The 115343-nt window shown below is 29.1% G+C and carries 120 protein-coding genes, 1 tRNA gene, 2 pseudogenes, 1 riboswitch and 1 other annotated feature (1 of these 125 running past the window's edge); of the genes and pseudogenes, 115 read left to right on the forward strand and 8 right to left on the reverse strand.

The window, feature by feature from the left end; genetic code table 11:
* Positions 1-358: 358 nt before the first annotated feature.
* The 15 genes and pseudogenes from AB4Y15_RS03360 to AB4Y15_RS03430 all read left to right on the forward strand — a co-directional run bounded on the left by AB4Y15_RS03360 (position 359) and on the right by AB4Y15_RS03430 (position 13654).
* Positions 359-1219, forward strand: a complete 861-nt coding sequence (locus AB4Y15_RS03360) for a DNRLRE domain-containing protein (RefSeq protein ID WP_427338457.1) — start codon at positions 359-361, stop codon at positions 1217-1219.
* Between the two features lie 225 nt (positions 1220-1444).
* Positions 1445-2323, forward strand: a complete 879-nt coding sequence (locus AB4Y15_RS03365; RefSeq protein ID WP_427338458.1) for a glycosyltransferase family 2 protein — start codon at positions 1445-1447, stop codon at positions 2321-2323.
* A gap of 828 nt (positions 2324-3151) precedes the next feature.
* Positions 3152-4420, forward strand: a complete 1269-nt coding sequence (locus tag AB4Y15_RS03370; RefSeq protein ID WP_427338459.1) for an amidohydrolase family protein — start codon at positions 3152-3154, stop codon at positions 4418-4420.
* Between the two features lie 216 nt (positions 4421-4636).
* Positions 4637-5104 (forward strand): NUDIX domain-containing protein, encoded by a 468-nt coding sequence (locus AB4Y15_RS03375; protein WP_427338758.1) that lies wholly within the window; start codon positions 4637-4639, stop codon positions 5102-5104.
* Between the two features lie 100 nt (positions 5105-5204).
* Positions 5205-5942: a class I SAM-dependent DNA methyltransferase gene (locus AB4Y15_RS03380; protein WP_427338460.1), complete on the forward strand. Its 738-nt coding sequence runs from the start codon at positions 5205-5207 to the stop codon at positions 5940-5942.
* Between the two features lie 103 nt (positions 5943-6045).
* Positions 6046-6837, forward strand: coding sequence for a nucleotidyltransferase domain-containing protein (locus tag AB4Y15_RS03385; protein ID WP_427338461.1), 792 nt, complete (start codon positions 6046-6048; stop codon positions 6835-6837).
* A gap of 163 nt (positions 6838-7000) precedes the next feature.
* Positions 7001-7108: pseudogene (locus AB4Y15_RS03390) on the forward strand (4Fe-4S binding protein); the annotation flags it as partial.
* A gap of 124 nt (positions 7109-7232) precedes the next feature.
* Positions 7233-7565: a cupin domain-containing protein gene (locus AB4Y15_RS03395; RefSeq protein ID WP_427338462.1), complete on the forward strand. Its 333-nt coding sequence runs from the start codon at positions 7233-7235 to the stop codon at positions 7563-7565.
* 208 nt (positions 7566-7773) lie between these two features.
* Positions 7774-8676, forward strand: coding sequence for a gluzincin family metallopeptidase (locus tag AB4Y15_RS03400; RefSeq protein ID WP_427338463.1), 903 nt, complete (start codon positions 7774-7776; stop codon positions 8674-8676).
* Between the two features lie 453 nt (positions 8677-9129).
* Complete coding sequence (locus tag AB4Y15_RS03405; protein ID WP_427338465.1) at positions 9130-9780, forward strand: histidine phosphatase family protein; 651 nt, start codon at positions 9130-9132, stop codon at positions 9778-9780.
* Positions 9781-9823: 43 nt separating this feature from the next.
* Entirely contained in the window at positions 9824-10816 is a 993-nt protein-coding gene (locus AB4Y15_RS03410; protein WP_427338466.1) for an alpha/beta hydrolase family protein, read from the forward strand.
* Between the two features lie 17 nt (positions 10817-10833).
* Positions 10834-11673, forward strand: a complete 840-nt coding sequence (locus AB4Y15_RS03415; RefSeq protein WP_427338468.1) for an EFR1 family ferrodoxin — start codon at positions 10834-10836, stop codon at positions 11671-11673.
* An 8-nt stretch (positions 11674-11681) separates the two neighbouring features.
* Complete coding sequence (gene cobO, locus AB4Y15_RS03420; RefSeq protein WP_427338469.1) at positions 11682-12197, forward strand: cob(I)yrinic acid a,c-diamide adenosyltransferase; 516 nt, start codon at positions 11682-11684, stop codon at positions 12195-12197.
* Between the two features lie 15 nt (positions 12198-12212).
* Entirely contained in the window at positions 12213-13004 is a 792-nt protein-coding gene (locus tag AB4Y15_RS03425; protein WP_427338470.1) for an APH(3') family aminoglycoside O-phosphotransferase, read from the forward strand.
* Between the two features lie 173 nt (positions 13005-13177).
* Positions 13178-13654, forward strand: coding sequence for a GNAT family N-acetyltransferase (locus tag AB4Y15_RS03430; RefSeq protein ID WP_427338471.1), 477 nt, complete (start codon positions 13178-13180; stop codon positions 13652-13654).
* Between the two features lie 60 nt (positions 13655-13714).
* On the opposite strand, the gene ychF is transcribed toward AB4Y15_RS03430, so the two are convergent.
* Positions 13715-14806 (reverse strand): redox-regulated ATPase YchF, encoded by a 1092-nt coding sequence (gene ychF / locus AB4Y15_RS03435; protein WP_427338472.1) that lies wholly within the window; start codon positions 14804-14806, stop codon positions 13715-13717.
* Positions 14807-14909: 103 nt separating this feature from the next.
* Here ychF and AB4Y15_RS03440 point away from each other — a divergent pair, with 103 nt between their 5' ends.
* The 7 genes from AB4Y15_RS03440 (at position 14910) to AB4Y15_RS03470 (ending at position 20294) form a co-directional block, all read left to right on the forward strand.
* Positions 14910-15110 carry a hypothetical protein gene (locus AB4Y15_RS03440; protein ID WP_427338473.1) on the forward strand — a complete coding sequence of 67 codons (201 nt, stop codon included), beginning with the start codon at positions 14910-14912 and terminating at the stop codon, positions 15108-15110.
* Positions 15111-15233: 123 nt separating this feature from the next.
* Positions 15234-16199: a PstS family phosphate ABC transporter substrate-binding protein gene (locus AB4Y15_RS03445; protein ID WP_427338474.1), complete on the forward strand. Its 966-nt coding sequence runs from the start codon at positions 15234-15236 to the stop codon at positions 16197-16199.
* A 209-nt stretch (positions 16200-16408) separates the two neighbouring features.
* The gene (gene pstC / locus AB4Y15_RS03450; protein ID WP_427338475.1) at positions 16409-17329 is read left to right on the forward strand and encodes a phosphate ABC transporter permease subunit PstC; all 921 of its coding nucleotides are present in this window, start codon (positions 16409-16411) and stop codon (positions 17327-17329) included.
* A complete protein-coding gene (pstA, locus tag AB4Y15_RS03455) occupies positions 17329-18186 on the forward strand; it encodes a phosphate ABC transporter permease PstA (RefSeq protein WP_427338476.1) in 858 nt (285 codons plus the stop codon). Before pstC ends, pstA begins: the two co-directional genes overlap by 1 nt.
* 18 nt (positions 18187-18204) lie before the next feature.
* Positions 18205-18960: a phosphate ABC transporter ATP-binding protein PstB gene (gene pstB / locus AB4Y15_RS03460; protein WP_427338477.1), complete on the forward strand. Its 756-nt coding sequence runs from the start codon at positions 18205-18207 to the stop codon at positions 18958-18960.
* A gap of 11 nt (positions 18961-18971) precedes the next feature.
* Entirely contained in the window at positions 18972-19619 is a 648-nt protein-coding gene (phoU, locus tag AB4Y15_RS03465; protein WP_427338478.1) for a phosphate signaling complex protein PhoU, read from the forward strand.
* A 156-nt stretch (positions 19620-19775) separates the two neighbouring features.
* A complete protein-coding gene (locus AB4Y15_RS03470; RefSeq protein WP_427338479.1) occupies positions 19776-20294 on the forward strand; it encodes a YhcN/YlaJ family sporulation lipoprotein in 519 nt (172 codons plus the stop codon).
* A gap of 144 nt (positions 20295-20438) precedes the next feature.
* Here the strand turns inward: AB4Y15_RS03470 and AB4Y15_RS03475 are convergent, their stop codons facing one another.
* On the reverse strand, positions 20439-20981 hold the full coding sequence (locus AB4Y15_RS03475; RefSeq protein ID WP_427338480.1) for a hypothetical protein: 543 nt from the start codon (positions 20979-20981) through the stop codon (positions 20439-20441).
* 341 nt (positions 20982-21322) lie between these two features.
* Here AB4Y15_RS03475 and AB4Y15_RS03480 point away from each other — a divergent pair, with 341 nt between their 5' ends.
* From AB4Y15_RS03480 to spoIVA, 36 genes are all read left to right on the forward strand, one after another.
* The gene (locus tag AB4Y15_RS03480; protein WP_427338481.1) at positions 21323-22510 is read left to right on the forward strand and encodes a hypothetical protein; all 1188 of its coding nucleotides are present in this window, start codon (positions 21323-21325) and stop codon (positions 22508-22510) included.
* A 22-nt stretch (positions 22511-22532) separates the two neighbouring features.
* Positions 22533-23807, forward strand: coding sequence for an EF-P 5-aminopentanol modification-associated protein YfmF (gene yfmF, locus AB4Y15_RS03485; RefSeq protein WP_427338483.1), 1275 nt, complete (start codon positions 22533-22535; stop codon positions 23805-23807).
* Between the two features lie 12 nt (positions 23808-23819).
* Positions 23820-25106: an EF-P 5-aminopentanol modification-associated protein YfmH gene (yfmH, locus tag AB4Y15_RS03490; RefSeq protein ID WP_427338484.1), complete on the forward strand. Its 1287-nt coding sequence runs from the start codon at positions 23820-23822 to the stop codon at positions 25104-25106.
* Positions 25107-25202: 96 nt separating this feature from the next.
* Positions 25203-25937: a prolipoprotein diacylglyceryl transferase gene (lgt, locus tag AB4Y15_RS03495; protein ID WP_427338485.1), complete on the forward strand. Its 735-nt coding sequence runs from the start codon at positions 25203-25205 to the stop codon at positions 25935-25937.
* Between the two features lie 186 nt (positions 25938-26123).
* Positions 26124-26282, forward strand: a complete 159-nt coding sequence (locus AB4Y15_RS03500) for a Spo0E family sporulation regulatory protein-aspartic acid phosphatase (protein WP_427338486.1) — start codon at positions 26124-26126, stop codon at positions 26280-26282.
* A 331-nt stretch (positions 26283-26613) separates the two neighbouring features.
* Complete coding sequence (mraZ, locus tag AB4Y15_RS03505) at positions 26614-27045, forward strand: division/cell wall cluster transcriptional repressor MraZ (RefSeq protein ID WP_427338488.1); 432 nt, start codon at positions 26614-26616, stop codon at positions 27043-27045.
* 88 nt (positions 27046-27133) lie between these two features.
* Positions 27134-28066, forward strand: coding sequence for a 16S rRNA (cytosine(1402)-N(4))-methyltransferase RsmH (gene rsmH, locus AB4Y15_RS03510; protein WP_427338490.1), 933 nt, complete (start codon positions 27134-27136; stop codon positions 28064-28066).
* Between the two features lie 30 nt (positions 28067-28096).
* A complete protein-coding gene (locus tag AB4Y15_RS03515; RefSeq protein WP_427338491.1) occupies positions 28097-28567 on the forward strand; it encodes a hypothetical protein in 471 nt (156 codons plus the stop codon).
* A gap of 17 nt (positions 28568-28584) precedes the next feature.
* Positions 28585-30759 carry a stage V sporulation protein D gene (locus AB4Y15_RS03520; protein WP_427338492.1) on the forward strand — a complete coding sequence of 725 codons (2175 nt, stop codon included), beginning with the start codon at positions 28585-28587 and terminating at the stop codon, positions 30757-30759.
* Positions 30760-30888: 129 nt separating this feature from the next.
* Complete coding sequence (locus AB4Y15_RS03525) at positions 30889-32349, forward strand: UDP-N-acetylmuramoyl-L-alanyl-D-glutamate--2,6-diaminopimelate ligase (RefSeq protein WP_427338494.1); 1461 nt, start codon at positions 30889-30891, stop codon at positions 32347-32349.
* A 43-nt stretch (positions 32350-32392) separates the two neighbouring features.
* The gene (gene mraY, locus AB4Y15_RS03530; protein ID WP_427338495.1) at positions 32393-33352 is read left to right on the forward strand and encodes a phospho-N-acetylmuramoyl-pentapeptide-transferase; all 960 of its coding nucleotides are present in this window, start codon (positions 32393-32395) and stop codon (positions 33350-33352) included.
* 27 nt (positions 33353-33379) lie between these two features.
* Positions 33380-34762 carry a UDP-N-acetylmuramoyl-L-alanine--D-glutamate ligase gene (murD, locus tag AB4Y15_RS03535; RefSeq protein WP_427338496.1) on the forward strand — a complete coding sequence of 461 codons (1383 nt, stop codon included), beginning with the start codon at positions 33380-33382 and terminating at the stop codon, positions 34760-34762.
* Complete coding sequence (gene spoVE / locus AB4Y15_RS03540; RefSeq protein ID WP_427338497.1) at positions 34740-35843, forward strand: stage V sporulation protein E; 1104 nt, start codon at positions 34740-34742, stop codon at positions 35841-35843. The genes murD and spoVE overlap by 23 nt, the downstream gene beginning before the upstream one ends.
* A 5-nt stretch (positions 35844-35848) precedes the next feature.
* On the forward strand, positions 35849-36955 hold the full coding sequence (murG, locus tag AB4Y15_RS03545) for an undecaprenyldiphospho-muramoylpentapeptide beta-N-acetylglucosaminyltransferase (RefSeq protein WP_427338498.1): 1107 nt from the start codon (positions 35849-35851) through the stop codon (positions 36953-36955).
* Positions 36956-37054: 99 nt separating this feature from the next.
* Entirely contained in the window at positions 37055-38308 is a 1254-nt protein-coding gene (murA, locus tag AB4Y15_RS03550) for a UDP-N-acetylglucosamine 1-carboxyvinyltransferase (RefSeq protein ID WP_427338499.1), read from the forward strand.
* A 51-nt stretch (positions 38309-38359) separates the two neighbouring features.
* Positions 38360-39112: a cell division protein FtsQ/DivIB gene (locus AB4Y15_RS03555; RefSeq protein WP_427338500.1), complete on the forward strand. Its 753-nt coding sequence runs from the start codon at positions 38360-38362 to the stop codon at positions 39110-39112.
* A gap of 14 nt (positions 39113-39126) precedes the next feature.
* On the forward strand, positions 39127-39861 hold the full coding sequence (locus AB4Y15_RS03560) for a DUF881 domain-containing protein (RefSeq protein WP_427338501.1): 735 nt from the start codon (positions 39127-39129) through the stop codon (positions 39859-39861).
* A gap of 17 nt (positions 39862-39878) precedes the next feature.
* Complete coding sequence (locus AB4Y15_RS03565) at positions 39879-40607, forward strand: DUF881 domain-containing protein (RefSeq protein ID WP_427338502.1); 729 nt, start codon at positions 39879-39881, stop codon at positions 40605-40607.
* A gap of 1 nt (position 40608) precedes the next feature.
* Positions 40609-40938, forward strand: a complete 330-nt coding sequence (locus AB4Y15_RS03570) for a small basic family protein (protein WP_427338760.1) — start codon at positions 40609-40611, stop codon at positions 40936-40938.
* 34 nt (positions 40939-40972) lie between these two features.
* Positions 40973-42220, forward strand: coding sequence for a cell division protein FtsA (gene ftsA, locus AB4Y15_RS03575; protein WP_427338503.1), 1248 nt, complete (start codon positions 40973-40975; stop codon positions 42218-42220).
* A 25-nt stretch (positions 42221-42245) separates the two neighbouring features.
* Complete coding sequence (gene ftsZ / locus AB4Y15_RS03580) at positions 42246-43334, forward strand: cell division protein FtsZ (protein WP_427338504.1); 1089 nt, start codon at positions 42246-42248, stop codon at positions 43332-43334.
* A gap of 143 nt (positions 43335-43477) precedes the next feature.
* The gene (gene spoIIGA / locus AB4Y15_RS03585; protein WP_427338505.1) at positions 43478-44365 is read left to right on the forward strand and encodes a sigma-E processing peptidase SpoIIGA; all 888 of its coding nucleotides are present in this window, start codon (positions 43478-43480) and stop codon (positions 44363-44365) included.
* A 16-nt stretch (positions 44366-44381) separates the two neighbouring features.
* Positions 44382-45110, forward strand: coding sequence for an RNA polymerase sporulation sigma factor SigE (sigE, locus tag AB4Y15_RS03590; RefSeq protein WP_427338506.1), 729 nt, complete (start codon positions 44382-44384; stop codon positions 45108-45110).
* A gap of 112 nt (positions 45111-45222) precedes the next feature.
* Positions 45223-46005 carry an RNA polymerase sporulation sigma factor SigG gene (sigG, locus tag AB4Y15_RS03595; protein WP_427338508.1) on the forward strand — a complete coding sequence of 261 codons (783 nt, stop codon included), beginning with the start codon at positions 45223-45225 and terminating at the stop codon, positions 46003-46005.
* 155 nt (positions 46006-46160) lie between these two features.
* Positions 46161-46436 carry a YlmC/YmxH family sporulation protein gene (locus tag AB4Y15_RS03600; RefSeq protein WP_427338509.1) on the forward strand — a complete coding sequence of 92 codons (276 nt, stop codon included), beginning with the start codon at positions 46161-46163 and terminating at the stop codon, positions 46434-46436.
* Between the two features lie 69 nt (positions 46437-46505).
* A complete protein-coding gene (gene nrdR / locus AB4Y15_RS03605) occupies positions 46506-46988 on the forward strand; it encodes a transcriptional regulator NrdR (RefSeq protein ID WP_427338511.1) in 483 nt (160 codons plus the stop codon).
* 90 nt (positions 46989-47078) lie between these two features.
* A complete protein-coding gene (locus AB4Y15_RS03610; protein WP_427338512.1) occupies positions 47079-47774 on the forward strand; it encodes a response regulator in 696 nt (231 codons plus the stop codon).
* Positions 47775-47785: 11 nt separating this feature from the next.
* Positions 47786-49549: a two-component system histidine kinase PnpS gene (gene pnpS / locus AB4Y15_RS03615; protein WP_427338513.1), complete on the forward strand. Its 1764-nt coding sequence runs from the start codon at positions 47786-47788 to the stop codon at positions 49547-49549.
* A 1183-nt stretch (positions 49550-50732) separates the two neighbouring features.
* Positions 50733-51113, forward strand: coding sequence for a hypothetical protein (locus tag AB4Y15_RS03620; protein WP_427338515.1), 381 nt, complete (start codon positions 50733-50735; stop codon positions 51111-51113).
* Positions 51114-51355: 242 nt separating this feature from the next.
* Positions 51356-52273, forward strand: coding sequence for a YIEGIA family protein (locus AB4Y15_RS03625; protein WP_427338516.1), 918 nt, complete (start codon positions 51356-51358; stop codon positions 52271-52273).
* A 13-nt stretch (positions 52274-52286) separates the two neighbouring features.
* Entirely contained in the window at positions 52287-52481 is a 195-nt protein-coding gene (locus AB4Y15_RS03630; protein ID WP_427338517.1) for a capping complex subunit for YIEGIA, read from the forward strand.
* A gap of 168 nt (positions 52482-52649) precedes the next feature.
* Entirely contained in the window at positions 52650-53987 is a 1338-nt protein-coding gene (locus AB4Y15_RS03635; RefSeq protein WP_427338518.1) for a DUF512 domain-containing protein, read from the forward strand.
* Between the two features lie 5 nt (positions 53988-53992).
* Positions 53993-55309 carry a ribosome biogenesis GTPase Der gene (der, locus tag AB4Y15_RS03640; protein WP_427338519.1) on the forward strand — a complete coding sequence of 439 codons (1317 nt, stop codon included), beginning with the start codon at positions 53993-53995 and terminating at the stop codon, positions 55307-55309.
* Complete coding sequence (plsY, locus tag AB4Y15_RS03645; protein ID WP_427338520.1) at positions 55310-55906, forward strand: glycerol-3-phosphate 1-O-acyltransferase PlsY; 597 nt, start codon at positions 55310-55312, stop codon at positions 55904-55906.
* 16 nt (positions 55907-55922) lie between these two features.
* Positions 55923-56951, forward strand: a complete 1029-nt coding sequence (locus AB4Y15_RS03650; protein ID WP_427338521.1) for an NAD(P)H-dependent glycerol-3-phosphate dehydrogenase — start codon at positions 55923-55925, stop codon at positions 56949-56951.
* A 163-nt stretch (positions 56952-57114) separates the two neighbouring features.
* A complete protein-coding gene (gene spoIVA, locus AB4Y15_RS03655; protein WP_427338522.1) occupies positions 57115-58593 on the forward strand; it encodes a stage IV sporulation protein A in 1479 nt (492 codons plus the stop codon).
* Between the two features lie 155 nt (positions 58594-58748).
* Here spoIVA and AB4Y15_RS03660 read toward each other — a convergent pair.
* A tRNA-Pro gene (locus AB4Y15_RS03660) sits at positions 58749-58826 on the reverse strand.
* A 151-nt stretch (positions 58827-58977) separates the two neighbouring features.
* Here AB4Y15_RS03660 and AB4Y15_RS03665 point away from each other — a divergent pair.
* The 17 genes from AB4Y15_RS03665 (at position 58978) to AB4Y15_RS03745 (ending at position 73992) form a co-directional block, all read left to right on the forward strand.
* Positions 58978-60327: a biotin/lipoyl attachment domain-containing protein gene (locus AB4Y15_RS03665; RefSeq protein ID WP_427338523.1), complete on the forward strand. Its 1350-nt coding sequence runs from the start codon at positions 58978-58980 to the stop codon at positions 60325-60327.
* Between the two features lie 24 nt (positions 60328-60351).
* Positions 60352-61035 carry a YggS family pyridoxal phosphate-dependent enzyme gene (locus tag AB4Y15_RS03670; RefSeq protein WP_427338761.1) on the forward strand — a complete coding sequence of 228 codons (684 nt, stop codon included), beginning with the start codon at positions 60352-60354 and terminating at the stop codon, positions 61033-61035.
* Positions 61036-61049: 14 nt separating this feature from the next.
* The gene (locus tag AB4Y15_RS03675) at positions 61050-61499 is read left to right on the forward strand and encodes a cell division protein SepF (RefSeq protein WP_427338525.1); all 450 of its coding nucleotides are present in this window, start codon (positions 61050-61052) and stop codon (positions 61497-61499) included.
* Positions 61500-61517: 18 nt separating this feature from the next.
* A complete protein-coding gene (locus AB4Y15_RS03680) occupies positions 61518-61781 on the forward strand; it encodes a YggT family protein (RefSeq protein ID WP_427338526.1) in 264 nt (87 codons plus the stop codon).
* A gap of 16 nt (positions 61782-61797) precedes the next feature.
* Entirely contained in the window at positions 61798-62586 is a 789-nt protein-coding gene (locus tag AB4Y15_RS03685; RefSeq protein ID WP_427338527.1) for a YlmH family RNA-binding protein, read from the forward strand.
* Positions 62587-62600: 14 nt separating this feature from the next.
* Positions 62601-63059: a DivIVA domain-containing protein gene (locus tag AB4Y15_RS03690; RefSeq protein WP_427338528.1), complete on the forward strand. Its 459-nt coding sequence runs from the start codon at positions 62601-62603 to the stop codon at positions 63057-63059.
* A gap of 68 nt (positions 63060-63127) precedes the next feature.
* Positions 63128-63329, forward strand: a binding site (T-box leader).
* Positions 63330-63406: 77 nt separating this feature from the next.
* Positions 63407-66181 (forward strand): isoleucine--tRNA ligase, encoded by a 2775-nt coding sequence (ileS, locus tag AB4Y15_RS03695; RefSeq protein ID WP_427338529.1) that lies wholly within the window; start codon positions 63407-63409, stop codon positions 66179-66181.
* Between the two features lie 146 nt (positions 66182-66327).
* Positions 66328-67023: a 5'-methylthioadenosine/adenosylhomocysteine nucleosidase gene (locus AB4Y15_RS03700; protein ID WP_427338530.1), complete on the forward strand. Its 696-nt coding sequence runs from the start codon at positions 66328-66330 to the stop codon at positions 67021-67023.
* Positions 67024-67042: 19 nt separating this feature from the next.
* The gene (locus tag AB4Y15_RS03705; RefSeq protein WP_427338531.1) at positions 67043-67855 is read left to right on the forward strand and encodes a bifunctional 3-deoxy-7-phosphoheptulonate synthase/chorismate mutase; all 813 of its coding nucleotides are present in this window, start codon (positions 67043-67045) and stop codon (positions 67853-67855) included.
* Positions 67856-67974: 119 nt separating this feature from the next.
* Positions 67975-68157: a hypothetical protein gene (locus tag AB4Y15_RS03710; RefSeq protein WP_427338532.1), complete on the forward strand. Its 183-nt coding sequence runs from the start codon at positions 67975-67977 to the stop codon at positions 68155-68157.
* A gap of 116 nt (positions 68158-68273) precedes the next feature.
* On the forward strand, positions 68274-68549 hold the full coding sequence (locus AB4Y15_RS03715; protein WP_035163730.1) for a DUF5665 domain-containing protein: 276 nt from the start codon (positions 68274-68276) through the stop codon (positions 68547-68549).
* Positions 68550-68559: 10 nt separating this feature from the next.
* Positions 68560-69237, forward strand: coding sequence for a TraR/DksA C4-type zinc finger protein (locus AB4Y15_RS03720; RefSeq protein WP_427338533.1), 678 nt, complete (start codon positions 68560-68562; stop codon positions 69235-69237).
* A 92-nt stretch (positions 69238-69329) separates the two neighbouring features.
* Complete coding sequence (lspA, locus tag AB4Y15_RS03725) at positions 69330-69794, forward strand: signal peptidase II (protein ID WP_427338534.1); 465 nt, start codon at positions 69330-69332, stop codon at positions 69792-69794.
* Positions 69795-69798: 4 nt separating this feature from the next.
* Entirely contained in the window at positions 69799-70725 is a 927-nt protein-coding gene (locus tag AB4Y15_RS03730; RefSeq protein WP_427338535.1) for an RluA family pseudouridine synthase, read from the forward strand.
* Between the two features lie 139 nt (positions 70726-70864).
* Positions 70865-71404, forward strand: a complete 540-nt coding sequence (gene pyrR / locus AB4Y15_RS03735) for a bifunctional pyr operon transcriptional regulator/uracil phosphoribosyltransferase PyrR (protein ID WP_427338536.1) — start codon at positions 70865-70867, stop codon at positions 71402-71404.
* A gap of 94 nt (positions 71405-71498) precedes the next feature.
* Entirely contained in the window at positions 71499-72764 is a 1266-nt protein-coding gene (locus AB4Y15_RS03740; RefSeq protein ID WP_427338537.1) for a uracil-xanthine permease family protein, read from the forward strand.
* 376 nt (positions 72765-73140) lie between these two features.
* Positions 73141-73992, forward strand: coding sequence for a phosphatase PAP2 family protein (locus AB4Y15_RS03745; protein WP_427338538.1), 852 nt, complete (start codon positions 73141-73143; stop codon positions 73990-73992).
* 4 nt (positions 73993-73996) lie between these two features.
* On the opposite strand, the gene AB4Y15_RS03750 is transcribed toward AB4Y15_RS03745, so the two are convergent.
* The gene (locus AB4Y15_RS03750; protein ID WP_427338539.1) at positions 73997-75766 is read right to left on the reverse strand and encodes an Rqc2 family fibronectin-binding protein; all 1770 of its coding nucleotides are present in this window, start codon (positions 75764-75766) and stop codon (positions 73997-73999) included.
* Positions 75767-76051: 285 nt separating this feature from the next.
* Here AB4Y15_RS03750 and dapF point away from each other — a divergent pair, with 285 nt between their 5' ends.
* The 20 genes from dapF to AB4Y15_RS03850 all read left to right on the forward strand — a co-directional run bounded on the left by dapF (position 76052) and on the right by AB4Y15_RS03850 (position 94319).
* A complete protein-coding gene (gene dapF / locus AB4Y15_RS03755) occupies positions 76052-76885 on the forward strand; it encodes a diaminopimelate epimerase (protein WP_427338540.1) in 834 nt (277 codons plus the stop codon).
* A gap of 70 nt (positions 76886-76955) precedes the next feature.
* Positions 76956-77837, forward strand: coding sequence for a YicC/YloC family endoribonuclease (locus tag AB4Y15_RS03760; protein ID WP_427338541.1), 882 nt, complete (start codon positions 76956-76958; stop codon positions 77835-77837).
* 12 nt (positions 77838-77849) lie between these two features.
* Positions 77850-78122, forward strand: a complete 273-nt coding sequence (remA, locus tag AB4Y15_RS03765; protein WP_054870349.1) for an extracellular matrix/biofilm regulator RemA — start codon at positions 77850-77852, stop codon at positions 78120-78122.
* A gap of 14 nt (positions 78123-78136) precedes the next feature.
* Positions 78137-78742 carry a guanylate kinase gene (gene gmk / locus AB4Y15_RS03770; protein WP_427338542.1) on the forward strand — a complete coding sequence of 202 codons (606 nt, stop codon included), beginning with the start codon at positions 78137-78139 and terminating at the stop codon, positions 78740-78742.
* A gap of 2 nt (positions 78743-78744) precedes the next feature.
* Entirely contained in the window at positions 78745-78954 is a 210-nt protein-coding gene (gene rpoZ / locus AB4Y15_RS03775) for a DNA-directed RNA polymerase subunit omega (protein WP_427338543.1), read from the forward strand.
* Positions 78955-78967: 13 nt separating this feature from the next.
* Positions 78968-80161, forward strand: coding sequence for a bifunctional phosphopantothenoylcysteine decarboxylase/phosphopantothenate--cysteine ligase CoaBC (coaBC, locus tag AB4Y15_RS03780; protein ID WP_427338544.1), 1194 nt, complete (start codon positions 78968-78970; stop codon positions 80159-80161).
* Positions 80162-80258: 97 nt separating this feature from the next.
* Positions 80259-82742 carry a primosomal protein N' gene (priA, locus tag AB4Y15_RS03785; protein WP_427338545.1) on the forward strand — a complete coding sequence of 828 codons (2484 nt, stop codon included), beginning with the start codon at positions 80259-80261 and terminating at the stop codon, positions 82740-82742.
* 12 nt (positions 82743-82754) lie between these two features.
* Positions 82755-83201, forward strand: coding sequence for a peptide deformylase (def, locus tag AB4Y15_RS03790; RefSeq protein ID WP_427338546.1), 447 nt, complete (start codon positions 82755-82757; stop codon positions 83199-83201).
* Between the two features lie 192 nt (positions 83202-83393).
* Entirely contained in the window at positions 83394-84323 is a 930-nt protein-coding gene (fmt, locus tag AB4Y15_RS03795; RefSeq protein ID WP_427338547.1) for a methionyl-tRNA formyltransferase, read from the forward strand.
* A 16-nt stretch (positions 84324-84339) separates the two neighbouring features.
* A complete protein-coding gene (locus AB4Y15_RS03800; RefSeq protein WP_427338548.1) occupies positions 84340-85092 on the forward strand; it encodes a DUF116 domain-containing protein in 753 nt (250 codons plus the stop codon).
* 2 nt (positions 85093-85094) lie between these two features.
* Positions 85095-85787, forward strand: coding sequence for a zinc metallopeptidase (locus AB4Y15_RS03805; protein ID WP_427338550.1), 693 nt, complete (start codon positions 85095-85097; stop codon positions 85785-85787).
* Between the two features lie 43 nt (positions 85788-85830).
* The gene (rsmB, locus tag AB4Y15_RS03810) at positions 85831-87171 is read left to right on the forward strand and encodes a 16S rRNA (cytosine(967)-C(5))-methyltransferase RsmB (protein WP_427338551.1); all 1341 of its coding nucleotides are present in this window, start codon (positions 85831-85833) and stop codon (positions 87169-87171) included.
* A 64-nt stretch (positions 87172-87235) separates the two neighbouring features.
* Entirely contained in the window at positions 87236-88279 is a 1044-nt protein-coding gene (gene rlmN / locus AB4Y15_RS03815) for a dual-specificity RNA methyltransferase RlmN (protein ID WP_427338552.1), read from the forward strand.
* Between the two features lie 51 nt (positions 88280-88330).
* Positions 88331-89065 carry a Stp1/IreP family PP2C-type Ser/Thr phosphatase gene (locus tag AB4Y15_RS03820; RefSeq protein ID WP_427338553.1) on the forward strand — a complete coding sequence of 245 codons (735 nt, stop codon included), beginning with the start codon at positions 88331-88333 and terminating at the stop codon, positions 89063-89065.
* A gap of 16 nt (positions 89066-89081) precedes the next feature.
* Positions 89082-91061, forward strand: a complete 1980-nt coding sequence (gene pknB, locus AB4Y15_RS03825) for a Stk1 family PASTA domain-containing Ser/Thr kinase (protein WP_427338554.1) — start codon at positions 89082-89084, stop codon at positions 91059-91061.
* A gap of 12 nt (positions 91062-91073) precedes the next feature.
* Positions 91074-91949 (forward strand): ribosome small subunit-dependent GTPase A, encoded by an 876-nt coding sequence (rsgA, locus tag AB4Y15_RS03830; protein WP_427338555.1) that lies wholly within the window; start codon positions 91074-91076, stop codon positions 91947-91949.
* Between the two features lie 2 nt (positions 91950-91951).
* The gene (gene rpe / locus AB4Y15_RS03835; protein WP_427338557.1) at positions 91952-92614 is read left to right on the forward strand and encodes a ribulose-phosphate 3-epimerase; all 663 of its coding nucleotides are present in this window, start codon (positions 91952-91954) and stop codon (positions 92612-92614) included.
* A gap of 32 nt (positions 92615-92646) precedes the next feature.
* Positions 92647-92750, forward strand: a riboswitch (TPP riboswitch).
* Between the two features lie 105 nt (positions 92751-92855).
* Positions 92856-93398, forward strand: a complete 543-nt coding sequence (gene thiT, locus AB4Y15_RS03840) for an energy-coupled thiamine transporter ThiT (RefSeq protein ID WP_427338558.1) — start codon at positions 92856-92858, stop codon at positions 93396-93398.
* A gap of 13 nt (positions 93399-93411) precedes the next feature.
* Positions 93412-94047, forward strand: coding sequence for a thiamine diphosphokinase (locus tag AB4Y15_RS03845; RefSeq protein ID WP_427338559.1), 636 nt, complete (start codon positions 93412-93414; stop codon positions 94045-94047).
* Positions 94048-94154: 107 nt separating this feature from the next.
* Positions 94155-94319 carry a hypothetical protein gene (locus tag AB4Y15_RS03850; protein WP_427338561.1) on the forward strand — a complete coding sequence of 55 codons (165 nt, stop codon included), beginning with the start codon at positions 94155-94157 and terminating at the stop codon, positions 94317-94319.
* 195 nt (positions 94320-94514) lie between these two features.
* On the opposite strand, the gene rpmB is transcribed toward AB4Y15_RS03850, so the two are convergent.
* Positions 94515-94706 (reverse strand): 50S ribosomal protein L28, encoded by a 192-nt coding sequence (rpmB, locus tag AB4Y15_RS03855; RefSeq protein WP_069650220.1) that lies wholly within the window; start codon positions 94704-94706, stop codon positions 94515-94517.
* A gap of 231 nt (positions 94707-94937) precedes the next feature.
* On the opposite strand from rpmB, the gene AB4Y15_RS03860 reads away from it, so the two are divergent.
* The 6 genes from AB4Y15_RS03860 to AB4Y15_RS03885 all read left to right on the forward strand — a co-directional run bounded on the left by AB4Y15_RS03860 (position 94938) and on the right by AB4Y15_RS03885 (position 100890).
* A complete protein-coding gene (locus tag AB4Y15_RS03860) occupies positions 94938-95294 on the forward strand; it encodes an Asp23/Gls24 family envelope stress response protein (RefSeq protein ID WP_427338562.1) in 357 nt (118 codons plus the stop codon).
* An 18-nt stretch (positions 95295-95312) separates the two neighbouring features.
* On the forward strand, positions 95313-96932 hold the full coding sequence (locus tag AB4Y15_RS03865) for a DAK2 domain-containing protein (RefSeq protein ID WP_427338563.1): 1620 nt from the start codon (positions 95313-95315) through the stop codon (positions 96930-96932).
* A gap of 107 nt (positions 96933-97039) precedes the next feature.
* Positions 97040-99136, forward strand: a complete 2097-nt coding sequence (gene recG / locus AB4Y15_RS03870; RefSeq protein WP_427338565.1) for an ATP-dependent DNA helicase RecG — start codon at positions 97040-97042, stop codon at positions 99134-99136.
* 265 nt (positions 99137-99401) lie between these two features.
* Positions 99402-99956, forward strand: a complete 555-nt coding sequence (rsmD, locus tag AB4Y15_RS03875; RefSeq protein WP_427338566.1) for a 16S rRNA (guanine(966)-N(2))-methyltransferase RsmD — start codon at positions 99402-99404, stop codon at positions 99954-99956.
* Positions 99957-99960: 4 nt separating this feature from the next.
* Positions 99961-100440: a pantetheine-phosphate adenylyltransferase gene (gene coaD / locus AB4Y15_RS03880; protein WP_427338567.1), complete on the forward strand. Its 480-nt coding sequence runs from the start codon at positions 99961-99963 to the stop codon at positions 100438-100440.
* Between the two features lie 3 nt (positions 100441-100443).
* Positions 100444-100890, forward strand: a complete 447-nt coding sequence (locus AB4Y15_RS03885; protein ID WP_427338569.1) for a V-type ATP synthase subunit E family protein — start codon at positions 100444-100446, stop codon at positions 100888-100890.
* 154 nt (positions 100891-101044) lie between these two features.
* Here AB4Y15_RS03885 and AB4Y15_RS03890 read toward each other — a convergent pair.
* Positions 101045-101463: pseudogene (locus AB4Y15_RS03890) on the reverse strand (IS256 family transposase); the annotation flags it as partial.
* A 253-nt stretch (positions 101464-101716) separates the two neighbouring features.
* Here AB4Y15_RS03890 and AB4Y15_RS03895 point away from each other — a divergent pair.
* Together AB4Y15_RS03895 and AB4Y15_RS03900 are read left to right on the forward strand one after the other, a co-directional pair.
* Positions 101717-103057: a CoA-disulfide reductase gene (locus AB4Y15_RS03895; protein ID WP_427338570.1), complete on the forward strand. Its 1341-nt coding sequence runs from the start codon at positions 101717-101719 to the stop codon at positions 103055-103057.
* Positions 103058-103213: 156 nt separating this feature from the next.
* Complete coding sequence (locus AB4Y15_RS03900; RefSeq protein WP_427338571.1) at positions 103214-103366, forward strand: hypothetical protein; 153 nt, start codon at positions 103214-103216, stop codon at positions 103364-103366.
* 81 nt (positions 103367-103447) lie between these two features.
* Here AB4Y15_RS03900 and ylbJ read toward each other — a convergent pair whose 3' ends face one another.
* A complete protein-coding gene (gene ylbJ, locus AB4Y15_RS03905) occupies positions 103448-104710 on the reverse strand; it encodes a sporulation integral membrane protein YlbJ (protein WP_427338572.1) in 1263 nt (420 codons plus the stop codon).
* An 81-nt stretch (positions 104711-104791) separates the two neighbouring features.
* Here ylbJ and AB4Y15_RS03910 point away from each other — a divergent pair, with 81 nt between their 5' ends.
* Positions 104792-105577: a patatin-like phospholipase family protein gene (locus AB4Y15_RS03910; RefSeq protein WP_427338573.1), complete on the forward strand. Its 786-nt coding sequence runs from the start codon at positions 104792-104794 to the stop codon at positions 105575-105577.
* 7 nt (positions 105578-105584) lie between these two features.
* On the opposite strand, the gene AB4Y15_RS03915 is transcribed toward AB4Y15_RS03910, so the two are convergent.
* Positions 105585-106844 (reverse strand): nucleotidyltransferase, encoded by a 1260-nt coding sequence (locus AB4Y15_RS03915; RefSeq protein WP_427338574.1) that lies wholly within the window; start codon positions 106842-106844, stop codon positions 105585-105587.
* 311 nt (positions 106845-107155) lie between these two features.
* On the opposite strand from AB4Y15_RS03915, the gene AB4Y15_RS03920 reads away from it, so the two are divergent.
* The 11 genes from AB4Y15_RS03920 to fabF all read left to right on the forward strand — a co-directional run.
* Entirely contained in the window at positions 107156-108346 is a 1191-nt protein-coding gene (locus AB4Y15_RS03920) for an acetate/propionate family kinase (RefSeq protein ID WP_427338575.1), read from the forward strand.
* Between the two features lie 109 nt (positions 108347-108455).
* Positions 108456-108965: a YceD family protein gene (locus AB4Y15_RS03925; RefSeq protein WP_427338576.1), complete on the forward strand. Its 510-nt coding sequence runs from the start codon at positions 108456-108458 to the stop codon at positions 108963-108965.
* Between the two features lie 18 nt (positions 108966-108983).
* Entirely contained in the window at positions 108984-109163 is a 180-nt protein-coding gene (gene rpmF / locus AB4Y15_RS03930) for a 50S ribosomal protein L32 (RefSeq protein ID WP_054870322.1), read from the forward strand.
* A 343-nt stretch (positions 109164-109506) separates the two neighbouring features.
* Positions 109507-110067 carry a transcription factor FapR gene (gene fapR, locus AB4Y15_RS03935; RefSeq protein ID WP_427338578.1) on the forward strand — a complete coding sequence of 187 codons (561 nt, stop codon included), beginning with the start codon at positions 109507-109509 and terminating at the stop codon, positions 110065-110067.
* A gap of 15 nt (positions 110068-110082) precedes the next feature.
* Positions 110083-111096 carry a phosphate acyltransferase PlsX gene (plsX, locus tag AB4Y15_RS03940; RefSeq protein WP_427338580.1) on the forward strand — a complete coding sequence of 338 codons (1014 nt, stop codon included), beginning with the start codon at positions 110083-110085 and terminating at the stop codon, positions 111094-111096.
* A complete protein-coding gene (locus AB4Y15_RS03945) occupies positions 111083-112096 on the forward strand; it encodes a beta-ketoacyl-ACP synthase III (RefSeq protein WP_427338581.1) in 1014 nt (337 codons plus the stop codon). Before plsX ends, AB4Y15_RS03945 begins: the two co-directional genes overlap by 14 nt.
* Position 112097: 1 nt before the next feature.
* Positions 112098-113027: an enoyl-[acyl-carrier-protein] reductase FabK gene (gene fabK, locus AB4Y15_RS03950; RefSeq protein WP_427338582.1), complete on the forward strand. Its 930-nt coding sequence runs from the start codon at positions 112098-112100 to the stop codon at positions 113025-113027.
* Positions 113028-113037: 10 nt separating this feature from the next.
* On the forward strand, positions 113038-113982 hold the full coding sequence (fabD, locus tag AB4Y15_RS03955) for an ACP S-malonyltransferase (protein ID WP_427338583.1): 945 nt from the start codon (positions 113038-113040) through the stop codon (positions 113980-113982).
* A gap of 12 nt (positions 113983-113994) precedes the next feature.
* Complete coding sequence (fabG, locus tag AB4Y15_RS03960; protein WP_427338585.1) at positions 113995-114738, forward strand: 3-oxoacyl-[acyl-carrier-protein] reductase; 744 nt, start codon at positions 113995-113997, stop codon at positions 114736-114738.
* Positions 114739-114771: 33 nt separating this feature from the next.
* Entirely contained in the window at positions 114772-115002 is a 231-nt protein-coding gene (gene acpP / locus AB4Y15_RS03965) for an acyl carrier protein (RefSeq protein ID WP_035162057.1), read from the forward strand.
* A 78-nt stretch (positions 115003-115080) separates the two neighbouring features.
* Positions 115081-115343, forward strand: partial view of a beta-ketoacyl-ACP synthase II gene (fabF, locus tag AB4Y15_RS03970; protein ID WP_427338586.1) — the 5' portion only. 976 nt of this gene lie beyond the right edge of the window; the window shows 263 of its 1239 coding nt (coding positions 1-263); its start codon is at positions 115081-115083; its stop codon lies off the right edge, out of view.

Genomic DNA, 115343 nt, shown 5'->3' on the forward strand with positions numbered 1-115343 from the left:
ATAGTTATAACTTGAGGAAGAAATTGTTTGATAATTTTGTATTAGTGAGAGGTAATGATATTAAAAACGAACCATAAAAAAAAAGCAAAATATTTTGCGAAATAACGTGCGAAATTTTGCAAAATATTTTGCGAAGCTACATCATACGTGGAAAGTAGAAGAAAAAGTTTTGTTGAAAAACTGTAAATTCATAGCACGGACAAATGACTATAAAAGTTATGTAACAGTTTGATTCCATTTATAAATTCATCTGATAAAGATTAAAAAATAATTAAAAATTTTAAACATGCTGTAACCAATTTTGGACTTAGCAATATTATATACTGAAAAGAAAATAATATCTAAGGAGATGATTAAAGTGGCAACAAAAATTCTCTATCCTTCTAGTGATGTGTATATTGCTGAATACTATCCTGACACTAATTTCGCTAACAGTGTCGCTTTATTTGTAGGCCAATTTGCATCTGCTGGTGATGATTATAGATCCTTAATAAAATTCGACTTAAATCAACTAGAACCTACTTCTACTATCAGTTCTGCAAAACTTAAACTATATGTTTATACAACTAATCTAACTTCTAGTCCTACTCAAGTGAGCATATATAGATTAATAGAAGACTTTGATGAACAAACAGTTACTTGGAATACAAAGCCAGCATATGATGCTGCAGTAGTTGCAGTTGATGCTACTACAATCACATCTGGGTATACAGGTTGGGTAACATTTGATATAACAAGTTTAGTTCAAGATTGGCATAGCGGAGCTAAAGCAAACAATGGTTTATTAATTAGAGGTGTTGAAACTGCAAATAATCTTGTAGGCTTTAGAAGTAATCAATATACTGATAGTGATTTTTGGGCTAAATTAGAAATTGTTTATAATGATGGAATACTAGATCAAACTACAGAAACTATTACTCTTCCTGGTACTCTAGTAGATCAGTTTACTACCCCTAAGAAACTAGGTGTAAACAGAACTGCTAGTTTCATTATCACTAACACAGGTGCAGTTAATCCAATTACTCTTGCTACAATTCAGTATAGTAACGATGGAGGACTTACTTGGTTTGATACAACAACTACTGCTGCAGCAATCGCTACAGGTGCTACAACTATATTAACTACAGATATAGCAGTGGAGCAAGTACGTCTAAAACTCACAGATGCAGCAGGTGCTCCTACAACTGCAACTGTAATAACATCTATTAGAGAAGCATAATATACAATTTAATCGTATTTTAGATTAAACAAATCAGATAGATTTTTTGCATCTTTATTAACAAACAAACCCATTCAAAATTTGCTAGATGAATGGGTTTGTTTGAATTTGTATGAAATTTTCCACTTTTAACAAAAGTTTTTACAAAAAAGATATTGTTAATAGTTAATTTAAATGCAAAATCAGTTTCTTTTGATTAAATTCTATTGAGAAAGGGGTTATTGTATGCCTAATAATGATATAAAAATAGTTATTAATAAAGAAAGTGTTAAATATAAAAACAAATTAATTATCTTTAATGATAAACTAAAACCACTTAATAAACCTGTAAACAAATCCATTAAGAAAATAGCAATGAAAAAAGCTTTTAAAGAAAAGAAAAATAATTTATCTGTTAAATCAGAAAGTGTTATTTCATCTGGAGTAACTATTATTACTTGTACAAATAAAACTCAATATTTAGATAATATATTTGAAAATTATGAAAGACAAGACTACGAAAAGAAAGAATTAATCATTATATTAAACAAAAACAATATAGATGTTAATATTTGGAGAAAGAGAGCTGAACAAAGCAATAATGTTAGAGTTTTCCATATTGATGAAAAGATAACTTTGGGACAATGTTTAAACTTTGGCGTAAAACAAGCTAAATATGAGATTATTGCAAAATTTGATGATGACGACTATTATGCCCCTAGATATATTACAGATTCAATAAGAGCGTTTGAATATACTGATGCTGACTTAATTGGCAAAGGTAGTACCTATGTTTATTTGGAAAGCATTAAAACATTAGCTATTAGAGACCCTCAATCAGAAAATCGTTATGTAAGATTTGTAAATGGCTCTACAATGATTTTTAAAAAGAAAATATTCAATAAAGTAAGATTTGCAAATGTTTCGGTTGGAGAAGATGTTATTTTCTGTAGGGATTGCTATAGAAAAGGAATAAAGATATATTCTACTAGTAAATCTAATCATGTTTATATTAGGCATGCATCTAAAAATAACCATACATGGAAAATTAACGACAAAAATTTCTTAAAATATTGCAAAGTAATTGGAAAGGTAGATGATTACATTGCTTATGCAACTATGTAAATTTGCAACTCATTAAGTTCTTTAGTGATTATAAACACTTTTTCAATTGTGTCACTATCTTTACTTCTGAATATTATTTTTCTATGTAATAAATTAACATATCTTCAGATTAAGATTAATTTAAAAGGAATAACAGAAACAATAGAGAATTATTTTTAAAAGTAAAATAAGGAGATGATAAAATGATTTAAATACATGATAAATATATACAGGGCTATTGAAAAAGTTTTTATATAGAAAAGTTACGTTTATATTATTGGAGTTATTTGCATCTTTAGGAGTAATAACTTTGTCCTATGGGATATACAAGTTGATTAAAAAGAATTGAATCCTAAAGAGAAACTTATTCAAATAAATTTGTACTATATAATTTAAAAACTGGTGATAGAGATATTATGCCGACTGGGATTGAGTTTGTGAAATTAGAACAAAGTAGAGAATGAGAATCATATTGTTTTCTTATCAAATGGTATAAATAGTGAATGTGCTTTCAGAAAGTTTCCATGTTATATAAGATACATTAGGGTAAAAAATGATATAGAGAGCACTAATGATTTTATAGCATATAGAAGATGATAAATACTTTAAGATAAATGAAACTATTTCAGCTGTACAGATATTTCTAAAACAATATATTATAATGAGGATAAAAAATAAATGTTGATTGAAATGTTCAATTAATAGTAAATATTGAAGATTTTGCAGAGGAATATATAGCAAAGATTAAGAAGATACCTGATTGATTACCGTTTTTTGAAATTAGGTTTAAAAGTAAAAGGGGATAGTTGTTATTGATTTTATCTATTGCTTAATGAATGGAGGAAAAACATGTTACTAAAGAATGCTACTTTTATAAATAAGAATATGGAAGTGATTACAGCTGATATATATATTAAAGAAAATAAGATATATAAAATTGGTTATGAATTGGTGAAAGGTTCTTTCTCAGGAATAATGGATTGTAGTAATTACTTAATTATACCTGGATTGGTAAATGGTCATTTCCATAATAGTTCAACTATTGGAAATGGTTTGTTCAAAGATATGAGAATAGAAAACTGGTTTGATAACAGTATACAAGGCAAATTGCAGAGTGATTTATTTGATTATATTGAAACTGAATTAAGAGAAGAAGAAATTAAACTATTATTTTTAAAAGGATATATTGATCTTATAAAAAATGGTGTTACATTTGTTTGTGAATCAGGGACTATAGATTGTTCGCCTAAAATATTATCTGATACAATAAATGATTTAGGAATTAGAGGTGTAGTTGATACTTATGATGAGATTTTTACATATTATGATAAAGTAGACGGTAATGTTAAATATGCTGGGCATTTACTTGAGGAAGAAGATATTACAGAAGAAGGATTATTAGTTTGCAAGCAGCTGAAAGAAAAATATGACAATATTTTTATGACGCATTGTTTAGAAAATGAATGGAGGAAAAATATTGTTTTTAGTAAATTTAATAAATCAACCATAAAGCTGTTTGATGAATATAATCTTTTAGATAATAATACAGTTTTATTTCATGCTGTTTGTATGCAAAAAGAGGATATAGACTTGCTTGCCGAGAAAGGTTCTTCTATAGTCCACTGTCCTATTTCAAATTTAGAAACAGGAGCAGGAATTGCAAATATTAAATATTGTTTAAGTAAGGGAGTTAATGTGTGTATAGGAACAGATTGGGGACATACTGATATTTGGGAAGTAATGAGGGTTGCTTATTATTTATTAAAACTAGATACTGAAATAGAAAGCTTTACAGCAGAAGATATATTTAAGATGGCAACAATAAATGGAGCCAAAGCTTTTGGAGAAGAAAAAAGAATTGGAATAATAGAAGAAGGCTATAATGCGGATTTAGTGTTTATTAATAAAAATAATATAAAGTTATTTCCATTTTTAAATAGAAACGGCTTTTCAACAGTGATTCATAATTTAATTATGGCAGGTAGTGAAAACTTAATTGAACATGTAATGGTTGATGGAGATTTTATTATGAAAGACAGACGTATTGTAAACATAAATGAAGAAGAGATTAATAGGGCTTATATAGAAATTTTAAATAAGATTGTAAAGGGAATTTAAGGATATTGAAATAAAGGGTATATTGAATAACGCTATTTAGATAACTAATGTTTGATTGGATAAAAAAGGAGGGAGTCTAATGAAAGAATTAAAGATATATTACCAGAGGATGTAGAGATAGGCGTTGGTTTAGCAATAAAATACAAAGATAGATATTTATTTTTTTTAGCTGGAAGCAGACATGTTTGTTTTTCAGGAGAGATTTTTTATGCAGGGATTGGAGGACATTTAGAAGAAGGGGAAAGTTTTCTAGAATGCGCTTATAGAGAAGCAAAAGAAGAAATTGGAGTAGATATAGAGATAATATCTTCAGATATTACTTATTATATTTCGGAAAGTAGAATACTACATAAGCTAAATGTTAAAGATTATCCACGACCATTAGCAATATTTAAAATGATACACCCAAAAGGAACTCCAAGAGAAGGGCAAATTTATTATATTTTAATATACAATGCAAAATTAAAAAATGAACCAACTAAATTAAAACGTGATGAAGTTCAAGGACTAATTGCATTAACGGAAAAACAGGTTATATTGGGTTTGGAGAGGAAACCAACATTACGTGAATTAAAAGAAGAAGGAGCAATTATTGTACTAGGTGTTGAATCTATAAATGATGATACTATTTTATATCCAATTGGTACAGCTAAAGCATTAGCTTATATTTTGTCAGTCACATAAACTTTTAGATTTAATATTCTTAATAGAAGTATTATTGGAAGTATTTTTGTAGAAAAACAACATTTATGTCAGCAAAATTAAGTTTTAGGGGGTAGTGAGGATGTACGACAAGATAGCAAAGTTTTATGATAGATTGGGATGGAAGAATTATTCAGAAAGATTATGGAAATATATGTTGAGCTATTTTAAGGAAATAAATTTTAATCCTAAAACTCATTTAGATATTGCGTGTGGTACAGGAATATTGTGCATTAATGCAATGGAAGCCGGTATTAAATCAGAAGGATTAGATATATCAATACATATGGTTAGAAAAGCTATTGAAAATGCAAAAGATAAAAATAAGGATATTAATTTTATCCAAGAGGATATGAGAAGTTTTGAAATGAATAAAAAGTATGACCTAATTACTTGTACATATGATGCAATAAACCATTTGCTTACATTAGACGAGTGGTTAATGACATTTTCAAATGTTAAAAAACATCTTAATTATGGAGGTATTTTCATATTTGACTGTAATACATTGAAGGCTTTAAGAGAAAGATGGAACGGATTTCATATGCAGAAAGATAGTAATGGCAACTATATTATACAAAAGGCGATATTTTATGAAGATAAAGGACAAGCAAGTGCAACATTTACCGTATTTACAAAGGAAGATAGGGGTTTATATGATGGGTTTGAAGAGACATTTACCGAAGCTGCTTTTTATTCTAAAGATATAATTGATGCATTAAATAAAGCTGGTTTTACTGAAGTTAGTATTACAAATATGGAATTTAAAATGTTAGACGAACCAGATGCAGAATATAGAAATGTGTATGTATGTAGATAAAACTAAGGTCAAAACAAAGTCAGTGAGAATTATGTGTAAGATTAAATAATTGATTGAGAGAAAAACATATAGTACTGTATTGTTTTTAGAAAGGATGAAATAAATGTTTACTGAATCAATAACTGAGAGGATAAAAAAGATAGATAGAGAAGAATTGGAAGCAATTGCATTAATGGGTAGTTATGCACGAGGAGAAGCTCGTAAATATAGTGACATTGATATAGTATGTTTTTTAAAAGAAGGAAATGAAGGTAGATTACCTGATATAGAGATAGTTGATAGTAAATATCTTGTAATAAGTTATGTTACTAGAGAAGAAACAGATAAATGGTTTTGTGATCCTGAAAAAGCAACAGAATGCATTTCTGGACTAAGACAGTCAAAGGTAATATGGGACCCAAATGGATATCTTAGTTCATTGAAGAAAAGAGCAGAAGAATTTAAGTGGGACAGTTCACTTCAGGAAAAGGCAAATAATTATGCCAGTAGAGAACTTGTTTCATGGGTTGAAGAAGTGCATAAAGCACTTCAAGGTTTACTGTCTAACGATATAGGCAGGATTTTGAATGGTTTGTACGGGTTAACTTATGGACTATTTAAAGTTGTTCGAGTTCAAAAAGGTATATTATTAACAAGTGACAATTCTTTTTTTAAACAAGTTATCGACTATTTTGGAGAAGAATCTGAATTTGCTATTTTAAGTAAAGAAGCTTTTGGGATTGATAATACATTAGGAGTTCGGGAACGAGTAATATCAGGATTAAAACTATTTGATCTTATAACAGATATGCTTGTTGATATTTTGAATGATGATGCTAAAGAGGCAATTTTACTTGTAAAGGATGAAATTGGGAGAGAACTAGACAATAATCTAGAAAAATTAAAGAATCAGTAAACAAGATTTTTGGTGTTGTTAGAAACAATAATTTATTAGATAAATTACAAGAAAAAATGTAGTAATACCAAGGCTTAAAATAAGTAGATTAATTTTAGATATTTTTGTGGGATTAATTTTTAATTATATCGAAAAAAAGATGAAAGGTAAATTTTAGGTTGATGATAAATGCATAAAATGTGGAGTATGTAAAGAAATTTGCCCAGCAAAGAATATAAAAATAATTGATAGCAGAGTTGAATTTTTGTATAAATGCTACTTATATTATTAAACAGAATCATTATCGTATATAAGTTTGTATTACGTAATACTGAATAATAAGGGTTAAATTAATGGGGTTGGGAATTAAATGAATTTGAAATTTTACAGATGATAAATAAGAAGGAGGAAGAGTAATGTTTGATGTATTTCCAAAGGAAATTTTGAATTTACCAGAAGCAGATATTCCTATAAAAGGTGTTAAAGCATATTTATTTCAAGGAGACAGTTATCAGATATTATTTATGAAGTTTAGTGAAGATGTTGAATTACCAGAGCATTCACATGGAAGCCAGTGGGGAATAGTTTTAGAAGGTAAAATTGAATTAGATATAAATGGAGAAAGAAAAACGTATGTAAAAGGAGATAGATATTATATTCCTAGTGGAGTAAAGCATTCAGGGAAAATATACGCTGGATATGCTGATATTACTTTTTTCGGCGAGAAGGATAGGTATAAGAAAAAGTAGAGTAAGATTGAGACTAAAGTATAATGAGTTAGTTACAAAGTTTAGCGAGGTTATCTATTTTATATCTAATTGGTATAGCTAAAGCATTAGCTTGTATTTTGTAATTCCCAACTCCAATATTTAAATCTTACTATTCAGTATTATATAATATAAATTTATATACACTTCGTCTAAGAGGATGGGGGATGATGTTTTAAATTTGATGATTATGAGAAATAGAATAGCAAAAGAAATAGGCTTTTCTTCTTATCCTGACTTAGTATTAGAAACAGATGAGATAGAAAAGAAAAGCTTGATTAAGCTATTAAATCAATATTTGAACAAAAATCTACCTAAAGCTAAAGAAATAATAAAAAAATATAATATTAGTTGGGAAAATTGGTTTGTAGATTTAGAAAAGATTGGGTTTATTAATACAACATATAGTCCAATTGAATTTATTGATAGATTATTTAAAATACTAGGGTTAGAAGATTTAAAGAATACAATAAAAGTAACTATTAAAGAAGAATGGTATGCAGGATTTGCAGCTGCACTTTCACCAACTGATGTAAGAATAGTTGTAAAACCTATAAAATCTTTGAGGAATCTAAAAGTTTTATTCCATGAAATTGGACATGCAATTATGTATAGTTTAAATGAGCAAGAAGGATTGTATAGAGTTTTGCCGGCTAGTTTAGATGAAGCAATGGCTGTCGTTATGGAGTGCATAGCTTCTGAGTTACTTTTAAGTGAATTAGAGCGAGAAAAAGTTTATGAAATAATAGTACTAGAATATACACTTTTTGCTATAAGTGCACTTTTCGAATTTGAGTTATGGGATAACCCGTATAAAGCAGAAGAACTTTATATTAAGCATTATAGTAAATTGGGGATTAAAATAGATGATCCGTGCATTTGGGCTTTTGACTCATTTAGAAGCATAGATCCAGTGTATATACAAAATTATGTCATTGGAGCAGTATTAGCAGAAAAGTTAATGGAATATTTTTATGATAAATATTCAAATAAATATAAAGAATGGGGCAATTGGTTATATAAGAATATATATTTGGATGGAAGAAAGAGAAGTTTTAAAGAAAAGGTTAAAGCGTTAGACAATTTTATTTAATATTTTGTTAGTATACTCTGGTATTATTAATGTTATTTTGGGATTTGAATTAGTGAAAGTTTCAAAAATGCAGAAAAACTTATTGATTTACAAGAAATAAATGAGCAAGATTTTTTTGAGCTATTTGATAATTTAACTACGTATTTTAATATACAGACGGCTTTAGTGATTATAGGTATTTGTGCTGTATTTTAAGCACGTGTTAGAGATTAAAGACAATTAGTTTAAATTTTATAAAACTACTGTGTATGAAATTAAATTAAATTAAATTTTAGCTATGTTCTAAAAGAAAGTAACTTATTTTTTTAGAATGAAATAAGGAAAGAACTAGGTAATAATCTAGGAAACTACAATCAGTAGAGAAAAGCTAAATAAAAATCTTTAGCAATAAATATAGAAAAACAAGAAATAATTTAAAAGATAGTTAGAATAAATAATTATGGAGGAGATAAAATGTTGAGAATTATACTTGCAAGACATGGAGAATCTCAAGCAGATGTAGAAGGCCGTCATGAAGGAAGAGCAGATTTTCAATTAACAGAAAAAGGTGAGTTACAAGCAAGTTTATTAGCCAAGTATTTAAAAAATAATTACAAAATTGATGAGATTTATTGTAGTCCCTTAAAGAGAGCGTATTCAACTGCTGAAAAAATAGCAAAAGAATGTGGAGTAAAAATAATAGTCAAAGATGAGTTGATGGAAATAGATAATGGATTATTAGCAGGTTTAACTTTCGAAGAAGCTCAACAAAAATATCCTTTGCCTCCTGAGGGTAGAAAAATATACGATCCATTACCAGGTGGTGAATCTATAATAGATTTTAGAATAAGAATTGAGAAGTTTTGGATTAGATTTTTAGATGAAAAATATAATCCTAATGAAGAAAAAACAGTTTGTATCGTAGCACATGGAGGAACAATTTCAATGCTACACAAATCAATATTAAGACTAACGTTAGATACAGATATTAAGTTCCCAACAGGAGATACAGGTTTTCATGAGTGGATTATAAAAGATAAAGAAAAAGTCATTTTAAGAATGAATTGTCAAGAACATTTGATTGATTATGCATATTTGCAATTTGATAGCGAATGTGCTGTGTAATATAATTTGAAATTCAAAAATTCAGTATTTAAAGGGGGATTATATGGATAGCAGAAAAAGAGAGCTAATGAAAATTTTAAAAATTCCAAAAGAAAGAAGATATACTGAATATGAAGTACTAGAAGAAAAAAAGTATGAAACTTATATCATAAAAAAAGTTAAGTATAAAGTATATGGTGAATATATTGAAGCATATATTTTAATTCCAAACAAAGGTGGTGTATTTCCTGGTATACTAGCAATACATCAAGATGGTGAAAGAAGGCCTTATGAGTTTGGAAAAAGCGAAGTCGCTGGATTAGGGGGAGATAAAGAATTAGCGTATGGTTTAGAGCTCTGTTTGAGAGGATATGTTGTAATTTGTCCTGACAGATTTGGGTTTGAAAGTAGAAGCTTAGCCAATTCAAAATATGTTGACATGTTTAAACATATGAAATTAGTAATCAAGATAGATTACAATGGAAAAGAAAGAGAAATAGATTTATCTGAAGATTTATATAGAGGATATAAAGCAAACTATTATTTAACACGAGGTAAGACTCAAATGGGGGTAGAATTGACTGAGCTTATGATAGCAATAGATATTTTAGCAGGAATGCCTGAGGTAGATAGTGAAAGGATTGGAGTTATAGGTCATTCAGCAGGGGGTTTACTTGCAGCCTATTTAATGTATATTGATGAAAGAGTTAAAGTAGGATGCTCTTCTTCAGGAATAGCTTCTATAAAAAAGGATTTTTATCCAGATGAAGGTTTAAGAGCACTACAAGGGTTTGGTAGTATTGCAGTCATTCCTGGGATATTAGAATGGGGTGATATTGAAGATATATTGGAAGGATTAGCACCTAGACCTTTTATTGAATTATCATCTGATGCAGATAAAAAAGAGTATTTTAATAAGGCAATAAAAAAATATGAAGAAATGGGATGTAAAGAGTGTTTAGAATATGATTGGTATAATGCTGGAGTACATATTTTTAGAAAAGATAAAAGAGAAAAGTGCTACAAATTTATTGATAAATGGTTAAAGCAACAATAATCTGGGGGGAGTAAAGTTTGAAAGTATTAATACTATATTTTAGTGCTACAGGTAATACATATTTTATTGCGAATCTAATATATGAGAAACTTAAAATAAATGGTTTTAAGGTTGAATTAGAATCAGTAGAAACTTTTTCTCCAGGTGATGTAGAAAAATATGATATTCTTATATTCGGTTTTCCTGTTTATGCTTTTGATATGCCATTATTTTTGCAGAATTATATAAATAATCTCTCACTTCCAAAGACTCGGGGTGTTATTTTATTTTCTACGATGGGATTATATGGAGGAAATTCTTCAAGAAAAGCATCTAATAGATTTATTAAAAAAGGATTTATTCCATTAGGCTGTGAAGAATTTAAAATGCCAGGATCAGATGGGTTGGCTTTCATGAAGAAAGATTCAAAATTTGTTAAAAAATTATTATCAAAAAATTATTCTGAATCTAGAAAAATCAAAGACTCGGTAAACAGGATTTTGGATATTGTTCGAAACAATCGTTTGTCAGATAAATTACAAGAGAAAAATGCAGTAATACCAAGGCTTAAAATAAGTGGATTAATTTTAGATGTTTTTATGGGATTAATTTTTAATCATGTTGAAAAAAAGATGAAAGGTAAATTCTGGGTTGATGATAAATGCACAAAATGTGGACTATGCAAAGAAATTTGTCCAGCAAAGAACATAAAAATAAGTGATGGCAGAGTTGAATTTTTGGATAAATGTTACTTATGTATGAGATGTGTCCATCAATGCCCAATTGAGGCTATTCAGATTGGAAAATCGACAGTAGATAAATTCAGATGGAAAGGTCCAGATATGCAATATAATCCGTATAAAATATTAAAGAGGTGAAAAGGTTTATGGAAAAAGGATATATACATATTTATACTGGAAATGGAAAGGGAAAAACTACTGCAGCGCTAGGGTTGGCTTTAAGAGCAATATGTGCAGGTAAAAAAGTTTTTTTTGGTCAATTTGTTAAAGGTATGAAGTATAGTGAAGTAAAAGCAGAGGAGTATTTACCGAATTTTGAAATACATCAGTTTGGGGAAAATTGTTTTATTTATAATGATCCAACAGAAGAAGACATTGAATTAGCAAAAAAAGGACTCGAAATATGCGAAAGAGTTTTAAATAGTGGAGAGTATGATGTAGTTGTTTTAGATGAATTGAATATTGCTCTATACTATAATTTACTTTCTATAGAAAGAGTATTAGAAATCCTAGAAAATAGAGCAGAACATGTCGAAGTTATAATAACAGGAAGATATGCCCCAAAGGAATTAATAGATATTGCTGATTTGGTTACTGAAATGAATGAAATAAAGCATTATTATACAAAAGGTGTTATGGCAAGAGAGGGAATAGAATGTTGATGGGATGGTGGTGTTATGGATTATGATATTATTAAACATATGCCAGAACAATTGAAAGACATTATTAAAGGAAGTAAGTGGGTAAAAGATACTATTGGACGTTCTGATGCTCATATTTATTATCTAAAAGGAATTTCAAATGATGCATATTTGAAGGTTGTATTACAAAACTCTTTATTAACTTTATTACCAGAAAAAAGAGTTATAGAATGGTTGCAAGGGAAATTACCAGTTCCCAAAATATTATATTATGGAATACATAAAGACATTGAATATTTGTTAATTTCAGAAATTGAAGGTGAAGATGCCAGCAGTAAAGTTTTTAAAACAGAGCCACATAATTTAATTCGTATTTTAGCAAGAAGTTTAAGAATGATACATACTATACCTATCGAGAATTGTCCATTTGATCAGAGACTAGATACTAAACTAAAAATGGCTAAAATTAGAGTAGAGAAAGGATTAGTTGATGAAAATGATTTTGAACCAGCATATCTTGGAAAGACTGCAAAATATATTTATCAGGAAGTATTTAAAATAAGGCCGAAAGATGAGGACTTAGTTTTTACTCATGGAGACTATTGCTTACCAAATATAATAATAAAAGACGGTAAATTAAGTAGATTTATTGATTTGGGAAGAGCTGGGGTAGCTGATAAATATCAAGATTTAGCTTTAGTAGTAAGAAGTATTGAACATAATTTAGGTTCAAAAAAATGGAGTGATATGTTTTTAAAAGAATACGGGTTAGACAATATTGATGTTTCAAAGCTAAAATACTATATTTTATTAGATGAGTTATTTTAGTTTGAAATTGTACTTGTTGATGGAAATGAAGAATTAATGGTTAAATCTTATAGGTTTAGTTTGTCTGTATGGATGATATGGTTAATACTATTTATTATAAGAACAGTGATAAATATGATATAAGTGTTTAGTTTTAATTATATTTTTAATATGGAAAACTAGAGGTGAAAATAATGTTTGAATTTAGAGAAATAGACGAAAAAATACGAAAAAAGGTATGTAATTTTATTGCAGAAAATTGGGGTTCACCAATTATGGTTTCAAGAGATAAAAAACATTTTATTGATAAACTACCAGGATATCTAGCAATGAGAGAAAATGATATTATTGGACTTATTACTTATAATATAATAGATGATGAATGTGAAATTGTTTCTTTAGATAGTAAGCAGGAAAATTTGGGTATAGGTACTAAATTAATTAATTTAGTAATAGATAAAGCCAAAAAGAGTAATTGCAGACGAGTATGGCTAATAACAACAAATGATAATACTAAAGCGATAAGATTTTATCAAAAGAGAGGTTTTAACATGAAAGCACTTCATTTAAATGCGGTAGTTAAGGCAAGAAGAATAAAGCCCGAAATACCATTGTATGGCTTTGATAATATACCAATATTACATGAAATTGAATTTGAAAAGATATTATAGCTGTTATTTAAACATAAAAATGGCAGAATCGTCATTTTAGATCCTGCCATTTTATACCTATTACACATTAAATCTAAATACTACTACATCTCCATCTTGCATTACATAATCTTTACCTTCTAATCTTATCAAACCTTTTTCTCTAGCTTGACTATATCCACCTGCACTTATTAAGTCATCGTAGCTTACAACTTCTGCTCTGATAAATCCTCTTTCCATATCAGAGTGTATTTTTCCCGCTGCTTGTGGGGCTTTAGTTCCTCTTTTAATAGTCCAGGCTCTAACTTCTTTTTCTCCCGCTGTTAAGAAAGAAATCAAACCTAAAAGTTTATAACTTGCTTTAATGAGTTTATCTAATCCAGATTCTTTTAATCCAAGTTCTTGTAAGAATTCTTTTTTCTCTTCATCATCTAGTTCAGAAATTTCTGCTTCAATTTTTCCACAGATAGTTACTACTTCAGAATTTTCCTTTTTTGCATATTCTTTAACTTTTTTAACATATTCATTTTCATCTTCTGATGCGATGTCATCTTCTGAAATATTAGCTGCATATAATACAGGTTTGTATGATAGCAAATTTAATCCTTTAACAAATTTCTCTTCTTCTTCATCAAAATCAAGAACTCTTACGGATTTTCCTTCTTCTAGAACTTCACGAATTCTGATTAAAATATCAAGTTCTTTTTGATAGGATTTATCACCTTTTAATAATTTTTCTGTTTTAGCTATTCTTTTATTAATTAATTCAAGATCGGAAAGAATAAGTTCTAAATTGATAATTTCAATATCGCGTATAGGGTCTATATTTCCTTCAACATGAGTAATATTTTCATCTTCGAAACATCTTACTACATGAACAATAGCCGCTACTTCTCTTATGTGAGATAGAAATTTGTTTCCTAGACCTTCGCCTTTACTTGCACCTTTAACAAGACCTGCGATATCATAAAATTCGATTGCAGTTGGAGTTACTTTTTTAGGATTTATCATTTCTGCTAATTTTTCAAGTCTTTCGTCAGGCACAGCAACTACACCAACATTTGGTTCTATTGTGCAGAAAGGATAATTAGCCGATTCTGCTCCAGCAGATGTAATTGCATTAAAAAGAGTACTTTTTCCCACATTTGGCAAACCTACAATTCCTAATTTCATTAATATCTTCCTTTCAATCGATAGTAATAAAATATAACTAATTTTAACAGACTAAATTATACAATAACTTTAAGAATACATCAACTACAAGGGAGGAAAAAGTATGGATAGAGATATGCAAATAAGTTCAATTATTTCTTTTGTAGACAATAATAGAGAATCAATGGCTAGTAGAATGGTTTGTGCTAAAGTATTAGGTCAAAAAAATGGGAGAATAAATGATGAAATTGTAAAAGAACTTCATGCTAGGCTTCCTAGAGCTAAACAAGAAGTAATCGATGATTGTTTTGAAATAATTAAGTAAGTGATGTTTGGCGATTAACAATTCTTTAACATTAATTTAACTTCATATCAACATAAGCAGAAAAGTATTTAGCTATAATTAAGACGTAGAAAAAAACGTATAAAAAATAGGAGGAGTGCAGATATGTTAAGTAAAAAAGCTAAAAAGTTTTTAGTTTTAACTTTAAGTTTAGCAATGGCTATTTTTGTGTTTGTAGGCTGTGGTAGCGAAATACAAAAACAAAAAACAAATGATCAGGGAAAAGTTAATACAAGTAAATTATCTGGAAAGATAGAAATAGATGGTTCTAGTACAGTTTTCCCTATAACTGAAGCTATGGCTGAAGAATTTCAGAAGATGCATAAAGATGTTAAAATAACAATTGGAGTATCGGGAACAGGTGGAGGGTTTAAAAGATTTACAAAGGGAGAAACGGATATAAGTGATGCTTCAAGGCCTATAAAAGATAAAGAAGCGAAAATAGCACAAGAAAATGGTATTAAATATAAGCAAGTTAAGGTTGCATATGATGGAATTTCAGTGTTAGTTAATCCACAGAATGATTGGGTTGATAATTTAACAGTTGAAGAATTAAAGAAAATTTGGGAACCAAATAGTACAGTGAAAACATGGAAAGATATAAGACCTGAATGGCCAGATAAAGAGATAAAACTTTATGGCCCAGGAACTGACTCTGGTACTTTTGATTATTTTACAGAAGAGATTATTGGGGAAAGTGGCAAAATTAGAACAGATTTTACAGCTTCAGAGGATGACAATGTATTAGTTCAAGGTATAGCGGGAGATAAGTATGCACTAGGTTATTTTGGATATGCTTATTATGTTGAAAATAAGGATGTATTAAAGGTTGTACCTATAAATGGTGTAAAACCTACTACAGAGACAATTGAAAACGGTGAATATACACCACTTTCAAGACCGTTATTCATATATGTATCACAAGATTCATTTAATAACAAAGAACAAGTTAGAGAATTTGTTAAGTTCTATTTAAAAAATGCAAGAGATATTGTTCCAGAAACAGGTTATGTTCCATTAAAACAAGAAGTTTATGACAAACAATTAGAGGAATTATTGTCAGGGCAGTAAAGATGCCTCAATAAATTCGAGTTTTTTATAAAAATATTATTGATGGCTAATAGCTATTGGTTATCAACTGTTGGCTGTTAGCCTGTTTTTTATGCAATAGTATACTATTTAACAAATACTTAACATTAGATTAACACAAAATAAACTAAAGTATTAAATTCTTAAATTATAATTATTATATGATTTAGCAAAAGACTGGAGGTTTATTTATGAGCAAAATTACTAGTAGCGATAAAAAAAATAATCCGTTAAAAAAGGTATACATGGTCGAAACAGTTATATCAAAGATTTTATTTATTTTTGTTATGGTTTCTATTGCAACTACAATTGGTATAGTATGGATATTATCTTATGAAACAGTTCAGTTCTTTCGTGAAGTATCAATAGTTGAATTCTTAACTGGAACAGAATGGACAGCTTTATTTAGTCCACCTAAATATGGTGTTTTACCTTTAGTAGGTGGAACATTGATGATAGCTTTTTTCTCAAGCATTATTTCAATACCTATAGGATTAGGAAGTGCTATTTATTTAAGCGAATATGCTTCAAAAAAAACTAGGAAAATACTTAAACCAGTATTAGAAATACTTGCTGGTATTCCAACGATAGTTTATGGTTATTTTGCATTAACTTTTATAACACCAGCAATCAGAAACATTTTTCCAGAAGCTAATATTTTTAATGCTTTAAGTGCAAGTATAGCAGTTGGTATAATGATAATTCCTATGGTTTCATCATTAAGCGAAGATGCGATGAATGCAGTACCTAATTCATTACGTGAAGGTGCTTATGCATTAGGATGTACTAGGTTTGAAGTAGCAACTAAAGTCGTTATTCCTGCAGCGTTATCTAGTATAATTGCTTCATTTGTTTTGGCTATATCGAGAGCTATTGGAGAAACTATGATTGTAACACTAGCTGCTGGTTCAACTCCTAAATTGACTTTAAATCCATTAGAGAGTATACAGACAATGACAGCTTTTATAGTTCAGGTAGCTTCTGGCGATATAGTTCATGGTAGTGTGATGTATAAGACAATATTTGCTGTTGGAATGTTACTTTTCATAATAACTCTATTAATGAATGTAATATCTAAAATTATCATTAAGAAATACAGGGAGGAGTATTAATGACTAATCTTCAGAAAAGGAAGTTGCAGGATAAAATTTTTCATATGCTTGTTTTATTAGCAACTTTATTTGGTTTAGTCGTTTTAGTAATTCTATTAAAAGAGATACTAAGTGATGGATTAAAATGGATAAATATAGATTTTTTTAGAAATTTCGCTTCTAGATTTCCAAAGAAATCGGGGATTAAAGCTCCATTATTTGGGAGTTTGTGGATTATTGCATTGACTGCTCTATTTGCTTTTCCAATAGGGGTAGGTTCAGCTTTATATTTAGAAGAATATCTACCAAAGAACTGGTTAACTAATTTAATTCAAGTAAATATATCGAATCTAGCAGGAGTACCTTCTATAGTTTTCGGTATACTTGGATTAGGTATTTTTGTAAACACTTTGGGTTTTGGAAGAAGTATTTTATCAGGTGCATTAACATTAGCGTTATTGATATTACCTGTAATTATAGTTTCAGCTCAAGAAGCAATAAAAAGTGTACCAAAAGAACTTAAACATGGAGCTTATGCTCTAGGATGTACTAAGTGGCAGATGATTACTGGTGTATTACTGCCTTATGCTATGCCTGGAATTTTAACAGGTACTATTTTAGCAATTGCAAGAGCATTAGGTGAGACTGCACCATTACTTATGGTAGGAGCAGTAACTTTTATAGCTTATACTCCTGAAGGGATATTTGATTCATTTACTACATTACCGATGCAAATATATAGCTGGACTTCAAAGCCAAAGGTTGATTTCCATCATATAGCAGCAGCGGCTATTATAGTATTACTAGTATTGTTATTAGGTATAAATTCATTGGCTATATATTTGCGTAACAGGTACCAAAGTAGGGTGTCAAGGTAAAATTTAAGGAGGGTTATAATGAATAAAAAAATTCAAGTAAAAAATTTGAACTTCTATTATGGGAATTTCCATGCATTAAAGAATATAAATTTAGATATAGAAGAAAATAAGGTAACAGCCTTAATAGGACCTTCAGGTTGTGGGAAATCTACTTTTTTAAGAACGATAAACAGAATGAACGATTTAATTGAGGGTACAAGACATGATGGGGAAATAATATACGAAGGAAAAGATATATATGATCCTGATGTAGATGTTGTAGAATTAAGAAGAAAAATAGGAATGGTATTTCAAAAACCGAACCCGTTTCCTAAATCAATTTATGAGAATATAGTATTCGGGCCAAAGAGACATGGCATAAAAAATAAATCAAGGTTGGATGAGATAGTAGAGAAGAGTTTAAAAGCTGCAGCACTTTGGGATGAAGTAAAAGATAGGTTGAATAGTTCGGCTTGGTCTTTATCAGGTGGGCAACAACAGAGACTATGTATTGCAAGAGCTTTAGCTATGGAACCTGATGTACTTTTGATGGATGAACCTACTTCTGCATTAGATCCTGTAGCTACTTTGAGAATAGAAGAGCTAATAGAGGATCTTAAAAAGAGATATACTATAATTATAGTAACACATTCTATGCAACAGGCTGGTAGGATATCAGATAATACTGCATTTTTTTTAATGGGTGAGCTTATTGAATATGGTAGTACTAAGAAGATATTTACAAAGCCTGAGGATAAAAGGACAGAAGACTATATTACAGGTAGATTTGGTTAAGGAGTGGGATTATGAGAAAACATTTTGACCTGCAATTAAAAGAATTACATGATTCTCTCTTAACAATGGGAGCTATGGTAGAAGAAGCAATAGATATAGCAGCCCAATCTCTAATAGAACAAGATGTTGAGAAAGCTAAAAAAGTTATAGAAAATGATGATAACATTGATGCTCTAGAAGTACAAATAGAAGAAAAATGTTTAGACTTGATAGCCCTCCAACAGCCCATTGCAAGAGATTTGAGAAGAATAATTACAATTTTAAAAATAATAACGGATTTAGAAAGAATAGGCGATCATGCAGTAAATATTGCTGAAGTTGTAATAAAAATAGGTAAAGAAAAGTTTATAAAACCACTAATAGATATTCCTAAAATGGCTGATATAGTGAAGAAAATGGTAAAAAGCAGTTTAAATAGTTATATTAAAGAAGATTTAAAGCTAGCTAAAGAAGTAGCTCAAATGGATGAAATCGTAGATAACATATATAAAGATATTTATATTGAACTGTTAGAGCTTTTAACCGAAAATGGGGAAAATATATCTCAAACAATTAATTTATTGTTAATAGGTAGATATCTTGAAAGAGTAGCAGACCATACTACTAATATTTGTGAAAGAATTATATATATGATTAATGGAGAAAGGGTATCATATTAAAGTTATTATATAACGATTACGGCAGAAAATTTTACCTCTTTAGAGGTTGAATTTTCTGCCGTTTTAGTATTTGTACAAGCATAACAATTGAAGATTTTGTTCTTTTTTTGTTTAAAATTTTTGAATATGTAAATCCTATATTTAGGAGGTGGCAAAATGGTAAGAAAAAATAAATTATTAATTGCATTATTTACATTCACTATGATTATAACAATATTTACCTATGGTTGTAGAAAAGCGGAAAAACCAAATTTACCAAGTCCTAATCAAGAAGATAGAAATATAATAGATAATGAAATTGAAAGAAAAGATTTAGATGTTGTTGAAGAAAAATCAGATAAGGCTTTATCTACAAGAGCAGAAAAAATTGCAGATAGTATTGTAGACTTGCCAGGTGTAGATGATGCAACAGTAGTAATAACTGGAAATACTGCATTGGTAGGAGTTGATATTGAAGAAGAGTTGGAAGGAAAAGTTGTTACAGATTTGAAAAAACAAATAGTAACAAGGGTAAAACAAATTGATAAAAATATTAAAAATGTAACTGTAACTGCTGACCCTGATTTATTTGAAAGAATAGACGATATTGCTCAGGAAATAAATAGAGGTAGAGGTATGAGTGAATTTACAGATGAAGTGAAAGAGATTATACGTAGAATAACACCTAGTATGTAGAAATCCGGTCAATTGACCGGGTTTTATATTTTTTAAAATAATGTCGATTTTATTGAAATTTTATCTAGCATGTTTACATGATAGAATCGTTAAAAACCTTAGGATAATTTCAAAGGATAATTTCAAATGAAATTTCTGTAAATCCTATTTTATTTTATAGGCTAAAGAGTTAAATATACTATCGATGTATTTTAGATCTATATTCTTATCTGATGTTCTATATCTGTTGTAGTTATGAATAGTTTTATAAATTGTAAGGTTTGGCTTTTTCTTTTCTTTTACAATGGTTTCAAGAGAAATTGTTAAAAACTCACTATTTAATATTCTAATGGTTAAACTTTCGTAAGTTTTACTGTTTTCAAGCTGAATGGTATAGGAAGTATCACTGTAATTATCAGAAATTCTTTCATTACAATTTAAAAGTTTAAAATTATCAAAATAAGCAATTATTTTATCTATTTTTTTTATGTCATTATCTTTTCTTACTGAAACTATACGATAACCAGATTCTTTCATTATTAATAATTTATCAAATTGTTTATCCGCGCAATTTTTCAATATTAAATTACTTAATACATTAGAATGTTTGTTTGGGAATAAATAATTTTTGTTAATAATAACTAAGGCTGCAACAATCAAAAAAATTTCTAGCCAGATTATTATTTTTTTGCTCCCAGCTGGTTCCACATAATCACCTTCTTTAAAATATTACAATTTCATTATACAAAAAATATGCAAACCTGTAAATTATTATCGTTTTATAAGTTTGTAATTTGCACTAAATTTTATTTTAAAGAATTATTTAACCACAAAATTATTTTAATTGGCAAAACATATTTTGTTGACTTTAATTTGATCTGCCTTGCATTTAAAAGGCTTAGTTCTAAACAAGACGTAAATATACATAAATTTATAAAAAAGCCTTCTATTATTTGCAGCTAATAGCAATTAGTTATTAATTGACTATATGCTATTAACAGTTAAATAACGGAATTTGCAAATAAATTCTGAATAAAGTAGGTGACGTTATGTCAGGTATTAATAGTTTAAATAAATTATTATTTTACATTATTATGTTCATTTTTTTTAGTGTATTATTTTTTGTATATGATAATACTTTAGAAAATATCTTTTTGCTTCTTTCATTCATTGGTTTTATTAATATGTTAGAACAGAGAAAAATTTTTAGGGCTAAAAAGAATATCTTTTTACTTATTGGTATAATTTTAATAACTTATATATTGTCTATATCATTTTTATTTACTCAGAAATATAATATGAAAATTGGTAGTTTGAATACTTATCGACGAAAAGAGGATAAAGCTGTGTTATTAGTTGTCGAAGGCGAAAGCCCTGTATATATACCTTCAAAAGCTATAACTAATATCTGGTTAAACGAAAGTTTTTTAAGCAAAATAAGTATGCCCTATCAATTATATAATATTAAGAAAAATTATCATATGATTGGAAAGAGTGACTATAACAAAAATATACAAAAATTAGTTAATAAGCTAAGAAATGGACTTTCAGAAGAGTATTATATAAATATTGCATATTTAAAAGATACAGAATATGTAGAAGAAAAAATATTTGATTTAGTAACTAAAGGGTATTATAAAATAATAATAGTACCTGTAATTGTTTCTGAAGGGAGTGAATTTGCTGGATTAAAAAAGAGAATTGAAAAACTTAGATTATATAATTACAATGTGCAAATTAGATGGACTGAGCCTTTCTGGAACAGTGAATATTTAGTTATATCATATATAAACAAAATTTCAAGTAATGTAAATGCAAAAAAAATAAAAGATACGGGAATAGTATTAATAGGTCAGGGAGAGTCTAATAAAAGTAATTTGATTAAATCTATAAAACAGCAGATAATGTTTTCTAAAAAAGTAAAAACATATCTAGTTGAAGAATTAGGGATTGATGAATCTAAAATAAAAATAGCATGGTTTGATAAGTTAAAACCGGACTATGTTCAAGCGGTTAAAGAAGTGCTAGAGTATGGAGTCGGTGAAGTACTTTGTATATATTTAAAACCTACAACTACGAATATAGATAACAATATTATAGCTAATAAAATAAAAAGGCAAATAGACTTTCCAGAAGGTATTAAGATTAAAGTTATAGATGGTTTTTGTAATGATGATAATATTATTAAAGAAATAAGAAATAGGATTAGATTAGCAGATATGAAAGTCTGGAACTAACAATGTATGGGAGGGTTGCATATTGGCACTAAAAAATATAAGAAAGAAAATTGATGAAGGAGTAAATTTGAATCTAATTGTTACAGATAAATTTAAATCTAATTTAATCAGTATTTATATTGTTAGACCATTGTTGCGTAGTGAAGTAACTAAAAATGCACTATTACCAATGGTTTTAAAAAGGGGTACAAAAAATTATAATACTTTTGCAGATATACAGAAAAAATTAGAAGATTTATTTGGTGCAAATTTGAGTGTAGATGTTACAAAGAAGGGTGAAAGACAAGTAATTAGATTTACATTAGAAGGTCCAAATGATAAATATGTTTTAGTTAATAATTTAATTGAAGAAATGATTAAAATTCTAAATGAAATAATTAATAATCCTTTGTTAGAAAATGGAAGTTTTCTAAATGAATATGTAAATCAAGAAAAAGAAAATTTAAGAAAGAAAATTGAAAGTAGAATAAATGATAAGAAGATTTATTCAGTAGATAGATGTATTGAAGAAATGTGTAAGAATGAAAAGTATAGTCTTTATAAATATGGTTATGTAGAAGATTTAAAAGATATAGACAGCCAGACGCTATATAAGCACTATTTAACAGTTTTGAAATCAAGTCCTATAGAGATATGTGTTGTTGGAGACATAAATACTGATGTAGTTACTAAAACTTTTATAGAAAACTTTGAAATAAAAAGAGATAAAGTTATTGACATACAGAGAGAAAGTGTAATAAAAGAAGTTCATACTAAGAATTTAGTTCGTGAAGAGATGGATGTTAATCAAGGAAAGTTAACATTAGGCTTTAGAACTAATATACCGTATGAAGATAAGTTATACGAACCATTATTAGTCATGAACAATATACTTGGCGGTGGTCCTAATTCAAAATTGTTTATAAATGTGAGAGAAAAAGAAAGTTTAGCTTATTATATTTATTCAAGAGTACTAAAGTATAAGTCGTTGCTTATAATATCTTCAGGAATAGAATTTGCCAATTATCAGAAAACATTAGATATAATAAAAGAGCAAGTAGAAGATATGAAATTAGGTAAATTTTCAGAGATTGAAATTAAGCAGGCAAAGAAATCTTTAATAACTTCGATAAAGTCTATAAAAGATAATAATTTTTCTCTTTCTGATTATTACTTAAGTAATATACTTGCAAATGATAATAGAAATATTGATGAAATAGTCGAAAGAATACAAAATGTATCTAAAGATGAAATAGTGGAATCTGCTAAGAAATTAAGTTTAGATACAATATATTTTTTAACTAAAAGGGAAAAGTAGGGAGGAATACTTTTGAAAACAGAAGTATTTAAACATGATAAATTAAATGAGAAACTTAATTTTGCAAAGTTAGATAGTGGTTTAAGCATTTTTCATATACCTAAAAAGGGTTATATAGAGAAGTATGCAATGTTTTCCACTAATTATGGTTCAAATGATAATAAGTTTATTCCTGTCGGAGAGACTGAAGTTATAGAAGTACCTGAGGGTATAGCACATTTTTTAGAACATAAACTATTTGAAGAACCAACAGGCAATATATTTGCAAAGTTTTCAGAGTTAGGCTCATATGTAAATGCATTTACTAATTTTAACCAAACGTCATATTTATTTACTTGTACAGATCGATTTTATGAAAATCTAGAGCTTTTAGTGAAATTTGTACAGAATCCATATTTTACAGATGAAAATGTTGAAAAAGAGAAAGGGATTATTGAGCAAGAGATTAGGATGTATGATGATTCACCTAATTGGAAGGTATTTTTTAATTGTTTAAAAGGTATGTATCACTATCATCCAGTTAAAATTGATATTGCAGGAACAGTTGAAAGCATAAAGAAAATCAATAAGGAGTTTTTATATAAATGTTATAATACGTTTTACAGTTTAGAAAATATGGTACTTGTTATGGTAGGGGATTTTGATTTTGAAAAAGCTTTAGAAGTTGTGGAAAATACTTTGAAGAATAGTAAGTCAAAAGGGGATTTAAATATAAAAAGATTTTATCCAAAAGAGCCTAAAAATATCAAGGAAAGTATTTTAGAAGAGAGTTTACAAGTTTCATCTCCACTATTTAATATTGGATTTAAAGATATAGATTTAGGGTATGACGGCGATATGCTATTAAAAAAAGAAATTGAAACTAACATATTGTTAGACTTATTGTTTGGAAGAAGTTCTGAGTTATATCAAAAATTATATGAAAATGGTTTAATAAATAATACTTTTGGAAGTCAGTATATTGGGTATAAGGATTATGGACATTCTATAATAGGTGGAGAGTCTATTAAACCTAAAGAAGTTCTAGAAATCATACTTAAATATTTGGAAAAAACTAAAATAAATGGCTTAAACAAAACAGATTTTATGAGAATTAAGAAAAAATTCTTAGGTTATCACATAATGGATTTTGATTCAATAGAATTTATTGCTAATTCTTTTACATCTTATTATTTTAAAAATACATCTTTATTTAAATATATGAATATACTTGAAAATATAAGTTTAGAAGATTTGCAGAAAAGATTAGAAAAACATTTTAGAGAGGATAATTTTGTAATTTCAATAGTAAATCCTTAAGATTTTATTGACTAATTATATTTAGAAAAATATAATAGAGATGTATGTTAGCTACTAGATTTCTAGTAGCTTCAATTTTATTTGAGGAGTGATTGTATGAATCCAGTTGCTTTTGAGATTTTTGGAATATCTATTAGATGGTATGGTATTTTGATTTCTTTAGGAATGCTATTAGGTACAATAATAGCAGTTAAAGAATGTAGAAGAATTGGTTTTGATGAAGAAAAGCTTATAGATTTGCTTATTTTTGCTATTCCTTTAGCTATTATTGGAGCAAGAATGTATTATGTAATTTTTAATTGGGAGTACTATAAAGGTGATATTTTAAAGATAATAAATATTAGAGGTGGAGGATTAGCTATTCATGGAGGTATAATTGCAGCTGTTATAGTTGCTTTAGTGTATTGTAAAGTTAAAAGGGTAAATTTTTGGGAAATAGCGGATATAGTTGCTCCTAGTATTATTTTAGGTCAGGCTATTGGAAGGTGGGGCAATTTTATTAATCAGGAAGCTTATGGGACTCCTACTGACTTACCGTGGGGGATTATAGTTAATGGACAAAAAGTTCATCCTACTTTTTTATATGAGTCAATATGGGATTTTGCAGTATTTTTATTCTTATTATGGTATAGAAAAAATAAAGTGAAAGTTAAAGGAGAAGTTTTTCTATTGTATTTAATGTTATATTCATTTGCTAGGTTCTTTATAGAAGGATTACGAATTGATAGTTTAATGCTAGGGAAATTTAGAGTAGCACAGTTGATAAGCGTTATAATTATAGCAATTTCAATTGTATTATTTTATAAAAGGAGAAAAGAAATTTCAGAATAATATACAAAATAATAGAAATTTATTCTAAAAATATAGAAAATAGACGTAAAAAGATAATAAAAGTAGATAATTGGTGTCTAATTTAAAATTTCTTTGTAATTTTGGATAAAATTGTATTGACATTTGAACGAATAATGTAATAAAATGACATTATCCAATATTTTTCTTATGGTAGGAGTTGGTATTATGAATTTAAAAGAGCAGATTGCTTATCTAAGGGAAGAACTTAATAAATCAATAAATGAAGAACAAAATTATGAGATTATATATGAGTTAAGTATCAAGTTGGATAAACTGATAACTCTTTTCTATTTGGATAAAGAAGGTAGTTTAAAAGACAATTAGCTTGTTAGCGCTCCTACCACTTTAAACCACATTTGTTTAAACTATATAGTTAAATTTAAATAAATAAGTAAATAGTTTAAGAACAGTAATGCGGCTTTTAGCCGCTTTTTTTGTCTAAAAAATAACAAAGTATAAAAAGAGTTAATTGCAAATAATACCCTTGATATATAAAATTAAAAATGTTGCTCATTTTAAATAGGTCCTATGTACTAGCATATTTTCAAAAAAATTTCAATTTGATAGCAGGAATTCAAAAAACATTATAGAAGATATAAATGTGGTTTAAAGTGGTAGGAAGTGGGGGCTTGTTCCCTATAATGGGGTGTAGTGTATGTTTATTGGAGAATATCAGCATTCAATTGATAAAAAAGGCAGATTAATAATACCAGCCAAATTCAGAGAGGACTTAGGAGATTCTTTTATCCTAACTAAAGGTTTAGATAACTGTCTTTTTGTGTATCCAAAAAGTGAGTGGAAGGTGTTAGAAGAAAAATTAAAATCACTACCACTGACTAGAAAAGATGCAAGAGCTTTTGTAAGGTTTTTCTTTGCGGGAGCAACAGAGTGCGAATTAGACAAGCAAGGTAGAATTTTAATACCTAGCAATTTAAGGCAGCATTGTAAACTTGTAAAAGATGCTATAATAATAGGAGTATCAAATAGAGTGGAAATTTGGAGTAAAGAAGAGTGGATTTTATATAATGAAGATGAAGATTTGAGCTATGAAAATATTGCTGAAAAAATGGCTGAATTAGGTATTTAGTAAATATTGATTTTTTAAAAACTAATACTAATGTTTAGAAGTTATTTTATTTCTACAAAAGAAAAATAATAGTAAAGAGGTGGATAAATTGGATTTTAAACATGTATCAGTTTTGTTAAATGAGGTTATAGAGGGACTTAATATTCGTGAAAATGGAATTTATGTTGATGGTACTATAGGAGGGGCTGGACATTCAAAGGAAATAGTAAAGAAACTAAAAAATGGACGTTTAATTGGAATTGATCAAGATATAAATGCTATATACAAAGCAGAAGAAGAATTAGAACAATATATTGAAAAAGTTACTTTAGTACATGATAATTTCAGCAATATTAGTAACATACTTAGTAGATTGAATATTAATGCAATAGATGGTGTACTGTTAGATTTAGGTGTATCTTCACATCAATTAGATGTAGCCGAAAGAGGATTTTCATATAAAAAAGATGCTTTCTTAGATATGAGAATGGATAGGAGTAAAGATTTTAGTGCATGGGATGTTGTAAATAAATATTCTGAAGATGAACTTGCAAAAATAATAAGAGAATATGGCGAAGAAAGATGGGCTAGTAGAATAGCAAAATTTATAGTTGAATATAGAAAAAATAATACTATAGATACTACTGGGCAGTTAGTAGAAATTATTAAGAAAGCTATTCCAAAAGGAGCAAGAAAAGATGGTCCTCATCCAGCTAAGAGGACTTTTCAGGCAATAAGAATTGAAGTAAATAATGAACTAGGTATCTTGAAACAGACCATCAAGGATATAGTTAAGGTGTTAAACAAAGGTGGAAGAATTTGTATAATAACGTTTCATTCATTAGAAGATAGAATTGTTAAAGAGACTTTTAAGGAATTGAGTTTAGATTGTATTTGTCCACCAGAATTACCTGTATGTATGTGTGATAAAAAGAGAGAGTTAAAGATAATAACTAAGAAACCTATTTTGCCTTCTGATGAAGAGATTTCAGGAAACCCTAGAGCTAGGAGCGCTAAACTGAGAATAGCAGAGAAAGTTTAGTGTTCTAAACTGAAAAAGGGGTGAATAAATTTGTTAGTAGCAAAAAAAGAAAATAGATTTTTAAAAGATGAAAATAGAATAAAAATAATTAACGAGAGAGAAAAAAGAAAATCAAAAAAATTAGTTTTAATGAAAATTAAAATGATTATGTTTTCTTTTTTAATTTTGGCTGTATCTTTAATTGTTTTATTAAGATATGCTCATATTACTAAACTGAGATACGATATAACTATGCTTGATAAAGAAATAGAGAAATTAAGCAATCAAAAACAATATTTAATTATAGAATTAGAGAAAATAAAGGAATCTAAATGGATAGAAAAAGAAGCAGAGGAAAGACTAGGTTTAAGATATCCTACAAATGACCAAACAGTATATGTAACCGTTGAAGATTTATTCAATAATGAAGTTGACGTAGCTAAAGATAAAGGTAATAATAGTTATATATTCCTTAATGCTTTTAGAAATGTTGTTAATAAAATGTTTGGATACTTTCAATAATATAAGGGGGAAAAGTTGTGTCATCACCCACTATTTCTACAAAAAAAAGACTTATTGCAATATTGTTATTAGTATCTATTGCTTCATTATCACTAACGATAAGACTAGGGTACTTGCAGATAGTTAAGGGTGAAGAACTGAAGAAGTTAGCTCTAGAGCAATGGACTAGAGATATACCAGTTAGAGCCAAAAGAGGAGTAATATTTGATAGGAAAGGTAAAAAGTTAGCTATAAGCGTTAGTGCTGATACAGTTTGGTGCAGACCTGCAGATGTAAAAAATCCTAAAGAAACTGCAAAGATATTAGCAGAAACACTTAATTTAGATGAAGAGAATGTCTATAAAAAGATTACTAGCAGACAAAGTGTTGTTAAGATAAAGATGTGGATATCTAAAGAAGAAGCAGATATTTTGCGAAGTAAAAAGTTAAGTGGAATAGAGATTGTAGATGATAACAAAAGATATTACCCATATGATAATTTTGCAGCACATATTTTAGGGTTTACAGATATTGATAATGTTGGTTTGTATGGCATTGAAAAAACATATAATAAATACTTAACAGGAACACCTGGCAGATGGATAAAAACAGCAGATGCTGTAGGTAGACAATTGCCATATGCAAATGAAAAACTATATGAACCAGAAGATGGTTTAAGTGTTGTTCTTACAATTGATGAGACTATTCAGCACTTTGCTGAAAAAGCCGCTTTAGAAGCTTTGTTAAAAAATAAAGCGAAAAGAGTATCAATAATAATTATGGAACCTAAAACGGGTGATATATTAGCTATGGTTTCTAAACCGGATTATGATCCTAATAACCCTAGAGAACCTTTAGATGAAGATTTGAAAAAACAATGGAAAGGATTGTCTCAGAAAGAGTTAATAAAAAAATGGTATGATATGTGGAGAAATTTCGCTATAAATGACGTTTATGAGCCAGGTTCTACTTTTAAAATAATAACTGCTGCTGCTGGATTAGAGGAAAATGTCGTAACTCCTGAAAGCCAGTTTTATTGTGATGGTTTTATAACTAGTGTTAAAGGTGCTAGATTAAAGTGTTGGAGATGGTACAATCCACACGGTAGTGAAACTTTTGTAGAAGGAGTTCAAAACTCATGTAACGAAGTTTTTGTAGCTGTTGGTCAAAGACTTGGTAAAGAAAGAATGTATAAATATATAAAAGCTTTTGGCTTTGGTGAAAAAACCGGTATAGAGTTAACTGGAGAACAATCTGGAATTATTCCAAGAGGTCCTGAATATATGAAAGAAGTTAATTTAGCTACTATTTCATATGGGCAGGGCATTGCCGTTACTCCAATTCAGCTAATTACTGCTATATCTGCAGTTGCAAATGGCGGGAATTTGATGAAGCCTAGAATTGTTAAAGAATTAGTTGATAATAAAGGTAATGTAGTTCATGAATTTAAACCTGTAATAAAGAGAAAAGTAATATCGAAAGATACTTCTAAGACTTTGCTAAGTATATTAGAAACTGTTGTTTCATCAGGTACTGGTAAAAAAGCTTATGTTCCTGGTTATAGAGTTGGAGGAAAGACTGGTACAGCTCAAAAAGTAATAAATGGGAGATATGCTGAAGGTAAATATATAGCATCATTTGTTGCCATTGCACCTGTAAATGACCCTAAGATTACAGTGTTGGTTGTTATTGATGAACCTAGTAATGGCGAATATTATGGAGGTAGAATTGCTGCACCAGTAGCTGGGCAAGTAATTAAGGATACTTTAAATTACTTAGATGTAGAACCTCAATTTACAGAGGACGAGCAAAAAGATAACAACGAAAAGATGGTGATAGTTCCTGAAGTAAGAAATTTAACAATAAAAGAAGCAGTAGATAAACTAAAAAAGGTTGGCCTTGATTATAATACGGAAACATTAGATATTCAAAAAGATTCATTAGTAATAGATCAATTTCCATTACCAGGTACAAAGGTAAAGAAAGGCTCAATGATAGATTTGTATGTATATTCTAGGAGAAAAGAAGATAGTAGAATTGTTGTACCAAATCTTAAGGGCAAAACAATGGAGGAAGTTACAGAACTTCTTAACAATCTAAATTTAAGGTTCAAGTTTAAAGGAAATGGTGTTGCAAAAAGTCAGTATCCCGCAGCAGGTACTATGGTAGAGTTTAATTCTCTAATAGAAGTTGAGTTTGATAAAGTGAATTAATAGATATTATGAGGCAACTTCAAACAATGCTGGCTTTGTTTGAAGTTGCCTTTTAAGTAGACTAATAATATTTAAATATGGTATTATCAATAAGTAACAAATTGATAATATAGTAGTGAGGTGCTGAAAATGAAATTGACAGATTTAATTAACGGATTAGAGATTGAGAAGTATAGTGGAGATTTAGATATGGAAATTTCTAAAATAGTTTATGATTCAAGAAAGGCTGTAAATGGTTGTGTATTTGTGGCTATAGAGGGTTATAAAACAGATGGTCATAATTATATAAGTCAAGCAATTAGTAATGGTGCAAAAGTAGTGATATTGCAAAAAGATATAAATATTCCCGAGAATATTGTTAAAATATTAGTTAAAGATACGAGATGTGCTTTGGCTAGGATTTCATCAAATTATTACAAAAATCCATCAAGAAAATTAGAATTAATAGGAATTACTGGAACTAACGGCAAAACAACAACTACTTACCTTATAAAATCTATTTTAGAAATGGTAGGTAAGAATGTAGGAGTAATAGGGACGATAGGAAATGTGATAAATGACAAAGTTATTAAGGCAAAAAATACTACACCTGAATCTTTAGATTTACAAGAAATTTTTAACCACATGGTAGAAACAAATATAGACAGTTGTGTAATGGAGGTTTCATCACATTCTCTTGAATTAAAAAGAGTCGAGTACTGTGATTTTAATGTGGGTATTTTTACCAATTTAACTCCTGAACATTTGGATTTTCATAAGGATTTACAAAGCTACATGGAAGCAAAGGTTAAATTATTTTATAAAACTAGAGATTATAATATTATTAATGCAGATGATGAATATGGGAAGAAAATTAAAAGTATCATACAAGAACTTAAGACACCAATTTTAACATATGGAATAGAAAGTGAAGCTGATATAACAGCTCATAATATAGAAATTTATGCAAGTGGTGTTAAATTTGATTTAATAACACCTAATGGAAGCATTGATATAAGGCTGAATATTCCTGGTAAATTTAGCGTTTATAATGCTTTAGCAGCTGCATCTTGTGGGATTGCATTTAACATAAAGTTAGAAGATATAAAAAAAGGACTTGAAGCGGTACGAGGAGTGAAGGGAAGATTTGAAGTAATACCAACTAATACAGACTTTTCAGTAATAATAGATTATGCACATACTCCTGATGGTTTTAAAAATGTATTAAGTACAATTGACCAGTTTGCTAAAGGTAGGAAAATAATTGTATTCGGGTGTGGTGGAGATAGAGATAAAACGAAAAGACCTAAAATGGGAGAAATAGCTTCTCATTATTGTGATATATGTATTATTACAAATGATAATCCAAGAACTGAAAATCCAACAGAGATAATTAATGATATTTTAAAAGGTATTAATAATGAAGAGTGTGAATATGTAGTTATTGAAGATAGAAGAGAAGCGATACGTTATGCTTTAGAAATAGCAAGGAAAGATGACGTTATTTTACTAGCTGGTAAAGGACATGAAACATATCAGATTGTAGGCAATGAAGTATTGCCATTTGATGAAAAGAAAATTGTACTAGAAATACTTGGCGAAGAAGAATAAAATAACAGATTGAACATATGCTGAAGAGAGGAGTAGGCAAATAATGGACTATAAAGTAATAATTAAGGTTATTATTATTTCGTTTGTGATTACTTTAATTTTAGGACCGATATTAATACCTATTTTAAAAAGATTGAAGGTTGGACAAAATGTTAGGGGTGAAGGGCCTAAAACACATCTTAAAAAACAAGGCACACCTACAATGGGTGGAATTATAATGTTAATTGCTTTGGTTATTACTACTCTATCATCAGGATTAATAAATAGAGATATGATTGTACTTTTAGTAGCTACTTTAAGTTTTGGGTTAATCGGTTTTATAGATGATTTTATAAAGGTAGTTTTAAAAAGATCGCTTGGATTAAGAGCTTATCAAAAACTAATAGGGCAGATACTGTTTGCAGTAATTTTAGCTATTTATCAGTCGAATACTTCGATTTTAGGAACTAAAGTTTTAATACCTTTTTTAGATAAAACTTTAGACTTGGGTATGTTTTATGTACCATTTATTGCTTTTGTAGTTGTAGGTACAGTAAATAGTGTTAATTTAACAGATGGTTTAGACGGACTAGCTACAGGAGTAACATTAATAGTTTTAGCATTTTTTGGTATTGTTTCAATAACTTTAGGTTATAATAGCGTAGCTATATTTTCTGCTGCTTTGGCAGGAGCATGTTTAGGTTTTTTAAAATATAATGCACATCCAGCAAAGGTTTTTATGGGTGATACAGGTTCTTTAGCATTAGGAGGTGCTGTTTCTACTATTGCAATACTTATGAACTTACCACTTATATTGCCTATAGTAGGAGGCATTTATTTCGTTGAAGCGTTATCAGTTATCATACAGGTAGCATCATTTAAATTAACAGGTAAAAGAGTATTTAAGATGAGTCCTTTACATCATCATTTTGAATTAAAGGGGTGGAAGGAGACAAAAGTAGTAGTTGTATTTTGGATTACCACAGTTATTTTATGCTTAATAGGAATTGCTGGTATAATGTAAAATTATTTATTAAAGTAGGTGATTAGGTTGGAACTTAAACATAAAAATATTTTAATTTTAGGATTAGGTATTAGTGGTGTTTCAACAGCAAAAGCATTAAACAAGCTAAATGCTAACATTATAATTAGCGATAAAAAGAAAGAGGATGAATTAAAGCAATATATAGATGAATTAAGAGATATCAAAGTTAAATATGTTTTAGGTACTAATGATGTTGATTTGGATAATATTGATTTGATAATAAAAAGTCCTGGAGTCCCTTTAAATTTACCTATAATTAGTAAGGCTGTTGAAAAAGGTATTGAGGTTATTACAGATATTGAGTTAGCATATAGAATTTCGTCTAATCAATTTATTGCTATTACAGGGACTAATGGTAAAACAACTACTACAACTTTAATAGGAGAAATTTTTAAGAATGCAAATAAAACATGTCATGTAACAGGGAATGTTGGAGTAGGAATATTGTGGGAGCTAGTGAACTCTGAGGAAAATGATATTTTTGTAGTGGAAGTTAGTAGCTTCCAATTAGAGAGTACAAAATACTTTAAGCCTAAAGCTAGCGTGATTATTAATATAACTCCTGACCATTTGAAATGGCATGGTTCATTTGAAAATTATATAAATGCAAAAAAGAAAATATTTGCTAATCAGGATAAAGATGATTATACTATTTTAAACTATGACGATAAACTTTTAAGAAAAATGTCAAGTGAAGTTTGTTCGAATATTATATTCTTTAGTCAGTATTCTGAACTAGCAAAAGGTGTATATGTAAAAGATAATAAGATAGTAGTGAATGATGGAAAGAAAATAATACCTGTTATATCATGTAATGAGATAAAAATACCTGGCAAGCATAATTTAGAGAATGCACTTGCTGCAGTTAGTGTAGGCTGGGTAATGGGAGTAGAGTTAAAAGCAATTGCCGATACTTTAAGAAAATTTGAAGGGGTAGAGCATAGGCTTGAATTTGTAGATGAAATTAATGGTGTTAGTTTTTATAATGATTCTAAAGCCACCAATCCAGATGCCGCAATAAAGGCTATTGAAGCTATAGAAAGCCCAATAATTCTCATAGCTGGTGGGTTAGATAAAGGAAATGAATTTGATGAATTTATAAATAGTTTTAATAATAAAGTGAAAGAGTTAATAGTACTTGGCGAGACAGCTGTAAAAATAAAAGATACTGCAATAAAATTGGGCTTTAGGAATATACATATAGTAGAAAATATGGAGAAGGCAGTCGAGAAAAGCTATGAATTGGCTAAAAGAGGTGATAATGTACTGCTTTCACCTGCTTGTGCTAGCTGGGATATGTATAAGAATTTTGAAGAAAGGGGTAATGATTTTAAGAGAGCAGTTAATAATTTGAGGGGGCTTAATAATGATAAAAAAGAGAGCCTGTGATTTTACTTTGATGATTGTAACTATTCTTTTAGTTTTTATTGGAATAATCATGGTTTTTAGTTCTAGTTATCCAGAAGCATATTATAAAATGAAAGATGGATATTTCTTTTTGAAAAAACAGATGTTTTTTAGTACACTTGGATTATTTGCTATGATATTTTTTATGAATTTCGATTATTGGAGATTGCAAAAATTATCTAAGTTAATCTTTTTGATAAGTATAATTTTAGGTCTTTTAATTTTTACTCCATTGGGAACTGAATTTCATGGTGCAAGAAGATGGATAAATTTGGGATTCACAACTTTTCAGCCTTCAGAGGCTATAAAATTAGGTTCAATAATATATTTAGCTTCATATTTGGCTAGGAAAAAAGAAAAAATAAAATCTTTTTTCAAAGGTGTAGTTCCAGCTCTTATTATTATAGGAATTGCTTGTGGATTGATAATTATTCAGAAAGATTTAAGTACTAGTGCAACACTAGGTCTAACGCTTATGATCATGTTGTTTATTGCAGGAATGAGATTTTTACATTTAACATTTTTTGCGTTACTTGGAGTAGGAGGAGCAGTAGTTGCTATTTTAAAGGAGGATTTTAGAAGAAAAAGGATTTTGGCGTTTTTAGACCCTTTTAAATATAAAGATACTGTTGGGTGGCAATTAGTTCAATCATTGTATGCTTTGGGTTCGGGAGGAATATTTGGTTTAGGTTTAGGGAAAAGTAGACAAAAATTCTTTTACATACCTGAACCATATAATGATTTTATATTTGCGATAATAGGCGAGGAACTTGGTTTTGTTGGATGTGTAACTGTAATAATATTATTTTTAATTTTAATATGGAGAGGAATCAGAATAGCTATAAATGCAAAAGATTTATTCGGCTGTTTGTTAGCTTCAGGTATAGTAGCTTTAATAACTGTTCAGTCGATGATACATATAGCAGTTGTTACTTCTTCTATACCTCCTACTGGAATACCTTTACCATTTGTCAGTTTTGGTGGTACATCACTTTTAGTGTTTATGTCAGCAATCGGTATACTACTTAATATTTCAAGATATACAGATTTAGATAGGAGTTGAACATTATGAAGTTTTTAATAACTGGTGGAGGGACTGGAGGACATATATATCCTGCTTTAGCAATTGCTAATAAGATAAAGAAAGAGATTCAAGGCGCTACTATTTTATATGTTGGAACTGAGAAAGGATTAGAAGCAGAATTAGTACCTAGAGAAGGATTTGATTTCAGAGCGATACGTGTAAAAGGTTTTAGAAGAAAATTGTCTTTAGATACTTTAGATTCAATAAAGACCTTGTTTCAAGGGCTTAATGATGCGAGAAAAATAATAAATGAATTTAAGCCTAATGTAGTTATAGGAACTGGTGGATATGTTTGTGGACCTGTGGTATTTATTTCAGCTTTAAAGAAAATACCGACATTAATCCATGAACAAAATGCATATCCAGGGGTAACTAATAGGATTCTTTCTAGGTTTGTTGATAAAGTTGCTGGAAGTTTTGAAGAGTCTATAAAATATTTTTACGACTCAAATAAAGTTACTATAACTGGAAATCCGATCAGAGATGATTTTTTGAAAATCAATAGAAATAAAGTTAAGTCAATTCAGAAAGATAGTCCCCTTATTCTTTCTTTTGGAGGAAGCGGTGGGCAGAAAAAATTAAATGAAGCAATGCTTGAAGTTATTCAGAAGAATATAGGGGGAAAAATGCAAATTATCCATGTAACAGGAAAGAGATTTTATGAAGACTTTATAGAGAATTTAAATAAAAAATTAGGTTCTATCGAGAGGTTAGAGGAAAATATTAAAGTATTGCCGTATTTGTATGATATGCCTAATGTTTTAGCTTCTTCGGATCTTGTTATAACTAGTGCAGGTGCAATAACTATTGCAGAAATTACTGCAGTAGGGGTTCCAAGCATATTGATACCGAAGGGGTATACAACAGAAAATCACCAAGAATTTAATGCTAGAGCATTGGAGAAACAAGGTGCGAGTGTTATGATTTTAGAAAAAGACCTTAATGGAGAAATATTAAATAAAAAGATAAATGAGTTGATAAATGACAAAAATAAGTTGAAATATATGGCCCAGCAAAGCAGGAGATTAGCTAAGATAGATGCTACTGATAGAATTTTTAAAATGATTGTAGATTTGATTGAGGAAGAATAGTATTTTGTAACACCTCTTGAGAATATGCATATGATATTTATATATTGTTTTTCCAAAGACTTTATACATAGGCGCGGTGCATATTCTGGAGGTGTAATTATGAGTAAATATATTATAGAAGGCGGGAAAAGACTTGTAGGTGAAATTACTATAGGTGGTGCTAAGAACTCTACGTTACCTATTCTTGCTGCTTCTGTTATAACTAATGGTGTGAACACTATTTTTAATATACCTAAAATTAGAGATGTAGATGTAATGGAACAAATTTTAAAATCGATTGGATGTAAAATTAATAGAGTAGATAATATCATGACAATAGACTCAAGACCTTTTTCAAAAATTAGGATACCTGAAGATTTAGTTAGAGAAATGCGTTCTTCAATTATTTTGATGGGAGCTATGCTGTCAAGATGTGGGCAACTCCAAATCTCTTATCCAGGCGGGTGCGACTTAGGACCTAGACCTATTGATTTACATCTTAAAGCTCTTAAAGAACTTGGTGCAGATATTAAAGAGGCACATGGCTATATATATTGTTGTGCTGAACAATTGAAAGGGTGTGAAATCCAATTAGACTATCCTAGTGTAGGAGCAACTGAAAATATTATGTTAGCTGCGGTTAGAGCTAAAGGAACTACAATAATCAGAAACGCAGCTAAAGAGCCTGAAATAGTTGATCTTCAGAACTTTCTTAATGCTGCTGGTGCGAAAATATATGGAGCAGGTACAAGTGCGATAAGAATTGACGGTGTCGAAAAATTACATGGAGTAGAGCATACAGTTATACCTGACAGAATAGTTGCAGGAACGTTTATGGTAGCTTCTGCCATAACTGGTGGAGAAGTTATATTAAAGAATATAGAAGTTGAACATTTGAATTCAATAATAGCAAAACTTAGAGAAGCCGGTTGTAAGATTTATAATAATTGTACGACTTTAAAGATAATCGGTCCTAAAAAACCTAATGCTGTTGAATCTATTAGAACTTTACCTTATCCTGGTTTTCCAACAGATATGCAAGCTCAAATGATAGCTCTTTTATCATTAGCTAATGGAACAAGTGTGGTATGTGAAACTATATTTGAAAATAGATTTAAACATGTTGATGAATTAGTTAGAATGGGAGCTAAAATAAAAACTGAAGGAAGAGTAGCGATAATAAAGGGAGTTAAAGAGTTAACTGGTGCAAAAGTAACTGCCAAAGATTTAAGAGGCGGAGCTGCTTTAGTATTAGCGGGATTAGCTGCTAAAGGGACTACTATAGTTGAAAATATATACCATATAGATAGAGGTTATCAAGATTTTGAAAAAGATTTAGCATCTTTAGGGGCTGATATAAAGAAAATATTTTAGCAGCATATTGCTGCTTTTTAATTAATGGACAAGCTACAGGAGTGATTTAAAGTGGCTAATAATATTGAAAGAAAAATACGAAAAAAGAAGATAGGACTTATTACAATATTATTGATTTTTTTAATATCAATCTTTATTATTTTATCGACTAAAACGAATTTTTTTAACGTTTCAGAAATAATAGTTCAGGGGAATAATGTTTTAGATTATGAAAAAGTTATTCTGGCTTCTGGGCTAAATTATGGGGAAAATATTTTCAAAATAAGAACTAAGGAAGCTAAAGAAAATATATTATCTCATCCATATGTAAAATCTGTAAATATAAAAAGACTTTTTCCTAATAAACTTGTGATTACAATAGAAGAGAGAAATGAAATTTTAGTTATTCCTTATTTAGAATCATATATATACATAGATGATGAGGGGTATGTTTTGAATTTACTGGCTTATAAAAAGGAAAATTTATTAGAAGTTGAAGGAATTAATGTTAAGGATATTTCAATTGGTAAAAAAATATCACTAGAAGATGATGTTAATTTAGAAAAAATAATAGATTTGATTAAAGATTGTAAAAAGATTGATTTATATAAAGAAATAGAAAAGGTCAAATTGGATAATAAATCTAATGTAGTAATCTACTTAAAATCAGGTATTAAAGTTGCATTTGGATACCTAAATAATGTAAAATATAAATTAAGCTTTACTATTAAAATATTAGATGATTTGAAACATAGAGGTATAAGTAAAGGTGCAATTTATTTTAATAAGGGAGATAGTCCTATTTTTATACCAGAAGGTAGCTAGGAGGATAATCTATAATGAGAGAGTTAAAGAGTAAAATAGCATTCGCTTTAGTATGTGTAATACTTGGAGTAATTATAGCAATACAATTTAAAACAGTTAATGAAACTGTAGGAAGTGGAATTTTGCCGACTAAAAGTGCACAGCAATTGGCTTTGGAATTAAAAAAGTTGAAAGATGAAAAGGAAAAATTATTAGAAGAATTAAATAGTTTAGAATCTAAAGTAAAACAGTATGAAAAAAATGCTGCCGAAGAAAATGTCTATATTAAAAATCTAATGAAAGAGTTACAGAAATATAGGATGTTTGGTGGATATGAGCCAGTAAAAGGACCAGGTATAATAGTGGTAGTAAATGATCCACCTATCGAAGTACAATTCGGAGATGACACTAGTATTATAGTTAATAATTATGACTTTTTACTAGAGATAATCAGTAATTTAAACGCTGCAGGTGCGGAAGCAATCTCTATTAATGAGCAGAGATATACAGGATTCACTGAAATAGTACCTGCTGGAAATCATCTTGAAATTAATGGCGTTTCGTATGGTCCTCCTTTTATAATTAAAGCAATTGGTGAGCCTAAGATTTTAGAGTCAGCTCTTAGGCTTAAAGGTGGAGTCATTTGGTATATGGAAAATGTATTTAACTTAGATGTACAGATTAAAGAAGAAAAAGAGATAGAAATACCTAGATATACAAGAATAAATGAATTTAAATATGCAAAGCCAATAGAGAATGTTACTGATTAAAAAATAAGGTGAGGAGAATGGATAAAAAATATATTGGCAATGTAACTATATTGATAGTTACTATTATTACTGGGATACTTTTTTCATTTCAATTAAAACAGGATATTGATGACTATACATTAGTATCTTTAAACTCGATTAAGATGACAAAACAGGAGATCAATAATTATAAAAGAGAAATTAATAATTTAAAGAAATTGATAGAAGAGAAAAAAAATGAAATAGATAATTATCATAAGGCTATTATAGATAAAGATTCTTTTGCTGAACTGCTTGAGCAAGAGATTAAAGATATAAGATTTGAAATAGGTTTAGAAGATGTTCAAGGGCCAGGTATTATTATTAAAATAGAAGATAACAATAAAGAAGTTTCTTATGGAGAAAATGTAAATTATGATTTAGTACATGATTTGGATGTTTTAAAATTGATTAATGATTTAAATGCGGCTGGTGCTGAAGCAATAAGTATTAATGGGCAGAGGGTTTTATCAAGGTCTGAAATAAAATGTGGAGGACCTATTATAACAATAAACAAGCAAAGATTAGCTCCTCCATTTGTAATAAAAGCGATAGGAGACCCTAAGGTGTTATATGCAGCAATAAATGCTCCTAATACAAATGGGTATATTCTAAAGGAAATTAGAAATATAAAAATACAGACTAAAATAAGTGATAATATATTTATCCCAAGGTATTGGGGTGATATTACTTTTAATCAGGCTAAGCCTATAGAAGAGGGTGAATAAAATGATTTTAGCGCTTATAGGTATTTTAATAGGTATATTGATAGGATTTTATATACCTGTAACTTATTCAACGAGTTATTCGCTATATATTTCAGTTGCAATATTAGCATGTTTGGATTCAGTTTTTGGGGGAATTAGAGCAAATTTAGAACAAAATTTCGATACTCGTATTTTTGTTACAGGATTTTTTGGAAATGCAATATTAGCAGCATTATTAGCTTATATTGGAGATAGATTAGGAGTGCCCCTTTATTATGCAGCTATTTTTGCATTTGGCAGCAGATTATTCCAGAATTTCGCTATTATTAGAAGAATATTAATTAATAGGTAAAAAGGGGTTGAGCTTTTAAAGGGGGCGTAAATATATGGGGAATGTTGTTACTTCGATAGATTTAGGCAGTTCAAAAATTTGTGTAATTATATCAGAAATAGATAGTAATGGGCAATTACAAGTTATTGGTATAGGCAGAAGCAGATGTAAAGGTATAAAGAAAGGTGTTGTAGTAGATATAGAAGAAACTACTAAGGCTATAATTGAAGCTGTTACTCAAGCTGAAAATATGGCAGATCTTGAAGTTTATGAAGCTTATATAAATATCCCTGGTGGATATACAAAACTAATTAGAAATAAAGGAATTATAGCCGTATCAAGTGACGATAAAGAAATTTCTTTTGAAGATGTCAAAAGGGTTTTGAATTCAGCGACAATTGTATCAATTCCTCAAGACCAGAGAATTGTTGATATAATCCCTAGACAGTATATAGTTGATGGATATGATGGAATTAGTGATCCTGTTGGAATGGTTGGAATAAGGTTAGAGGTTGAAGCAGATATAATTGTGGGCTCAACAACAACTGTACTAAATTTAGTAAAGAGTGTCAATAGAGCAGGTATAGAAGTGTTAGGAATTATAATGGAACCTATATCAACTTCTGAAGCTATTTTAACGAAAGATGAGAAGGACTTAGGAGTTTTGCTGTTAGACATTGGTGCAGGAACAAGTGATTTTTCTGTTTTTAGAAATGGAACATTAATATATTCAAATATTTTACCTATTGCAGGAAATCATATTACTAACGATATATCAGTTGGGCTTAGACTACCTTTTGATAGAAGTGAAGAGATTAAAAAGAAGTTTGGTGTTGCCTATACGAAGTTAGCTGATGATAATAATGTTTTCGAAATAAATCCTTTAGGGTTTAGCAATAATTTAGAAGTCAATGAAATACAATTATCGGAAATTATTGAAGCTAGAATAAGGGAAATATTTGAGCTAATTAATATGGATTTAATAAAAAATAGAGTTAAAGATAAGATATTGACTGGTGTAGTAATAACAGGTGGAGGTGTTAGTTATTTTAAAGGTGTAACTGAATTAGGGATAGAAGTTTTTGGATTACCTGTACGAATTGGACAACCTTACCAGATGGGAGCTCAAGAACCTATTTTTTCTTCAGCAGTTGGGCTTATAAATTATGGTTTTAAAAGGAAATTAAATTATTATATAGAATATAATAATGTAGAAATAAAGAAAAGCAGAGGAAAGAAAAGAAGTAAGAATACAAAAAGCGTAATATCTTTCTTAAAAACAATATGGGACGAGTATTTTTAAAAAACAATAGCAAAGGGGGAATTTGATGTTTGAATTTGATGTGGAAATGAATCAGTTTGCTTGTATAAAGGTAATTGGTGTAGGTGGTGGCGGAAATAATGCAGTTAATAGAATGATAGAGTCTCAAGTTAAGGGCGTTGAGTTTATTGCTATAAATACTGACAAACAAGCTTTACATACTTCAAAAGCTGAAACTAAAATACAAATTGGTGAAAAATTAACTAAAGGTTTAGGAGCTGGAGCAAATCCAGAGATTGGAAAGAAAGCTGCTGAAGAAAGTAGAAATGAAATTCTTGAAGCGATTAAAGGAGCAGATATGGTTTTTATAACTGCTGGAATGGGTGGAGGTACAGGAACAGGTGCTGCACCAATAGTTGCTGAAATAGCTAAAGAGTTAGGAATATTAACAGTTGGTGTTGTAACAAAGCCCTTCATGTTTGAAGGTAGAAGAAGAATGCTTCATGCGGAAAAAGGTGTTGAAGAATTAAAATCCAGAGTAGATACATTGGTTACAATACCTAATGATAGATTATTACAAGTAGTTGAAAAGAAAACTTCAATAATGGATGCTTTTAGAATTGCTGATGATGTTTTAAGACAAGGTATTCAAGGTATATCAGATTTAATTGCTGTGCCAGGACTTGTTAATCTTGACTTTGCAGATGTTAAGACTATTATGTTAGAACAAGGGTTAGCCCATATGGGAATTGGAAGAGCTAGTGGAGAAAATAGAGCTATTGAAGCAGCAAAACAAGCTATTCACAGTCCTTTGCTTGAAACTTCTATTGAAGGAGCTAAAGGAGTATTACTTAACATAACTGGTGGAAGTAATCTAGGTTTATTTGAAGTAAATGAAGCTGCTGATTTGATTAAACAGGCAGTAGACCCAGATGCAAATATTATTTTTGGTGCAGTTGTTGATGAAAGTTTAAAAGATGATATTAAGATTACTGTTATAGCAACAGGATTTGATTATGCTAAAAAAGAAAGTGGAGTAAAAACTGCAAATAAAAAAATCGAAGAAAAAAATAATGTTAAAGCAAATAGTGAAGTTAAACAATTTGATACAGATGATTTAGATATTCCGACCTTTTTGAGAAGGAGGAGTAAATAAACCCTTTTCTTAACAGAAAAGGGTTTTTTTCGACTTCAGTAAATGACAAATTTTTGAAAAACAATATTATATAATAGACATAAAAATGAGGACAACTGAATATTTGTAGATTAGAGGACCAATTATTTTGAGGGGGCAGTATTTTGTACGTATATGCTGAGTACCTTATTCTGGAAAATTTTATTATTAACTTCATTATATTATATGTAACTAAAAGATTTACAAGAACTGAAACGACGAGATTAAGATTAACTTTAGCTGCTTTGATAGGTGCTGTTTATACTTTAGTTGTATTTTATCCTAAGCTAAGTTTCATGGTTAATTTTACTATGAAATTAACTGTTTCGATTCTAATTGTAGTTGTAGCTTTTAATCCTATTACTTTAAAAAAATTTCTTAAATTAATTGCTACATTTTACATAGTATCTTTTGTTTTTGCAGGTTCTGCTTTGGCCCTTTTTTATTTAATAGATGTAGACTCTTATATTGGTAATGGTATTTTTTATATAAAAGATTTTCCTATTAAAATACTTGTATTTGCAATAGTAACATCATGGATTTTGATTAAGTACACATGGAGTTATATATATGGAAAAATAAGCAAAGATAAAATATTAGTTCCTATTACCATTTCATTGAAGAATAGAGAAGTACATATTATAGCACTTGTTGATACTGGAAATTCATTGAAAGACCCTTTAACAGATACTCCGGTTATTATTGTGCAGTTTTCGGCAATTAAAAAAATATTACCTGAAAAAACAAAAAAGTTTTTTGAAATGCATGATGTAAAAGATTTGCGACTTATATTACCATTTCTGCAAGAACTAGGACAGGATTTAAAAATTAGAGTAATTCCGTTTAAAACAATTGGTCAAGAAAATGGGGTTTTATTCGGATTTAAACCTGATAAAGTAATTATAAAAGATCAAGATAGAGCTATAACAAATATTATTGTTGGGATATATAATGATAAATTATCTAATGATAATAAATATGAGGCTTTATTACATCCAGAGTTATTAAATTGATTTGGGGGTGGAGAAATTGAGATTTATTGTTAAGATGAGGCTATTGATAAGGATATACTATATGAAATTATTGAGAAAATTTAATTTATTAGATGAAAAAGCAATTTTTTATATTGGGGGAAGTGAAGTTTTGCCACCTCCATTGACCCCTGAAGAAGAAAAATACTTGGTCTCTAAATTGAAAGAAGATGAAACAGTAAGAACAATATTAATAGAAAGAAATTTAAGATTGGTTGTTTATATAGCAAGGAAGTTTGAAAGTACAGGAGTTGGAGTTGAAGATTTAATTTCAATTGGAACAATAGGCTTAATTAAAGCTGTTAGTACTTTCGATCCAGATAAAAAGATTAAGTTGGCAACATATGCATCTAAATGTATTGAGAATGAAATACTTATGTATTTAAGGAGAAATAGTAAAACAAGGACCGAAATATCTTTTGATGAACCATTAAACATAGATTGGGATGGAAATGAATTGCTGTTATCTGATATTTTAGGTACGGAGAATGATATGATATTTAAGCTGTTGGAAGAGGAAGTAGATAAGGAATTATTAAATGAGGCAATTAAAAAACTTTCAAAAAGAGAGAAGAAAATAATTGAACTAAGGTTTGGATTAAATAATGGAGAAGAGAAGACGCAGAAAGAAGTTGCTGATATGCTTGGTATTTCACAATCTTATATATCAAGGTTAGAAAAAAGAATTATAAAAAGGTTAAAAAAAGAAATCAATAGAATGGTATAGTATGCTATGACTGGTATTAAAGGCCAGTCATTTTATTTTTTTGAATAATTATGAAGTTTAAAGTCAATAATTTATTACAGGGGGCAAAACATCGAGGAAGGCAGGGAAAAATATGCATGTAAACAAAGTAGAAATTTGTGGAGTTAATACATCAGAGCTTCCCGTACTTACAAATGAAGAGATGAGAAAGTTATTTGATAGAATTCATGCAGGTGATTTAAAAGCTAGAGAAGAGTTTATTAAAGGTAATTTAAGGTTAGTTTTAAGTGTTATTCAGAGGTTTAATAAAAGAGGAGAGCATGTAGATGATTTGTTCCAAGTAGGATGTATAGGATTGATTAAAGCTATAGATAATTTTGATTTAAGTCAAAATGTTAAGTTTTCTACCTATGCTGTACCTATGATAATAGGAGAAATAAGGAGGTACTTAAGAGACAACAACTCAATAAGAGTTAGTAGGTCTTTAAGAGATATAGCTTATAAAGCACTTCAAGTAAGAGACCAATTAATGAATAAGAATTCTAAAGAGCCAACTATTACAGAAATTGCAAATGAATTAAAATTGCCAAAAGAAGAAGTAGTTTTTGCATTAGATGCTATACAAGATCCAATATCTCTATTTGAACCAATATATCATGATAGTGGCGATGCTATTTATGTAATGGATCAGGTTAGCGATGAGAAAAGTGAAGATGAAATATGGCTTGAAGGTATTGCTTTAAGAGAAGCATTGAGAAAATTAAATGATAGAGAAAAATTAATATTGAATTTAAGATTTTTTGAAGGAAAAACTCAAATGGAGGTAGCAGAAGAAATTGGAATATCACAAGCTCAAGTTTCACGACTTGAAAAGACGGCTTTAAGACATATGAGAAAGCTAATACAAATGAAATAATATTAATAGCCTCCCTTCTTTAGTTAAATTAAAAGTAATATTTTTTCATTTTAAATTATAAATATATGTTAGAACGATATTATTTCGTATATATTCATTAAGAGAATTTTATATCTTAAATTAATGTATTAAAAGAAAATAAAGAAGGTGAGGCTATGATAAAAACATCAGATTTAAAAGAAAAAGAAGTAATTAATATAAGGGATGGTTCAAGATTAGGTCTTATAAACGATATTGAAATTGATTTAAATAGAGGAGTAGTTGAAGCTGTATATATTCCTGGAGGTAGTAGATTGCTTAGTTTTTTTGGAAAAAATGATGAATACGTTATTAGGTGGGAAGATATAATAAAAATTGGTAAAGATGTTGTGCTAGTTGATTATGCTATAAATAGCAGCAGAGATAAAAAAAATAATGATTTAGAAGTATGAGCTAGATAGACACATATTAAAAAATATAATATAATTTAATCAATGAAGTATTAAGGGGGTAATATGAATATGAAGTGTCCCTATTGCAACTACTTTGAGACTAAAGTAGTAGATTCAAGGCCAACAGATGAAGGACAAGCTATAAGGAGAAGACGAGAATGTGTTAAATGTAATAATAGATTTACGACGTATGAAAAGGTAGAAGAAATTCCTTTGATTGTAGTTAAAAAAGATGGAACTAGACAAGAGTATAGTAGAGATAAGATATTAAATGGTATTATAAGAGCTTGTGAAAAAAGACCAGTATCTTTGAAGACTATGGAAAATATTGTTGATGAAATAGAAAAAAATCTCTATAATACATTAAAGAGAGAGATAAGTACTGAATATATCGGAGAAATGGTAATGAATAAGCTTAAAGATATTGATGAAGTAGCTTATGTAAGATTTGCATCGGTTTATAGACAATTTAAAGATATAAACACTTTTATGGATGAACTAAAGAAGTTGTTAGATGAGAAGAAACAAGTTTTTTGCAAAGGTGATGTTTGATGTATTAATTGAAAGATTCAATTCTCAAATTAAAGATATATTATTGGAAACACTAATTAGGCTTATTTAATGTATATAGAGGTGAACATTATGGATAATTTAAAAAAGATTTTAATAGTAGATGATGAGGAACATATAATAGAGCTTATTAGATTCAACTTAGAAACTAATGGCTATCATGTTATAACTGCTAATGATGGAAACGAGGCTTTGAAGAAAATTAAAGAGGAAAGACCAAATTTGGTTATACTTGATTTAATGCTTCCTTCTATTGACGGGATAGAAATATGTAAAATTTTGCGTAAAGACAAGGAAACCGAAAAACTACCGATTATTATGTTAACTGCTAAAAGTGAAGAAATAGATATGATATTAGGTCTTGAGATAGGAGCAGATGATTATATTACTAAACCTTTTAGTGTAAGGGAGCTTTTAGCCAGGATAAAGGCTGTTTTAAGACGTACACAAGAAATACAAGAGAAAAGAGAAAATATTTTAAAAATTGGAGATATTACAATTGATATAGAAAAGCATGAGGTAACAAAAAAGGGTAAAAAAATTGATTTAACATTAAAAGAGTTTGAGCTTTTAAGAATTTTATCTGAAAAACGAGGAAATGTTTTAACTCGTAATTATTTATTAGATGAAATATGGGGATATGATTACTTTGGAGATACTAGAACTGTAGATGTTCATATTAGACATTTAAGAAGAAAAATAGAAGATGATGATAAAAATCCTCAGTATATACAGACAATAAGAGGTATAGGTTATAAAATGAAATAGAGGAGATGTAAATGCAAAAGAGGATTTTTGTTACTTTTTTAACTTTGATTTTAATAGGGATATTAACTACTGGAATGCTTTCTATAAGTTTAATGCGGGTTAATTATATCAGAAATATTGAGGATAAACTTATATCCAATTCGAAATTAATAGAAACTTTTATTAAGGAGCAGGAAAATATAGATAAAATAAATTTTAATGAATTGGCTGATATATTTTCAAAGAAAATACAAGCTAGAATCACATTTATTGATAAAGATGGCTGGGTAGTTGGAGATTCTGATGCAGATATTAATAAATTGGATAATCATAGCGATAGACCAGAAGTTATTAAGGCAAGACAAGGCAAGATAGGTATTAGTAAAAGGTATAGTAAGTCTCTAGAATATGAAATGATATATGTAGCTATACCGGTAGATATAAAATCTCATAGACTTGATGTTATAAGACTTTCTGTACCTCTTAAAGATATTAGCGAATATTATAGTTTAATGTATAGATATATTTTTTTATCAATAATCGCTGGATTACTTGTTGCAATGTTTGTAGGATATAGATATGTGAGAAGCGTTACAAAACCTATTAAAGAACTTACAATTGCAACAAGGAAAATATCAAGTGGTAATTTTGGAGAATTAGTAAAAGTAAGGTCTGAAGATGAAATTGGGCTTTTAGCAGATAATTTTAATAAAATGAGTTTAAAATTAAGAGATACAATAAATGAACTTTTAGATAAAAATACTAAGTTGAAAGCTATTTTGTCTAGTATGATAAATGGAGTTATAGCTCTAGATAATAATAAAAGGATAATTTTGGTAAATCCAATGGCTGAAAAAATGTTAGGGATAAAAGAAGCAGATGTACGCAATAAGTATGTATTAGAAGTTTTAAAAGATTTGAATTTGGAAGAAAATATATATGAGTTACTAAATACTAATATACAATCTAAGTTTGAGGTAGAAGTTAAAGAACCTAATAGTAAGATATTTAACATCTATATAAATCCGATTAAATTAACTAATGATCCTAATAGAACTATTGGTGTATTAGTAATAATACAAGATATAACAGATATAAGAAGATTGGAAAGAATGAGAAAGGATTTTGTAGCAAATGTTTCACATGAATTAAAGACACCACTAACATCGATAAGAGGGTTTATTGAAACACTTAAAAGTGGTGCTGTAGAAGATAAAGAAATTAGGGATAAGTTTTTAGATATAATCGATATTGAAACATCACGACTTACAAATCTAATAGAGGATTTATTATTGTTATCACAAATAGAAAATAGCAATGAAATGATTAAAAAAGATGTAATAGATGTGAATAAATCTATTGAAGAAGTAATACAGGTATTAGAAGAATTAGCAAAAAAAAAGGGAGTAAGATTAATTGAAAAGGTAAATAGGAAATTACCATATCTAAGAGGGAACAGAGGTTGGTTTAAGCAAATGCTTATTAATTTAATAGATAACGGCATCAAATATACTCCTGAAGGCGGAACTGTTACTATTACGGCATATAGCACTAAAAATAAACTTGTAATTAAAATATCTGATACAGGGATTGGTATAGCTAAGCAGCATCTTCCAAGACTTTTTGAGAGATTTTACAGAGTGGATAAAGCTAGGTCTAGAAAGGTTGGAGGAACTGGACTTGGATTAGCGATTGTTAAGCATATTGTTTTAGCTTTTAGAGGAGAGATAAGTGTAAAAAGTAAAGTAAATAAAGGTACTGAATTTATAGTATCTTTACCATTAGATGAATCATAATGTTAGATGAGTATTGTATTAAATAAAGCATAGTTTCTAACTCTACAAAAATGTTAGAAGCTATGCTTTATTTGATTTTAGTATATTTTACTTTTTTGTATAACTAGTCACATAAAAGAAAAAAATACTTGGAATTCCATATATATACATATATAATTTATATTAGATAACATATCATTAGCATTAAATAATTTTAATTTTTTCAATAATTGCAGAATCTTATAATTAACTTATATACCTATTAAAATAGGATAATTATAGTGAAAGGGGATGTTTAAGATAATAAGCAAACAAAATAAAGTGGAAAATGTAATAACTATGCTTGTAATTATATTAGCATCTTTACTAGTGATATCATCGATTATAAGCCATTTAAGTTCTACTCTATCTCAGGACTTTATATATTTTCAATTTTTCACTACAGTTGCAACAATTTTTTTAGTACAATATGTATATCCCGTATACTATGTTTTAATTGAATTAAAAGATGCTCAAAAAGGTCGGGAAAAGAAAAATATAGTTATACTGCTCTGTATTTCATTTGTCTTATTTCTAGCTATAGTAATATTATCATATATGTTTTTATTCTTACACAGAAATTATATATACATTATAATTACATTTTCTATTATACATAGATCACTATCATATTTTGTAAATAAGCTTATATATTGAGAAAAATTTGATGTTCTTTCTTTAAAATAAATATCAGCAACTTTTGATTAGATACAGTATATTTGCAAATGAAGAATTTAATCTAATCTGTCTTTAGTTTATTTATTAGGGCAAAGATGGGGTGATAAGGTTTGAAAAATGTTTTAAATCTAAAGAGCTTATGGGGTGCTTTATTATTACTTGTGTTCTTTTTTATATACAATAATATTCTAAAAAATACTGCCTTTAGAAAAATAGGCAAGCCACTTTCGCTTCTATTTTTTATTATTTTTATCTTGTTGCCAGATTTTTTAAGAATAAAGAATGAGTATTTGTATCAGTTATTACAATCAATATCGGTAATCTTTGCGTTAAACTTGTTTGATAAAAAATAGGATGAAGCGATATTATGCAAGATAAAATTTTAAGGATTATAACAACAATTCTATGAAAACAAATATAACAGTAATTTTAAGAAATATTAAGAAAAACGGCGATAATTAATAAATATAGGGAGAGGGGGATTTTTATGAAAGCTATTTCGTATATAACTATATTACATGGAATTTTATTAATATTCAATAGTATTACAAATATTTTAGATCAATATCATCACAATATATCGGTAGTTAGGAGTTTTAATAATCCTTATTTAGTGTATGGCATATGGATATTTATTGGTTTAATATTTATAATTGCAGGTATAGGATCTTTAAAAAAAAGAAAATATTCTTATTATCTAATTTTAATTTTGTATTTAATCGTGGAATTATCATTAGTATTAGAAATTGCACATATTATATCAAATGAATTTATGTTTTCTATTTTATTCTGCGGAGTTCTTATGTTTTTAGGATATGCTATGATTCTAGATTATGTAAAAAAACACAAAACCTATTATTATAAATAATACTAATATTTAAATAAATTCCATATAGATAAATCATAATTATTAAATATTGACGAGTAAATTTTTAAATCCCTTAAAGTAGATTGTCAGAAACTTATTTATGTCTACTTTAAGGGATTTTCTATCTATTTCAAATATGAGAATAGTATAGAAGAATAAGGGAAACCTAAATTATAGATTTAAATTTGAAGATCGTTTGAATAGTAATATAAATTGAAGTTTTATATTTAGAAGGTGGTAAAATGCTTAATTACAGTCATATAATAATTCCCTCAATAATGTTAGGAATTTTATCAAGAATATCTATGCTCAGAGTCGATCATAGACAATATCCAAGTTATCCTCAGGGGGTATTTTCACATCTTACTTTAGGTATTGTAGCAGCAGGATTAGGTTCTGTTGCTTTACCTGCATTATGGGAGAAAGAATATGCTGCAGTTACATTCTTAGCTTTAGCGGCTCAACAATTCAGAGATGTGAGGAATTTAGAACGTCAAAGTTTAGACAATATAGAGCCTACTGAATTGGTGGCAAGAGGTACTGCATATATTGAAGATATTGCAAAAGCTTTTGAAGCTAGAAATTATATGACTATGCTGACATCTCTTATAGTAAGTATAGTAATATTTTTACTTTTCAAAATTGGCATTTCGAGGACGCAATCAGTTGTTATTGGAGTAATAATTGGTCTTATTTCTATATATTATTTTAATAAGGCAATAGCTAGACAGACAATTGGAGATATTGCAGATGTAGTTCCTGCGAAAATCAAATTTAAAGGTCCGTTATTAACAATTAATGACGTTGTAATAATGAATGTAGGACTCAAGGAATCAAGAAAAATATATGAAGAAAAAGGTATAGCTGTGGAAATCATTCCACATGATGAAAATGGGATCGCAACATTAGCTAATTTAGGACAAAGACAGGCTATTCAACATAATGCAGCAGCTTTATTAGGTATAAGGAAAGATGTGGATGAGCCTGATTTTACACCTATTGCAAGAAGAGACTCTGAGACAGGGAATATTGTAATGGCTATTGTACCTATGGAACCTGATATAGAATGTTTAATAGAAGCTGTGAAAAGAACAGTTGTTTTAGAAAGTGCAAAAAGAAAACCTCTAGATTCCAAAGCTGGCAGGAAAGCAGCTGATTAAGGAGTGTGAGAAGATGGATATAGGGTTTAAAGAAACAATTCTAGCAGTTGTAACAACTAGAAAAGATATAGTTTGCGGTGATAATGTACCTGTTTTTTATGTAAAAGATGAGGAAGAAAGAGAGAAAATTGCTCTTTTGTTATCTAAAATAACTTTGGGTATGGTACATGATTTGGAAAATGGAGCTTATGTAATTGTAAGACATTAAGTATTATGTTATTTTACAGAGTATTTATATATGTTATAATTAAAGATATTGCTAAAAAAATCTTGATTATATATAATTAATTGATGACATGATATAAGCAAAAATGATGTAGGTATGATATAATATTAATACCTAGTACTAATAATAGGTTATTATAGAGGGGATATTATGGAAGTAAAAAATACGGATAAACATACAAATATTATCGAAGCAATTGAAAGTGGTAGTATTGCAGAAGAATTAGGAATTGAAAGTGGAGATGTATTAATATCTGTAAACGGATATCCAATAATGGATATTTTAGATTACAAATATCAGATTTCTGACGATTATGTTGAAATGACCATACAAAAGCAAAATGGAGAGATATGGGAATTAGAAATTGAAAAAGATATCAATGAGGATATTGGTATAATATTTACAAATCCTTTAATTGATAAAGCTAAGAGTTGTAGAAACAAGTGTATATTTTGCTTTATAGACCAATTGCCTAAAGGGATGAGAGATACTCTATATTTTAAGGATGATGATTCGAGATTATCCTTTTTACAGGGTAATTTTATTACGCTTACAAATTTGTCAGAAGAAGAGATTGATAGGATTATATTCTATAAGTTAAGTCCAATAAATATTTCTGTTCATACTACTGACCCTGAATTAAGGGTAAAAATGTTAAACAACAAAAATGCTGGTAAAATATACGATATACTACAAAGATTTAGTAAAGCAAATATAGAAATGAATTGTCAGATTGTCTTATGTCCAGGAATTAATGATGGTATATATTTAGATAAGACGTTGGAAGACTTAGCTGTTTTGTATCCAAATGTTAAAAGTGTTGCAATTGTACCTGTAGGTGTTACAAAATATAGAGATGGACTTTTTAAATTAGAAACGTATAATAAAGATACAGCTGAAAAGTTATTAGATTTTATTGATAAGAAACAAAATAAATATCTAAAAGAATTAGGATCAAGATTTGTTTTTGCTGCTGATGAATTTTATGTTCTTGCAGAAAAGGAAATACCTTTGTTTGATGAATATGAGGGGTTTCCACAGTTAGAGAATGGTGTAGGATTGATGAGATTATTTTATGAAGAAGTGCATAAAGCTCTGATTCAAATAGATAAAGATATGCAATTAAATAAAAAATTTACTATAGCAACAGGTATGTTAGCTTATCCTTTTATGAAAGATGTTGCTAATTTAGTTATGAGTAAATTTAGAGGTCTTAAATTACAAGTTAAGCCTATAATTAATAATTTCTTTGGAGAAACAATAACTGTATCAGGGCTTATAACTGGAAGTGATTTAATTGGACAACTTACTGGAAAAGATTTAGGGGACGGACTAATAATTCCAAAATCTATGTTGAAACGTGATGAAGATATTTTCTTAGATGATATTACTGTAGAAGAAGTGGAAGAAAGATTAAATGTAAAAGTAATTGTTTTAGATGTTGATGGATACGAGTTTGTAGATTTCTACAAAAAATATGCGAGGTGATGTATATGGCAAGACCAGTTGTAGCTATTGTAGGTAGACCAAATGTAGGAAAATCTACTCTTTTTAATAGGATAGCAGGTAGAAGGATAGCAATTGTAGAAGATAAGCCTGGAGTTACTAGAGATAGAATTTATGCTGAAGCTGAATGGTTAAACAAGTATTTTACTTTGATTGATACGGGAGGAATTGAGCCTGATACTGAGGATATTATTTTATCACAAATGAGAAGACAGGCACAAATAGCAATTGATACTGCAGACGTTATTTTGTTTGTTGTAGATGGAATAGAGGGATTAACATCTACTGATAGAGAAGTAGCTAATATGTTAAGAAAATCTAAGAAAAAGATATTATTAGTTTGCAATAAAATTGATACACCTATGACTCCAGATACGATTTATGAATTCTATGAATTAGGATTAGGCGATCCTATAGCGATATCAGCTTCACAGGGATTAGGAATAGGAGATTTGTTAGATGCAGTAATTGAGAATTTTCCTGAGGATAAAGATACAGAGTATGAAGAAGGTGTAATTAAAGTTGCAGTAATAGGAAAACCGAATGCAGGAAAATCATCTTTGATAAATAAAATTTTAGGAGAAGAGAGAGTTATAGTAAGTGATATACCTGGGACAACTAGAGATGCAATAGATACACCATTCCAAGTCGGAGAAGATAAGTTTGTTTTTATAGATACGGCAGGTATCAGAAGAAGAAAGAAAATCAACGAAAATATAGAAAGATATAGTGTAATTAGAGCATTAACAGCGATTGAAAGAGCAGACGTTTGTTTATTAGTTATAGATTCATTAGAATCTGTTACTGAGCAAGATGCTAAAATTGCAGGATATGCTCATGAAAAAGGAAAAGCTACTATTATTATCATGAATAAATGGGATCTTGTTGAAAAAGATGATAAAACTTATTTAAGGTATGAAAAGGAAATTAGGGAACGATTATCATTTATGCCTTATGCTCCAATATTGTTTATTTCAGCAAAAACAGGACAAAGAGTTAATAGAATAATTGATTTAATAAAGAAAGTTTCTAACAATCATTCTATGAGAATTAGTACAGGTGTATTAAATGATATCATTGGTGAAGCAGTACTTATGAACCAGCCACCATCAGACAAGGGGAGAAGACTAAAAATATACTATGGTACTCAAGTAGGAATAAAGCCTCCGAAATTCGTTATTTTTATTAATGACATAGAGCTGATGCATTTTTCTTATCAAAGATACTTAGAAAATCAAATAAGGCAGACCTTTGGTTTTGAGGGAACACCTATTCAATTAGAATTTAAAGAAAAGGGGGATTAGATGTATAAAATTTTATTAATACTATTATTGAGTTATTTAATAGGGAATATAAATGCAGCATATTTAATAGGGAAAACATTGGAAAATAAAGACATTAGAAATTATGGGAGTGGGAATGCAGGTGCTACAAATGCTTTGAGAGTTTTTGGTGCAAAGATAGCAGCTATAACGTTTTTGTTTGATCTATTAAAAGCAGTAATAGCAGTAATTTTAGGTAAAATGATTTTAGGAGAAACAGGCATGCTTCTTTCAGGCATTAGTGTAGTTGTAGGACATAATTGGCCAGTCTTGTTAAATTTCAGAGGTGGGAAAGGTATAGCATCGACTATTGGTGTAATGTTAGTTGTTAATTATAAGATAACATTTATATGTGTAGCTATAGGTTTGATTATTGTTATTAAGTCGAAATATGTTTCATTAGGTTCAGTAATAACAATGGCTTTATTACCTATTATAGGATTGTTTTTAAATAGACCTTTTAGTTTAGACTTCTTAATTTTTACACTAATACTGTCTGCTATGGCTATTTACAGACATAAAGAAAATATATCACGATTATTAAAAGGACAAGAGAGGAAAATAGGCGAAAGGGTTTAAATGAGGAGGAATAGCAATGGAAACAACTATTGGTATTTTAGGGGGAGGAAGTTGGGGTACGGCTTTAGCTTTACTACTTGCCAATAAAGGTTATCAGGTTGACTTATGGGTAAGAGATGTTAAGCAATGTAATTATATGAAAGAAGCTAGAGAAAATAAAAAGTATTTGCCTAATGTTAAGTTGTCAGATAATATTAATGTTACTAATGATATAGAAGAAGCTGTTTATAGAAAAAATATAATCTTATTAGCTGTACCATCACATGCCATTAGAGAAACGATTAGGAAATTCAAAAGGCAATTGAAAGAGCAACCTATTTTAGTTAATGTAGCAAAAGGAATAGAAACAGATACTTTGCTTAGAATTTCAGAAATTGTGAAACAAGAGTTGCCAACTGTTGAGTATACTGTTATTTCAGGCCCTTCGCATGCTGAAGAGGTTTCTAAAAATATACCGACAGCAGTAGTAGCTGCATCTATAAACAAAAAAACTGCAGAATATATTCAAGAAGTATTTATGACTCCTAGGTTTAGAGTTTATACAAATCCAGATGTAATAGGTGTTGAACTTGGTGGAGCATTGAAAAATGTAATAGCTTTAGGAGCGGGTATATCAGATGGATTAGGATATGGAGACAATACTAAAGCCGCACTTATGAACAGAGGGATTATTGAAATTTCACGTTTAGGTGAAAAAATGGGAGCAAATAAAAATACATTCGCTGGCCTTTCAGGAATAGGTGATTTGATAGTTACGTGTACTAGTCTTCATAGTAGAAATAGGCGAGCAGGCATTAAGATTGGACAGGGAGCTAGTTTAGAAGAAGCAATTAAATCTGTAGGAATGGTTGTAGAGGGAGTAAAGACGACTAAAGCGGCATATGAATTAGCTAGAAAATATAATGTAAAAATGCCGATAACTGAAGAGATTTATGGAGTTCTTTATGAAGGAAAAGATGTTAGATATTCTGTTTTTAATTTAATGATGAGAGATAAGAAACATGAAATGGAAGAAATTGTACATGAAACTGGATTTAATTGGTGAGGACATCGAAAGGATGTCTTTTTTTTGTTAGCATGTCATATTATTTTAATCTTTTCATATATATATAATGTTAAGAACTGAGTCCAAATTTATATTTTTCTGAGAGGGAAATTATACTAAAAATGGAGATTCTTCAATATATTATATAAAGGGGGGAAAGTGGATGAAGAATTTCGATATATACAAGGATATTGCTGAAAGAACGGATGGAGATATATATATTGGAGTTGTAGGTCCTGTTAGAACAGGTAAATCAACATTTATTAAAAAGTTTATGGAATTACTAGTTATACCAAATATAGATAATACATACAGAAAAGAGAGAGCTAATGATGAATTACCACAAAGCGGTGCTGGTAGAACTATAATGACAACTGAACCTAAATTTGTTCCAAGTGAAGCTGTTGAGTTAACATTGAAAGATAATGTTAAATTCAGAGTCAGAATGGTAGATTGCGTAGGATATATAGTAAAAGGGGCTTTAGGACATGAAGAGAATAATATGCCTAGAATGGTTACTACACCATGGTTTGAAAAAGAGATACCATTTGAAGAAGCTGCTGAAATAGGGACTAGAAAAGTTATAACTGATCATTCTACTATTGGATTAGTTATAACTACTGATGCTTCTATAACAGACATTGAAAGGTCTAATTATATTAAGGCTGAAGAAAGAGTTATTAGTGAATTAAAAGAACTTGGTAAACCTTTTGTAATATTACTCAATTCAAGGCATCCAGATTTAGATAGTACAATAGCACTCAGAGAAAGTTTAGAGGAAAAATATCAGACACCAGTAATTGCAGTAGATTGTTTAAATATGTCTATAGAGGATATTAATAATATTCTTGAAAAAGTATTGCTAGAATTCCCAATAAGAGAGATTAATATCAATCTGCCTAGTTGGGTTGAAGGATTATCTAATAAACATTGGATACGTGAAAATATATTCAATTCAATTAAGGAAACTGTAACAGAATTATATCGAATTAGGGATATTACAAATACATTAGATAAATTTACAGATTGTGAAGCTATTGAAAATGCAACTATAACTGAGATTAAATTAGGTGAGGGAATAGCTAATATTAAAATGGATGTTGAAAATAATTTATTATATGATGTAATAAGTGAAATAACAGGCTATAAAATAGTTGGAGAACATCAGTTATTAGGATTAATTTCTAAACTTGCTAAATCTAAGAAAGAATATGACAAAATAGAAAGTGCATTAAAAGATGTAAGAGAGAAAGGATACGGATTAGTACCTCCTAGCCTTGAAGAATTAGAATTATATGAACCTGAAATCTTTAGGCAAGGTAATAGATTTGGAGTTAAATTGCGTGCAAATGCCCCAAGTTTACATTTGATTAGAGCGGATATAACAACTGAAGTATCACCAATTATTGGAACAGAGAAGCAGAGTGAAGAATTACTAAAATATTTATTAGATGAGTTTGAAAATGATCCTTCAAAAATTTGGGAATCAAATATGTTTGGCAAAACACTACATGACTTAGTAAAAGAGCAACTCCAGAGCAAGCTTAATATGATGCCTGATGATGTGAGAATTAAAATTCAGAAAACTCTTCAGCGTATCGTAAACGAAGGTAGTGGAGGGCTAATCTGTATCATAATATAATGGTACTTAATGGTACTTTGGCTAACAGCTAATAGCTGTTAGCCTGCTTTTTATATTTAGGTGCTAAAGTGTTGATGAACACATATTTATAAAAATAAATGTTTTGGCAACAAGTTCTGGGAAGGTTTTACCTTCCCAGTTATTTTGTGCGAGAATGGTCGGGATGACTGGATTCGAACCAGCGACCCCAAGTCCCCCAGACTTGTGCGCTAACCAAGCTGCGCTACATCCCGAGAGCAATATATATTATACATATTTTTTAAAAGTTTGTAAAGTTGATGTAAGAATTATGATATACTTGACTTATAAACAGAAATAGGTCTTTAGTTGTATTTGTATGTAAATAACGCTTATTGTTAAAATGATGAAGGAAAATCTTAAGATATGAAGAAATATAATATAAATTGGTGTGGTGATATTATGACTAAAGATAAAAGAAAACAAAAAAGAAGAAGACGAAAAAAGTTTAGAATTGGTTTGGTAATAATAGTAATAATTTATTTATCATTAAGAATGTTACCAACGTTTTGTGTAACAAATGCAGCTACAGTAATAGTTGAAGAAGGTAGTATTGATGTTTTTGAAAAGGCTAAAGGAATTATTTTTAAAAATGAAGTTGTATATAGAGCGACAACTAATGGTAAAATAATTTTTGCTAAAAATGAAGGCGAAAAGGTTGGATTAGGGACTTTGATAGGACAAGTAGTAGCATCAGATAAGAATCATAAAATAGCAGAAGAGTTGAATGTTATAAATAAAAGGATTGAAGAGTTAAGCAATAAGATTAAAACACAGGAGATATTTTCGAATGATATAGAAAAGAATAAGATTTTTATAGATGAGAAAATAGATATTTTGAGAAAAAGCATTTTAGAAGGTAACTTTGTTAAAGTAAATCAAGTAGCAGAAGATTTAAAATTAGATTTAGATAAGCGTTCAGATTTGTTTGGTAACAATTCGTTAATAGCTAATGATTTAGACAAACTGTATGAAATGCGTAAAAATTTACAAAACAGATTGAAAAATGCAAAAGCAAATTATTATTCAAAAAATTGCGGTTTAGTAAGTTATACTATTGACGGTTTGGAAGAAGTATATAGCTTAAAGAGTTTATCGAATTTTACTCCTGATAAGTTTAGGATTATAGAAAGGAATATACATAAAATTAATAACGATTTGGAAGTTACTTTAGGTGAACCAATTTTTAAAATAATTGACAACTATAAATGGTATCTTGTAGTAAAACTAACGTCTGAGAGTAGTATAGATAGATTGAATGAAGGAAAAGATGTATATATAAAGTTTATAGAAAAAAATGAAAAAATAAAAGGTAAAGTTTATAAAGTAAATAAAGGCAATAATGGAAATATAGTAATATTTGAATTTGATAGTTATCTATATAAATTCTATAATGAAAGGTATGTTGATGTTGAGATAATTACTGATACTTACTATGGACTAAAAATACCTAAAAGTGCGGTAATAAAAAAAGACGGGATAGACGGCGTATACATTAAAGATATAAGTGGTATCGTAAAATTTAGACCTGTGAAAATAATAGGACAGAATGAGAAATATGTAATTGTAGATACAGGAAGTAAAATTAAAATTGGTGATAGAGGAAAGATTGAAATAAATATTGATGGAAATTATGAAAAAAGGTATACAATTTCTATTTTTGATGAAGTATTTGTTAATGGTAAGAAAGTTAAAGAAGGACAGATTATAGATTAAAGGGAGGGGATTAAAATAGTTAATATAAAAGCGAACTTGGAAGAAGTATATAAAAACATTGAAGAAGCGGCGTTAAAAACTGGTAGAAGTTTAGAGGATATAACATTAATTGCTGTTACTAAGACAATAGATGTTGATGTGATAAATGAAGCAATAAAGTTAGGAATCAACAATATAGGTGAAAGTAGAGTTCAGGAAATTTTGAGAAAGTATGATTCAATTAAAGGTAGACCCATATGGCATATGATAGGACATTTACAAACAAATAAAGTTAAATATATTATTGATAAGATAGATTTAATTCATTCACTAGATAGGTTATCTTTAGCACAAGAGCTACAAAAAAGAGCAGAGCAGCATAATGTTTTTGTAAATGCTCTTATTCAAGTTAATATAGCAGAAGAAAAATCGAAGTATGGACTTTATGGTGATGCAGTTATTCCTTTTGTTGAAGAAATTATAAAATATCCTAAAATAAAAATAAAAGGTCTTATGACAATAGCTCCTTATGCAGAAAATCCGGAAGAAGTCAGATATGTTTTTAGACAGTTAAAAGAGCTTTCTGTAGAAATAGAAAAAAGAGGATATCCAAATGTGGAGATGAAATATCTATCAATGGGAATGACTAATGATTATAAAATTGCGATTGAAGAAGGTTCTAATATGGTGAGAATAGGTACAGGAATTTTTGGAGGAAGAAATTATTAGGAGGTATTATTATAATGTCAAATAAAAGTAATAAAATTATTAATAAGTTTAAATATATAATCGGTTTAGATGATTTTGAGGAAGATGTAGTAGACGAGCCACCGATAGATCCGTTTGTTGAAGAAGATTTACCAGTTAAGAAGCGCGTTAACAATAGAATTGTAAGTATCCATACAAATTTATCTATGAAATTAACGATTCATGAACCAAAAAAATATGAAGATGCACCTAAGATTGTTGAGGATATAAAAAATAGAAAAACAGTTGTTATTAATTTAGAACATATGGATAGTGATAGTAAGAGGCAAATCTTTGATTTTTTAAATGGAGCTATTTATGCTTTAGAAGGAATCATTCAGAAAGTTGCAAAAGATATATTTATTTTAGCTCCTAATAATGTAGAGATTAACGGAGATATAAAAGAACAATTGAAAAATAAAGGGATATTTCCATGGCAGAAATAGTTAAAAGAGGTGTTGAATGTGTGGGTTTTAGAAAGGTCTATAGGTATATTTATAAACTTAATAGAAACATTGATTTTAGTAAGAGTTTTTATGTCTTATATAATTAGAGATTTGAGTAATCCGCTGTTTAATTTTATTTATCAAATTACAGAACCTATTTTAATCCCCTTTAGAAATTTAATAAATAAATTAGGTATTAATACAGGTATGATAGATTTTTCTCCATTGTTAGCATTTTTATTCTTAGATTTAATTTCTTATATTTTAAGAATTAGTTTATAACTAAATGGGTGATGTTATGTTTTTAAACAAAGCAAAATATTTAGAATATATTAGAGATCCAGAGCAAATAATAGTCATGAGGAAAATTTTAGATAAGATTGAAAAAGTATTAAAAAATCATGAAATTGTATACACTGACTTTTTAGATCCCTATCAAAGAAGATTATGTTATTCAATACTTAATAGGTTCTCTGATTTAAATTATTTTGAAGAGGGTGGACTTAAAGAGGCTGAAAGAAAATCTATTATAATGTATCCGTTTTATTTAACTAAGGAAGATATTGAAAATCCGATTGGTTCAATTAAGATAACTGGCAACTTTAAGAAAAAATTAAACCATAGAGATTATTTAGGTTCTATATTGGGATTAGGGATTAAAAGAGAAAAAATTGGTGATATATATTTACATGATGATTATGTGCAAATTGTATTACATAAGGATATTTTAGATTTTATTAAACTACACTTGAATAAAGTTGGTAATCAAAATGTATACGTTGAGGAGATAAGCTTAAATGAAATAAAACAAGGCGTGATTGAATACATTGAAAAAAGTGTTACTGTAAGTTCATTAAGAGCAGATAATGTTATTAGTGCAGTATACGATATTTCAAGGTCAAAGTGTTTAATGTATTTCAATCAAAATAGAGTCAAAGTTAATTGGGAACCAATAAGACAGCCATTTCGTTTAGTTGATGAGACTGATATAATTTCTGTAAAAGGTAAGGGTAGGTTTTTGATTTATAAGAATTCGGGAAAAACAAGAAAAGGAAGGCATAAATTAACTATAAAAATTTATGTTTAGTGGAGGCATGGTTTATGTTAACACCTTTAGATATTCAAAACAAAGAATTTAGTAAAAGTATTATGGGATATAAGGAAACGGAAGTTGTTAGTTTTTTAGATGAAGTTGCTGCCGATTATGAAAAACTTTACAAAGAGAATATTGAGCTTAAAGATAAAATCTCTGCATTAAATGAGAGACTTGAACATTACAGGAATATTGAAAAAACATTACAGAACACACTAGTTGTAGCTCAAAATACTGCTGAAGAGGTTAGTCATAACGCTAAAAAAGAAGCAGAGCTTATTATAAAAGAAGCAGAAGAAAATGCAAGAAAGATTATTGAAGATGCACATAACGAAGTTGTTAAAATACAGAAAAAATATGAAGAGATTAAGAAAGAGTTATTAATTTTTAAAACTAGGTTTAAGACTTTTTTAAGTTCACAATTAGAAACAGTAGATATGTTTTTAAACGAATTTGATGAAAAATAGCGAAAAATAATCGTTGATATTGACGAATTTTAGTTAATAATATATAATATTTTTAAAATTTAATATAGATAAAGACTATGAAAGGGAGAGTAGTTATTGTGGGATTTCAAGAGAGCTAGCGGTTGGTGGAAGCTAGTAATCCTGCTTTAACGAAAATCACCCTGGAGTTGACCTTCGAATTAAGTAGGGGGTTCCGGTAATCCGTTATTTAAATGAGAGACCATTTATATGGTAATTTGGGTGGTAACGCGGAGTAACTTCGTCCCATTGGGATGAAGTTTTTTGTTTTGTATAAACGACGACGCATCTTAGTTAAAATAATTCGAAAATATACAGGAGGTGTCAGGATGGATTACAGTAAAACATTGAATTTACCAAAAACAGAATTTCCAATGAGAGCTAATTTGCCAAAAAGAGAGCCTGATATTTTAAATAAATGGTATGAACAAGATATTTACAATAAAGGTCTTGAAAAGAATAAAGGTAATAAGAGCTTCATTTTACATGATGGTCCACCTTATGCAAATGGAGATATACATCTTGGCCATACCTTAAATAAGATTCTTAAAGATATAATAGTTAGATATAAAACGTTAAGAGGATTCTATGCACCATATATTCCAGGTTGGGATACTCATGGTTTACCTATTGAATTAAAAGCGATAAAAGAATTAGGTTTAAGCGTGAAAGAAGTTTCACCAGTTGAATTTAGAAATAAGTGTAGAGATTATGCATTAAGTCAAGTAGAAAAACAAAAAGAACAATTTAAACGATTGGGTGTAACAGGTGATTGGGATAATCCGTATTTAACTTTAAAACCTGAATATGAAGCTCATCAGATAGAAATATTCGGTGAGATGGCTAAAAAAGGATATATATATAAAGGGTTAAAACCTGTATATTGGTGTCCAAGTTGCGAAACTGCTTTAGCGGAAGCTGAAATAGAATACAAAGATAAAGTATCACCATCTATTTATGTAAAATTTGAGCTTATAGATGATAAAGGTTTATTTAAAGACTATGTAGATAATTTAGAAAATGTATATTTTGTAATTTGGACTACAACTCCATGGACTTTACCTGCTAACTTGGCTATTTCTGTTGGGCCAGAATTTGAATATTCTCTTGTAAAAGTTAATAATGAAGTTTATGTTATAGCTAAGGAATTGATTGAAAATGTGATGAAAGAAATAGGTATTGAGGAATATGAGGTATTAGCTAATTTTAGCGGTAAAATGTTAGAATATATGAAAACAAAGCATCCGTTTATTGAAAGAGAGTCGGTTGTTATATTAGGTGATCATGTAACATTAGATGCTGGTACTGGATGTGTTCATACAGCACCAGGACATGGTCAAGAAGACTTCTTGATTGGACAAAAATATAATTTAGATGTATTGAATCCTGTAGATGATAAAGGACATTTTACTAATAAAGCAGGGAAATATGAAGGTTTATATTATGCAAAAGCAAATAAGGTAATACTTAATGACTTAGAAGAGAGTGGACACTTAATCGCTAAAAATGATATCACTCACTCTTATCCACATTGTTGGAGATGTAAAGGCCCAGTTATATTTAGAGCTACTGAACAATGGTTTGCTTCAGTCGATGCATTCAAAGATGAAGCGATTGAGGCTGCTAAGAAAGTTGAATGGATACCTGGTTGGGGTGAAGAGAGAATTATTAATATGATTAAGGATAGAAATGATTGGTGTATCTCAAGACAGAGAATTTGGGGTGTACCAATACCTATCTTCTACTGTGAAGAATGTGGTAAAGAGTTAATAAATGAAAAGACTATAGCAAAGGTTTCTTCAATTTTTAGAGAAAAAGGCTCTAATGCTTGGTATGAGATGGAAGCAAATGAATTACTTCCAGAAAATACAAAATGCGAATGTGGCTGTACTAAATTCAAAAAAGAAATGGACATAATGGATGTATGGTTTGATTCTGGTTCTAGCCATAAATCTGTTATTGAAGAATATGAAGAATTAACATATCCAGCAGATTTATATTTAGAGGGGAATGACCAATATAGAGGTTGGTTCCAGTCATCACTTTTAACAGCTATAGCTACTAAAGGGACTTCACCATATAAAAGTGTTATAACTCATGGTATGATAGTGGATGGTGAAGGTAGGAAGATGTCTAAATCATTAGGAAATGGTGTTGACCCATTAGAAGTAATAAATAAATATGGAGCAGATATATTAAGATTATGGGTGTCATCTTCAGATTATAAGTCAGATGTAAGAATGTCAAATGAAATACTTAAGCAGATGTCTGAGGTTTACAGAAAGATTAGAAATACAGCAAGATTTATTTTAGGCAATCTATATGACTTTGAACCAGAAAAAGATGCAGTAAGCTATGATGAACTTTTAGAAATGGATAAATGGGCTTTAATAAAACTAAATAGATTGATTGAAAAAGTTACAAAGGCTTATGATAGTTATGATTTCCATGTGATTTATCATGCAATTCATAATTTCTGTGTTGTAGATATGAGTAGTTTCTATTTGGACGTATTAAAAGATAGATTATATACATTAAGAAGTGATTCAAAATCAAGAAGAGCTGCTCAAACTACAATTGATATAATTCTTAAAGCATTAGTTAAGATGATTGCACCAATAATACCTTTTACAGCTGAAGAAATATGGCAGTTTGTTAAGGGTGAAGATGCTATTAGTGTACATTTAACTGATTGGCCTGAGCCAAAAGCCGAATATTATAATGAAGCTATAGAAAGCAAATGGAGTAGGATTATTTCCTATAGAGAGGATATAACAAAAGCATTAGAAATAGCAAGAAGCCAGAAAATAATAGGACATTCATTAAATGCTTTAGTTAAGATTTATGCAAAAGGTGAAGATTACGACTTCTTAAAGAGTATAGAAGAAAAATTACCAGAGATTTTGATTGTTTCAAAGGTAGAAGTAAATGAAGATAATGAAATTGATAGAGACTATACTATAGGAGAAAATAATGATATTAAAGTAGTAGTTGAGCAGGCACCAGGGCAGAAATGTGAGAGATGCTGGACATTTAGTGAGACAGTTGGTGAAAGTTCAGAACATCCAACAATTTGTGCAAAATGTGTAGCTAATTTAGAATAGTGAATAAAGGGTTTGTATGTAAATTGACATACAAGCCCTTTTTAAACACACAAAGGGTTAAAATATTTTACATACTTGACACGAAAGTTAGAAATTATATAATAATAGAGAAAGTTATAAGTATATACAAGCTAGGAGGAAAGAATATGAGAATTGGTATTATAGGGGCTATGGATGAAGAGATAGAAATTCTTAAAGATAAAATGGAAATAGATAAAGTTACAGAAAAGGCTAAAATGAAATTTTATGAAGGAAAACTTAGTAATAAAGATATAGTTCTAGTAAGATGTGGTATAGGAAAAGTGAATGCTGCAATTTGTACTCAGATATTAATTACATATTTTAATGTAGATTATATTATAAATACAGGAGTTGCTGGTGCGATACACGATAGTTTAAATATTGGGGATATAGTTATTTCTACAGATGTAGTTCAACATGATGTTGATGCAACAGGTTTTGGATACGAGTTAGGAGAAATTCCAAGATTAGACGAATATAAATTTAAAGCTGATAAGAGGTTAATAGATATAGCTAAAAAAGTAGCGGCTGAGGAACTTAAAGAGCATAAATTGTATGAAGGAAGAATACTAAGTGGAGATGTATTTGTTGCAAGTCCAGAGAAGAAAGATAAGCTATGGGAAATTTTCAAAGGCTATTGTGTTGAAATGGAAAGTGCAGCAATAGGACAGACTTGTTATTTGAATAATATTCCTTTTGTTATTTTTAGAGCTATTTCAGATAAAGCTGATGGTTCGGCACATGTTAACTTTAACGAATTTGTTATTGAATCAGCTAAAAATTCTGCAGAAATTGTGCAAAGAATTATAAGCCTCATATAACTATTATGGAGGAGTAATCATGGAATTACAATATGTTGGTAAAAAACATGAGGATAAGAAAATTATCGATTTAGGTGATGGTATTAAAATTGGTGATGGAGACTTTTCGATTATTGCAGGGCCATGTGCAGTTGAAAATGAAAAGCAAATGGAATTAGTTGGTGAAATGTTAGATAGTTTAGAAATAAGACTGATTAGAGGTGGCGCTTTTAAACCGAGAACATCACCATATTCTTTTCAAGGATTAGGATTTGAAGGATTGAAAATTTTACGAGAAGTTGCAATTAAATATAATTTAAAAGTTGTTTCTGAGATTATGGATCCTCGTGATTTAGAAAAGGCATTAGAATATATAGACATTATACAAATTGGTTCAAGAAATATGCAAAACTACTCTTTATTAAAAGAAGTAGGTAAATTAAATAAGCCGATATTATTAAAACGAGGAATGACAGCAACAGTAAAAGAATGGCTAATGGCGGCTGAATATATTGCTTTGGAAGGTAATGATAATATTATATTATGTGAACGTGGTATTAGAACTTTTGAAAACTATACTAGAAATACACTTGATTTAACAGTTGTGCCAATTTTGAAAACTTTAAGTAAATTACCCGTAATTGTAGACCCAAGTCATGGTACAGGTAGAAGGGATTTAGTTATTCCAATGACAAGAGGAGCCGTAGCAGTAGGTGCGGATGGTATAATGGTGGAAGTACATCCAGATCCTACTAAGGCTTTATCTGACGGATATCAATCACTTACTTTAGAACAATTGAAGATATTATATAATGAGATTAAACAGATAAAAAAGTGTGTTAATAATCTATGACACTTAAAGAGGTAAAAACCAAAACGGTTTTTGCCTTTTTCTTTTTTAAATTTAAAAGTAACTCCCTATCGAGCTTTACATAATATATAATAGGATATAAAGATGGGAGTGGTAATATGATGGATAAAATAAGTAACTTAAATTCTGAAAATATTGATGTAAGTATAATAGAAAATGATTGTCATAGATATACAGATTATTTATTATTTTTCTTTCTATTATTAGTTGAATTATGGGGTGGAGTATTTAAAAAGAATAGTCTTTTATTTTTCTATTTATTATTAGCTAGATATGGTCATTAATATAAGGATAAATTAGTTAAACAAGAATAATTTTGAAAAATTATTAATAAACTCTTATTGAAAAATTATAAATAATATACAATAAAATTGGGTAAATTATTTGAAAGGAGATTACTATGCAAGAAAAAGAATTAGAAAAAAAGATACACGAGATAGCCTTGCAATTAGAAAAGGCAAAAATAGCTGAATATGTTGATATTTTAAATAATAGAAAAAGATTATTATACATTAATTTTATTGGAGGATTAGCAAGAGGATTTGGAATGGCTGTTGGATTCACAATATTAGGAGCATTTGTGATTTATATATTACAGAAAATGATTTCTTGGAATTTACCATTAATAGGTGATTTTATAGCAGATTTGGTAAAAATTGTGCAAGAAAATTTATAAGGAGGGTATGATGGACAAAAGAAGATTAGAACATTTCAGAAAGCTATTATTAGAAGAAAAGCATAAGATATTAGAAACAATAGATAAAATGAATGAAAATGAGCCAAATATATCTATGCAAGACTATTTTGATGAGCTATCAATGTACGACAATCATCCAGCAGATATTGGTACAGAAACATTTATTGTGGGTCAAATGATGAATTTAAAAAATAATGAAGAGAATTTATTGAGGCAAATAGAAGATTCATTAAATCGGATAGAAAATGGAACGTATGGAATTTGTGAAAAATGTGGTAAAAAAATAAATGAAGAAAGGCTCGAGATAATACCTTATGCAAAGTTTTGTATTGAATGTGCAAATAAAGAAATTCCTTTAGAAAAGACTATGGATTATAGGCCTGTTGAAGAAGAAGTATTAGGATATCCTTTTGGAAGAAGTTATAGAGATATAACAATAGAAGATGAAGTGGAATTTGATGGAGAAGATAGTTGGCAGGCAGTTGCTAGATTTAATGAAGTTAAAGGAGATCCGTCATACAGTACAGGAGATAATCAAGGGATATTTGATGAGAAAGAAGCAGGAATAGTAGAAGAAGTTGATAAAATATCAAATGAGTATTACAAAGGGCAGTTAAAGGATTTAAATAGAGAGGATATACCTGAAGAACAAAAAGAACAAGGTTAGGTGGATACCTAACCTTTAATATTGGATTAGTATTGTAAAATTGATAATAATATTTTACAATATTAATGGAAAATATTATTGAGGAGGGGCAAATGTTTTATATAGTTGCTATTATTCTTATTATATTTGACCAATTAACTAAGTATTTAGCAGTTAAATTTTTATTGGGAAGAAGCCCGATTCCAATTATAAAAAATTATTTACAATTAAATTATGTTGAGAATTTTGGTGCAGCTTTTGGTATTTTGCAAAATAAACAACTATTTTTTATTGTTATTACTATTTTGGTACTAGTTGGGATTATCTTCTATATGAAGAAATACACTAATCTTAGTAAACCAATGAAGATAGCTCTGACAATACTTTTTTCTGGTGCTTTAGGAAATCTTATAGACAGATTGCGTTTAGGTTATGTTATAGATTTTATAGATATTAAATTTGGAAAGTTATATGATTTTCCTGTGTTTAATATAGCAGATTGTCTAGTTGTTATTTCAACTATTATTATTGCATATTTAGTTTTATATGATAAATATGAAATAAATACGGAAGAGTGATTTTATGGAGATTATAGAACTGATTGTAGAAGATGATATTGGCGAAAGAATAGATTCATATTTGGCAAAAAAGCTAGAGGAAGTGTCTAGATCATATATTAAAAAACTAATTAAAGATGGACATATAAAAGTTAATGATTTACAAATAAAACCCAAATATATAGTTAATAAAGGAGATATAATAACTGTAGAATTACCAGAACCTGAAGAGCTTGAGTTAATACCACAGGATTTGCCGATAGAAATAGTTTATGAAGATGAGGATGTTGCTGTAGTAAATAAACCACAAGGTATGGTAGTTCATCCTGCACCGGGGAATTATAGTGGAACTTTAGTCAATGCTTTACTTTTCCATTTAGAGAGTTTATCTACGATAAATGGAGTAGTGAGACCTGGAATTGTGCATAGAATTGATAAAGATACTTCTGGGCTGTTAATGATAGCAAAGAATGATTTTGCTCATATGGAGCTTTCTAAACAGTTAAAAGAGCATTCAATAACAAGGATATATTATGCTTTAGTAGAAGGTAATATAAAAGTCGATAGCGGTACGATAAATGCACCAATTGGCAGACATCCTGTAGATAGAAAAAAAATGGCTGTTACAGATAGAAATAGTAAAAATGCGATTACACATTTTAAGGTGTTGGAAAGATTCGGGCAGTATACTTTGATTGAAGCAAAGTTAGAAACAGGGAGAACACATCAAATCAGAGTACATATGTCATATATAAAACATCCATTAGTTGGCGATACAGTATATGGGAGTAAGAAAAATGAGTTTAAACAAGAAGGACAATTATTACATGCTAAAGTTATAGGTTTTATTCATCCACGTACTAAAAAATATATGGAATTCGATTCTGAATTACCTGATTATTTTAATAAAGTATTAAATATATTAAGAAGAAAAAATTATAGACATAATTAAATTATTATGATATAATCAGAAAAAAATAGTATCCTTTAAATCTGCCCTGAGAGGTTGATAAGGATTTACAGTTTTTTATGAAGGAGTATTGTAACTTCTTATCAACCAGATAAGAAGTTTTTTTGTTAGGAGGTGACAAATGTTGAAGACAAAGGCAGTTATAATGGACGAAAAAGCTATAATAAGAGCTACAACAAGAATTGCACATGAAATTATAGAAAGAAACAAAGGAGTAGAAGATTTAGTACTTGTAGGTATTAAAACTAGAGGAATCCCTTTTGCAAAAAGGTTAGCAAAGAAAATTTATGAAATAGAAGGTAAAGAAGTTCCTGTTTTAACATTAGATATTACTTTATATAGAGATGATTTAACTGAAATAGATGTAAATCCTGTTGTTGGGACTACTGAGTTTGAAATTGATATAACTGATAAAATTGTTGTATTAGTTGATGATGTGCTATATACAGGTAGAACTGTAAGAGCAGCATTAGATGCACTTGTAGATAAAGGAAGACCAAAAAAGGTGCAATTAGCAGTACTTATAGATAGAGGGCATAGAGAATTACCGATAAGACCAGATTTTGTAGGGAAAAATGTTCCTACATCAAAATTAGAGGTAGTAAGTGTAAAGTTTGAAGAAGTAGATGATGTTAATAAAGTTTTAATCGTTGAAAGGTAATATAATTAAATATATTAACCTTTTAATTCAGTCCAGTGAGGCTGAAAAAGGGAGATAGAGTTATCTCCCATAATAAAAAAAGGGAGGTATTTTTATGTTCAAAAGTGTATCAGAAAATAAAAAAGAAAGAGAAAGATTAAAAAGCCTAGGAAGAAAAGGTATTTTAGGGCTTCAGCATGTTATTGCAATGTTTGGAGCTACGGTATTAGTGCCAATACTTACTGGCTTAAATCCAGCTGTTGCATTGTTTTCAGCAGGAGTTGGTACACTAATATTTCACTTTGTAACTAAAGGTAAAGTACCAGTTTTTCTAGGTTCAAGTTTTGCTTTTATTCCTGTAATAAATGCGGTTGCAAATCAATATGGAGATGTTAGATATGCACAAGGTGGTATTATAGTAGCAGGTGCGTTATATCTAGTTCTTTCAATGCTTATATATATTTACGGAGCAGATAAGATAAAAAGTTTTTTTCCACCTATTGTAACAGGCCCGATGATTATAGTTATTGGATTGATTTTGAGTCCTGTAGCTATACAAATGGCTTCAAAAAATTGGTTAGTGGCTTTTGTCGTAGTACTTACTGTTATAGGGGTTTCAATCTTTTCTAAAGGATTTTTTAAGGTAATACCTATACTATGTGGAGTTGTAGTTGGTTATATTTTTTCAGCTATCATTGGTATAGTAAATTTTGAACCTATAGCAAATGCCAGTATAATAAGTGTACCACAGTTTACATTACCTAAATTTAGCATTGGAGCTGTGGCAATGATTGCTCCGATAGTTTTAGCAGTTTTTATGGAACATATAGGAGATATAACTACTAATGGTGCGGTAGTTGGCAAGAATTTCTTTGAAGATCCAGGACTTCATAGAACATTATTAGGAGACGGTTTAGCAACTATGTTTGCAGGTTTTATAGGTGGGCCTGCAAATACAACGTATGGTGAAAATACAAGTGTACTAGCTGTAACTAGGGTATATGACCCATCAATTTTAAGACTTGCAGCCTTTATAGCCATAGGATTAAGTTTTATAGGAAAGTTAGGAGCAATACTTCAGACTATACCTGAACCAGTAATGGGTGGAGTAAGTTTAATACTATTTGGTATGATTGCAAGTGTTGGAATAAGAACAATAACAAATGCAGAAGTAGATTTTTCAAGTAATAGAAATTTGATAATATCATCTTTAATACTAGTTGCAGGGATAGGTACTGAGTTCTTAAGATCAAATCCAAGTTTTACAGGTGTTATAGGAATTAAAATAACAGATAATATACAGATAGTAGGTTTGAGTTTAGCAGCTTTAATTGGGATAATAGTAAATAAAATATTACCTGAAACTATTGTAGAGGAGTAGCAAAACGCTACTCCTGAACTTGTTGACAAAGTAAAATTTTTATGAAAATGACGCTCATGCGGACGAATTTAGAAAAAACTTAAGGCTCAAATTTTTAGAAAATCCTAACGCACCTAATCAAGACCTCCTGTCTTGTAGGATGCTGGTTTGACCTCCTGTCAAACCTACGGATTTTCTAAAAATTTTCACCTAGTTTTTTAACTAAATTCTTTCAAGCATTCGCTTTCATTTTCATAAAATACTTAAGAGAATAAGTTTGTCAACAGTCTGAGGAGTAGCAAAATGCTACTCCTTTTTACATATATTTTATCTGACTGACATATAATGAAAAAGAATCTATAGTAAACTTTTAAGAATAAACTAAAGTGGTGATTTTATGGGTATTAGAATTTTACTCTTTTTTCAAGAAATAAATAGTCCAATTTTAGATAAAATATTTATTTTTATAACTAATCTTGGCAGTGAGTCTTTTTATTTAATGTTTATTGCTTATATTTACTGGTGTGTAAACAAAAGATTTGGGATAAAGCTTTTTTCTGTATTAGCTGTATCAATTTATAGTAATAACTTATTTAAGGTAATATTTCATACAGGCAGACCATTTTTACATAGTGAAATTCAAACACCCTATATACAATCTGCACCAGGATATTCATTCCCTAGTGGACATACTCAAGGTGCTACTACGTTCTGGTACTATATAATGAAAAAAGTTAGAAAAAAAGTAGTTTATGTTATTGGGTGGACTGTAATTATTTTAATTGGTATTTCAAGGCTTTATTTGCGAGTACATTGGCCCATAGATGTAATCGGAGGATTAATATTAGGGATTTTAATTGTTTGGTTGTTTCAATCAATATTAGATTATTTTAAAAGGTATAACAGTAAGCTAATAAATATAGGATTAATTATAATGTTAGTTTTGATGCATTTTTTGGCAGTAACAGAGAGCAATATAAAAATATTATCTTTACTTTTTGGTACTTTACTAGGTAGTTTTTTAGAATCTAAGTATATAAATTTTAATGAATACAACTCATTTCTAAATCAGATAGCAAAATATTTAATTGGACTTTTATTTATATTTCTAATTAGAAGTTTACTTTTCACAATACTACCTATGAATATTTATTTTGTATATTTAGAGCATTTTATACTTGGAATATGTTTAACATTAATAGTACCATTATTATTTATCATATTAGGGGTAACAAGAAAAAAAGGATAGAATTTTATTCTACCCTTTTAATTTTGTTTATTTCTTCAATTCTAGGTGTTACATACAAAGTATTATTATTTACATAAATCACCATACCTGGTTTAGAACCTTTTGGTTTTTTGACATATTTTCTCTCCGTATAATCAACAGGTACATTGCTTGACATTTTACCTTTACTATAATAAGCAGCTAATAAAGCAGCCTCTAAAATAGTTTTTTCTGGTACATTTTTACCTTTGGATTTAATGATAACATGTGATCCGGGAATATCTTTTGTATGAAGCCAAATATCATTTTTTTCAGCAAATTTTAAAGTTAAATAGTCATTTTGTTTATTGTTTTTACCTACATAAATATCATATCCGTCTGAAGAAATAAAGTGATAGGGTTTAGATACAATTCGATCTGACTTTTTATTATTTCTATTACTACCTTTAATATATCCTTCTTTTATCAATTCATCTCTGATTTCTTCTAATTCTTGAATATCAGAAGAATTTTCCATACAAACTAGGATGTTTTCTAAATATTTTATTTCTTCTTCAGCTTTGGCTATCTGTTCTTGTAAAGTTTTTTCTGCAACTTTTAGTTTATTATACTTTTTATAATATTTTTGTGCATTTTGTGCAGGCGTCAATTTAGGATCTAATTTTATCTTTACTATTGAATAGTCTGGAGAATAGAAGTTTTCTAGTTCTACTTCATCTTGACCTTTTTCTATTCTATATATATTAGCTGTAATTAAATCACCATAGATTTTGTATTTATCTTTAGATTTAGCTTCAAGCAATTCCTCTTTTAACTTTGCAAGTTTAGTTATATTTCTTTCTAATTTAGTATTTATAACTTTTCTAAGGTCGCTAGATTTTTGTTTTAACCTATCTAATTTATCTCTAGTTAAATAGAATTCTTCTAAAGTTTCACTAATAGAAGTAAAATTTTTCTTTGTTAGATTTTTATATTGTGTTAAATCTATAGATGAAAAAGCAACAACTTTATCTTTTTCGGTATCAATAATGATATTTGGAGTGAATATATCTTTTCTTACTAAATCCATTACATGCATGAACTCTTTTAACAAGCTATTTATTTTAATTTCGTTTAATTCGCCTATTTTTGTACTGTCATCAATTTTAGCTCTATAACATATTTCTTTTGCAATTAATGGACTTATTCCCATATAGTTTTTATATAAAAATTTGTAGGTTAATTCTCCTAGATTGGCATTATTAATACTTTGGATAAAAGATTTTTCGTCTATAGAAATTGGATTAATTTTATCTTGAGAAGGTGGTTGTGCATATTCACAACCAGGTAATACAATTCTTTTTGAACTTATATCTGCACTAATTCTTTTAATTGCATCAATGACTTTGTTATTATTTTTATCTACTAAAATGATATTACTATGTTTTCCCATTATTTCGACAATAAGTTGTTTTACTGACTTTATACCTAATTCATCTAAAGACTCTACTTCTATGACAATTATTCTTTCTAAAGAAGGTTGATAAATATTAATAATTTTTCCACTATGAAGATGTTTTCTAAGAAGCATACAAAACATAGGTGGATTAATAGGATTTTGCTTTGTGTGTTGAGTTAAATATATTCTAGGGTTATTACTACTAGCTGAAATTAGTAGTTTATAGTTTTTATTATTTCTTATATTTATTAAAATTTCATCTTTTTCAGGTTGATATATTTTGTCAATTTTACCAAAAAGAATTGTTTCTTTTAATTCGTTAATAATCGCTTTTATTACGATACCGTCTAGAGCCATATCAATTCCTCCATTTTATATAATTAATATAAAGTATAACATTAAATATATTAAATATCAAAGTTTGCAATATATATGATTAATTTGTTTTTTATAATCCATAGGAAATTAAATTGAGGATAATTAAAATATAATTTTCGTAATGGATATAGGCAAAATATACCTTAATTTATTTAAATCGAAGATTTTGTTCTATTAAATTATTGTAACAATTTAAAGGTAAGAAGTTGAATTAGTAATATAATAATATAATATAGATTACAGATTGCATATGGAGGGAGATTTATGCTTGAGTTCACGAAAATGCATGGACTAGGAAATGATTTTATTATATTTGATGGAATAAATCAAAACTTGCCAAATCATAATGAATTAGCAAAAAAGGTTTGTGATAGACATTTTGGAATAGGTGCAGATGGAATGATGGTAGTAAAGCGTTCATCTAATTCAGATATTAAGATGCTTTTTTATAATGCTGATGGTTCGCAAGCTCCAATGTGTGGAAATGGTATTAGATGTTTTGCCAAATATGTTTTTGATAAAAAACTAGTTAAAAATAAGGAATTTGAAGTTGAAACATTAGCAGGAATAATGAGACCTAGGATTATGTCATCAGAAGAGAAAATTAGTTTTGTGGAAGTAAATTTAGGAAAAGCTTATTTTTCACCTAAAATAATACATGCAAATACTGATAAAGAAAAAATATTAGATGAAAGTATTGAAATTGATGGTAATATTTTTAGAATTTCAGCAGTTGTAGTTGGTAGTGTTCATGCCGTTATATTTGTTGATGATTTAGATAAAATAGATATAAATGTTATAGGATGTAAAATAGAAAATCATCAGTTATTTTCAAACAAAATAAATGTAAATTTTTGTAAAATAATTGATAATACTAATTTACAGGTATTAACTTGGGAAAGAGGGGTAGGACAGACACTTGCTTGTGGGACTGGTGCGGCAAGTGCGGCTGTTATAAGTAATATTTTATATAATACTTCTAAGAAAGTTAAAGTTCATTTGTTAGGCGGTACAGTTGAAATAGAACAAAGGAACAATGAAGTTTTCATGACTGGTCCAGCAGAAATTATTTGTCAAGGAGTCTATTATGATAAGTAGTAGTTGATATAGATTGACAAGAGTGTAATTTATGTTAAAATTGATTATAATAACTTAGGAGGATGATACGGTGATTAAAAGCATGACTGGTTTTGGACGGGGCGAAAGTAGAGATAACGTAAGACATTTTGTGGTAGAAATAAAATCGGTAAATCATAGGTATAATGATATAATAATAAAAATGCCTAAACATTTGAATTATATAGAAGATAGAATAAGAAAATATATAAAAAGTAAGATAAGTAGAGGTAGGATTGAAGTTTACATAAACTTGGAATATATGGATGATAGTGGGGTTAAAGTACAAGTCGATTTGCCTTTGGCAAAAGCATATAAAGAAGCAGTTGAAGTTCTTAATGAGAAGTTATATATAGAAGATAAAATAACAATTGATTTAATAGCTAAATTTCCAGACGTAATAAAAGTTGAAAAACAAGAAGAGGATGAAGATGAAGTTTGGAATTGCTTAAAAAATGGGCTTGAAGAAGCTCTTAATAAATTAATTGAAATGAGAATTCGAGAAGGACAGGAGCTAGCTAAAGATATAAAATTAAGAGCGAAAAATATTATAGATATAGTAAAAACTATAGAGGCTAGAAGTCCTGAGGTCGTTTTAGAATATAAAAATAAATTAAATAGTAGAATAGAAGAATTGTTAGGAGATAGTTATGAATTAGACGAAAATAAACTTGCAAATGAAGTGGCTTTTTTTGCGGATAAGAGTAATATAGATGAAGAAATAGTAAGACTTTATAGTCATGTCAATCAATTGATTTCGACACTTGATGCAGATGTACCAGTTGGAAGAAGGTTAGATTTTTTAATTCAAGAGATGAATAGAGAAGCTAATACTATCGGTTCAAAGGCGTCCGATATTGTTATAACAAATAAAGTGGTAGAATTAAAAAGTGAAATTGAGAAAATAAGAGAACAAATTCAGAATATTGAGTAGAGGAGGATTTTTATGAGTATTACGTTAATAAATATAGGATTTGGGAATATAGTTTCAGCTAATAGAATTGTTGCAATTGTAAGCCCTGAATCGGCTCCAATTAAGAGAATAATACAAGAAGCTAGAGAAAGAGGAATGCTCATCGATGCAACTTATGGGAGAAGAACCAGAGCTGTAATTATTACAGATTCCGATCATATAATTTTATCTGCTGTTCAGCCAGAAACAGTTGCTCATAGACTAGAAAATAGAGAGGCACATGATGTAGATTCAATTAAGGAATAGAGGGGAGTAGATTTATGGGTAAGGGATTATTGATAGTTATATCTGGACCTTCAGGAGCTGGAAAAGGTACTATATGTAAAGAGTTGTTAAGGCGCAATAAAAATATTAATTTGTCTATATCAGCTACAACTAGAAGGCCTAGAAATGGCGAAATAGATGGAGTGAATTATTTTTTTATTACAAAAGAAGACTTTGAAGAAATGATTAGAAAAGAAGAATTTTTGGAATATGCAAATGTTTATGGGAATTACTATGGTACACCTAAAAAATTTGTATTAGATAAATTAGATGAGGGCAAAGATGTTTTATTAGAGATTGATATACAAGGAGCTTTGGCAGTTAAAAAGATATATCCTGATGGAGTCTTTATATTTATTTTACCACCTTCAATGGAAGAGTTAAGACACAGAATTGAAAAAAGAGGTACAGAAACAGAAGAATCGTTGAAAACTAGATTTAATAGTGCATATAAAGAGATATCATATGTAAATGAATATGAGTATGCTATTATAAATGATGAAGTAGATAATGCTGTTTCAAAAATAGAATTTATAATTGAGGCAGAAAAATGTAAAGTTAAAAGACTTGGAGAAATAATAAAAAAATATGAGGAGGTATAGGTATGTTATATCCTTCAGTTAATGACTTATTAAAGAAAGTAGACAGTAGATATACTTTAGTAATGATGATATCAAAAAGAGCAAGACAAATTGTAGATGGAGATAAACCATTAGTAAATACAGATTCAGCTAAGCCGGTTACAATTGCTGTTCATGAAATTTATCAAGGTAAGATTGAATATTCAAGACCAGATATAAAAGGTATTAAATAACGGAGGGATGATATTGCTTTCGAATGTTAATATAGTTTTAGGAGTAACAGGGGGAATAGCGGCTTATAAAGCTGTAGATGTGGTTAGTAGATTGAAAAAATTAGGTGCAAATGTAGATGTTATTATGACAAAATCGGCTACAAAATTTGTTACTCCTTTAACATTTCAATCATTATCACAAAATTTTGTAACTGTTGATATGTTCGCTGAACCTAAAAAATGGGAAGTTGAACATATTTCATTAGCACAGAAAGCGGATATTTTTTTAGTAGCTCCTGCTACAGCTAATGTTATAGGTAAAGTAGCTAATGGAATTGCTGACGATATGTTAACCACGACTATTATGGCTACTAGGGCAAAAGTAATTTTTGCACCGGCTATGAATACAAATATGTATAGAAATCCAATATTTAAAGAGAATATGGAGAAATTAAAAACCTTAGGTTATGAGTTTATTAAACCTGCTTCAGGAAGATTAGCATGTGGAGATTATGGTGAAGGTAAAATGGCAGAGCCTGCAGATATTGTTGAATATATAATAAAAATGCATTTTGCAAAGAAGACTTTATTGAACAAGAAAATTGTTGTAACAGCAGGTCCTACTATTGAGAAAATAGATCCTGTTAGATATATAACTAATTTTTCAAGTGGTAAAATGGGATATGCTATAGCTATTGAGGCTAAGAGAAGAGGTGCAGATGTAATTCTTATAAGTGGACCGACTAATTTGGACAAACCAGATGGCATTAAAGTAGTAAATGTAAATACAACGATGGAGATGTTAAAAGCAATTGAAGAGTATTTTGATGAGATTGATGTATTGATAAAAGCAGCAGCTCCATTAGATTATAGACCAGAAGTTGTCAGTGATAAAAAGATAAAAAAACAAGATGGAAGTCTTAATATCAAATTTGTTAGAAATCCAGATATATTAGCCCATTTTGGTAAGCTAAAGAAAAAACAGATATTAGTAGGATTTGCCGCAGAAACAAATGATGTAATAGAAAATGCTATGAAGAAAATAAAAAATAAAAACTTAGATTTTATTGTAGCTAATGATGTTACAATGAAAAATGCAGGTTTTAGAAGTAATACTAATATTGCTACAATAATCGATAAGAAAGGTAATATAAATAATTATCCACAAATGTCAAAAGAAGAGTTAGCGAAAATAATTCTTGATAAAGTAGAGGAATTGTTGTCATGATATGTATTTAAGCTAGGTATTAGCTGAAAGCTATTTATCTAGCTTTTTATCCATTATATAATTTATATATATTTTCTTTTTTTGAAAGGTTGATTGTATGCATAAAAACAAATATGCTTTAATTGTAGTTGATAATGCAAGTACAAATACTGATAAATTATTTACTTATGTTATTCCTGAAGAAATAATTAACTATGTAGAAGTAGGGAAAAGAGTTTTAGTACCTTTTGGTAAAGGTAATAGATTATTAGAGGGGTTAGTGATTGAAATAGTGGATGATATAGATTTTATCTCTAATAAATTGAAACCAATTAAAAAAGTAATTGATGATACTCCAATAATTTCAAAGAAACTTATAGAACTTGGGTTGTGGATGAAGGACAAATATCTGGCACAGTATATAGAAGTATTTAAGACAATAATACCAACTGGTATTAGTAATAAAGTTATAAAATATATTAAAATTACAGAAGGGTATAATTATGCTTATAAAGATAGCTTAGATGAAAATCAGAGAAAAATAATTGAATATTTATTTAAGTTAAAAGAATGTGAATTAAGTAAGTTAAAAACTGACTTGTGTATAAAAAATATTAATTTACATATAAAAGCTCTAGAAGATAAAGGATTAGTAAAAATATTTGATAAAATCAATACTGGTATAGGTAAGAAATATGAAAAGTTTGTAAAGAGAATATTTGATAAAGATAAAACTATGGAAATAATAGATTCTTTAAGTAAAAATGCAAATAAGCAAATTGAAGTAATAAAAATATTAAATGATGTAGAGTATATAAAGTTAAAAGAATTAATGATAAAGGCTAACTGCAGTTATTCTACTATTAAATCTTTATATTCAAAAGGACTAATTGAAATATTGGATATTAATGTCGATAGAAGTCCAATTAAAGAATATATTCCACCTTATAAAAAAGTGAGTTTAACTGAGCACCAAAAATTATGCTTGGATACTATTATTAACGATATATCTAAAGGTAATATAAACAAGTTTTTGATACACGGTGTTACTGGTAGCGGGAAAACTGAGGTCTATTTGCAACTTATTGAGAAAATGCTAAATCAAGATAAGGATTCAATTGTTTTAGTACCAGAAATTTCTTTAACACCGCAAACTGTAGAGAGATTTGTAGGTAGATTTGGAAATAATGTAGCGATTTTGCATAGTAGGCTTTCTATTGGAGAAAGATATGATGAGTGGAGGAAGATTAAGGAAGGTAAGGTGAAGATAGTTGTAGGAGCTAGATCAGCTGTATTTGCACCTTTTAACAACTTAGGGTTAATAATTATTGATGAGGAGCATGAAAATAGTTATAAATCGAGTATGAATCCAAAGTATAATGCTATAGAAGTAGCAGAGAAAAGATGTGATTTAGAAAATGCTGCTTTAGTTTTAGGTTCTGCAACTCCTTCGATTGAAACTTATTACAGAGCTAAAAATGGTGATTTTAAGCTGTTAGAGATGCCTACTAGAGCAAATAAAGCTAAAATGCCAAGTATTGAAGTTGTTGATATGAAGGAAGAACTTGAAAAAGGTAATAAATCAATACTTAGCGAATCTTTATTTAAGGCAATAAAAAATAATTTGCATAATAAAAAACAAACGATTTTGTTTTTGAATAGAAGAGGATTTTCAACTTTTATATCTTGTAGAAAATGTGGGTATGTTGTTAAATGTTCAGAATGTGATATTTCAATGACTTATCATTTAGATAATAATGTTTTAAAGTGCCATTATTGTGGATTGTCTGCTAAACCACCAACTACTTGTCCTGAGTGTGGTAGTAGATATATAAAATATTTTGGAATAGGAACGCAAAAAGTTGAAGAATATATAAAAAAAATATTTCCATTAGCTAAAGTTGCTAGAATGGATGTAGATAATACTACTAAAAAAGGTAGTCATGAAAGAATTTTAAATGGCATGAAAAGAGGAGAAATAGATATTTTAATAGGAACACAAATGATTTCAAAAGGATTAGATTTTCCAAATGTAACTCTAGTTGGTATAATAGCTGCAGATATAAGTTTAAATTTACCAGACTTTAGAGCATCAGAAAGAACCTTTCAACTAGTTACTCAAGTGAGTGGTAGAGCAGGCAGAGGTGATGCAGAAGGTAGAGTTATATTACAGACTTATGAACCTGAGCACTATAGTATTTTAGCATCAAAGGAGCATGATTATAAGAAATTTTATGATATGGAGATAAAAATAAGAAAAGAATTTAATTATCCACCTTATACAAACATTATAAATATTGTGTTAGGAAGTAGGGATGAGATTAAACTTAATGAAGCATCTAAAGAGTTTTATTTTTGCTTAGTAAATGCACTAAAAGAAAGTTTTGGGGAAATACGAGACGATTTAATTTTAGGCCCCAATCCAGCACCAATTTATAAAATAAGAAATAACTATCGCCATCAAATTATGATAAAATGTAAAGAAGAAGAAATAAAAATTGTCAAGAAAATACTTAAAGATTTAGTTATTAATAAAAAAAATGATAAAAAGTTCAAGAATATAAAAATTAGTATCGATATAAATCCAGTAAGTGTAATTTAGGAGGATGATATCATGGCAATTCGTCAATTAAGATATATAGGCGACCCAATTCTTAGAAAAAAGTCAAGAGAAGTAACAAAGATTGATGATAGAATAAAGATATTATTAGATGATATGTTAGAAACAATGTATAAAAATGAAGGAGTAGGATTGGCAGCACCACAGGTGGGAATTTTGAAAAGAGTAGTTGTTATAGATATTGGTAAAGGACCTATTAAATTAATAAATCCAGAAATTATATCAATGGAAGGTGAAGTTATCGATGTAGAAGGATGTTTAAGCGTTCCGGGAGAATCTGGAGAAGTTAAAAGACCTAGTAAAGTTAAAGTTAAATATTTAGATGAGAACGGAAAAGAATTAGTGATTGAAGGAACCGGTCTTTTGGCCAGAGCTTTATGCCATGAAATAGACCATTTAAATGGTATTTTGTTTGTTGATAAAGTTATAACAAAATCATAGATTTAAATAAATTATAAGGATAATTCGGAAATTATATTTGAATTTATCCACAATTTAAAGTAGTTTATAACGACTCTGGCATGTAAACATGCCAGACAAAGTTTCAATAAAATCGACATTAAATTTTTAAAATATAAGATTTTATTATAATTTCCTATGGATTATTATAAAAAAACAGATAGAGGTGTTAGCATGAAAGTAGTTTTTATGGGAACTCCAGATTTTGCAGTACCTACACTTAAGAGAATACATGAAAGCAAATATGATATACCTTTAGTAATTACTCAACCTGATAGACCTAAAGGCAGAGGAAAAAAACTAGCTTCTCCTCCGGTTAAGGTTGAAGCTGAAAAGTTAGGAATTAAAGTGTTTCAGCCAGAAAATGTTAATACAAAAGAGACTATTGAGTTATTGGAAAGTATATCACCAGATGTAATAGTAGTTGTAGCATATGGACAAATTTTAAAAGAAGAAATTTTGAAATTACCTAAATATGGGTGCATTAACGTACATGCTTCCTTATTACCGTATTATAGAGGAGCTGCACCTATAAACTGGGCAATTATTAATGGAGAAAAGAAAACAGGGATAACAACTATGTATATGGATAAAGGATTAGATACAGGTGATATGCTTCTTAAAAAAGAAGTTTTAATTGGTGAAAACGAAACAGCTGGCCAACTGCATGATAGATTGAAGGAAATTGGAGCAGAATTACTTGTAGAAACTTTACATTATATTGAAAAAGGACAAATAGAAAGAATTCCACAGGACAATAGTATAGCTACTTATGCTCCAATTTTAAATAAATCTATTGGTAAGATAGATTGGGGAAAAACAGCTGTTGAAATTCATAATTTAGTACGAGGTTTAAATCCTTGGCCTTGTGCTTATTTTGAATATAATAATATGAAAGTCAAAGTTTTTGTGACAGAAGTTTGTAAAGAAATTAAAGAAGGTAATATAGGTCAAGTTGTAAAAGTAGATAATGAAGGAATTTATGTTAGTACAGCTAAAGACTGCTTGGTTATAAAAGAATTGCAATTTCCAAATAAGAGAAGAATGAAGGTCTCAGAGTATTTAAAGGGTAATGAATTTCCTACAGGTATAATATTAAAATAATTTGGAAGTGAATTACATGAAAAAGGATAAGTTCAGTTTTATAAGTACATTATCAATATTATTTATAATTTTAATATTTATAATTTATTTTGGTTTTTACTTGGCTTTTAGCAATTCAGTAGATATATCAAAAATAGTGCTATTAGTTATTTCAACAATTTTAATATTTTTTGCTTTTAATATTTTAATAGGGGTATTATTGTTATATATCTTAACTACTGGCAAGAACTTATCAAATATAAGTTATCAATATCTAAAAAAAATGAATAAAATTTTGTTTCCAATTTTAGTTTTTATAGCTAAAGTATTTAGATTGGACAAGGATAGTATTAGAAGAGTTTTTGCAGATATAAATAATTTATTAGTTATGACAAAAAATATTAACATAAATAGTGAAGATATTCTTATTCTTATACCACATTGTTTACAGAGTTCAGATTGCAAACATAAAATTACTCATGATATAAATAATTGTAGGATGTGTGGTAAATGTGATATAAGTGATATATTAAGATTAAGTAGAGAATATAATGTAAAAACAGTTGTTGCTACTGGTGGGACTTTAGCTAGAGAATGGATTAAAAAAAACAGGCCAAAAGCAATTATTGCTGTAGCTTGTGAAAGAGACTTAGTAAGTGGGATTAACGATGTAAGGAAAATACCAGTAATAGGAGTTATTAATGAAAGACCTAATGGGCCCTGCTTTGATACTAGGGTTAATATAAAAAAATTAGAAGAAGCCATAAAATTTTATCTAAAGGAGGTATAAATATGTATCATTATGGATACTATGGAATAGATCCAACTTTTATATTAGTTTTACCTGCAATAATATTTGCTATGTATGCTCAAACTAAAGTCCAAACAACTTTTAGTAAGTATCTTAGAATAGGAAATATTTCGGGATATACTGGAGCACAAGTTGCAAGAATGATACTTGATAGAAATGGTCTTTATGATGTGAGGATTGAATTAATTGGAGGAAGGCTTACTGACCATTATGACCCACGAAGTAGAGTTCTAAGACTTTCAAGAGATGTTTATAGTGGAACATCAGTTGCTTCGATAGGAGTAGCTGCACATGAAGTTGGTCATGCAATACAACATGCAAATGGATATTTTCCATTAATTCTAAGAAACAGTATTGCACCTGTGGCGAGTTTTGGGGCTAGATTTGTTTGGATATTAATTTTCGCAGGATTTATTTTACAGGCATATGCTTTGATTCAGTTAGCGATATTACTTTATTTAGCAGTAGTAGCTTTTCAAGTTATTACACTACCTGTTGAATTCAATGCGAGTCGTAGAGCTTTAGTTCAGCTTCAAAATGGTATAATAACTTATGAAGAAGTAAGTCCAGTTAAAAAGGTTTTAAGAGCAGCGGCTTTAACATATGTTGCTGCTACACTAGTTGCGATTGGCCAGTTGTTGAGATTGATAATATTAAGCAATAGACGAGATTAAAGGGGACAGCCCCTTTATTTTTTTGATGGAGGGAAAATGTATTATGAAAAATTCAAGAGAAATTGCTTTGAAAATATTATATGAAATAGATGTAAAAAAAGCCTATTCTAGTATATCAGTGAATAAAAATTTGAGATCAAATGTAAAAGAACTAGATGAATTGTTTATTAGAGAATTAGTATATGGTGTATTAGAGAATTTAATATTTATAGATTGGATTATTAAGAAATATTCAAAAGTTAGATTTAGTAAAATATCACCGATAGTGAAAGAAATTTTAAGAATGGGAATTTATCAGATAATTTTTATGGATAGAGTGCCGGATAGTGCTGCATGTAATGAATCGGTTAAATTAGCGAAAAAATATAGCCATAAAGGAACTGTTGGTTTTGTTAATGGAATGTTACGTACTATTTCTCGAAACAAAAATAATATTAAAGTTCCTGATAAAGAGTTAGAACCTATAAAATATCTTTCAATAAAATATTCACATCCAGAGTGGATGGTTAAAAGATGGGTTAAAGAATTTGGTTTTGAGTTTACTGAAGCACTATGTATGGCTAATAATAAAAAACCTAAATTAAATATAAGGGTAAACACATTAAAAATTAGTAGAGATGAACTTATGAAAAGACTTAATAATAAGGGTTTAAAAGTTTATAAGACTAAATATGCAGATGATGGGATAATAGTTGAAAACCCTGTCAGAATTACTGATACAGAAGAATTTAACAAAGGATATTTTCAAATCCAAGACGAGAGTTCAATGCTTGTAGGACAGATATTAAATCCTAAAGAAGGCAGTTTAGTTTTAGACGTGTGTAGTGCGCCTGGAGGCAAAACTACTCATATAGCGCAGAAGATGAATAACAAAGGCAAAATTATTGCTAGAGACATACATGAGCATAAGCTTGAGTTAGTTGAGCAAAATGCGAGAAGATTAGGTATCGATATTATTGATACAGAAGTTTTTGATGCTTTAGTATTAGATACTGATTTAGTAGGGAAAATAGACTATTGTGTAGTAGATGTTCCATGTTCTGGATTTGGATTAATAAGAAGAAAGCCAGAAATAAAATATAATAGAACTTTAGAAGATATAAAAGAGATTAATGAGATACAGTATAATATTCTTAAAAATAGTAGTCGTTATTTGAAACAAAATGGTATTTTAGTATACAGTACATGCACAATAGAAAAAGAAGAAAATATAAGACTAATTAACAGATTTTTATCGGAAAATCCGATGTATAAACTTGTTCCAATAGAAGAAATCAAGTGCGATGATATAAAAATTAGCAGTAAAGATGGATATATTGAGTTTTTCCCAAATATTCATGGAACAGATGGATTTTTTATTGCAAAATTGATTAAAATTTACTAGTAATAACTATATGATTAAATATGCTATAATAAAAAATATGTAAAGTAGAATTAGGAGGGATTTTTTGAGTAAAAAAGATTTAAAATCTTTAACATTGGATGAATTAAAGAATTTATTTAAAAGTATTGGAGAAAAATCTTTTAGAGGTGAGCAAGCTTTTAGATGGATTCATCAGAGAATGATAAATTCAATAGACGATATAACTGAGTTTTCTAAAACATTAAAGGACAAGCTGAATAATGAATATAAAATAACCAAATTGCGAATAGTTAAAAGATTTGATTCAAAAATTGATGAAACAAAAAAATATCTTTTTTTACTTGAAGATGGCAATATAATAGAAAGTGTTATGATGAAGTATAAACATGGAATATCTGTATGTATTTCTACACAAGTTGGCTGTAAGATGGGATGTTCGTTTTGTGCTTCCACAAAAGGTGGTTTCGTACGAAATCTTACACCAGGTGAGATTGTTGATCAAGTATATCAGATACAAAAGGATTTAGATGTTAAAGTAAGTAATATAGTTTTAATGGGAAGTGGTGAACCTCTAGATAATTTTGATAATGTAATAAAGTTTTTAGAACTTATACATTGCAAAAGCGGACAAAACTTAGGATATAGACATATTACTCTTTCTACATGTGGAATAGTGCCTAAGATTTATGATTTAGCCAATCTTAAGATACCCATTACATTATCAATATCATTACATTCGGCGTTTGATGATGAAAGAAAAAAAATTATGCCAATAGCTAATAAATATACAATTAAAGATATATTAGATGCTTGTAAGTATTATATTAGTAAAACAAATAGGAGAATTACTTTTGAATATACATTGATTAATGGCGTGAACGATTCTGCAAGGCATGCTAATGAGTTGGCTAAAATACTATCAGGTATGTTATGTCATGTGAATTTAATACCGCTAAATCCAATAAAAGAGGCTAATTTTAAGACCTCAAAAGATGCAAATGTATTAAAATTCAAAGAGATACTTGAAAGTAGAAATATAAATACAACTATTAGGAGAGAAATGGGTGGAGATATTAATGCAGCTTGTGGGCAGTTAAGAAGAGATTATATAAATGAAAATCAATTGTAATTTATATTAATAAAAATATAAGATTTTGTTTTTTAAAAGTGAGGGGATAATATGGATGTTGGTTTTTGCACCGATACAGGTATAGTAAGAGAGATTAATCAAGATTCATACTATTGTTCTAATATTGATGAGTTACCGTTATTTGTTGTAGCTGATGGTATGGGTGGTCAAAATGCAGGTGAGGTTGCTAGTATGCTTGCAATAAGTACGGTGAAGGAAGTATTATATGAATTTAAAGATAAACTATTAAACAATGAAATTGAGATACCTTATTTCATAAATTTAGCTTTATCAAAAGCAAATCATAAAATTTACAAACAATCTTTAGAAAATGAAAAGTTTTCAGGAATGGGAACAACTGTTACATTGGCTTTTATTAAAAATAACAAAATGTATATTGGTCATGTTGGAGATAGTAGAGCTTATCTTGTGAGAGAAAATAATTTAATTCAATTAACACAAGACCATTCTTTAGTAGCTGAGTTGGTTAGAAATGGAAGTATAACGGAAGAAGAAGCGATTAATCATCCACAAAAAAATATTATAACTAGAGCTATAGGTACAGAAGAAGAAGTTAAAGTTGACATAATTAGTAGAGACATTTTAAGTGGAGATATTATTATTTTGTGTACTGACGGTTTATCTAATATGGTTAGTAATAAAGACATTTTGAGAGTAATGTTATTATCAAAAAACATGCAGGAAGCCTGTGACAAATTAATACATATAGCAAATGAACACGGTGGTTTCGACAATACTACAGTTTTGGCAATAAGAATTGAATAGAAAAGAGGTGAGAGTAGTGAAAGGTAGGATTTTGGGAGATAGATATGAAATAGTAGAGAAGATTGGCGGCGGAGGCATGGCTTTAGTATATAAAGCTAAGTGTAAACTGTTGAATCGGTATGTTGCAGTAAAAGTATTAAGAACTGAATTTATAAATAATGAGGAATTTATTAATAAATTCAGAAGAGAATCGCAAGCAGCTGCAAGTCTTTCACACCCTAATATTGTAAATATTTACGATGTAGGTGTAGAAGGTGATATATATTATATAGTTATGGAGTATGTAAAAGGTAAAACACTAAAAGAACTTATTAGAGAAAAAGGAAAATTAAGTTATGAAGAAACTATTGATATAGCTATACAGATAGCTAGAGCGTTAAGCCATGCTCATAAAAATCATATAGTTCATCGAGATATAAAACCTCATAATATTTTAGTGTCTGATGATGGAAGAGTTAAAGTCGCAGACTTTGGAATAGCTAAAGCGGCTACTACCTCTACAGTTACTAATACCAGTAATGTAATTGGTTCTGTTCATTATTTCTCACCCGAACAAGCAAGAGGAGGATATATAAATGAAAAATCAGACATATATTCTTTAGGTATAGTAATGTATGAAATGGTTACAGGCAGGGTGCCTTTTGAAGGAGATAGTCCTATTTCAGTTGCTATTAAACATATACAAGAAGATATTGTTACTCCAAGACAATTTGTTCAGACTATTCCAGAAAGTTTAGAAAAAATTATTTTAAAATGTGTTGAAAAGGACCAAAGTTTGAGATACGATAGTGCTGAAGAATTATTAAAGGATCTTGAAAAGGCTAAAGAGTCAAAAGATGGAAGTTATATAGAAATTAATAATTATGATGATTCGCCTACACGAGTAATTCCAGCGATAAAGGATGATATGCTTATGAATAAAAGAAATAATGATAAGAATAAAAAGAATAAGAATAAGTCAAATAAAGTAATAACAATTTTTGCGATATTATTAGCATTAATCTTTACTACTGCTTTAGCTGTAGGTTTTTTATACATTAAAGATTATTTATTTGTTGAAGAAGTAGAGGTTCCTTTGATTGTTGGTTTACATGAGGATGTTGCAAAGCAGAAGATTGAGAGTTTAGGTTTGAAGTTTGTTGTTAAGAAAAGAGTTTATAATAAAGATTACAAAGAAGGATATATCATATCACAGAATATCGATCCTGAAGACAAGGTGAAAATAGGCTATCCAATAGAAGTAGTTGTAAGTAAAGGAGAAAAATTAGTAAAAGTACCCGATTTACTTAACAAATATTCTAGTGATATTGAAGTAGCTTTAAGTGAAGTTGGTCTTAAAAAAGGTAATATTGACTATAAGTTTAGTGATATTTATCCTGAAGGAATAATAATAAGTCAGAAACCTGAACCATTATCAATGGTTCCAGAGGGTACTAAAATAGATTTTGTAATTAGTCAAGGACCAAAAGTAAGTTATGTGATTATGCCTAATTTAATTGGTTTAAATTTAGAAAATGCTAAGAGAGAAATTATATCTAAAGGATTTGTGTTAGGAGAAGTAAAATATGAGCCCAATAATGATGTTCCAAAGAACTTAGTGACATGGCAAAGCTATCCTGCAGGGGCTGAAGTTGAAGAAAATACGACAGTTGATTTAATTGTAAGTAGTGGACCAAGTACAGTAGAACAGAATGATAATAATTTAACAGAAAATAATGAGGAAAAAAATGAAGAAGAACAGGTAACGCAGAATGAACAAGGTAATGCACAAGAGCAAGAAAAAGTTTTACAGTTAATTATCCCTCTACCACAAGATAGGGAAAAAGTAGAAGTGAAAATATATAAGATACAAGGTCAATCTAAAGAGATTGTATATAATAAAGTTCATGAAACTAAAGAAGAGAGAATATCTGTAACCATTTCAGGAAAAGGTGAGGTTAAATATGAAATATACTATGATGGAGAATTTTATGAACAGAAAGTTATTAACTTCTAAGGAGGTTTGCTAATGCTAGAAGGGACAATTATTAAAGGAATAGGAGGTTTTTACTACGTAAAAGTTGGTGATAAAGTATATGAATGCAGAGCTAGAGGAATTTTTAGAAAAAAGAAAATAACACCATTAGTAGGAGATAGAGTAAAAATAAGAATCTCACGTGAGGATAATACAGGCTTTATTGAAGAGATTTTTGAAAGAAAAACTGAGTTATTTAGACCTCCTGTTGCGAATGTAGATCAAGTTATAATAGTTTTTGCAGTAAAAAGTCCAGATCCAAATTTATGGTTATTAGATAGATTTTTACTTCTAGCAGAATCTAAAGATTTAGATATAGTTATCTGTTTCAATAAAATAGATTTAATATCAGAGGAAGAATTAAGTTTCCTGAATGGTATCTACTTGAATGCAGGATATAAAGTTATTAATACTAGTTGTATTTCAGGAGTTGGGATTGATGAATTAAGACAAACATTAGTAGATAAGATAACAGTTTTTGCAGGGCCTTCAGGAGTTGGAAAATCAACCTTACTTAATAGTATACAGCCTGATTTGCAGTTGAAAACAGGTGAAGTTAGTCGTAAGACTAATAGGGGAAGACATACTACTAGGAGAGCAGAGCTATTGGAACTAGAAGTAGGTGGTTGGGTGGTTGATACTCCTGGTTTTAGTTCATTAAATATTGATTTTATGAAAGAAGAAGACTTAGGTTTGTATTTTAGAGAAATTAATGAGTTTAGTGCAGATTGTAGGTTTGTTGGATGTAGGCATTATAAAGAACCTGATTGCTCTGTTAAGAAAGCGGTTGAAGAAAATAAAATTAGTAGGAGTAGATATAATAATTATTTGATGTTTTTAGAGGAACTTAGGAATAATAGGAGGTATTAGATATGGTTAAAATAGCACCATCAATTTTATCAGCAGATTTCAGTAGATTAGGTCAAGAGATAAAGAAGGCAGAAGAAGGCGGAGCTGATTTAATACATTTAGATGTTATGGATGGTAAATTTGTACCTAATATTACTATTGGACCACCAGTTATTAAATATTTAAGAAAAGTAACTAAGTTACCTTTTGATGTTCATTTGATGATTGAAGAACCTGAAAGGTATATAAAAGAATTTGTTGATTCTGGAGCAGATATTATTACTGTGCATCAAGAAGCAACAGTACATTTACACCGAACTATCCAGCAAATAAAAAGTTATGGTATTAAAGCCGGTGTTGCATTAAATCCTTCTACACCTCTTTCTACTATTGAATATATTATTGAAGATATTGATATGGTATTGATAATGACTGTAAATCCAGGTTTTGGTGGTCAAAAATTTATAAGTAACATGGAAATGAAAATAAGAAAATTAAGAGATTTAATAGATGAAAAGAATTTAAATATTGATATTGAAGTTGATGGCGGAATAAAGTTAGAAAATGCAGATAAGGTTGTTAAATGTGGAGCAAATGTTTTAGTAGCAGGTTCCGCTATATTTAAATCAGATGACATTGCTGAAACGATTAGAAAATTTAAACAAGTTGTTGCTTTACAATATTAAATATTATTGTTATAATGAAGATGAAAAACAAAATATGCCACTAGGGGAGCCTTCTTGGCTGAGAGGAAACGTTATGTTTCGACCCTTTAACCTGAACTAGGTAATTCTAGCGTAGGGAATGTGGTTAGCTTTAACATTACCTATGTGGTAATGTTTTATTTATTTGCATCTAAGGCTTCCATTATTTGCTATGGAAGCCTTTTATTTTTAGAAAATTAGATGAGGTTAAAGGAGGTATTTTATGGGAAAAAGTATGAAAATTAGAATGTTAACTGAAGGAGGAGTTATGGTAGCACTTGCTTCAATCTTAAGTATGATTAAGATATATGAAGCACCTTTTGGCGGTTCTGTAACTGCAGGTAGTATGATACCAATAATTATATTTGCTTTAAGATGGGGAATAATGCCAGGGTTATTCGTAGGTTTAGTTTATGGTATTATTCAGTCAATATTGGGTCTTTATTTTGTACATCCTATTCAATATTTATTAGATTATCCTATAGCTTTTGCACTTTTAGGACTAGCTGGTATATCAAAATCTTTAAATAATAAAATAGAAAACAGATATTTGAATCTTTTTATAGGAGTTTTTGTAGCTATATTTGGTAGGTTTATATCACATTTATTATCTGGAGTTATATTTTTTTCAGAGTTTGCTCCAGAAGGTATGAATCCTTGGGTATATTCAGCAATCTATAATGGAAGCTATTTAGGTATAGAATTGATTATATCAATAATATTAGTATTATTATTAAATAAACCAATCCAAAGATTAAATAGTTAACTTGGGAGGAAATATGAAAGCATTAATAGTTTCAAGTGGGAATATGGAAAATTTTAATATAATAAAGAGGTTATGTGAAGATGTTGATTTAGTTGTTTGTGCTGATGGTGGTGCGGATTTAGTTGTAAAAGCAGGCTGCATACCAGACATTGTTATTGGAGATTTAGATTCTATAGAAAAAAACACATTTAGCAAATTAAAAGACTATAAAGTTAAATTTATAAAGTTTCCCACTAAAAAAGATAAAACAGATACTGAATTATCAATTAATTATGTAATTGAAGAGGGTTTTAATGAAATAGTATTGGTTGGGGTCACAGGTACAAGACTAGATCATACTTTAGCTAACATATTTTTATTATATTCTTTACTGCAAAGAGGAGTTAAAGCTACTATAATAGATGACCATAATGAAATATTTATAACAAAGGATGAGTTATTTATTTATAAAGACGATAAAAAATATGTTTCAATTATTCCGTTTAATGGAGATTTATTAGGGGTTACATTGAAAGGATTTGAATATGAAGTAGAAAAAGTGAATATTAAATTTAGTTCAACACTTGGTATAAGTAATACTCTAATATCCGATACAGGAATTATTAAAGTAGAAGACGGAATATGTTTAGTCATAAAGTCCATAGATTAAAAGTGATGCGGCCTTTGGCCGCATTTTAATTTTAAAAATCATATGTAGTAACATTATTTAATGTAATGAATAAAATATATTATAGTAGCCTTTAGGGAGTGGTTAATATGAGAAAAATATTTCTTAAGAAAAATATAAAACAAATAACTGGTATTTTACTTGCTGTTATAGGTGCAATAATTGTGATTCAGGTTGTACCTATATCAGTATGGGTTTTCTTTTTAGGGGTTTTGTTGATTTTGATTGGATGGGTATTTTATAGAATGTTATAGAGGTGGTATTTTTGAAAAAAATAAAGAGAACGTTAATAATGCTTTTATTAGTTGTTTTAATTAGCTTGATTTTTTATATGTTACCGAGCTGGGTTATATTATCATTTATCGGACTTAGCTTGATATGGGTAGGTTGGTATTTGTATAGTACTTAACAAAATAAAAAGGCTTCCAACATTTAGGAAGCCGTTTAAACTATAAAGCTCTTTCAACTTTACCTGATCTTAAACATCTAGTACAAACTCTTATTCTCTTTGGAGTACCATTAACAATAGCTTTTACTCTTCTGATATTTGGTAACCAAGTTCTTTTATTATGACGGTTAGAGTGGCTTACTTTGAAACCTGATACTTTTCCTTTACCGCATACTTCGCAAACTCTTGACATAAAAACACCTCCTCAGTTCTAATACTAAAAAGCCCCTATAAAAACATTACTATTTTAACATAACAAGGATTATTTTTGCAATAAAAAGATGCAAATATACTGAAGTTTAAATAGAAAAGTTTTTAATAAGAGGATTTTGTTGTAATCTTTTTTGAGTTATAAAAGTCAAGTTGAATAAGGTAAAATAATAGGGTATTATATTATATATAATAAATCTAAAGGAGGATTATAATGCCAGGTAAATTAAGTAATAAGTTTGGAACAATAAATATTGATGATAATGTACTTGCTATAATAGCAGGTTTATCAGCTATGGAATGTTATGGTTTAGTAGGAATGGCAAGTCGAAATGCAACTGAGGGTTTAGTAGAATTACTAAAAAGAGAGCATTTGACAAAAGGAGTAAAAGTTCATACTAATGATAATAGAGTTATTATTGATTTGTATGTTATAGTACAATTTGGAACGAAGATTTCAGTAGTTGCAAACAACATAATAGAAAAGGTAAAATATAATATTGAGAGTTTGACAGGTTTGATAGTAGAAAAAGTTAATATTAATGTTCAAGGTGTCAGAGTACAAAAGTAGGTTAAGGAGGTACTAAGATTGAAAATTGAATACATAGATGGAGCTTTGCTAAAAAATATTTTTATAGGGGCAGCAAATACATTAGAAAAAAACAAACAAGTAGTAGATTCTCTTAATGTATTTCCTGTGCCAGATGGAGATACTGGTACGAACATGTCATTAACAATGCAATCAGCAATAAAGCAAGTAAAGAGTTTAAATAGTGAAAAGATTGAAGATATTGCCAAAGCTGCTTCAAATGGTTCTCTAATGGGAGCAAGAGGAAATTCAGGAGTAATATTATCACAGTTATTTAGAGGTTTTGCTAAAGGGTTAAAAGGTGTTGAAAGAATTGATGTAGAAATACTAGCTAAAGCTTTTAAATTAGCTTCAGATACTGCTTATAAAGCTGTAATGAAGCCGATAGAAGGTACAATATTAACGATAGCTAGAGAATGTGCAGAAAAAGCTTTAGAGATGGCAAAAAAAGAAAAGGATATCATAAAGTTTTTAGAAGAAGTGATTAGACACGGCGAAATAACTTTACAAAAAACACCTGAAATGTTACCTGTCTTAAAACAAGCAGGTGTAGTGGATGCTGGTGGGAAAGGATTACTATATATTTTACTAGGTGCTTTGGATGTTATAACGATCGGTGATAGTGCTTTACTTGAAGACGATATAGATATCGAAGTAGAAGATAGTATTAATATTGAAAGACTTGATGAAGATATTAAATTTGGGTATTGTACAGAATTTATTATTAATAGTAAAAACATAGATGTGGATAAATTCAAACAAGAAATTATGGAACTAGGAGATTCTTTACTTGTTGTAAATAATGACGAAGTTACAAAAGTTCATATTCATACAAATAATCCGGGAATTGTTTTAGAAAAAGCACTTGCAATAGGTGAATTAATTAATGTTAAGATTGATAACATGAGATATCAACATAAAAATAGAATAATAGAAGAAGAGAAAGCTGTAGAATTAAGTAGAAAAAAATATGGTTTTATAGCTGTAGCTATGGGTGAAGGTATAGCAAATGTTTTTAAGGATCTGAATGTAGATTTTATTATACATGGCGGCCAAACAATGAATCCAAGTACTGAAGATATATTAAAAGCAGTAAAAAGTGTAAATGCAGAAAATATAATAATATTACCAAATAACAGCAATATTATCCTAGCAGCTAAACAAGCTAAAGAATTGAGTGATGCAAATATAGAAGTATTACCAACTAAGAGTGTACCTCAAGGAATTTCTGCTCTTTTAAGTTTTGATGAGGATTTAGAACTTGAAGAAAATATTAATAACATGATGGAATCTATTAAATCAGTGAAGACAGGACAAGTTACTTTTGCTGTTAGAGATACAGTAGTAAATGATATAGAAATTAAAAAAGATGATATTATAGGTATTGGTGAAGGCGAAATCAAATCAGTTGGAAATGATATTACTGAAGTTTCAATTAATTTATTAAAAGATATAGTTGATGAAAATAATGATTTGATTACATTATACTATGGAGAGGATATTTCTGAAGAAGAAGCAAAAGCTTTAGCAGAAGCTATCGAAGATGAAATTGAAGATTGTGATGTAGAAGTCGTTTATGGTGGGCAACCGCTGTATTATTACATTTTTTCAATAGAATAGTTACAATAGCTAGGTTGTACTTAGCTATTGTTTTTTGTTATAATCCATTTATTAATATAGACTTAAATTAAAGATTCTGTTATAACATATAAAAAATTTTTTTTAAAGTGAGTAAAATTCAAGCGAAATTAGAGGTGAAAAGATTGAATAGGCTTAATACACCTATACAATTTATAAAAGGAGTAGGTCCTAAAAGAGCAAAACTGTTAAAAAAGATTAATATAGAAACAGTAAAAGATTTACTTTATTATTTTCCAAGAGCATATGAAGACAGGAGAAAAACGGATAAAATAATAAATGTAAGAAATGGTGAAAAAGCGAATTTGAAAGTTATTGTAGTAGGTTTACCTTCTGTGCTGAAACCAAGAAAAGGTCTTTCAATTGTTAAAATACCTGTTAGAGATGAAACAGGATTAGCTTTTTTGGTTTGGTTTAATCAGGAATATATTAAAAAGCAGTTTAAAATAGGAGAAGTATTAAAGGTAAATGGAAAAGTGAAAAGAGTATTTAATGAAATACAAATTCAGAATCCTGTATTTGAGAGAGAAGATGAAAATGATAAAATAGGCAGAATCATTCCTATTTATCCACTTACTAAAAATTTAAAAAATGGTGATATGGTTAAGTTAGTCAAGAATGTGTTAGACGAGTATTTAGATAGTATTGAAGATATAATGCCAGAGTATATTAAAGAGAAATATAATTTATGTTCGATTTATACAGCAATAAATAATATACATTTTCCCAAAGATAGGTATTCATATATTGAAGCTAAGAGGAGGCTTGTATTCGAAGAGCTTTTTATTTTGCAGTTAGGTTTAAGACTTATAAGAAATAGATATGTAGAAAATGTACAAGGGATTAAATTTTCACAAGTGAAAGAAATAGATGAATTAATAGATTCTTTACCATTTGAGCTAACTAATGCACAAAAAAAAGTTTATAAAGAAATATGTTCAGATATGGAATCAAGCAGACCAATGAATAGATTAGTACAAGGGGATGTTGGTTCTGGTAAAACAATTATTGCAGTATTAGCAATGTTTAAAGCAGTTAAATCAGGTTATCAAGCAGTTATGATGGCACCTACAGAGATTTTAGCAACGCAGCATTATGAAAATGTGAGTGGTTTATTAGAACCGTTTGGTGTTAAAGTCAGTTTGCTAGTGGGAAGTATGTCTAGCAAGAAAAAAAAGGAAATATTAGACAAAATAAGAGAAGGAGCAGTTGACATTGTAATTGGTACACATGCACTAATACAAAAAACTGTAGAGTTTTACAAGTTAGGGCTTGCAATTACTGATGAACAACACAGATTTGGGGTTAGACAAAGGGCAGCTCTTTCACAAAAAGGGTTAAATCCGGATGTTTTAGTTATGACAGCAACACCAATTCCAAGAACATTGGCATTAATATTATATGGAGACCTTGATATTTCTATTATTGATGAATTGCCACCTGGAAGGAAGAAAGTGAAAACCTATGTAGTAAATGCAAGTATGAAAGGGAGAGTATATGATTTTATTAAAAGAGAAATAAACAAAGGTAGACAAGCTTATATTGTCTGTCCTTTGATAGAAGAGTCTGATACGTTGGATTTACAATCAGCCATAAAATTGTATGAGGAGCTAAAGGATAATATTTTTAAAGATTTTAGGCTTGGACTATTACATGGGAAATTATCATCTATTGAAAAAGATGAGATAATGACAAAATTTAAGAATGGAGAGATTGATATACTTGTTTCAACAACAGTTATAGAGGTAGGAGTAAATATTCCTAATGCAAACATTATGGTTATAGAAAATGCTGAGAGATTTGGACTTTCTCAGCTACATCAACTTCGTGGCAGAGTCGGTAGAGGTGAGCATCAATCATATTGTATTCTTATAAATGAAAGTAGAAGTAAGATTTCTATTGAAAGAATGAAGATAATGGAAAAAACTAATAATGGATTTGAAATATCAGAGAAAGATCTTGAGTTAAGAGGACCAGGTGAGTTTTTTGGGACAAGACAACATGGATTGCCTGATTTAAAAATTGCGAATTTATTTACTGATATTAAAATGTTAAAATTAGCACAAAAAGAAGTTTTTCAAATTTTAAAAGAAGATCCGTTTTTAGAGTTACCTAAACATTCAAGTTTGAAGCAAAAAATTTATGAAATATTCGAAGAAAAGCTAAATAATATTTCTTTAAATTAATAAAATAATCTATTAGAGAGATGCATTTAGCATCTTTTTTTGATTTTTGGTCTAGTATAGGACTTAAGAAATATTTTTATAATCCATAGAAATTTATATTCCTTTATTTATGGATAAAATTGAATATAATTTTCGTTTATGGCTTTCAACAAAATCTACCTTAATTTATTTTAATCTAAGATTTTATTCCTAACTTAGATAATTTTGTTTGTAAAAAAGATATAATATGCTAAAATATTATTATTAGGAGTAAGGAGGAATAATTTTGCGTGTAATTACAGGAACTGCTAAAGGACATAAATTAAAAGTTCCTAAAGGTTTAAGTATTAGACCGACTACAGATAGGATAAAGGAATCGCTTTTTAATATTTTAGGAAACGATTTAGAGGATAGTGTAGTATTAGATTTATTTGCAGGATCCGGTAGTATAGGCATAGAATTTTTGAGTCGTGGTGCTAAAGAATGTTATTTTATAGACAATAGTATTATAAGTATAAAAACTATAAAAGAAAATTTAATCAAAACAAATTTAATAGCTAAGAGTTATGTTTATAAAAATACTGTTGAAAGAGCTATAAAAAAATTAGGAGCTAGAGGAATAAAGTTTGATTATATTTTTATGGATCCACCTTATGAAAAAGGTTTAGTAATTCCAACTTTGGAAATTATAGCGGCTGAGAATTTATTAAAAGAAGAAGGTATAATAATAATTGAGCATGAGAGTAGTTTAGATTTATTAAACGAAATTATTTCGTTTGTAAAAGTTAGAGAAAACAATTATGGAAACACTAAAATAACTTTTTATGAGCTTGGGAGGTAAATTAATGATTGTTGTATATCCTGGAAGTTTTGATCCTGTAACAAATGGACATTTAGATATTATTGAAAGATGTTCTAAAAAGTTTGAAAAGGTTATTGTCGCAGTTTTAAATAATCCATCAAAAAAACCAATGTTTACAGTTGAAGAAAGAGTTGAACTTTTGAAAGCGGTTACTAAAGAGTATAAAAATGTAGAGATTGACAGTTTTTCTGGATTATTAGTTGAGTATGTTAGGAAAAGAAATATATCATTTATAATAAAGGGTTTAAGAGCTGTTTCGGATTTTGAATATGAACTGCAAATGGCGATGATGAACAGAGCTCTTGATAATAATGTAGAGACTTTATTTCTTATGACTAATAGTAAATATTCTTTTTTAAGTTCTAGCTTGGTAAAAGAGGTTGCAAAACTAAATGGTGATATTTCAGACATTGTACCAAAAGAAGTAGAAAGAGCTATACTAAATAAGATAAAGGGGGCTTAGAAAATGGATGTTATTAAATTATTAGATGAACTTGAAGATATTATAGATGGAAGTTCATCAATCCCTTTTGCTGGAAAAGTCCTAGTTGATAAAGAAGAATTATTAGAAATTATTAGGGAAATAAGAATAAAATTACCGGACGAAATTAAACAAGCAGAATGGATAAAAGAAGAGAGACAAAGAATTTTAGTAGAAGCTCAAAATGAAGCAGATACAATTATTGATGAAGCTAGATTACATATAGAAGAGATGATAGAAAAAGATGAAATAACTAGAAAGGCGCAAGAAAGAGCGGAAGAAATTATAAATAAGGCTAAAGCAAATGCGAAAGAGATAAGAATAGGTGCAAGAGAGTATGCAGATGAGTTATTAAAAAATGTACAAGATAATCTAAAATCTATAATAACTACACTTGAAAAAAACAGAGAAGAATTAAGAGGTTTTAAATAAAGGCTTGAGTCTGTAAATAAATTTGTGCTTTAAACTCCAATCTGACAAGAAGTAATTAACTATATAGTAATAAAAACTTTTAAACTTGTTTTTATGATTGCCAAAATTATAGGGTAATACACATAAAACCGTATAATTTTGGCAATAATTTTTATAATAGAGTTTGTAACTTTTCTAAACTTATTCCTAATACAACATAAGCTGCTTTGTTTTTTATTTGTCCATCTTCTCTTACTTTATAGTGTATAGCATCCATAAATACAAATAGGTACATTGGATCAAGTGGTCTATTTTGCCATTCTTGTATTTGAGGTAATAGTTTGTCAGTTATTTTACTTACCATTTCAGCTGATATTTGTATTCCGTATATATCTTTTATTTGATCATGTATATCTCTTGTTGACATTCTTCTTGCATATAAGGATGTTACTTTTTCTTCTATTCCTGATGTATCTCTTTTATTTTTAGGGACTATTATTGGTTCAAATTCTCCATTTCTATCTATTGGCACTTCTATTTGCATTTTTCCAAATTGAGTTTTACTTTCTTATCTGTATATCTATTTCTTCGATTATCTATTTATTTATTTTTCCTATTTTAGCATAACCTAGTTCTACTTCATTAAGATTTTATTTCTAATTATCTCGGATTCAGGTTTTATATAATTATACATAAAATGTAAAGATATAAGATTAAATTAATAACAAAATGTTTTTAAAAATATTTAATGGGTATATTGATAAATGATATTAAAAATCATTATTACATTATCGTATGGTTTCTTATTAAATCACATGTTATATTATTAAGTTAGGGGGTAAAATTGATGAAAATAATTGTTATAGGTTGTACACATGCTGGAACGGCAGCAATATTAAATGCAAAACAATTATATCCTGATGCAGAAATCACTGTATATGAAAGAAACGATAATATATCTTTTTTATCTTGTGGTATTGCATTATATGTTGGAGGAGTGGTTAAAGATCCGAAAAAACTATTTTATTCTTCACCTGAGCAATTATCAGAGTTAGGTATAAATACTAAGATGCTCCATGATGTATTAGATGTTGATATCCATAATAAAAAGATTAAGGTTCGTAACTTAAAAACGAAAGAAGAGTTTGATGATACCTATGATAAACTAATTATAACTACAGGCTCATGGCCAATAGTTCCTCCAATAGAAGGAATAGACCTTGAGAACATATTATTATCAAAGAACTTCTATCATTCAAATATAATTATTAAAAAATCAAAGAATGCAAAAAATATTGTAGTTGTAGGTGCCGGATATATAGGAGTTGAACTTGTTGAAGCTTTTCAAATGAATGGTAAAAACGTAACATTAATAGATATGCAAGACCGTATTTTAGCCAAATATTTAGATAAAGAATTTACAGATATAGCAGAAAAAGCTTTTCTAGACCGGGGAGTTAAATTAGCATTAGGAGAAACCGTAAAAAAATTTGAAGGAAAAGATGGAAAAGTTTCAAAAGTAGTAACTAATAAGGGTGAATATAAGGCAGATTTAGTAATACTATGTATTGGATTTAAGCCCAATACAGCGCTTTTAAAGGGACAAGTTGATATGCTAGATAATGGAGCTATTATAGTAGATGAATATATGCGTACAAGCAAAGAAGATGTTTTTGCGGCTGGTGATTGTTGTTCAGTTATATATAATCCAACTGGAGAATATAAATATATTCCACTTGCTACAAATGCAATTCGTATGGGTACGTTAGTTGCTAGAAACCTAGTAAAACCAACTATTAGCTACATGGGGACTCAAGGGACTTCTGGAATTAAGATTTATGAGTATAATATTGCCTCAACAGGAGTTACTGAGCAAGCAGCTAAAGAAAAGGGAATAGATTATAGAACAGTAACAGTTACAGATAACTATCGCCCTGAATTTATGCCTACATTTGATTCTGCCACATTTAAAGTAGTTTATGAAAGAGAATCTAGAAGAATTTTAGGTGCACAAATTATTTCAAAAACAGACTTGACTCAATCGATAAATACTATGTCAGTAGTTATTCAAAATAAAATGACTATAGACGAATTGGCATTTGTTGATTTCTTCTTCCAACCACATTTTAATAAACCATGGAATTTATTAAATCAAGCAGGATTAAATGCTTTAAATGATAAAAAATAATACGATTAAAAATTTGACTTCAATGGCTCTCTTTTTTTATTTAAAATATTTCCTGCATATAAAGATGGTAACTTTTGTTAAAAAATTACTCAGAAGATGAATTTAGAGTAAAATTTACAGATTAGAAATTATTTAACGTTTTCTGGAGATATATTAATGGCAGAAACGGAGTATATCATAACAGAGTTCAACTTTGAGAAAAGTTCACTAGAAGTTAAAGAGAGTAAAATTTGTGTAACGCCTGGTAGTGTAAGCAAAGCAGAAGGGAAAAATTTCAAATTAAAAAAAGGAATATTTTATTCTGAATAATGTAGTGTGATTTGTCGTCAACATTCGGTAATTTTTATGTTATTGAATGTCGACGACTTCTTATTTTTAAAATTAGTCAATTTATTTTTTACTTTTGATAAATAAAAGGCTAGTAATTAAAGATATTAGTATAATTACTAAAAGTATAGATATTTGCAATATAGTGGAAAATTTAAAAATGTTGAACCATTTTTCAAAAGAAACAGTATTTGTATAAGTATACGAAGCATAAACTGGTGTGTCTATTGGTAATTTTATAAAAATACTGCTTATTAAAACAGTATAAATACTAGCAAAAATACCGTGAAGTAGTTTTGATAATAAATATATGCTTACTTTTAAGTCTGTTTTAGATATAAAGCTTGAAGCTTGGCTATGTATCGATATACCGCTCCATGCAATAATAAAATTAATTGTTACTAATTTTACTAAAATAGGAACAGAAGGTATATTAGCAATATTTTTACATCCAACAGTCATTTCTATAAGTCCTGAAATAAACGCTTTAATCAATTCTTTATTAGATATAAATGGTATAAAAGAAATTATGCTACTTAATAGATTAATAATACCAGTAACATTTAATATTTCAATAATAACTGAGTATAAAATGATAAATCCACCTATAATTAGCATAGTATTAAAAGATTCTTTTACAGCATCTCCTAATATTAGCCCAAAACCTCTATTATCTTTTTTTCTAGCTAAAATTAATTCATTAAAAGCTGTTTTAATTAGATTTTTTTTATTATTTTTTATTATTTTAGGTGTATCGAATTTAATTCCATAATATCTAAAAAATAAACCTACTGTAATTGCTCCTAAATAATGCGGAATTGCAATCAAAAGACCTAAATTTGGCATTTTTAACATACCTACTGCTACAGCACCTATCATAAATAACGGGCCAGAAGTACTAGCAAATGAAACAAGTCTTTGAGCTTCAATTCTTGTTAAAACTCCTTGAGACCTAAGTTTTGAAGTCAATTTCACACCAACAGGATATCCCGAAGTAATACTCATTGCAAATGGAAAAGCAGCTTCTCCAGGAAGATTAAAAATTGGTTTCATAATTGGACCTAAAAGAGTTCCTATAAAATTTACGACTCCTAATCCTATTAAAACTTCAGCACTTATGAAAAAAGGAAGTAATGAAGGTAAAACGATATAAAACCATATATTTATACCGTCTATTGCTGCGTTAATTGTATTTTTTGGGAATATAATTAATGATAAAATTATAAAAATTGTTATTAAGGCTGGCAAAATAGTTAGTAAATATTTAGATTTTTTAATTGAAAAAAATATTAAAATCAAGAATAAAATAGAAAGTATTTGTGTCATAAATGACCTCCTATGAATGTTATGGTATATATATATTTGTTATAATATATTAATATGATAGTAGTATTTTATTAGAGTGGGGTGAGAAATTTGGGAGAAAAAAGGAAAATTGGTTTAGCTTTAGGTTCGGGTGCTGCTAGAGGACTAGCCCATATAGGAGTATTAAAAGCTCTCGAAGAAAATAATATAGAAATAGATATAGTATCAGGAAGTAGTGCTGGAGCTTTGATTGGAGCAGTATACTGTTGTGGTGTAAAACCTAAAATGATTGAAAGTATAGCATTAAATATAGATCGTAAGTTATGGATTGATTTAACTGTTCCAAAACGAGGATTTGTTAAAGGAAAGAAAGTAGAAGAGCTAGTTAAATTATTAACTGGGAATCGGAATATAGAAGATTTAGATAAAAAATTGTCTATAGTTGCTACTGATTTAAAGACTTCTAGTGAATATATTTTTACCAAAGGTCCAATTTACAAAGCTGTTAGGGCGAGCATATCTATACCAGGTATATTTGAACCTGTAAGACATGAAGATATGATATTGGTAGATGGTGGTGTAATTGATAGAGTTCCAGCAACAGTTGTAAAAGACATGGGAGCAGATGTAGTAATAGCTGTTGATGTTGGTTTTAGTGGAGAACCTGGTAGAATTAATCATATTTTTGATGTCATATTGCAGTCAATAGATGTTATGTCAAGGCAGATATCAACAAATAAGATAATAGTAGCTGATATACTAATTGAACCTGATGTTTCACATATAAAGTCCTCAAGATTTGATAAAGTTGAGGAGTGTGTAATTAAGGGATATGAAGCAACAATGGAAAAAATGGAAGAGATAAAAAGGATTATAGAAGGAAAATAGATGGAGATTATCCATCTATTTTCATGTATGGGCTTATAAGATAGTCTAAATCAAATTTTTTACCACTATAATTTGGTAGACCTAAGAAATAAATATCAGTTGCTCGTTTTTCTATTTCAATAATTTTGTTTAAATTATTGTTATTGATTTTTTTATAGTTAGCAAATTTTGTTATTATAGGGAATTTAGCTTTTTTCCTAGCTTTATTAAGTAGAATTTTTCCTTTTTGATTAAAACCTAATACTCTAATATATAAGTTATCTTGTGAATAAAGGGTGGAAAGAGTTTTTTTATCTAAGCCAATAATCATTTGTATAAGTAACCTTTGCAATCTTGTATATGTATATCTTTTTGTTTTGATACAATTTAAAATATCTTTTACAGATGTGTTTTCTTTTATACAATTTAAAATCCTATTTTCAAGTCCGTTTTCAATATCAAATAGTTCTATTAGGCTTTCTTTATTAAATCTAGCTATGTGGTATTGAATAATTTGTGCATAGTTTTCAATATTATTGAAAGAACCATATTTATTTAAAAAATCTTTCAAATGAGAATATGTAGCATTAGGAACGGCTGATTTAATATTTTCTATTCCATTTGAGGTTTTAAAGATTTCATTACGAATTGCAGTAGCACTAGAAATTTCACCTGTCATGTTAATATCATGATATTCTGCTTTTATTCTTTTTATAGTATAAGGTTTTATATTGCTGTTTATTTTTTTTAAAGCCTTTAAGTATTCTACTGCTAAAATATTATTTGGACTTGAAATAATTTTGTTTATATTATTTGAGTTAATATTTTTTGCTTTTAAGTAGTCGGATATAGCTAAACTTCTTGCTTTCGGATAAGCACATCCTGTTGATAGATATTTTTTCAGGAAATGTTTGAATTCTTTTGTTTCGTCTACAAGAATATTGGAAATTATATCTAGTTCATTTAAATTGCCTGTTTCACTTCCAAAACATAAACAGTTTACAATGCCTAAACCATCCAAAATTTTAATTGCACCGTAAGCGAAAAATTCTGCACTTTGAGATGAATATATAGTAGGAAGTTCTATTACTAAGTCCACACCTGAGTCAATTGCCATTTTAGCTCTAGTCCACTTATCTACTAAAGCAGGTTCACCTCTTTGAACAAAACTTCCACTCATTACACTTATTGAATAATCACAACCTGTTATTTCTTTAGATTTTTTTAAATGATAAAGATGACCATTATGAAATGGATTATATTCTGTTATCAATCCTAGTACTTTCATAACATCCTCCATTTTAAAAATTTAACTTTTTTTAATATTTTAATTGTGAATAAATTATATCATACTTATTTTTTGAAACAAAATAGATTAAAAATTTGAATTAAGTCAATAATATGAACAAAATCTTCGATTTGAATAAATCAAAGAGATTTTGCCCATATCCATAACAGAAATTATATTTATAATTATTTACAATTTAGTAAGGTATATAATTTCATATGGATTATAAAAACATAGCGTATTTGGTTGATTTTTTTCTTTAATTATAATAATATGAATATTGGTATAAAATCATTTTTAGGAGGTATGTTATGAAGATACTAGTTATAAACTGTGGTAGCTCATCTTTAAAATACCAGTTAATTGATATGACTAATGAAGAAGTTTTAGCAAAAGGTTTGGCTGAAAGAATAGGAATTGATGGCTCAAGAGTAAAACACAGAACAATAGGTAAAGAAGAAGTTATTATTGAAAAGCCAATGCCAAACCATAAGGTAGCTTTAGAAATTGTACTAAATGTACTTACAGACTCTGAACATGGTGCTATTAAATCAATGGAAGAGATAAGTGCTGTTGGTCACAGAGTAGTACATGGTGGAGAAAAATTCTCTAGTTCTGTAGTTATTAATGATGAGGTATTAAAAGTTTTAAGAGAGTGTTCAGATTTAGCACCATTACATAACCCACCTAATATTATGGGAATTGAAGCATGTCAAGAATTAATGCCTAATACTCCTATGGTAGGTGTGTTTGACACAGCATTCCATCAAACAATGCCTAAGTTTTCATATATTTACCCACTTCCATATGAGTTGTACGAAAAGTATGGAATAAGAAAATATGGATTCCATGGTACATCTCATAAATATGTGTCAAACAGAGCTGCTGAAATTTTAGGTAAAGATATTAACGAATTAAATATTATAACATGCCACTTAGGTAATGGAGCAAGTTTAGCTGCGATTAAAAAAGGTAAATCAATTGATACAAGTATGGGATTCACACCATTAGAAGGTCTTGTTATGGGTACAAGATGTGGAGATATAGACCCAGCAATAGTAACGTTTATAATGGAAAAAGAAAATATGTCAACTAGTGAGGTAAATAACTTACTAAATAAAAAATCAGGTGTTTTAGGTATATCAGGTGTAAGTAGTGACTTTAGGGATATAGAAGAAGCAGCTGCTAAAGGAAATGAAAGAGCACAGTTAGCGCTAGATAAGTTTACAAGTAGAGTTAAAAAATATGTAGGTGCATATGCAGCTATAATGGGTGGAGTAGATGTAATTGTATTTACAGCTGGACTAGGAGAGAATTCACCAGAAACTAGAGAAGCTGTTTGTGAAGGATTAGAATTTATGGGTGTAGAAATAGATAAAGAGAAAAATAAGGTAAGAGGAAAAGAAACTATTATAAGTACTGAAAATTCTAAGGTTAAAGTATTGGTTGTACCTACTAACGAAGAACTTATGATAGCAAGAGAGACTAAAGCTTTAGTATAGGCAGGATTTACCTGCCTTTAACTTATATTAAAATGCTGTAATATAGTTCTTGACAAATAGGGTTTACCTTTATATAATAAAATCTGGCAACATTTAAGAGGTGAACATAATGAATGTAGATATTTCAAAACTTCTCGATGGAACTGTCGAAGTAATTAATTTTTGTAAGGATATTGATATATCTAGTTTACCAACAAAAGATAAAGGAATTGAGTTATTAGCTCCTGTAAATATAGATGGTAGTATATACAGGGTTGACGAGGATTTATTTATAAATGCGACAATTACTTATACCTATAAGGAGAGCTGTGCTAGATGTCTAACAGAGTTTAGTAATAAAGTAAGTACAGTTCTGTTGGGAAGACTTGTAGAACAAGATAGTAATGTTTCAGAAGAGGAAATTGATGAAATCTTAGTTGTATACAAAGAGAGCGTAGTGGATTTACAGGAGTTTATAGTTTCTGCGATTTTGCTTTCTTTGCCTATGAAGGCACTTTGTGATGAAGCCTGTAAAGGGTTATGCCCTAAATGTGGTCAAAATTTAAATTTGCAAAAGTGTAATTGTGAAGATGACTTTATTGATCCTCGCTTGGAAAAATTAAAAGAATTATTGGACTGACTTAAGGAGGTGTTATTAATGGCAGTACCAAAGCGTAAAGTATCAAAAGCTAGAAGAGATAAAAGAAGAGCATCAAATTTCAAGGCGTACGCACCAAATTTAGTTGAGTGCCCACAATGTCATGAACCAAAGTTACCTCACAGAGTTTGTGGTTCATGTGGATATTACAAAAATAAAGAAGTTATAGAGGTTGAATAATTAGGATAGTGATTTTAATCACTATCTTTTTTTTATAATCCATAGGAAATTATAATAAAATCCCATATTAAGAAAATTAATGTTGATTTTATTGAAACTTTGTCTGGCATGTTTACATGCCAGAGTCGTTATAAACTGCATTAATTGTGAATAATTTTAAATATAATTTCCGTAATGGATTAGGGCAAAATCTACCTTAATTTATTTAAATCGAAGATTTTGTTCTTAGCTAAAGTTAAACCTAAAAATATAGACAATAAAATACTTGATTTTTTTTATACTATAATATATACTAACTATTAGTAATAGGTACTAAATTCAAGTAATAACTCGAGGTGAAAAGATGGCTAATAAAAGGCTACCTAAAAAAGAAAGACAGAAAAGATTAAAGGAAAAATTAAAAGAAGATCCTTTTTTGACGGATGAAGAGTTAACACAAATTTTTAATGTAAGTATTCAGACCATAAGATTGGACCGTCTTGAGTTAGGTATACCTGAGTTAAGAGAAAGAATAAAAAAAGTGGCTGAACTTAACTATTCTAAAGTTAGGACAATTGGAGGAACTGAAATAGTAGGAGAATTAGTAGATTTTAAATTGGGGAAAAGTGGGATTTCAATTTTAGAAACTAATAATGAGATGGCGTTTAAGAAAACGAATATAATAAGAGGACACCATATATTTGCACAAGCTGAATCTCTTGCTATGGCCGTTATTGATGCGGATGTAGCACTAACAGGAGTTGCTAATATTAAGTACAAAAGTCCGGTTTATGCTGGACAGAAGCTTATTGCAAAAGCAGAAGTTGTAAGGGTAAGAGGAAATAAATATTTTGTGCATGTTTTTACATATGTTGGACAGGAACAAGTTTTTAGGGGTAAGTTTATTTTAGTGTCGATAGAATAAAAAGGAGGAGGAAATATGAGAATAATAGTTGATGCAATGGGGGGGGATAAGGGCCCTGAAGTAACAGTAAAGGGATGTGTAGATGCATTAAATGAAGTAGATGTGGAAATTGTATTAGTTGGTAAAGAGAAAATGATAAAAGAGCAATTAGACAAACTTGGATATAACGGAAACAATATTAGCGTTGTTAATGCAGATGATGTAATAACAAATGACGATAAACCTGTTATGGCAATAAGAAGAAAGAAAAATTCTTCAATGGTAGTTGGTTTAAAAATGGTAAAAGATAAAGAAGGAGATGCTTTTATTTCTGCAGGCAATACAGGTGCTTTGTTAACTGGAGGTTTGTTAGTTGTAGGACGAATCAAGGGTATAGAGAGAGCAGCATTAGCTCCTGTTTATCCAACTAAAAAGGGAATTTCTTTATTAATAGATGCTGGTGCGAATGCAGATTGTAAACCAAAATATCTACAGCAATTTGCTTTAATGGGAAGTATATATGCAGAGAAAGTTTTAAACAAGAAAAACCCAAAGGTTGGATTAGTTAATATTGGTGTAGAGGAAGGAAAAGGTAATGAATTAACTAAGGAAGCTTTTGAGTTGTTATCAAAATCATCACTAATAAATTTCTATGGTAATGTTGAAGCCAGAGATATTCCAGAAGGGTTAGTTGATGTTTTAGTATGTGATGGTTTTGTAGGTAATATTATATTAAAACTAACAGAAGGATTAGCATATTCTATTTTTTCGGCACTTAAGGAAGAATTTTTAAGAAATCCTATAACTAAGTTAGGAGCACTATTACTTAAACCAGGTCTTAGAAGTTTTAAGAGTAAATTAGATTATACTGAGTATGGAGGAGCACCTTTGTTAGGAGTTAGAGGTGGAGTAATAAAAGCTCATGGTAGTTCTGATGCAAAAGCTATTAAGAATGCAATTAAGCAAGCAAAAGCTTTTGTGGAAAATGATGTTTTAAAGCTAATTGAAGAAAGTATATCTAATTTAGGAGGTAACAATGATTTTGAATAAGAGTAGGTCGGTTGGAATAATAGGTACAGGCAGTTTTATTCCAGAAAAGGTATTAACAAATTATGATTTAGAAAAAATTGTAGATACTAGCGATGAATGGATTAAGACAAGAACAGGAATTGTTGAAAGAAGAATTTTGGATGACGATAAAGCGACTTCATATATGGCAACAATAGCTGCAGAAAGAGCAATAGATGATGCTGGGATTAAAAATGAAGATATTGATATGATAATTGTAAGTACAGTAACACCTGATATGGCTTTTCCTTCAACTGCATGTATAGTTCAGGATAAATTAGGATGTACTAATGCAGCTGCATTTGATTTAGAGGCAGCTTGTTCTGGATTTTTATATGCATTATCAATAGCTTATGCATACGTTAGCTCGGGGCTTTATACAAATGTTTTAGTTATTGGTGCAGAGACATTATCAAGAATTGTAGATTGGACTGATAGGAATACCTGTGTATTATTTGGAGATGGAGCAGGTGCAGCTGTTGTAAGCACAGTACCAGAAGGTATGGGTATTTTGGGTATAAATTTAGGGGCAGACGGTAGTGGCGGAAAGTATCTTACACAACCTGCAGGAGGCTCTAAATGTCCTGCTACACATGATACAGTAGAGAAACGACTTCATTATATTAAAATGGAAGGGAATGAAGTATTTAAGTTTGCTGTTAGAGCAATGGAAGAAGCAGCGAAAAAGGTCATTGAGATGAGTGGGCTTAAGTTAGAAGATATAGATTATCTTGTTCCACATCAAGCTAATATTAGAATTATTGAATCGGCAAGAAAAAGATTAAAACTTGCTAAAGATAAAGTATATGTAAACTTAAACAAATATGGGAATATGTCATCAGCTTCAATTCCTGTTGCATTAGATGAAGCAATTAAAGCTAACAAAATAAAAAATGGTGATAATATTTTGTTAGTTGGTTTTGGTGGAGGTTTAACTTGGGGTTCATGTATTATTAAATGGTATAAAAACCGGGAGGTGTAGGATGTTTAGAACTGTAATTTGCGATTTATTGAACATTCAATATCCGATTATACAAGGTGGTATGGCATGGGTTGCAACATCAGAGCTTGCTGCAGCTGTATCTAATGCAGGTGGATTGGGGATAATTGGATGTGGCAACGCACCTGTTGATGTAATAGAAGAGGAAATATTTAAGATTAAGAAAATGACATCAAAACCGTTCGGTGTTAATGTTATGTTATTGTCCCCTTATGTTGATGAAATTATGGAGTTACTATATAGAGAAAAAGTTCCTGTAATAACGACAGGAGCAGGAAATCCTGGCAAATATATAGGCAGATTTAAAGAGATTGGTACAAAAGTGCTACCTGTAGTTCCTTCAGTTGCTCTTGCAAAGAGAATGGAAAAAGTAGGTGCGGATGCATTAATTGTTGAAGGTACTGAGGCAGGTGGGCATATCGGAGAACTTACTACAATGGCTTTAGTGCCTCAAGTTGTTGATGCGGTTAATATACCTGTAATTGCGGCTGGAGGAATTGCTGATGGAAGAGGTTTTGTTGCAGCATTAGCTCTAGGTGCAAAAGGAGTACAGATTGGTACAAGGTTTGTTTGTACTAAAGAGTGTATAGCACATGAGAATTATAAAAAAATGATACTTAAAGCGGGAGATAGAGATGCAGTAGTAACAGGAAGAGTTACAGGGCATCCTGTAAGATCTATTAAAAATAAACTTACTAAAAAGTTTATAAAACTAGAAAAAGAAGGAGCAGATAAAGAGACGATTGAAAAGTTAGGGATAGGAACATTAAGAAATGCTGTTTTAAATGGAGATGTTGAAAATGGTTCTGTAATGGCAGGACAGATTAGTGGATTAATTAAAGAAATTAAAACTTGTAAAGAAGTTATAGAAGATATAATTGCTGAGGCCAAAAAGGTTAAAGAAAGTTTATAGGAGTGATAAAATGAGCAGAATTGCATTTATTTTTCCTGGTCAAGGAGCTCAATATGTTGGAATGGGAAGCGATATTGTTAAAAACTATAAAGTTGCAGCAGAAGTATTTGATATAGCAAATGAGAGTTTGGGATTTGATTTAAAAAGGCTTTGCTTTGAAGGACCTAGTGAAGAGTTAGTTAAAACTGAAAATACTCAGCCAGCTATTTTAACTACTTCAATTGCTATATTAAAAGTAGTTGATGAATTAGGTTTAAAGGCTGAAATAACTGCTGGATTGAGTTTAGGAGAGTATTCATCTTTGGTATATAGTGGTGCTTTTAAATTTGAGGAAGCGGTAAAACTTGTAAAGACTAGAGGTAAATTGATGCAGGAAACAGTGCCTTTTGGGGTAGGAACTATGGCTGCAATTATAGGATTAGAAAGAGAGGTAGTTGAAGAAGTAGTTAAAGAATCATGTGATGTAGGGATAGTTGAATGTGCAAATTATAATTGCCCTGGTCAAATAGTGATTTCTGGAGAAGTTAAAGCTGTTGAAAAAGCATGTGATATTGCTAAAGAAAAAGGGGCTAAGAAGGCTTTGAAGTTATCAGTAAGTGCTCCTTTCCATTCAAGTTTATTGAAACCAGCGGGAGATAGGCTAAGTGATGAGCTAAAAAAAGTTTCAATAGGAAAGATGAAAACAAAAATAGTTTCAAATGTAACAGCGAAGATTATCGAAAATGAAAATGAAATTAGAGAACTTTTATCAAAGCAGGTGTTTATGCCTGTATTGTGGCAAGATAGTATTGAATTTATGATTAAATATGGAATCGATACATTTATAGAAATAGGTCCAGGTAAATCATTAAGCAGTTTTGTAAAGAAAACAGCAAAGAAATTAGGTACAAAGGTTACAACAATTAATGTTGAGAATATAGATACACTATCCAAATTAAATGAATTTTTAAGTTAAGGAGCTGAGTTTATGAATCTAACTGGCAAGATAGCGCTTATAACAGGAGGTTCAAGAGGAATTGGCAAGGCTATAGCACTAAAATTAGCTTCTTTAGGAGCTAATATAGTTGTTAATTATACAAAAAGTGATACTAAAGCTAAGGAAGTAATAAAATTGGCAGAGGAAATGGGAGTTAAAGCTATAGCAGTAAAGGCAGATATATCAAATAAAGACGATGTAGAAAACTTTATAAATAAAGTTTTAGACGAATTTGGTAGAATTGATATTTTAGTAAATAATGCTGGAATAACTAGAGATAATTTGCTAATGAGAATGAAAGAAGAAGAGTGGGATGATGTAATCAATATTAATTTAAAAGGAACATTTAATGTTACTAAGGCAGCGATTAGGACTATGATGAAACAAAAAAGTGGAAGTATCATAAATGTAGCTTCAGTAGTAGGTATTACAGGTAATCAGGGGCAATGTAATTATGCTGCTTCTAAAGCTGGAATAATAGGATTTACTAAATCAATTGCTAAAGAAGTGGCTAAGAAAAAAGTAAGAGTGAATGCAATAGCTCCAGGGTTTATAAAGACTGACATGACAGATAAATTACCAGATAAAGTAAAGGAAGAATACTTAAGCAAAATACCTTTGAATAGATTAGGAGAACCTGAGGATATAGCTAATGCAGTTGCATTTCTAGCGAGTGATCTATCTTCTTACATAACAGGTCAAGTTTTAATTGTAGATGGAGGATTATTAATATAAATCATTGTAATAATATTGAAGGGAGGTGTAAGTATGGTATTTGAAAAACTTAAGAAAATAATAGCTGAACAGCTAGAGGTTGAGGAAGATGAAATAAAAATGGAATCATCTTTTCAAGACGACCTTGATGCAGACTCTCTTGATGTAGTTGAACTTATTATGGCTATTGAAGATGAGTTTGATTTAGAAATTCCAGATGAGGAAGCAGAAAAGATAAAAACTGTTAAAGATGCAGTTGAGTACATTCAAAATAACATGAAGTAATTATGAAATAATGGTCCCGATTTTTTCGGGACCTTAAAAATAGATTTCTATTAACTAGACATTTTAGGAGGTTAAACCATGATGAGAAGGGTGGTTATTACCGGTATAGGTATAATAAGTCCAATCGGAATTGGAATAGAAGAATTTTGGGGTGCTATTAAAGAAGGTAAAAATGGTGTTGATTATATAACGAAATTTGATACTGAAGGTTATTCTACAAAAATAGCAGCAGAAGTAAAGGATTTTAAGCCTGAAGATTACATGGATAAAAAAGAGGCAAAAAGGATGGATAGGTTTACTCAATTTGCAGTCGCTGCAAGTAAATTAGCTGTAGAAGATGC

Source organism: Caloranaerobacter longqiensis, assembly GCF_050286925.1.
Classification (GTDB): domain Bacteria; phylum Bacillota; class Clostridia; order Tissierellales; family Thermohalobacteraceae; genus Caloranaerobacter.

Bases quoted from the DNA above. Each gene is read 5' to 3' on its own strand.
- AB4Y15_RS03440 (WP_427338473.1), top strand. From the start codon at position 14,910: ATGGATAGAGATATGCAAATAAGTTCAATTATTTCTTTTGTAGACAAT.
- rpmB (WP_069650220.1), bottom strand. From the start codon at position 94,706: ATGTCAAGAGTTTGCGAAGTATGCGGTAAAGGAAAAGTATCAGGTTTC.
- AB4Y15_RS03745 (WP_427338538.1), top strand. From the start codon at position 73,141: ATGGGTATTAGAATTTTACTCTTTTTTCAAGAAATAAATAGTCCAATT.
- AB4Y15_RS03925 (WP_427338576.1), top strand. From the start codon at position 108,456: ATGAATGTAGATATTTCAAAACTTCTCGATGGAACTGTCGAAGTAATT.
- AB4Y15_RS03365 (WP_427338458.1), top strand. From the start codon at position 1,445: ATGCCTAATAATGATATAAAAATAGTTATTAATAAAGAAAGTGTTAAA.
- priA (WP_427338545.1), top strand. From the start codon at position 80,259: ATGCATAAAAACAAATATGCTTTAATTGTAGTTGATAATGCAAGTACA.
- AB4Y15_RS03845 (WP_427338559.1), top strand. From the start codon at position 93,412: ATGAAAGCATTAATAGTTTCAAGTGGGAATATGGAAAATTTTAATATA.
- AB4Y15_RS03565 (WP_427338502.1), top strand. From the start codon at position 39,879: ATGGATAAAAAATATATTGGCAATGTAACTATATTGATAGTTACTATT.
- acpP (WP_035162057.1), top strand. From the start codon at position 114,772: ATGGTATTTGAAAAACTTAAGAAAATAATAGCTGAACAGCTAGAGGTT.
- AB4Y15_RS03430 (WP_427338471.1), top strand. From the start codon at position 13,178: ATGTTTGAATTTAGAGAAATAGACGAAAAAATACGAAAAAAGGTATGT.
- AB4Y15_RS03480 (WP_427338481.1), top strand. From the start codon at position 21,323: ATGTCAGGTATTAATAGTTTAAATAAATTATTATTTTACATTATTATG.
- AB4Y15_RS03400 (WP_427338463.1), top strand. From the start codon at position 7,774: ATGAGAAATAGAATAGCAAAAGAAATAGGCTTTTCTTCTTATCCTGAC.
- fapR (WP_427338578.1), top strand. From the start codon at position 109,507: ATGGCTAATAAAAGGCTACCTAAAAAAGAAAGACAGAAAAGATTAAAG.
- murG (WP_427338498.1), top strand. From the start codon at position 35,849: ATGAAGTTTTTAATAACTGGTGGAGGGACTGGAGGACATATATATCCT.
- AB4Y15_RS03610 (WP_427338512.1), top strand. From the start codon at position 47,079: ATGGATAATTTAAAAAAGATTTTAATAGTAGATGATGAGGAACATATA.
- AB4Y15_RS03850 (WP_427338561.1), top strand. From the start codon at position 94,155: ATGAGAAAAATATTTCTTAAGAAAAATATAAAACAAATAACTGGTATT.
- AB4Y15_RS03730 (WP_427338535.1), top strand. From the start codon at position 69,799: ATGGAGATTATAGAACTGATTGTAGAAGATGATATTGGCGAAAGAATA.
- fabD (WP_427338583.1), top strand. From the start codon at position 113,038: ATGAGCAGAATTGCATTTATTTTTCCTGGTCAAGGAGCTCAATATGTT.
- mraY (WP_427338495.1), top strand. From the start codon at position 32,393: ATGGACTATAAAGTAATAATTAAGGTTATTATTATTTCGTTTGTGATT.
- def (WP_427338546.1), top strand. From the start codon at position 82,755: ATGGCAATTCGTCAATTAAGATATATAGGCGACCCAATTCTTAGAAAA.
- AB4Y15_RS03570 (WP_427338760.1), top strand. From the start codon at position 40,609: ATGATTTTAGCGCTTATAGGTATTTTAATAGGTATATTGATAGGATTT.
- ychF (WP_427338472.1), bottom strand. From the start codon at position 14,806: ATGAAATTAGGAATTGTAGGTTTGCCAAATGTGGGAAAAAGTACTCTT.
- AB4Y15_RS03665 (WP_427338523.1), top strand. From the start codon at position 58,978: ATGAAGAAATATAATATAAATTGGTGTGGTGATATTATGACTAAAGAT.
- AB4Y15_RS03860 (WP_427338562.1), top strand. From the start codon at position 94,938: ATGCCAGGTAAATTAAGTAATAAGTTTGGAACAATAAATATTGATGAT.
- AB4Y15_RS03945 (WP_427338581.1), top strand. From the start codon at position 111,083: ATGATTTTGAATAAGAGTAGGTCGGTTGGAATAATAGGTACAGGCAGT.
- gmk (WP_427338542.1), top strand. From the start codon at position 78,137: ATGGGTAAGGGATTATTGATAGTTATATCTGGACCTTCAGGAGCTGGA.
- der (WP_427338519.1), top strand. From the start codon at position 53,993: ATGGCAAGACCAGTTGTAGCTATTGTAGGTAGACCAAATGTAGGAAAA.
- ylbJ (WP_427338572.1), bottom strand. From the start codon at position 104,710: ATGACACAAATACTTTCTATTTTATTCTTGATTTTAATATTTTTTTCA.
- pstC (WP_427338475.1), top strand. From the start codon at position 16,409: ATGAGCAAAATTACTAGTAGCGATAAAAAAAATAATCCGTTAAAAAAG.
- AB4Y15_RS03500 (WP_427338486.1), top strand. From the start codon at position 26,124: ATGAATTTAAAAGAGCAGATTGCTTATCTAAGGGAAGAACTTAATAAA.
- AB4Y15_RS03700 (WP_427338530.1), top strand. From the start codon at position 66,328: ATGAGAATTGGTATTATAGGGGCTATGGATGAAGAGATAGAAATTCTT.
- plsY (WP_427338520.1), top strand. From the start codon at position 55,310: ATGTATAAAATTTTATTAATACTATTATTGAGTTATTTAATAGGGAAT.
- AB4Y15_RS03625 (WP_427338516.1), top strand. From the start codon at position 51,356: ATGCTTAATTACAGTCATATAATAATTCCCTCAATAATGTTAGGAATT.
- AB4Y15_RS03395 (WP_427338462.1), top strand. From the start codon at position 7,233: ATGTTTGATGTATTTCCAAAGGAAATTTTGAATTTACCAGAAGCAGAT.
- rsgA (WP_427338555.1), top strand. From the start codon at position 91,074: ATGCTAGAAGGGACAATTATTAAAGGAATAGGAGGTTTTTACTACGTA.
- remA (WP_054870349.1), top strand. From the start codon at position 77,850: ATGAGTATTACGTTAATAAATATAGGATTTGGGAATATAGTTTCAGCT.
- AB4Y15_RS03690 (WP_427338528.1), top strand. From the start codon at position 62,601: ATGTTAACACCTTTAGATATTCAAAACAAAGAATTTAGTAAAAGTATT.
- AB4Y15_RS03740 (WP_427338537.1), top strand. From the start codon at position 71,499: ATGTTCAAAAGTGTATCAGAAAATAAAAAAGAAAGAGAAAGATTAAAA.
- fmt (WP_427338547.1), top strand. From the start codon at position 83,394: ATGAAAGTAGTTTTTATGGGAACTCCAGATTTTGCAGTACCTACACTT.
- AB4Y15_RS03800 (WP_427338548.1), top strand. From the start codon at position 84,340: ATGAAAAAGGATAAGTTCAGTTTTATAAGTACATTATCAATATTATTT.
- AB4Y15_RS03720 (WP_427338533.1), top strand. From the start codon at position 68,560: ATGGACAAAAGAAGATTAGAACATTTCAGAAAGCTATTATTAGAAGAA.
- AB4Y15_RS03685 (WP_427338527.1), top strand. From the start codon at position 61,798: ATGTTTTTAAACAAAGCAAAATATTTAGAATATATTAGAGATCCAGAG.
- AB4Y15_RS03895 (WP_427338570.1), top strand. From the start codon at position 101,717: ATGAAAATAATTGTTATAGGTTGTACACATGCTGGAACGGCAGCAATA.
- AB4Y15_RS03425 (WP_427338470.1), top strand. From the start codon at position 12,213: ATGGATTATGATATTATTAAACATATGCCAGAACAATTGAAAGACATT.
- fabG (WP_427338585.1), top strand. From the start codon at position 113,995: ATGAATCTAACTGGCAAGATAGCGCTTATAACAGGAGGTTCAAGAGGA.
- nrdR (WP_427338511.1), top strand. From the start codon at position 46,506: ATGAAGTGTCCCTATTGCAACTACTTTGAGACTAAAGTAGTAGATTCA.
- AB4Y15_RS03410 (WP_427338466.1), top strand. From the start codon at position 9,824: ATGGATAGCAGAAAAAGAGAGCTAATGAAAATTTTAAAAATTCCAAAA.
- fabK (WP_427338582.1), top strand. From the start codon at position 112,098: ATGTTTAGAACTGTAATTTGCGATTTATTGAACATTCAATATCCGATT.
- thiT (WP_427338558.1), top strand. From the start codon at position 92,856: ATGGGAAAAAGTATGAAAATTAGAATGTTAACTGAAGGAGGAGTTATG.
- AB4Y15_RS03525 (WP_427338494.1), top strand. From the start codon at position 30,889: ATGAAATTGACAGATTTAATTAACGGATTAGAGATTGAGAAGTATAGT.
- AB4Y15_RS03915 (WP_427338574.1), bottom strand. From the start codon at position 106,844: ATGAAAGTACTAGGATTGATAACAGAATATAATCCATTTCATAATGGT.
- AB4Y15_RS03920 (WP_427338575.1), top strand. From the start codon at position 107,156: ATGAAGATACTAGTTATAAACTGTGGTAGCTCATCTTTAAAATACCAG.
- AB4Y15_RS03710 (WP_427338532.1), top strand. From the start codon at position 67,975: ATGGATAAAATAAGTAACTTAAATTCTGAAAATATTGATGTAAGTATA.
- AB4Y15_RS03750 (WP_427338539.1), bottom strand. From the start codon at position 75,766: ATGGCTCTAGACGGTATCGTAATAAAAGCGATTATTAACGAATTAAAA.
- sigG (WP_427338508.1), top strand. From the start codon at position 45,223: ATGCATGTAAACAAAGTAGAAATTTGTGGAGTTAATACATCAGAGCTT.
- lspA (WP_427338534.1), top strand. From the start codon at position 69,330: ATGTTTTATATAGTTGCTATTATTCTTATTATATTTGACCAATTAACT.
- ileS (WP_427338529.1), top strand. From the start codon at position 63,407: ATGGATTACAGTAAAACATTGAATTTACCAAAAACAGAATTTCCAATG.
- AB4Y15_RS03630 (WP_427338517.1), top strand. From the start codon at position 52,287: ATGGATATAGGGTTTAAAGAAACAATTCTAGCAGTTGTAACAACTAGA.
- mraZ (WP_427338488.1), top strand. From the start codon at position 26,614: ATGTTTATTGGAGAATATCAGCATTCAATTGATAAAAAAGGCAGATTA.
- rpe (WP_427338557.1), top strand. From the start codon at position 91,952: ATGGTTAAAATAGCACCATCAATTTTATCAGCAGATTTCAGTAGATTA.
- phoU (WP_427338478.1), top strand. From the start codon at position 18,972: ATGAGAAAACATTTTGACCTGCAATTAAAAGAATTACATGATTCTCTC.
- AB4Y15_RS03675 (WP_427338525.1), top strand. From the start codon at position 61,050: ATGTCAAATAAAAGTAATAAAATTATTAATAAGTTTAAATATATAATC.
- AB4Y15_RS03650 (WP_427338521.1), top strand. From the start codon at position 55,923: ATGGAAACAACTATTGGTATTTTAGGGGGAGGAAGTTGGGGTACGGCT.
- lgt (WP_427338485.1), top strand. From the start codon at position 25,203: ATGAATCCAGTTGCTTTTGAGATTTTTGGAATATCTATTAGATGGTAT.
- rsmB (WP_427338551.1), top strand. From the start codon at position 85,831: ATGAAAAATTCAAGAGAAATTGCTTTGAAAATATTATATGAAATAGAT.
- AB4Y15_RS03370 (WP_427338459.1), top strand. From the start codon at position 3,152: ATGTTACTAAAGAATGCTACTTTTATAAATAAGAATATGGAAGTGATT.
- spoVE (WP_427338497.1), top strand. From the start codon at position 34,740: ATGATAAAAAAGAGAGCCTGTGATTTTACTTTGATGATTGTAACTATT.
- AB4Y15_RS03385 (WP_427338461.1), top strand. From the start codon at position 6,046: ATGTTTACTGAATCAATAACTGAGAGGATAAAAAAGATAGATAGAGAA.
- rpoZ (WP_427338543.1), top strand. From the start codon at position 78,745: ATGTTATATCCTTCAGTTAATGACTTATTAAAGAAAGTAGACAGTAGA.
- ftsZ (WP_427338504.1), top strand. From the start codon at position 42,246: ATGTTTGAATTTGATGTGGAAATGAATCAGTTTGCTTGTATAAAGGTA.
- AB4Y15_RS03715 (WP_035163730.1), top strand. From the start codon at position 68,274: ATGCAAGAAAAAGAATTAGAAAAAAAGATACACGAGATAGCCTTGCAA.
- plsX (WP_427338580.1), top strand. From the start codon at position 110,083: ATGAGAATAATAGTTGATGCAATGGGGGGGGATAAGGGCCCTGAAGTA.
- pyrR (WP_427338536.1), top strand. From the start codon at position 70,865: ATGTTGAAGACAAAGGCAGTTATAATGGACGAAAAAGCTATAATAAGA.
- AB4Y15_RS03560 (WP_427338501.1), top strand. From the start codon at position 39,127: ATGAGAGAGTTAAAGAGTAAAATAGCATTCGCTTTAGTATGTGTAATA.
- cobO (WP_427338469.1), top strand. From the start codon at position 11,682: ATGGAAAAAGGATATATACATATTTATACTGGAAATGGAAAGGGAAAA.
- murA (WP_427338499.1), top strand. From the start codon at position 37,055: ATGAGTAAATATATTATAGAAGGCGGGAAAAGACTTGTAGGTGAAATT.
- AB4Y15_RS03470 (WP_427338479.1), top strand. From the start codon at position 19,776: ATGGTAAGAAAAAATAAATTATTAATTGCATTATTTACATTCACTATG.
- ftsA (WP_427338503.1), top strand. From the start codon at position 40,973: ATGGGGAATGTTGTTACTTCGATAGATTTAGGCAGTTCAAAAATTTGT.
- AB4Y15_RS03805 (WP_427338550.1), top strand. From the start codon at position 85,095: ATGTATCATTATGGATACTATGGAATAGATCCAACTTTTATATTAGTT.
- pnpS (WP_427338513.1), top strand. From the start codon at position 47,786: ATGCAAAAGAGGATTTTTGTTACTTTTTTAACTTTGATTTTAATAGGG.
- AB4Y15_RS03900 (WP_427338571.1), top strand. From the start codon at position 103,214: ATGGCAGAAACGGAGTATATCATAACAGAGTTCAACTTTGAGAAAAGT.
- AB4Y15_RS03620 (WP_427338515.1), top strand. From the start codon at position 50,733: ATGAAAGCTATTTCGTATATAACTATATTACATGGAATTTTATTAATA.
- AB4Y15_RS03405 (WP_427338465.1), top strand. From the start codon at position 9,130: ATGTTGAGAATTATACTTGCAAGACATGGAGAATCTCAAGCAGATGTA.
- dapF (WP_427338540.1), top strand. From the start codon at position 76,052: ATGCTTGAGTTCACGAAAATGCATGGACTAGGAAATGATTTTATTATA.
- AB4Y15_RS03885 (WP_427338569.1), top strand. From the start codon at position 100,444: ATGGATGTTATTAAATTATTAGATGAACTTGAAGATATTATAGATGGA.
- pstA (WP_427338476.1), top strand. From the start codon at position 17,329: ATGACTAATCTTCAGAAAAGGAAGTTGCAGGATAAAATTTTTCATATG.
- AB4Y15_RS03705 (WP_427338531.1), top strand. From the start codon at position 67,043: ATGGAATTACAATATGTTGGTAAAAAACATGAGGATAAGAAAATTATC.
- pstB (WP_427338477.1), top strand. From the start codon at position 18,205: ATGAATAAAAAAATTCAAGTAAAAAATTTGAACTTCTATTATGGGAAT.
- coaD (WP_427338567.1), top strand. From the start codon at position 99,961: ATGATTGTTGTATATCCTGGAAGTTTTGATCCTGTAACAAATGGACAT.
- rpmF (WP_054870322.1), top strand. From the start codon at position 108,984: ATGGCAGTACCAAAGCGTAAAGTATCAAAAGCTAGAAGAGATAAAAGA.
- AB4Y15_RS03380 (WP_427338460.1), top strand. From the start codon at position 5,205: ATGTACGACAAGATAGCAAAGTTTTATGATAGATTGGGATGGAAGAAT.
- AB4Y15_RS03635 (WP_427338518.1), top strand. From the start codon at position 52,650: ATGGAAGTAAAAAATACGGATAAACATACAAATATTATCGAAGCAATT.
- AB4Y15_RS03445 (WP_427338474.1), top strand. From the start codon at position 15,234: ATGTTAAGTAAAAAAGCTAAAAAGTTTTTAGTTTTAACTTTAAGTTTA.
- AB4Y15_RS03820 (WP_427338553.1), top strand. From the start codon at position 88,331: ATGGATGTTGGTTTTTGCACCGATACAGGTATAGTAAGAGAGATTAAT.
- AB4Y15_RS03600 (WP_427338509.1), top strand. From the start codon at position 46,161: ATGATAAAAACATCAGATTTAAAAGAAAAAGAAGTAATTAATATAAGG.
- spoIVA (WP_427338522.1), top strand. From the start codon at position 57,115: ATGAAGAATTTCGATATATACAAGGATATTGCTGAAAGAACGGATGGA.